General features: G+C 59.4%; 103 protein-coding genes and 2 other RNA genes. 37 read left to right on the top strand and 68 right to left on the bottom strand.

What is annotated here, in order from left to right:
• Window positions 1-296 precede the first annotated feature (296 nt).
• A complete protein-coding gene (locus DXT96_RS12775; protein WP_153515082.1) occupies window positions 297-1,475 on the top strand; it encodes a hypothetical protein in 1,179 nt (392 codons plus the stop codon).
• A gap of 72 nt (window positions 1,476-1,547) precedes the next feature.
• On the opposite strand, the gene ilvN is transcribed toward DXT96_RS12775, so the two are convergent.
• Complete coding sequence (gene ilvN / locus DXT96_RS12770) at window positions 1,548-2,120, bottom strand: acetolactate synthase small subunit (protein ID WP_003507555.1); 573 nt, start codon at window positions 2,118-2,120, stop codon at window positions 1,548-1,550.
• A 19-nt stretch (window positions 2,121-2,139) separates the two neighbouring features.
• A complete protein-coding gene (locus DXT96_RS12765; RefSeq protein ID WP_153515081.1) occupies window positions 2,140-3,933 on the bottom strand; it encodes an acetolactate synthase 3 large subunit in 1,794 nt (597 codons plus the stop codon).
• 381 nt (window positions 3,934-4,314) lie between these two features.
• On the opposite strand from DXT96_RS12765, the gene DXT96_RS12760 reads away from it, so the two are divergent.
• Window positions 4,315-6,324 (top strand): ATP-binding protein, encoded by a 2,010-nt coding sequence (locus DXT96_RS12760; protein ID WP_371418855.1) that lies wholly within the window; start codon window positions 4,315-4,317, stop codon window positions 6,322-6,324.
• A 9-nt stretch (window positions 6,325-6,333) separates the two neighbouring features.
• Here DXT96_RS12760 and miaA read toward each other — a convergent pair whose 3' ends face one another.
• Window positions 6,334-7,230: a tRNA (adenosine(37)-N6)-dimethylallyltransferase MiaA gene (gene miaA / locus DXT96_RS12755; RefSeq protein ID WP_153515079.1), complete on the bottom strand. Its 897-nt coding sequence runs from the start codon at window positions 7,228-7,230 to the stop codon at window positions 6,334-6,336.
• On the opposite strand from miaA, the gene serB reads away from it, so the two are divergent.
• The gene (serB, locus tag DXT96_RS12750) at window positions 7,229-8,119 is read left to right on the top strand and encodes a phosphoserine phosphatase SerB (RefSeq protein WP_153515078.1); all 891 of its coding nucleotides are present in this window, start codon (window positions 7,229-7,231) and stop codon (window positions 8,117-8,119) included. The two genes, miaA and serB, sit on opposite strands and share 2 nt — an antisense overlap.
• Window positions 8,116-8,688 carry a GNAT family N-acetyltransferase gene (locus tag DXT96_RS12745; protein WP_153515077.1) on the top strand — a complete coding sequence of 191 codons (573 nt, stop codon included), beginning with the start codon at window positions 8,116-8,118 and terminating at the stop codon, window positions 8,686-8,688. Before serB ends, DXT96_RS12745 begins: the two co-directional genes overlap by 4 nt.
• Window positions 8,689-8,712: 24 nt before the next feature.
• Here the strand turns inward: DXT96_RS12745 and DXT96_RS12740 are convergent, their stop codons facing one another.
• The 7 genes from DXT96_RS12740 to DXT96_RS12710 form a co-directional block, all read right to left on the bottom strand.
• A complete protein-coding gene (locus DXT96_RS12740) occupies window positions 8,713-9,462 on the bottom strand; it encodes an SDR family oxidoreductase (RefSeq protein ID WP_153515076.1) in 750 nt (249 codons plus the stop codon).
• Between the two features lie 89 nt (window positions 9,463-9,551).
• A complete protein-coding gene (locus DXT96_RS12735) occupies window positions 9,552-11,096 on the bottom strand; it encodes a Do family serine endopeptidase (RefSeq protein WP_153515075.1) in 1,545 nt (514 codons plus the stop codon).
• Window positions 11,097-11,379: 283 nt separating this feature from the next.
• On the bottom strand, window positions 11,380-12,306 hold the full coding sequence (gene hflC, locus DXT96_RS12730) for a protease modulator HflC (RefSeq protein ID WP_149900221.1): 927 nt from the start codon (window positions 12,304-12,306) through the stop codon (window positions 11,380-11,382).
• A 1-nt stretch (window position 12,307) separates the two neighbouring features.
• Window positions 12,308-13,429, bottom strand: coding sequence for an FtsH protease activity modulator HflK (hflK, locus tag DXT96_RS12725; protein WP_149900220.1), 1,122 nt, complete (start codon window positions 13,427-13,429; stop codon window positions 12,308-12,310).
• 143 nt (window positions 13,430-13,572) lie between these two features.
• Window positions 13,573-14,100 carry a dihydrofolate reductase gene (locus DXT96_RS12720; protein ID WP_149900219.1) on the bottom strand — a complete coding sequence of 176 codons (528 nt, stop codon included), beginning with the start codon at window positions 14,098-14,100 and terminating at the stop codon, window positions 13,573-13,575.
• Window positions 14,097-14,891: a thymidylate synthase gene (locus DXT96_RS12715; RefSeq protein ID WP_142840236.1), complete on the bottom strand. Its 795-nt coding sequence runs from the start codon at window positions 14,889-14,891 to the stop codon at window positions 14,097-14,099. The genes DXT96_RS12720 and DXT96_RS12715 overlap by 4 nt, the downstream gene beginning before the upstream one ends.
• A gap of 92 nt (window positions 14,892-14,983) precedes the next feature.
• Window positions 14,984-15,292 (bottom strand): DUF2853 family protein, encoded by a 309-nt coding sequence (locus tag DXT96_RS12710; protein ID WP_153515074.1) that lies wholly within the window; start codon window positions 15,290-15,292, stop codon window positions 14,984-14,986.
• 142 nt (window positions 15,293-15,434) lie between these two features.
• On the opposite strand from DXT96_RS12710, the gene ssrA reads away from it, so the two are divergent.
• From ssrA to DXT96_RS12685, 5 genes are all read left to right on the top strand, one after another.
• Window positions 15,435-15,807: a transfer-messenger RNA gene (gene ssrA, locus DXT96_RS12705) on the top strand.
• Window positions 15,808-16,036: 229 nt separating this feature from the next.
• A complete protein-coding gene (locus tag DXT96_RS12700) occupies window positions 16,037-16,549 on the top strand; it encodes an SspB family protein (protein WP_149900217.1) in 513 nt (170 codons plus the stop codon).
• A gap of 42 nt (window positions 16,550-16,591) precedes the next feature.
• Window positions 16,592-16,795 (top strand): DUF4169 family protein, encoded by a 204-nt coding sequence (locus DXT96_RS12695; protein ID WP_149900216.1) that lies wholly within the window; start codon window positions 16,592-16,594, stop codon window positions 16,793-16,795.
• 105 nt (window positions 16,796-16,900) lie between these two features.
• Window positions 16,901-17,110 carry a ribbon-helix-helix domain-containing protein gene (locus DXT96_RS12690; RefSeq protein WP_065113731.1) on the top strand — a complete coding sequence of 70 codons (210 nt, stop codon included), beginning with the start codon at window positions 16,901-16,903 and terminating at the stop codon, window positions 17,108-17,110.
• A gap of 213 nt (window positions 17,111-17,323) precedes the next feature.
• Window positions 17,324-17,653, top strand: coding sequence for a hypothetical protein (locus DXT96_RS12685; RefSeq protein ID WP_153515073.1), 330 nt, complete (start codon window positions 17,324-17,326; stop codon window positions 17,651-17,653).
• A gap of 241 nt (window positions 17,654-17,894) precedes the next feature.
• Here DXT96_RS12685 and DXT96_RS12680 read toward each other — a convergent pair whose 3' ends face one another.
• From DXT96_RS12680 to DXT96_RS12665, 4 genes are all read right to left on the bottom strand, one after another.
• Window positions 17,895-21,599, bottom strand: a complete 3,705-nt coding sequence (locus tag DXT96_RS12680) for an AsmA-like C-terminal region-containing protein (protein WP_371418854.1) — start codon at window positions 21,597-21,599, stop codon at window positions 17,895-17,897.
• Between the two features lie 91 nt (window positions 21,600-21,690).
• Window positions 21,691-23,103 (bottom strand): FAD-binding oxidoreductase, encoded by a 1,413-nt coding sequence (locus tag DXT96_RS12675; RefSeq protein WP_153515135.1) that lies wholly within the window; start codon window positions 23,101-23,103, stop codon window positions 21,691-21,693.
• A 134-nt stretch (window positions 23,104-23,237) separates the two neighbouring features.
• Window positions 23,238-26,387, bottom strand: coding sequence for an efflux RND transporter permease subunit (locus DXT96_RS12670; protein ID WP_153515072.1), 3,150 nt, complete (start codon window positions 26,385-26,387; stop codon window positions 23,238-23,240).
• The gene (locus DXT96_RS12665) at window positions 26,384-27,550 is read right to left on the bottom strand and encodes an efflux RND transporter periplasmic adaptor subunit (protein WP_153515071.1); all 1,167 of its coding nucleotides are present in this window, start codon (window positions 27,548-27,550) and stop codon (window positions 26,384-26,386) included. The genes DXT96_RS12670 and DXT96_RS12665 overlap by 4 nt, the downstream gene beginning before the upstream one ends.
• Before the next feature lie 225 nt (window positions 27,551-27,775).
• Between DXT96_RS12665 and DXT96_RS12660 the strand changes: the two genes are divergently transcribed.
• From DXT96_RS12660 to DXT96_RS12635, 6 genes are all read left to right on the top strand, one after another.
• Complete coding sequence (locus tag DXT96_RS12660; RefSeq protein WP_153515070.1) at window positions 27,776-28,186, top strand: carboxymuconolactone decarboxylase family protein; 411 nt, start codon at window positions 27,776-27,778, stop codon at window positions 28,184-28,186.
• Window positions 28,187-28,224: 38 nt separating this feature from the next.
• Window positions 28,225-28,746 carry a DUF4304 domain-containing protein gene (locus DXT96_RS12655; RefSeq protein WP_153515069.1) on the top strand — a complete coding sequence of 174 codons (522 nt, stop codon included), beginning with the start codon at window positions 28,225-28,227 and terminating at the stop codon, window positions 28,744-28,746.
• 183 nt (window positions 28,747-28,929) lie between these two features.
• On the top strand, window positions 28,930-31,404 hold the full coding sequence (locus DXT96_RS12650; protein ID WP_153515068.1) for an ATP-dependent helicase: 2,475 nt from the start codon (window positions 28,930-28,932) through the stop codon (window positions 31,402-31,404).
• 105 nt (window positions 31,405-31,509) lie between these two features.
• The gene (locus tag DXT96_RS12645) at window positions 31,510-32,322 is read left to right on the top strand and encodes a glycosyltransferase family 25 protein (protein WP_153515067.1); all 813 of its coding nucleotides are present in this window, start codon (window positions 31,510-31,512) and stop codon (window positions 32,320-32,322) included.
• Between the two features lie 286 nt (window positions 32,323-32,608).
• On the top strand, window positions 32,609-33,091 hold the full coding sequence (locus DXT96_RS12640) for a DMT family transporter (RefSeq protein WP_153515066.1): 483 nt from the start codon (window positions 32,609-32,611) through the stop codon (window positions 33,089-33,091).
• Window positions 33,088-33,513, top strand: coding sequence for a DMT family transporter (locus tag DXT96_RS12635; protein ID WP_046798088.1), 426 nt, complete (start codon window positions 33,088-33,090; stop codon window positions 33,511-33,513). Before DXT96_RS12640 ends, DXT96_RS12635 begins: the two co-directional genes overlap by 4 nt.
• Before the next feature lie 13 nt (window positions 33,514-33,526).
• On the opposite strand, the gene DXT96_RS12630 is transcribed toward DXT96_RS12635, so the two are convergent.
• Window positions 33,527-34,795 (bottom strand): DUF2778 domain-containing protein, encoded by a 1,269-nt coding sequence (locus DXT96_RS12630; RefSeq protein WP_153515065.1) that lies wholly within the window; start codon window positions 34,793-34,795, stop codon window positions 33,527-33,529.
• 452 nt (window positions 34,796-35,247) lie between these two features.
• Here DXT96_RS12630 and pncA point away from each other — a divergent pair, with 452 nt between their 5' ends.
• The gene (gene pncA / locus DXT96_RS12625; RefSeq protein ID WP_149900204.1) at window positions 35,248-35,874 is read left to right on the top strand and encodes a bifunctional nicotinamidase/pyrazinamidase; all 627 of its coding nucleotides are present in this window, start codon (window positions 35,248-35,250) and stop codon (window positions 35,872-35,874) included.
• 8 nt (window positions 35,875-35,882) lie between these two features.
• Here pncA and DXT96_RS12620 read toward each other — a convergent pair whose 3' ends face one another.
• On the bottom strand, window positions 35,883-36,119 hold the full coding sequence (locus DXT96_RS12620; RefSeq protein ID WP_046798086.1) for a DUF2164 domain-containing protein: 237 nt from the start codon (window positions 36,117-36,119) through the stop codon (window positions 35,883-35,885).
• Window positions 36,120-36,299: 180 nt separating this feature from the next.
• Between DXT96_RS12620 and DXT96_RS12615 the strand changes: the two genes are divergently transcribed.
• Together DXT96_RS12615 and DXT96_RS12610 are read left to right on the top strand one after the other, a co-directional pair.
• Window positions 36,300-37,019, top strand: a complete 720-nt coding sequence (locus tag DXT96_RS12615; protein ID WP_153515064.1) for an AzlC family ABC transporter permease — start codon at window positions 36,300-36,302, stop codon at window positions 37,017-37,019.
• Window positions 37,016-37,330 carry an AzlD family protein gene (locus DXT96_RS12610; protein ID WP_149900202.1) on the top strand — a complete coding sequence of 105 codons (315 nt, stop codon included), beginning with the start codon at window positions 37,016-37,018 and terminating at the stop codon, window positions 37,328-37,330. Before DXT96_RS12615 ends, DXT96_RS12610 begins: the two co-directional genes overlap by 4 nt.
• Here DXT96_RS12610 and DXT96_RS12605 read toward each other — a convergent pair.
• A complete protein-coding gene (locus DXT96_RS12605) occupies window positions 37,327-39,168 on the bottom strand; it encodes an aminopeptidase P family protein (protein WP_153515063.1) in 1,842 nt (613 codons plus the stop codon). The genes DXT96_RS12610 and DXT96_RS12605 overlap by 4 nt on opposite strands.
• A gap of 293 nt (window positions 39,169-39,461) precedes the next feature.
• Here DXT96_RS12605 and DXT96_RS26950 point away from each other — a divergent pair, with 293 nt between their 5' ends.
• Window positions 39,462-39,635: a hypothetical protein gene (locus DXT96_RS26950; RefSeq protein WP_174373479.1), complete on the top strand. Its 174-nt coding sequence runs from the start codon at window positions 39,462-39,464 to the stop codon at window positions 39,633-39,635.
• 148 nt (window positions 39,636-39,783) lie between these two features.
• Here the strand turns inward: DXT96_RS26950 and DXT96_RS12595 are convergent, their stop codons facing one another.
• The 3 genes from DXT96_RS12595 to DXT96_RS12585 all read right to left on the bottom strand — a co-directional run bounded on the left by DXT96_RS12595 (window position 39,784) and on the right by DXT96_RS12585 (window position 41,651).
• Window positions 39,784-40,662 (bottom strand): 50S ribosomal protein L11 methyltransferase, encoded by an 879-nt coding sequence (locus DXT96_RS12595; RefSeq protein WP_371418852.1) that lies wholly within the window; start codon window positions 40,660-40,662, stop codon window positions 39,784-39,786.
• Window positions 40,663-40,742: 80 nt separating this feature from the next.
• Window positions 40,743-41,351 (bottom strand): cytochrome oxidase assembly protein Sco, encoded by a 609-nt coding sequence (gene sco / locus DXT96_RS12590; RefSeq protein ID WP_149900199.1) that lies wholly within the window; start codon window positions 41,349-41,351, stop codon window positions 40,743-40,745.
• 141 nt (window positions 41,352-41,492) lie between these two features.
• On the bottom strand, window positions 41,493-41,651 hold the full coding sequence (locus DXT96_RS12585) for a hypothetical protein (RefSeq protein WP_246670564.1): 159 nt from the start codon (window positions 41,649-41,651) through the stop codon (window positions 41,493-41,495).
• A 223-nt stretch (window positions 41,652-41,874) separates the two neighbouring features.
• Here DXT96_RS12585 and DXT96_RS12580 point away from each other — a divergent pair, with 223 nt between their 5' ends.
• Window positions 41,875-42,342, top strand: coding sequence for a chemotaxis protein CheW (locus tag DXT96_RS12580; protein WP_003513183.1), 468 nt, complete (start codon window positions 41,875-41,877; stop codon window positions 42,340-42,342).
• Between the two features lie 45 nt (window positions 42,343-42,387).
• On the opposite strand, the gene DXT96_RS12575 is transcribed toward DXT96_RS12580, so the two are convergent.
• The 4 genes from DXT96_RS12575 to DXT96_RS27405 are packed head-to-tail and all read right to left on the bottom strand — an operon-like array spanning window position 42,388 to window position 44,587.
• Entirely contained in the window at window positions 42,388-42,879 is a 492-nt protein-coding gene (locus DXT96_RS12575; RefSeq protein ID WP_153515062.1) for a CreA family protein, read from the bottom strand.
• 46 nt (window positions 42,880-42,925) lie between these two features.
• Window positions 42,926-43,534, bottom strand: coding sequence for a 3'-5' exonuclease (locus DXT96_RS12570; RefSeq protein ID WP_153515061.1), 609 nt, complete (start codon window positions 43,532-43,534; stop codon window positions 42,926-42,928).
• A 43-nt stretch (window positions 43,535-43,577) separates the two neighbouring features.
• Window positions 43,578-44,480 (bottom strand): transcriptional regulator GcvA, encoded by a 903-nt coding sequence (gene gcvA / locus DXT96_RS12565; RefSeq protein WP_153515060.1) that lies wholly within the window; start codon window positions 44,478-44,480, stop codon window positions 43,578-43,580.
• Window positions 44,481-44,497: 17 nt separating this feature from the next.
• Window positions 44,498-44,587, bottom strand: a complete 90-nt coding sequence (locus DXT96_RS27405) for a 4Fe-4S binding protein (protein WP_153515059.1) — start codon at window positions 44,585-44,587, stop codon at window positions 44,498-44,500.
• A 90-nt stretch (window positions 44,588-44,677) separates the two neighbouring features.
• On the opposite strand from DXT96_RS27405, the gene DXT96_RS12555 reads away from it, so the two are divergent.
• Together DXT96_RS12555 and DXT96_RS12550 are read left to right on the top strand one after the other, a co-directional pair.
• Window positions 44,678-45,607, top strand: coding sequence for a DMT family transporter (locus DXT96_RS12555; RefSeq protein WP_194287628.1), 930 nt, complete (start codon window positions 44,678-44,680; stop codon window positions 45,605-45,607).
• Window positions 45,608-45,791: 184 nt separating this feature from the next.
• On the top strand, window positions 45,792-46,325 hold the full coding sequence (locus tag DXT96_RS12550; RefSeq protein WP_153515058.1) for a GNAT family N-acetyltransferase: 534 nt from the start codon (window positions 45,792-45,794) through the stop codon (window positions 46,323-46,325).
• Between the two features lie 4 nt (window positions 46,326-46,329).
• On the opposite strand, the gene DXT96_RS12545 is transcribed toward DXT96_RS12550, so the two are convergent.
• The 9 genes from DXT96_RS12545 to DXT96_RS12505 all read right to left on the bottom strand — a co-directional run bounded on the left by DXT96_RS12545 (window position 46,330) and on the right by DXT96_RS12505 (window position 58,614).
• Window positions 46,330-47,223: an aminoglycoside phosphotransferase family protein gene (locus DXT96_RS12545; RefSeq protein ID WP_153515057.1), complete on the bottom strand. Its 894-nt coding sequence runs from the start codon at window positions 47,221-47,223 to the stop codon at window positions 46,330-46,332.
• Window positions 47,224-47,287: 64 nt separating this feature from the next.
• A complete protein-coding gene (gene ligA / locus DXT96_RS12540) occupies window positions 47,288-49,462 on the bottom strand; it encodes an NAD-dependent DNA ligase LigA (RefSeq protein WP_153515056.1) in 2,175 nt (724 codons plus the stop codon).
• 124 nt (window positions 49,463-49,586) lie between these two features.
• Entirely contained in the window at window positions 49,587-51,260 is a 1,674-nt protein-coding gene (gene recN / locus DXT96_RS12535; protein ID WP_153515055.1) for a DNA repair protein RecN, read from the bottom strand.
• A gap of 15 nt (window positions 51,261-51,275) precedes the next feature.
• Complete coding sequence (locus DXT96_RS12530) at window positions 51,276-52,142, bottom strand: outer membrane protein assembly factor BamD (protein ID WP_149900189.1); 867 nt, start codon at window positions 52,140-52,142, stop codon at window positions 51,276-51,278.
• A gap of 235 nt (window positions 52,143-52,377) precedes the next feature.
• A complete protein-coding gene (lpxC, locus tag DXT96_RS12525; protein WP_153515054.1) occupies window positions 52,378-53,337 on the bottom strand; it encodes a UDP-3-O-acyl-N-acetylglucosamine deacetylase in 960 nt (319 codons plus the stop codon).
• Between the two features lie 270 nt (window positions 53,338-53,607).
• Window positions 53,608-55,347 carry a cell division protein FtsZ gene (gene ftsZ, locus DXT96_RS12520; protein ID WP_153515053.1) on the bottom strand — a complete coding sequence of 580 codons (1,740 nt, stop codon included), beginning with the start codon at window positions 55,345-55,347 and terminating at the stop codon, window positions 53,608-53,610.
• 92 nt (window positions 55,348-55,439) lie between these two features.
• Window positions 55,440-56,771 (bottom strand): cell division protein FtsA, encoded by a 1,332-nt coding sequence (ftsA, locus tag DXT96_RS12515; RefSeq protein ID WP_149900186.1) that lies wholly within the window; start codon window positions 56,769-56,771, stop codon window positions 55,440-55,442.
• Window positions 56,768-57,700, bottom strand: coding sequence for a cell division protein FtsQ/DivIB (locus tag DXT96_RS12510; protein ID WP_207133927.1), 933 nt, complete (start codon window positions 57,698-57,700; stop codon window positions 56,768-56,770). The genes ftsA and DXT96_RS12510 overlap by 4 nt, the downstream gene beginning before the upstream one ends.
• Complete coding sequence (locus DXT96_RS12505) at window positions 57,688-58,614, bottom strand: D-alanine--D-alanine ligase (RefSeq protein ID WP_149900184.1); 927 nt, start codon at window positions 58,612-58,614, stop codon at window positions 57,688-57,690. The genes DXT96_RS12510 and DXT96_RS12505 overlap by 13 nt, the downstream gene beginning before the upstream one ends.
• A 533-nt stretch (window positions 58,615-59,147) precedes the next feature.
• Between DXT96_RS12505 and DXT96_RS12500 the strand changes: the two genes are divergently transcribed.
• Entirely contained in the window at window positions 59,148-60,452 is a 1,305-nt protein-coding gene (locus tag DXT96_RS12500) for an MFS transporter (RefSeq protein ID WP_153515051.1), read from the top strand.
• A gap of 426 nt (window positions 60,453-60,878) precedes the next feature.
• On the opposite strand, the gene murB is transcribed toward DXT96_RS12500, so the two are convergent.
• The 14 genes from murB to DXT96_RS12430 form a co-directional block, all read right to left on the bottom strand.
• Window positions 60,879-61,844 carry a UDP-N-acetylmuramate dehydrogenase gene (murB, locus tag DXT96_RS12495; RefSeq protein ID WP_153515050.1) on the bottom strand — a complete coding sequence of 322 codons (966 nt, stop codon included), beginning with the start codon at window positions 61,842-61,844 and terminating at the stop codon, window positions 60,879-60,881.
• Window positions 61,841-63,256: a UDP-N-acetylmuramate--L-alanine ligase gene (murC, locus tag DXT96_RS12490; protein WP_153515049.1), complete on the bottom strand. Its 1,416-nt coding sequence runs from the start codon at window positions 63,254-63,256 to the stop codon at window positions 61,841-61,843. The genes murB and murC overlap by 4 nt, the downstream gene beginning before the upstream one ends.
• Window positions 63,253-64,389: an undecaprenyldiphospho-muramoylpentapeptide beta-N-acetylglucosaminyltransferase gene (murG, locus tag DXT96_RS12485; protein ID WP_153515048.1), complete on the bottom strand. Its 1,137-nt coding sequence runs from the start codon at window positions 64,387-64,389 to the stop codon at window positions 63,253-63,255. The genes murC and murG overlap by 4 nt, the downstream gene beginning before the upstream one ends.
• 6 nt (window positions 64,390-64,395) lie before the next feature.
• Entirely contained in the window at window positions 64,396-65,550 is a 1,155-nt protein-coding gene (gene ftsW, locus DXT96_RS12480; RefSeq protein WP_149900179.1) for a putative lipid II flippase FtsW, read from the bottom strand.
• A 5-nt stretch (window positions 65,551-65,555) separates the two neighbouring features.
• Window positions 65,556-66,965: a UDP-N-acetylmuramoyl-L-alanine--D-glutamate ligase gene (gene murD / locus DXT96_RS12475; RefSeq protein WP_153515047.1), complete on the bottom strand. Its 1,410-nt coding sequence runs from the start codon at window positions 66,963-66,965 to the stop codon at window positions 65,556-65,558.
• A gap of 3 nt (window positions 66,966-66,968) precedes the next feature.
• On the bottom strand, window positions 66,969-68,069 hold the full coding sequence (gene mraY / locus DXT96_RS12470; protein WP_149900177.1) for a phospho-N-acetylmuramoyl-pentapeptide-transferase: 1,101 nt from the start codon (window positions 68,067-68,069) through the stop codon (window positions 66,969-66,971).
• Window positions 68,070-68,092: 23 nt separating this feature from the next.
• Window positions 68,093-69,526 (bottom strand): UDP-N-acetylmuramoylalanyl-D-glutamyl-2,6-diaminopimelate--D-alanyl-D-alanine ligase, encoded by a 1,434-nt coding sequence (locus DXT96_RS12465; protein WP_153515046.1) that lies wholly within the window; start codon window positions 69,524-69,526, stop codon window positions 68,093-68,095.
• Window positions 69,523-70,983 (bottom strand): UDP-N-acetylmuramoyl-L-alanyl-D-glutamate--2,6-diaminopimelate ligase, encoded by a 1,461-nt coding sequence (locus tag DXT96_RS12460; RefSeq protein ID WP_153515045.1) that lies wholly within the window; start codon window positions 70,981-70,983, stop codon window positions 69,523-69,525. Before DXT96_RS12460 ends, DXT96_RS12465 begins: the two co-directional genes overlap by 4 nt.
• A 59-nt stretch (window positions 70,984-71,042) precedes the next feature.
• Complete coding sequence (locus tag DXT96_RS12455; protein WP_149900174.1) at window positions 71,043-72,785, bottom strand: penicillin-binding protein 2; 1,743 nt, start codon at window positions 72,783-72,785, stop codon at window positions 71,043-71,045.
• Window positions 72,785-73,339: a hypothetical protein gene (locus DXT96_RS12450; protein WP_149900173.1), complete on the bottom strand. Its 555-nt coding sequence runs from the start codon at window positions 73,337-73,339 to the stop codon at window positions 72,785-72,787. Before DXT96_RS12450 ends, DXT96_RS12455 begins: the two co-directional genes overlap by 1 nt.
• Window position 73,340: 1 nt before the next feature.
• Window positions 73,341-74,366 (bottom strand): 16S rRNA (cytosine(1402)-N(4))-methyltransferase RsmH, encoded by a 1,026-nt coding sequence (gene rsmH / locus DXT96_RS12445; RefSeq protein ID WP_149900172.1) that lies wholly within the window; start codon window positions 74,364-74,366, stop codon window positions 73,341-73,343.
• A 14-nt stretch (window positions 74,367-74,380) separates the two neighbouring features.
• The gene (mraZ, locus tag DXT96_RS12440) at window positions 74,381-74,821 is read right to left on the bottom strand and encodes a division/cell wall cluster transcriptional repressor MraZ (RefSeq protein WP_149900171.1); all 441 of its coding nucleotides are present in this window, start codon (window positions 74,819-74,821) and stop codon (window positions 74,381-74,383) included.
• A gap of 610 nt (window positions 74,822-75,431) precedes the next feature.
• A complete protein-coding gene (locus tag DXT96_RS12435; RefSeq protein WP_149900170.1) occupies window positions 75,432-76,433 on the bottom strand; it encodes an NADP-dependent oxidoreductase in 1,002 nt (333 codons plus the stop codon).
• A 48-nt stretch (window positions 76,434-76,481) separates the two neighbouring features.
• Window positions 76,482-77,297, bottom strand: coding sequence for an oxidoreductase (locus DXT96_RS12430; protein WP_153515133.1), 816 nt, complete (start codon window positions 77,295-77,297; stop codon window positions 76,482-76,484).
• An 88-nt stretch (window positions 77,298-77,385) separates the two neighbouring features.
• Between DXT96_RS12430 and DXT96_RS12425 the strand changes: the two genes are divergently transcribed.
• A complete protein-coding gene (locus DXT96_RS12425; protein ID WP_153515044.1) occupies window positions 77,386-77,817 on the top strand; it encodes a helix-turn-helix domain-containing protein in 432 nt (143 codons plus the stop codon).
• A gap of 160 nt (window positions 77,818-77,977) precedes the next feature.
• On the opposite strand, the gene rnpB is transcribed toward DXT96_RS12425, so the two are convergent.
• The 6 genes from rnpB to DXT96_RS12395 form a co-directional block, all read right to left on the bottom strand.
• Window positions 77,978-78,377, bottom strand: an RNA gene (gene rnpB / locus DXT96_RS12420) — RNase P RNA component class A.
• Between the two features lie 56 nt (window positions 78,378-78,433).
• On the bottom strand, window positions 78,434-79,624 hold the full coding sequence (locus DXT96_RS12415; RefSeq protein ID WP_153515043.1) for an FAD-binding oxidoreductase: 1,191 nt from the start codon (window positions 79,622-79,624) through the stop codon (window positions 78,434-78,436).
• A gap of 59 nt (window positions 79,625-79,683) precedes the next feature.
• Entirely contained in the window at window positions 79,684-80,871 is a 1,188-nt protein-coding gene (locus DXT96_RS12410) for an FAD-binding oxidoreductase (protein ID WP_153515042.1), read from the bottom strand.
• A 149-nt stretch (window positions 80,872-81,020) separates the two neighbouring features.
• A complete protein-coding gene (locus DXT96_RS12405; RefSeq protein ID WP_149900166.1) occupies window positions 81,021-81,560 on the bottom strand; it encodes a lytic transglycosylase domain-containing protein in 540 nt (179 codons plus the stop codon).
• A gap of 247 nt (window positions 81,561-81,807) precedes the next feature.
• A complete protein-coding gene (locus tag DXT96_RS12400; RefSeq protein WP_149900165.1) occupies window positions 81,808-82,575 on the bottom strand; it encodes an N-acetylmuramoyl-L-alanine amidase in 768 nt (255 codons plus the stop codon).
• Window positions 82,572-83,312 carry a DnaJ family molecular chaperone gene (locus DXT96_RS12395; RefSeq protein WP_035220735.1) on the bottom strand — a complete coding sequence of 247 codons (741 nt, stop codon included), beginning with the start codon at window positions 83,310-83,312 and terminating at the stop codon, window positions 82,572-82,574. Before DXT96_RS12395 ends, DXT96_RS12400 begins: the two co-directional genes overlap by 4 nt.
• Window positions 83,313-83,643: 331 nt before the next feature.
• Between DXT96_RS12395 and DXT96_RS12390 the strand changes: the two genes are divergently transcribed.
• The 7 genes from DXT96_RS12390 to DXT96_RS12360 all read left to right on the top strand — a co-directional run bounded on the left by DXT96_RS12390 (window position 83,644) and on the right by DXT96_RS12360 (window position 91,420).
• Window positions 83,644-84,855: a pyrophosphate--fructose-6-phosphate 1-phosphotransferase gene (locus DXT96_RS12390; RefSeq protein ID WP_149900164.1), complete on the top strand. Its 1,212-nt coding sequence runs from the start codon at window positions 83,644-83,646 to the stop codon at window positions 84,853-84,855.
• A gap of 51 nt (window positions 84,856-84,906) precedes the next feature.
• Window positions 84,907-85,542, top strand: a complete 636-nt coding sequence (locus DXT96_RS12385; protein WP_153515041.1) for a LysE family translocator — start codon at window positions 84,907-84,909, stop codon at window positions 85,540-85,542.
• A gap of 125 nt (window positions 85,543-85,667) precedes the next feature.
• Window positions 85,668-86,723, top strand: coding sequence for a transglycosylase SLT domain-containing protein (locus DXT96_RS12380; protein WP_153515040.1), 1,056 nt, complete (start codon window positions 85,668-85,670; stop codon window positions 86,721-86,723).
• A 340-nt stretch (window positions 86,724-87,063) separates the two neighbouring features.
• Window positions 87,064-88,314, top strand: a complete 1,251-nt coding sequence (locus tag DXT96_RS12375) for a DUF3419 family protein (RefSeq protein WP_153515039.1) — start codon at window positions 87,064-87,066, stop codon at window positions 88,312-88,314.
• Complete coding sequence (locus tag DXT96_RS12370; protein ID WP_194287627.1) at window positions 88,311-89,027, top strand: class I SAM-dependent methyltransferase; 717 nt, start codon at window positions 88,311-88,313, stop codon at window positions 89,025-89,027. The genes DXT96_RS12375 and DXT96_RS12370 overlap by 4 nt, the downstream gene beginning before the upstream one ends.
• A gap of 263 nt (window positions 89,028-89,290) precedes the next feature.
• Window positions 89,291-90,070, top strand: coding sequence for a GH25 family lysozyme (locus tag DXT96_RS12365; RefSeq protein WP_153515038.1), 780 nt, complete (start codon window positions 89,291-89,293; stop codon window positions 90,068-90,070).
• Between the two features lie 123 nt (window positions 90,071-90,193).
• Window positions 90,194-91,420, top strand: a complete 1,227-nt coding sequence (locus DXT96_RS12360) for a lytic murein transglycosylase (protein ID WP_153515037.1) — start codon at window positions 90,194-90,196, stop codon at window positions 91,418-91,420.
• Between the two features lie 464 nt (window positions 91,421-91,884).
• On the opposite strand, the gene metF is transcribed toward DXT96_RS12360, so the two are convergent.
• From metF to ettA, 3 genes are all read right to left on the bottom strand, one after another.
• Complete coding sequence (metF, locus tag DXT96_RS12355; RefSeq protein WP_188356072.1) at window positions 91,885-92,790, bottom strand: methylenetetrahydrofolate reductase [NAD(P)H]; 906 nt, start codon at window positions 92,788-92,790, stop codon at window positions 91,885-91,887.
• 1 nt (window position 92,791) lies between these two features.
• Window positions 92,792-93,805, bottom strand: coding sequence for a metalloregulator ArsR/SmtB family transcription factor (locus DXT96_RS12350; RefSeq protein WP_149900158.1), 1,014 nt, complete (start codon window positions 93,803-93,805; stop codon window positions 92,792-92,794).
• Window positions 93,806-93,963: 158 nt separating this feature from the next.
• Window positions 93,964-95,613, bottom strand: coding sequence for an energy-dependent translational throttle protein EttA (ettA, locus tag DXT96_RS12345; RefSeq protein ID WP_149900157.1), 1,650 nt, complete (start codon window positions 95,611-95,613; stop codon window positions 93,964-93,966).
• A 147-nt stretch (window positions 95,614-95,760) separates the two neighbouring features.
• Here ettA and DXT96_RS12340 point away from each other — a divergent pair, with 147 nt between their 5' ends.
• The 4 genes from DXT96_RS12340 to DXT96_RS12325 all read left to right on the top strand — a co-directional run bounded on the left by DXT96_RS12340 (window position 95,761) and on the right by DXT96_RS12325 (window position 100,612).
• The gene (locus DXT96_RS12340; RefSeq protein ID WP_153515130.1) at window positions 95,761-96,711 is read left to right on the top strand and encodes an alpha/beta fold hydrolase; all 951 of its coding nucleotides are present in this window, start codon (window positions 95,761-95,763) and stop codon (window positions 96,709-96,711) included.
• 100 nt (window positions 96,712-96,811) lie between these two features.
• Entirely contained in the window at window positions 96,812-98,014 is a 1,203-nt protein-coding gene (locus DXT96_RS12335; RefSeq protein ID WP_153515036.1) for a CaiB/BaiF CoA-transferase family protein, read from the top strand.
• Entirely contained in the window at window positions 98,011-99,660 is a 1,650-nt protein-coding gene (locus DXT96_RS12330) for a thiamine pyrophosphate-binding protein (protein ID WP_153515035.1), read from the top strand. The genes DXT96_RS12335 and DXT96_RS12330 overlap by 4 nt, the downstream gene beginning before the upstream one ends.
• Window positions 99,661-99,847: 187 nt before the next feature.
• Entirely contained in the window at window positions 99,848-100,612 is a 765-nt protein-coding gene (locus DXT96_RS12325; protein WP_153515034.1) for a HugZ family protein, read from the top strand.
• A gap of 164 nt (window positions 100,613-100,776) precedes the next feature.
• On the opposite strand, the gene DXT96_RS12320 is transcribed toward DXT96_RS12325, so the two are convergent.
• The 3 genes from DXT96_RS12320 to DXT96_RS12310 all read right to left on the bottom strand — a co-directional run bounded on the left by DXT96_RS12320 (window position 100,777) and on the right by DXT96_RS12310 (window position 102,466).
• Entirely contained in the window at window positions 100,777-101,118 is a 342-nt protein-coding gene (locus DXT96_RS12320) for a RidA family protein (RefSeq protein ID WP_052818029.1), read from the bottom strand.
• Between the two features lie 49 nt (window positions 101,119-101,167).
• Entirely contained in the window at window positions 101,168-101,506 is a 339-nt protein-coding gene (locus DXT96_RS12315) for a TIGR01244 family sulfur transferase (protein WP_153515033.1), read from the bottom strand.
• Between the two features lie 126 nt (window positions 101,507-101,632).
• Window positions 101,633-102,466: an aldose 1-epimerase family protein gene (locus DXT96_RS12310; RefSeq protein ID WP_153515032.1), complete on the bottom strand. Its 834-nt coding sequence runs from the start codon at window positions 102,464-102,466 to the stop codon at window positions 101,633-101,635.
• 156 nt (window positions 102,467-102,622) lie between these two features.
• Here DXT96_RS12310 and DXT96_RS12305 point away from each other — a divergent pair, with 156 nt between their 5' ends.
• Window positions 102,623-104,017, top strand: a complete 1,395-nt coding sequence (locus DXT96_RS12305; RefSeq protein WP_149900151.1) for a L,D-transpeptidase — start codon at window positions 102,623-102,625, stop codon at window positions 104,015-104,017.
• A 71-nt stretch (window positions 104,018-104,088) separates the two neighbouring features.
• On the opposite strand, the gene DXT96_RS12300 is transcribed toward DXT96_RS12305, so the two are convergent.
• From DXT96_RS12300 to DXT96_RS12260, 9 genes are all read right to left on the bottom strand, one after another.
• Window positions 104,089-105,294: an MFS transporter gene (locus DXT96_RS12300; protein WP_194287626.1), complete on the bottom strand. Its 1,206-nt coding sequence runs from the start codon at window positions 105,292-105,294 to the stop codon at window positions 104,089-104,091.
• Window positions 105,295-105,340: 46 nt separating this feature from the next.
• Window positions 105,341-105,988, bottom strand: a complete 648-nt coding sequence (locus DXT96_RS12295; RefSeq protein ID WP_153515029.1) for a TetR/AcrR family transcriptional regulator — start codon at window positions 105,986-105,988, stop codon at window positions 105,341-105,343.
• A gap of 143 nt (window positions 105,989-106,131) precedes the next feature.
• A complete protein-coding gene (locus DXT96_RS12290; protein ID WP_153515028.1) occupies window positions 106,132-106,848 on the bottom strand; it encodes a ParA family protein in 717 nt (238 codons plus the stop codon).
• A 166-nt stretch (window positions 106,849-107,014) separates the two neighbouring features.
• The gene (locus DXT96_RS12285; RefSeq protein ID WP_371418850.1) at window positions 107,015-107,395 is read right to left on the bottom strand and encodes a hypothetical protein; all 381 of its coding nucleotides are present in this window, start codon (window positions 107,393-107,395) and stop codon (window positions 107,015-107,017) included.
• 12 nt (window positions 107,396-107,407) lie between these two features.
• Entirely contained in the window at window positions 107,408-108,553 is a 1,146-nt protein-coding gene (locus DXT96_RS12280) for an iron-containing alcohol dehydrogenase (protein ID WP_153515027.1), read from the bottom strand.
• Window positions 108,550-109,938, bottom strand: coding sequence for an aldehyde dehydrogenase family protein (locus tag DXT96_RS12275; RefSeq protein ID WP_153515026.1), 1,389 nt, complete (start codon window positions 109,936-109,938; stop codon window positions 108,550-108,552). Before DXT96_RS12275 ends, DXT96_RS12280 begins: the two co-directional genes overlap by 4 nt.
• 18 nt (window positions 109,939-109,956) lie before the next feature.
• The gene (locus tag DXT96_RS12270) at window positions 109,957-111,324 is read right to left on the bottom strand and encodes a glutamine synthetase family protein (RefSeq protein WP_153515025.1); all 1,368 of its coding nucleotides are present in this window, start codon (window positions 111,322-111,324) and stop codon (window positions 109,957-109,959) included.
• A 63-nt stretch (window positions 111,325-111,387) separates the two neighbouring features.
• Entirely contained in the window at window positions 111,388-112,902 is a 1,515-nt protein-coding gene (locus DXT96_RS12265; protein WP_153515024.1) for an amino acid permease, read from the bottom strand.
• Between the two features lie 215 nt (window positions 112,903-113,117).
• Complete coding sequence (locus DXT96_RS12260; protein WP_153515023.1) at window positions 113,118-113,891, bottom strand: N-formylglutamate amidohydrolase; 774 nt, start codon at window positions 113,889-113,891, stop codon at window positions 113,118-113,120.
• A 176-nt stretch (window positions 113,892-114,067) separates the two neighbouring features.
• On the opposite strand from DXT96_RS12260, the gene DXT96_RS12255 reads away from it, so the two are divergent.
• Window positions 114,068-114,946 (top strand): MurR/RpiR family transcriptional regulator, encoded by an 879-nt coding sequence (locus DXT96_RS12255; protein ID WP_149900142.1) that lies wholly within the window; start codon window positions 114,068-114,070, stop codon window positions 114,944-114,946.
• Window positions 114,947-114,989 lie beyond the last annotated feature (43 nt).

Below are 114,989 nucleotides of genomic sequence, written 5' to 3'. Positions count from 1 at the left end.
GTCAACCATATGGTTGAATATAAATCCATCAACCGAAGGCGCGCTGGGATGGCTGCGACAAACCGCAGGCCGAACGGCTGACAGCGGCGGATCGAGCTTTCGGAGCGGAACCGGATTTGGAGAAACTCCAATGCCCGACGGGCTGTCTTTGAAATGTAGACACCAAGGCACGAAGAAAGAAATATACGCACGACATATATAAATATACAATAATGCTAATAATCTTAATCACAGACAAATAAAAAATGTTACATTGATTAAATTGCGTGAGTTCTATTTACGAGAGCGCAACCCGGATGCGTGATGATACTGGCATATTCATCGGGATCACCATTATTATGATCGGGAAATATACCAACCAGATGCAGGCAGCCATCCTTTTGGAAGGCAACATCCCCTCCTCGCCATTACCGGATCTGGTCAAGCAGTTCCAGACCGTGTTCAATCGGCTCGGCATTCCCCTGACATGCCCCGGAATGTCTTCGTCCTATGTACAGATGTTCGGGCCGAACGATCTTCAGGTCACCGTCGAGTTCATAACCGGGCCGGCAGATCATGGCGTTTTCGCTGGCACGCTCGGCTCACCAATCTCAACCATGCTGGTGCCCGATGCCGCAGAACGGATCCGGCGCCACAAATCCCATCTGCTTGTCTATGTACAGCACGATGTATTTGGCGGCGTGATCCGGGAAAAAGGTATTTCGAGCCTGTTCGACGAACTCGGCATGCACCAACCCGGCCATTCGCTTGCCGAGTTTCTCGAGCGGATCAAAGTCCTGTCAATTGCCTGCGAAACGATCTGCACAGGCATGCGGGCAAGCCTGATCCACTGGACCCAGAGCAACATGGTGTTTTCGCCCGACAATTTCACGACATTGGTGGGAGAGCCTATCGGCCCGCTGACGGTTCATCCCTGCATTTACGGTGAGGAGCCGCCCCGGGGAACGACGGGGCAATATGTCGGCATTCACACCTTGGGGGCGGCAGACTATATCGGGCGGGAAATCCATGTGGAAGCCGCTCCCGTTTCATGGCCCGAACTGTATGAAGGCGCGCTCACTTTCATCAAAATTGCCACCCAGAAAAACGGATATATCATCCCCGATGGCGACATCTTCGGGATAGAAGACGACTCCGTTTCCTACCGGGTTCGCCATGTCGAAGCGAACACCGAAGAAGGCATGCCGGATTGCTATCAGCTAACCCTTCGCTACTCTCGTCAACATGGCTATATGGCGCAGGATCTCGAACGCCGGCTCACGGTCCCGGGTGGCGTCAACGGCGTTGAACGACTGATCGGCACGGCGACGCCGGAAGCCCGAGCCAGGCTTCGCAAAATGCGCGAAAGCGAGGCGTTGGCCGAAGGTACCGGCGGCCGTCTCGTCGTGACGCGTCCTGCGGATGACCCGCCGCAAAACCCAGGCAGGACCGGAAACGCACGCATCATTCCCTTTGGAAAACGCACCGGACGGTAGCTAGGAAAACGACAAGCCCGCGACGTAGCGCGGGCTTGGATAATTCCGAGGCATTTGCCTGACGTGCGGAGATTACATCCCCTGCGAACCGCGGTTCATCGCGGCAATCCCCGTGCGGCAGATCTCGATCAGGCCGAGTGGCTTGATGATGGCGACGAACTGGTCGATCTTCGATGACTTTCCGGTGATTTCGAAGATGAAATGCTCGACAGTCGCATCCACCACCTTGGCCTGAAACGCATCGGCAAGGCGCAGCGCTTCAGCGCGAACTTCGCCCGTGCCTGCGACCTTGATCAGCGCCACTTCGCGCTCTATCGGCCGTTCCTGCCCCAGTTCGCGGGCGCGAACGGTGAGATCGAGAACCCGGTGCACCGGCACGATACGCTCCAGCTGCGCCTTGATCTGCTCCAGCACGATCGGCGTGCCGCGCGTGACGATGGTGATGCGCGACAGATGCGCCTCATGCTCGGTTTCCGAAACCGTCAGGCTTTCGATATTGTAGCCCCGGCCGGAAAACAGGCCGATGACCCGGGCGAGAACGCCCGGCTCGTTGCTGACGAGAACCGACAGCGTGTGATTTTCGACGGCAGCCGTTTCCTTCTGAATGAAATAGGCGGAGCCGGTGGGTTGTAGGTGTGCGTTCATGTCCTTTTCCTCTCCCGGCTCAGACTAGCTGACGGCCCTTGGCATCGATGGCGTTGGCAACAGCTTCATCCGTCGCCTCATCCGGCAACAGCATCTCGTTATGGGCTTTACCAGACGGGATCATCGGGAAGCAATTGGCAAGATTGGCGACGCGGCAATCGAAGATAACCGGTTTGTTGACGGCAATCATTTCTGCAATCTTGTCGTCCAGCTCCTTCGGATCGTCGCAATACATGCCGACCCCACCATAGGCCTCCGCCAGCTTGACGAAGTCAGGCATGGCTTCGGTATAGGAGTTCGACAGGCGGTTGCCGTGCAGCAACTGCTGCCACTGCCGCACCATGCCCATATACTGGTTGTTGAGGATGAAAACCTTCACCGGCAGGCCGTATTGAATGGCGCAGGACATTTCCTGAATGCACATCTGGATCGACGCATCGCCGGCAATGTCGATGACCAGCGCTTCGGGATGCGCGACCTGCACGCCAATCGCCGCCGGCAGGCCGTAACCCATGGTGCCGAGACCGCCAGAGGTCATCCAGTGGTTCGGCTCCTCAAAACCGAAGAACTGCGCCGCCCACATCTGGTGCTGGCCGACTTCTGTCGTGATGAAGGTCTCGCGTCCCTTCGATGCCTCATAAAGCCGCTGCAAGGCATATTGCGGCATGATGACATCTTTGGAATTCTTGTAGGCGAAGGAGTTGCGGGCGCGCCAGCGCTCGATCTGCGACCACCAGTCCGCCGTCTGGGCTTTTTCCGGCTTCTTCGGCAAAGCGCGCCACAGGCGAACCATATCTTCCAGAACATGGCCGACATCGCCGATAACAGGCACCTCGACACGCACCGTCTTGTTGATCGAGGACGGGTCGATATCGATATGGATCTTCTTGGAGTTCGGCGAAAACGCGTTCAGGCGTCCGGTAATCCGGTCGTCGAAACGCGCGCCGACGCAGACCATAACGTCGCAATCATGCATCGTCATATTGGCCTCGTAAGAACCGTGCATGCCCAGCATGCCAAGCCAGTTTTTGCCGGATGCCGGATAGGCACCGAGGCCCATCAGCGTCGAAGTGATCGGGAAACCGGTGAGCTCCACCAGCTCGCGCAGCAGCCGGGTCGCGTCCGGGCCGGAGTTGATGACGCCGCCGCCGGTGTAGAACACCGGCTTCTTCGCCTTGGACATCAGGTCGATGGCGGCGTGAATGGCATTGAGGTCACCCTGAACCTTCGGCTTGTAGCTTTTCTGCTGAACGGCAGCGGATGGCGGCGTGTAGGTGCCGGTGGCGAACTGGATATCCTTCGGAATATCGACAACGACGGGACCGGGACGACCCGTCTGGGCGATGCGGAAGGCCTCATGGATGATGCCAGCCAGCTCGTTGACGTCCTTTACCAGCCAGTTGTGCTTGGTGCAGGGGCGCGTGATACCGACCGTGTCGCATTCCTGAAACGCGTCAGAACCGATCAGCGATGTCGGAACCTGGCCGGAAAGGCAGACGAGCGGAATGGAATCCATCAGCGCATCCTGCAGCGGCGTTACCGCATTGGTGGCGCCGGGACCGGACGTGACGAGCATGACGCCGACCTTACCGGTGGAGCGGGCATAACCTTCGGCGGCGTGGCCGGCACCCTGCTCGTGGCGCACGAGAATGTGCTGGATGTCTTCCTGCTGGAAAATCTCGTCATAGATCGGAAGCACGGCACCGCCGGGATAACCGAAGATGTGCTCGACGCCATTGTCCTTCAGCGCTTTGAGCACGATCTCCGCACCTGTCATGCGATTGCTGTTTTCCGTATTGTCCTTATCCGTCATTGCCTGTTTCCATCCCGCATTGGCTTTGGATATCGAGGAGCCCGAAGGCCTGTTTGAAGACATAAAAAAAGGCCCCTAGAGGAGCCTCGTTCAGCGCATGGGTGCTTTCGCCGGATGGTTACACCATCCTGCCCATGCGCCGTCCCACCACGATAAGTACGTTAAGATTTTTCATGGGCCGGAGTGTTAGCCACAAAACCATAAGCCGTCAACGCATATTGCGGAAAAAATCGGCAACCACTTCTTTTATTACTCAAAAAGTGCCGTTGACGAAATTTTCGAACCCAATTGATACACCTGTTGTTAAATATAATCTTTTATGATCGAAAGCGCAGATACTGCCCGAACCACCGCGATCATCCGCATGTACCGGGATAAGACGTGAAAAACGACGAGTTTCATAAAGCGTCCCCCATGGACGACAACGAACGACGATCCGGCCAGCAACCGGCAAACCGCATGCTTGGCCGCGTCATCGCCTGCAATGGCGCCCATGCGACCATCGCCGCCGAAACAGAGATGGGCTCAACCGATGTCGCCCAGCTCTGGTCTGTCGGGCGCCTGATCTCCATCGAAATGGGCACGAGCCGTGTTACGGCGCTGGTCTTTTCCATGCGCACCAGCGAAGAATACTGGTCGTCGGAGAAGTCGAACAGGTTGCTGATCGACGTGGAACTGGTGGGCGAAATTTACCGCACCGAAGACGGCAGCGAACGGTTTTCCACCGGCATTTCCCGTTACCCCTATCTCGGCGCAGTCGCGCATCGCATCCGCACCGCCGACCTTGCCAAGATTTACGACAGCGGCAAGCGTGACAGCTGCGTCATTGGCAAGCTGACGCAGGACGACACGATCGGCGCGGCCATCAACATTCCGCAGATGCTTTCAAAACATTTCGCCGTCGTCGGTTCTACCGGGGTCGGCAAGACCACTGCGGTTTCCCTGCTTTTGAACAAGGCGATCGAAACGGACCCGAAACTGCGCGTCCTCATTCTCGATCCGCACAATGAATTCGCAGCCGCCTTTCCCGATCATTCAGTTGTCATCGATACCGATACGCTCGACCTTCCCTTCTGGCTGATGCGCCTTGAGGAATTCGCGGAAGTGGTTTTCCGTGGTCGCAAGCCCGTGCCGGAAGAGATGGACGTTCTGCGTGAAGTCATACCCGAGGCGAAAAAGGTATTTCGCGGAACGGATGGTTCCGCCGTCCGCCGCACCTCCGACAAGAGCGCGATCACACCGGATTCGCCGGTGCCTTACCGCATGGCTGATCTTCTGGCTTCCATCGACGAGCGTATCGGGCGGCTGGAAGGACGCGGCGAAAAGCCGGCGCTCCGCTCCCTGAGAGGCCGCATCCTCTCGGCCATCAACGACCCGCGCTATAATTTCATGTTCTCCAGCAATACGATCAGCGACACCATTCTGGAAACGGTGGCGCATATCTTCCGTATTCCGGGGGAAGGCAAGCCGATTTCAGTGTTCCAGCTGTCGGGTATTCCCTCCGAAGTGGTGAACTCGGTGGTCTCCGTTCTCTGCCGCATGTCGTTTGAGCTGGCGGTGCTGGCACGCGGCTCGCTGCACATGCTTGTCGTCTGCGAAGAAGCCCACCGTTATGTCCCGGCCGATCCCGAGCGCGGCTTTTTCCCGACCCGGCAATCCATCGCCCAGATCGCCAAGGAAGGCCGCAAATACGGCATTTCACTCGGTGTCATCAGCCAGCGGCCAAGCGAGCTAGATCAGACCATCCTGTCGCAATGCTCGACCGTTTTTGCCATGCGGCTGTCAAACGAGATCGACCAGAAGATCATTCTGTCGGCCGTGCCAAACGCCTCGGCCTCGACCACCAGCTTTCTTTCCTCCATCGGCAATGGCGAGGCCATCGCCTTCGGCGAGGCGGTGGGTGTGCCGATGCGCATGCGCTTCGACCGTGTGCCGACAATCAAATTGCCGAAGGCGAGCGGTACGGTGAGCCACGCGCCCCACGAAACACCCGACACCGTCGACCTCAACAGCATTGTCACCCGCATGCGGGCCACAGCGAGGCCAGTCATCACCGGCTTCCAGCAAAGCGTTGAAGCGGCCTTTTCCGATCTGCCGGAATCGCTGGTGGAGCCCGGAGAAGCAGACGATATCGATCGCTGGAAGCGAGAATTGGGAACGCCCGCAACGGAGGGCTATGAGCCTTACCGCCCGGACATGCTGCCCGGACGCACATCGCCACAGCCACAAAACCCGGAGAGGATGGACAGCGCCTCTGGCGCCGTCAACGACTTGCGTCGGGCCGGTTTCCAGATGCAGACGCAAAGTGGCCCCTCGCCGGCGGATACACGCCCGTCGCTGCGCGAAAGTCTCCTGAAAAAGCCGCTCGGCAGTCTCTATCGCAAGGACTGACGCCAGCCTTCAGGGCTGGATGCGCGTCCAGTCCTCCGCCATCTGGTTGCGGAACCAGGTCATCTGCCGTTTGGCATATTGGCGGGTCGCAGCGGCCGATTTTTCGATGACCTCCGCCTCGCTGATGCGCCCGGCCAGCATATCAGCGATCTGAGAAACGCCAATCGCCTTCATCACCGTCGCATCGGGCGCGAGTTTGAGAGCCAGAAGCGCCTCGACCTCCTCCACCGCACCGCTTTCCATCATGGCCTCGAAACGACGGTTGATGCGGTCATGCAGCACCGGCCTCTCAGGCAAAACGACGAATTTCTGCGCCCGGTCGGGATTAACGATCACCGGACCGCTGGCCTTCTGGTAATCCCGGATCGATTTTCCGGTCGCCTCAATCACTTCCAGCGCTCGAACAATACGCTGGCCGTCTCCCGGCTGCAGATCCTCCGCCATCGCAGGATCGCGTCGCGACAATTCCATGTGGAGAACCGCAGGCCCCTCTTCAATCAGCCTTCCACGCAGCCTGTCGCGGATTTCGTCCGGGATGACAGGCATGTCGGACAGTCCCCCAATCAGCGCCTTGAAATAAAGCCCCGTGCCGCCGACGATGACAGGAAAACGCCCCTGCTTGCGCAGATCCGAAAGCAGGGCGGAAATATCCCGCAGCCACTCCCCCGTGGAATAAAGGCTGTTCGCCGGCACATGGCCATAGAGCAGATGCGGCACGCCCTGCATTTCTTCTTCCGAAGGCCGGGCGGTCAGCACCCGCAGCGTGTCATAAACCTGCATGCTGTCGGCATTGATGACGACGCCATTCCGCTCCCGCGCCAAACGAAGCGCAAGCGCGGACTTGCCGCTTGCCGTCGGGCCGGTTATCAGGATCGCATCAAAATTCTCATCAAGGTTTTTCATCATGGCTTTCGTTGCCACGCTTATCGCCAATCCGTCAAATCCTGTTCTGACATCGGCCCTCGGCGAAGCCGCCGCAAAGGCCGTCAATGCGTCAGGTCTTTACTGGCTGGCGGATGGTGTCGCCTGCGATATCGCCTTGCCTTCCGGCACCAGTGCCGAAGAGGCCCGCAACGCGATTGCCGAGGCGCTCACTGGCCAGCCAATCGATATCGTCATCCAGGAGCAGGACCAGCGCCGCAAGAAACTTCTGATCGCCGATATGGATTCGACCATGATCGGCCAGGAATGCATCGACGAGCTGGCCGCCGAAGTCGGCCTGAAGGACAAGGTCTCCACCATCACCGCCCGCGCCATGAATGGCGAGATCGCTTTTGAGCCGGCGCTCAGGGAGCGCGTGGCGCTGCTGAAGGGTCTGCCGGTCTCGGTGGTCGACGAGGTCATTGAAAAGCGCATCACCTTGACCCCCGGCGGCAAGGAACTGATCGCCACCATGAAGGCCAAGGGCTATTATACTGCGCTGGTTTCCGGCGGCTTCACGGTCTTCACCGGCCCCGTCGCGGCCATGCTCGGTTTCGATGAGAACCGCGCCAATCTGCTCGGCGAAGCCAATGGCGAGCTTGACGGCACGGTTGCCGAACCGATCCTCGGCAAACAGGCCAAGGTGGACGCGCTGAACGACATTGCCGCAACGCTTGGCATCTCGCCGGAAGAGGCGATGGCGGTCGGTGACGGCGCCAACGATCTCGGCATGCTGCATCTGGCTGGCGCGGGTGTTGCCCTGCACGCCAAGCCCGCCGTTGCGGCTGAGGCGCAGATGCGCATCGACCATGGCGACCTGACCGCGCTTCTTTACATCCAGGGCTACCGCAAGACGGATTTTGTCACTCCATGATCATTCGCGAAACACAAAGGCTCATTCTGCGCGAATGGAAGGAGAGCGACCGCGACCTCTTTCGCGAAATCAACGCGGACGAAAAGGTCATGGAATTTTTCCCCTTCCGCCGCAACCATGCGGAAGCGGATGCGGTTCTGGAAACCATCAACGGCATGATCCGTGGCAGCGGTTATGGCTTCTACGCCATGGAACTGCGCGAAACCGGCGAAGTCATGGGTTTCTGCGGCATATCGCCCGTCATGAACCTCGATCCGCCTTTCCCGCTCGGCACCATGGAGATCGGCTGGCGGCTCGCCACCCGTTACTGGGGCCATGGTTATGTCACCGAAGCCGCACAATCGCTGCTCGTCATGGCCTTCGATGAAAAGGAGACGCCGGAAATCGTCTCCTTCGCTGTCCATAACAATGAGCGTTCGACGCGTGTGATGGAGCGCATCGGCCTGAAACGGGACCCGTCACGCGATTTCGACCATCCGCGCGTGCCTGATGACACCCATCCGCATCTGCGTCCGCATGTGACCTATGCGCTGACGCTGACGGAATGGCGGGAACGGCAAGCGCAATAACGCCCTCCCCGCCAGTCTGGAACCTTACTTCACCGCCGCATTGCCGCCATCCGCAAACAGGGCCGATCCGGCGACGAAACTCGACATCGGGCTGGCGAGGAAAAGTGCTGCCTGCGCCAGTTCTTCCGGCTCGGCGATGCGTTTCATCGCATGCAGGCCCGCAGCCCATTCCTTTTGAGCCGCATCTCCGGCCATGGGCGTGTCTACCCCGCCGGGAAGCAGCCCGTTGGCGCGAATGCCCTGCACGGCATAATCGGCGGTAATGCCTTTCACCAGCCCCATCAACGCCGCCTTCGACGTACCATAGGCCGCCATTCCCGGGATGCCGGCACTGGTGCCGACGAAGCTGGAGATAAAGATGATCGAGCCACCGCCCCGCTTAAGCATCAACGGAATCTGGTGACGCGCACCGAGATATGCGGAAGTGAGATTGGCTGTGAGGACATGATCCCATTCCTCGGCGGAAATCTCCGCCATCGGCTTCATGGCTCCGACCGCGCCCGCATTATTGACGGCGATATCAAGACCACTGAAAACGCTTGCGGCCGCATCCGCCAGTCGGGAATGGGTTTCCTCAAGATTAGCGTCGCCGACAACGGCATGGACCCGGCCGCCGATCTCGCGAATCTCAGCGGCAACCTCTTCCAGTGCTGCAGCACCCCGCGCATTGATGACGACGGCTGCCCCTTCAGCGGCAAACAGCCTCGCCGTCGCCCGGCCGATGCCGGATGACGCGCCAGTGATGATGGCAACCTTGTTTTCGAGTAATTTCATATCCTTGGCCTCCGTTGATGGAGACCAAGGATTAGAGAGAGGCCGGGATCACAACCACCCGATTCCTGCCGAACCGGGTGGAAAGCGCTCTATTCCAGCGCCAGCGCCACCACGCGCAGATTGCCCTGCGCATCGGCAACCATCATATGCGCATTCTTGCGGCCTTCGGATTTCAGGCCGTTGATCCGCACCAGCACGTCACCGGGAACTTCCATGAAGTCCTGGCCGACTTCGACGATGATATCGCCCGGTTTCATGCCCTTCTGTTCGGCGGGCGAACCCGGATCGACGCTGGCGACCAGCACACCTTCGACGCTTTCGGCAATGCCCTTTTCCGTGCGCAGTTCATTGCTGAGGACGACCAGATTCATGCCAAGCACGCTCTGCGGCGCTTCACGCACTTCCGGCGTCTGGTCCTGCGCCTGATCGTCGGTGCCGCCATCATCTTCAGGCGCAACCACGCCGCCATCGCCATCCTCGGCCTGCGGGTCTTCGGTCGCGGCCTTTTCGTCGGTCGTATCCTGCAACTGGCCGAGCTTGACCTTGACGGTCTCCTCCTTGCCGTCGCTCAGGATCACCACATCAACTTCCTTGCCAACCGGGCTTTCCGCCACGATCCGCAGAAGGTCGCGCATTTCATGAATGTCCTTGCCGTCGAATTTCAGCACGACATCGCCAGCCTGGATAGGGCCGTTCTCCACCGGGCCGCCCTTGGCGACGCCGGAGATCAGAGCACCCTTGGCGCTTTCCATGCCAAGGCTTGCGGCCACATCGTCGGTAACAGGCTGGACGCGAACGCCGAGCCAGCCGCGACGGGTTTCGCCGAATTCGATCAGCTGCTGCACGATATTCTGCGCAAGTTCCGTCGGAACGGCAAAGCCGATGCCGATCGAACCGCCGCTCGGCGAAATGATCGCCGTATTGATGCCGATCACCTCGCCCTTCATGTTGAAGAGCGGACCACCGGAATTGCCCTTGTTGATCGCCGCATCCGTCTGGATGAAATTGTCGTAAGGACCGGCATTGATATTGCGGCCGCGCGCGGAAATGACGCCGACCGTCAGCGACCCGCCAAGTCCGAAGGGATTGCCGACCGCCATCACCCAGTCGCCGATGCGCATGCTGCGCGAATCGCCGAACTTGACGGCCTTCAGTGGCGTTTTCGGCTCTACCTTCAAGACCGAAAGGTCGGTCTTGGTATCGGTGCCAACAAGCGTTGCCTTCAGCTTCGAACCATTAGGGAAAATCACCTCGATGGCATCCGCGCCCTCGATGACGTGATTATTGGTGACGACATAACCGGCGGGATCAATGACAAAGCCGGAACCCAGCGAGTTGACCTTTTCACCACCCTCCGGCTTCTGGCTATCGAAATAATCCTTGAAGAATTCCTGGAAGGGCGACCCCTCCGGCAGCTTTGGCGGAACAGGCCCCTTGCCCTCGGTCTTGACGTTCTGCGACGTGGAAATATTCACCACCGCATCCAGAAGCGGCTCGGCAAGATCGGCCACCGATTCCGGCCCATGGCTCTGCGCCCATGCCGCAACAGGTGCCGAAAGGCTACCCGCCACAAGCGCGATGCCCGCGACTGCGGCAATGCTGCTGCGAAAGGGCGAAAGAAGGGTCACGGCCATAAGCGTCCTCGCGTTTCAAATAGTCTCGCCTTGCTATATCGACAAAGCATAAGGCGGAATGATGAAGTGTAAAAATACCTTTTCGTGAACAGGCGGATGCCGCCTTGCCCGGAGCGTACAGCATTGGCACGAAAACGGAGTGAAAAGAAAGGGCCGGCCAAAACCAGTCCTCAAATTACCAACATTGGTGGTCGAGCCCCTGCTCCGTCGAGCATGAGGATCGCTTTGCAAAAAAAGAAAGGGCCGGTAAAAACCGGCCCCTCCAACCTCATTTTATCCGCTATCAATTCGCCGGCGCGGGCGCCGCAGGTGCAGCCGGGGCCGCAGACGGAGCGCCGTCGATATTGTTGAAATAACGGAAGAAGGTCGAATCCGGGGACAGGACCAGCGTCGTGCCGGTGCCGTTCAGCGACGTGGCATAGGCCGCCATGGAGCGATAGAACTCGAAGAAGTTCGGGTCCCGCTGGAACGCTTCACCGAAGATGCGGTTCCGGTTCGCATCGCCTTCACCGCGAAGGACTTCGGACTGGCGACGTGCGTCGGACTCGAACTCGACAACCTGACGGTCAGCTATAGCGCGGCGACGCTGGGCTTCTTCATTACCACGAGCGCGGATCAGTTCGGCTTCAGCCAGACGTTCCGACTTCATGCGCTCGAAGGTCTGCTGCGACACTTCCTGCGTCAAGTCAGTACGGCGGATGCGGACATCCACGATGCTGATGCCGAGCGATTCTGCATCGGGACGCAGATCGTCACGCACTTCCTGCATCATCGATGCACGTGCGTCCGAAAGCGCCGATTCAAAGCCGCGAAGACCGTAGACCCGGCGCAACGATGCGTCGAGACGGGTGCGAAGACGCGATTCGGCCGACATCTGGTCACCCGAGACCGTCTGGCGGAACCGGCGTGCATCCGTGATGCGATAGACCACGAAGGCGTCTACTTCATAGAACTTGCCGCCTGAAACCTGAACGCGGATATTGTCGTGATCGAAGCGTAGCGCCCGGTTCTCGACATATTGCACCCGATCGGCATCCATGAAGGCGAAGGGCATCTTGAAGTAGAGGCCCGGCGCGGTTTTCACGTCCTGAATCTGACCGAAGCGGACAACGATTGCCTGCTGGCGTTCGTTGACGACGAAGATCGACGAATAGCCGAGGAAAAGCAGGACGGCGAGACCGACGAGAACGGCCGTAAGACGGTTGCTCATATCAGTTGCCTCCCTGCTGTGCTGCGCCTGTATTGCCGCGCATGATCTCGTTCAGAGGCAGATAAGGCACCACGCCCTGTTTTTCGTCGATGATGACCTTATTGGAGCCCTTCAGGACCTGTTCCATGGTTTCAAGGAACATGCGCTGACGGGTCACATCAGGCGCCGTGCGATACTGGTCGTAGATGGAGATGAAGCGCTGTGCCTCACCCTCGGCCTCGTTGACAACACGCGACTTGTAGGCGTTCGCCTCTTCGACGATCTGTGCTGCCTGACCGCGTGCCGCACCCAGCTTCTGGTTGGCATACTGGTTGGCTTCCTGAACGAAGCGATCTTCGTCCTGTTCCGCACGCTGCACTTCATCAAAGGCATCGGCCACTTCGCGCGGCGGTGCCGCATCTTCGATGGCGACCGCATTGATGGAAATGCCGGCGCCGTAACCGTCCATGGTGGACTGGATGATGGCGCGCACATCGCCCGCAATCGCCTGACGGTTATCGCGGAAAATATCCTGTGCCGGACGACGACCGACGACTTCACGCATCGCGCTTTCGGAAACCTGTTGCAGGGTTTCCGCCGGGCTATCGACGTTAAAGAGATAGGATTTCGGATCCGAAACCGTATAGAGCACCGAGAACTGAACGTTGACGATGTTCTGGTCGCCGGTCAGCATCACGCCGCTCGATGAGGAAGACGAGGCGCGTGAACCGATATTCTGCTGCTGTTCGGTGACCTTGACGATTTCAACCGTCTCGATCGGCCACAGATGGAAATGCAGACCCGGCATCGAGATTTCGTCCTTGGGACGTCCGAAACGCAGCTCCACGCCGCGCTCGTCCGGCTGGACGGTATAGATGGACTGAATGCCGAGGAAAACGAGCACGACGAGAACGAGGATCGCAACCACGCCGCCATTGAAGCCACCCGGCAGGACATTCCTGAAACGGTCCTGACTGCGCCGGATGATCTCTTCCAGATCGGGCGGGCCGCCATTGTTGCCGCCGCCACCGCCGCGAGGCCGGTTAGGCCCCTGTCCCCACGGGCCGCCACCGCCGCCCTGGTTGTTTCCTCCACCGCCGCCGCCCCAAGGGCCGCCGCCGCCATTCTGATTGCTCCAGGGCATCAATACCTCTTTATAAAAGCCTCTCCCGGTTCCGTTCGAAAGCGATTGCTCGCGTGCGGCGGGAATATCGACCCGTTATAAGAAGGAGAAGCGTCCGTTTCAACGCAGAGGTGGTAACTAAATACCCAATCGCGGTAAATAGTTCACTTTGACGCGGCTCTTCGCAAATAAGTGGTGAACAGAACCGGATAATTGTCCCTTTCCCCTGCGGGAACGGCATTCTCGTCGATTTTTTCAAAGACGGCGGGATCGATATCCGGAAAAAAAGTGTCGCCATCGAGCTTTACCGCCACATGGGTGACGGAAAGTTGATCGGCAAACGGCATGGCCTGACGATAAATCTCGCCGCCGCCAGCCACAAAAACCTCATCCACGCCCAGTTCCGCAGCCTTGTCTTTGGCGAGCTTCAAAGCCTCTTCCAGCGACGAGACGACATCAACGCCCTCCGGCCTGTAATCGGCATTACGGCTGACGATGATATGCGGCCGGCCCGGCAGGGGACGCTCGCCGACCGACAGAAACGTCTTGCGGCCCATGATGAGCGGCTTGCCCATCGTCATCGCCTTGAAGCGCTTGAGGTCAGTGGAAAGTTTCCACGGCATGTCGAGGTCACGGCCGATAACGCCGTTCTCCGACACTGCGACAATGATGGTGACGCGCGGCTCACTCATACCGCAATCGGCGCCTTGATGCTTGAATCGGCCTCGTAATTCTCAAGCGTAAAGTCTTCGAACTTAAAGCCGAAAAGGTCTTTCACGTCAGGATTGAGGCGCATCGTCGGCAGGGCCTTCGGGGTCCGCGTCATCTGCAGCCGCGCCTGTTCGAAATGGTTGGCGTAGATATGCGCGTCGCCGAGCGTGTGGACAAAATCGCCCGGTTTCAGACCGGTCACCTGCGCCACCATCAGCGTCAGCAGCGCATAGGAAGCAATGTTGAACGGCACGCCGAGGAAGATATCGGCCGAGCGCTGGTAAAGCTGGCAGGACAATTTGCCATCCGAAACATAGAACTGGAACAGGCAATGGCAGGGCGGCAGCGCCATTTCGTCCACCAGCGCCGGGTTCCAGGCCGAAACGATGTGGCGGCGGGAATTGGGATTGGTTTTCAGCGCCTCGATCAGAAGCGCGATCTGGTCGATATGCCGGCCATCCGGGGCCGGCCACGAGCGCCATTGCGCGCCATAGACCGGGCCGAGATCGCCATTCTCATCGGCCCACTCATCCCAGATGGAAACGCCATTGTCCTTGAGATAGGCGATATTGGTGTCGCCCTTCAGGAACCATAGCAATTCATGGATGATGGAGCGCAGATGCAGCTTCTTGGTGGTGAGAACCGGAAAGCCCTGCGAAAGATCGAAACGCATCTGGTAACCGAAGACCGAACGCGTGCCGGTGCCGGTGCGGTCTCCGCGGTCGGAGCCGGTATCCATCACATGCCGGAGAAGATCGAGATATTGTTTCATGCGTTCTGCCGCCGATTCCCTGATATCCAGAGAATATAATAGCACAGGGCGGCAGAACCAATCACCTAATGCGGGCTTATCCCCGGCTCAAATCAAAGCGACTGGAGTTTGCCCAGTTCCTTGGCCACCAGATAATAAAAGGTGACGCGCGACTTGGAGCGATCCGCGGCCATGGTCTTGCAGACGGCGTCGATCGCCTTGTCGGCGCTATCATCGGTCACGCCGAGCTTTTTGCCGCACCAGCTTGTCTTGACGCGCGCCAGCTCTTCCGGATCGGTAGCGGACACCAGCGATGAATCCCGGTTGCGCAACGCAATGCCGAGATGCTTGACGATTTTGCCTACGATGGCTTCATCGGCTGCCGCATCGTATTTCTTCACATCTGCGAGATAGTCGGTCATATCAACTCCTTCGTGTGTCCCCGGCGCCACGTTGCTTCTGGTGACCGGTTGCATGGAGAATGTGTCAGCAATCTCTCGTCGTCAAGAATTGTCTAAATAGCCAAGGTCAAACACGAAACCTTTTCATCGAATTGTCATAGCCCCCCTTTTCTCCGCCGGGCGAAACGCCTATATGAGCTTTGCCGGGGCAACCCGGCTATGGCGATAAACGGACGATGTAATAAACCTATTGGACCCGGGGGCGGTACCCGGCGCCTCCACCAAAAACCGGCGGGCTTTGTGAGAACGAGACCGGCTTTTGATGGGGGCGAAATAGGATCGACAAGGGCGTAAAGATCGAACTTTTGCTCGGCATGATACCGCCGTTATCGGGTCACAAGTGTAGTTGCAAACGACAACAACGCTAAGGAATACGCTCTCGCTGCCTAATGGCGGTGCGGGAATTCCGCTCTAAGTCCTTACGGTTAGCCCCGTAAGGCGGGGTTCGGAGGTACCTGGCAACAGAAACCTCCACCTTCTCCATTTTGCCTGAATTGGTTATATGATAGCTGACTTGCGAACGGCATCGGCTTTTCCGTTGCTGCCGTTCAGGACATTGCGTATACTTGGGCAAAGCGCAGCCGTCTGGATCGAGTTCGATCTCCGGTTCAGGATTGCGCAAAGATTCAAAGTGTTACAGCGTCCTTGGCGCGCAAGGCGCGCAGCGCATTAAAAGACGTTCGAATAAGGGAAAGACAGGACCGCATGGGGCAGGATCATATCCGTTACGACATTCTCGCACAGGATGCCCTTCGCGGCGTTATTCGCAAGGTTTTGGGTGAAGTGGCCGCAACCGGCCGCCTGCCGGGCGACCATCATTTCTTCATCACATTCCTGACTGGCGCGCCGGGCGTGCGGATTTCCCAGCACCTCAAGTCAAAATACGCCGAACAGATGACAATCGTCATCCAGCACCAGTTCTGGGACATGAAGGTGACGGAAATCGGCTTCGAAATTGGCCTGTCCTTCTCGGATACGCCGGAAAAGCTGGTCATTCCCTACAACGCCATTCGCGGTTTCTACGATCCTTCCGTCAATTTCGAACTTGAATTCGACGTGCCCCTGGCCGACGAAGAAGAAATGGAAGAGGCCGAAATCACCGCTTATCCCGTTTCCAACGAGGCAAAGCCCGTCTCCACCTCCGAGACACCCAAAGCCGGTGAGGAAAAGAAGGAAGGTTCCGTCGTTTCGCTGGATGCCTTCCGCAAGAAACAATAACGGCCTTTTTTCCGCCCCCGAAACCGAAGGATACATATCCGCATGGCTGCCGATATCGTCAATCTGCGTCAGTTTCGGAAGCAGAAAGCCCGTAACGAAAAGGAAAAACAGGCGGAACAGAACCGCCTGTCCTTCGGCCGCAGCAAGACCGAAAAAAATCTTACATCGGCCCTCAATGAGAAAGCTGAAAAAGCGCTCGATCAGGGACGGCTCGAAAAGGATGATGGCGGAGCCGACAGGGACTGACGATCGGACCTGCCGCAGCGAACTCCCCGCAAAATCGGAAATCAATCGCGAAACAGAGGCTTGCCGGCGAAACATGATTCAGATTTCCAGCCGGAGGCCGATCTGATGATCCGCAAGCACTCAGCCACATTGCACGGCCACCGCACCAGCATTTCACTTGAAGATGCCTTCTGGGAAGAACTGAAGACGATTGCCGAAAAGCGCAAGATCAGCTTCGCCGCCCTGCTCGCGGAAATAGATGACAACCGGCCCGCCGACAGCAATCTGTCCTCGTCTTTGCGCGTTTATGTGCTGAACTGGCTGAAGACCCGGTGATTTTTCCCTCCAGCCGACGACATGTGCACCGGCCCTGATCTTTCCAGCCCACAGACTACAAACATTCCTGCCAAAAAACTCGTAACGTCGCGAAAGCATTCATTAAACATTAGCAGCCTAATCTGCGCTGCAAGGCATTCCCGTATTGCGTAGCCTTGTTTTCAGTCTTTGTTTCATAGTTTTCCAATCCACACATCCGCCACGAGGCGACCAATGGTTTCTGCCGTTTCGGGAACAAGCGCCGCTGTTTCCGTCCTTTCCTCTTCATCCACCTCCTCTTCAAGCGTTTCCGAGTTGAAATCGCAGATTGCCGAAAAGCAGTCGGAGCTGACCCAGACCACCGAAGCGAAAGCCCAGGAAGAACTGAAAAGCGCCATCGCATCGCTCAAGGCTCAGCTTGAAACTCTCGAAAACAGCGCCGACAAATCGGCAGCTTCAGGCGGCAGCGCGGATAAGCCCAGCCTGTCGGGAGAGAGCAGCAGGATTGGCACGAAAAATTTCGATGCCGAGACGCCCTTCGGCGAACGCGAGAGCTGGATTTGATCGGCTGCCGGGTAATTCGGGAAAGACCGCCAAAAACACAAGTATCCAGATCGCGCCAGCATTTGTCCTGAGCCAATGTCATGAGCCGTTGCCAGACACCCTTCCTCTGGCTTGACCGAGGTCGCGCAACCGGGCGCAACGATGGCCATAGATCCCCGGGAAAAGGAATGACCCCGTTTTTGGGTGCCAGATTCCACATCCTGCAAATCTAAATGCGATCTACCTTCACTTTTCAAACAGGCTATGGATTGACTGGCGCATTTTCCGGCGCCAGGTCCCGGATCGCATTTTCCGTCGGCGGCACGACCAGAACTGGCGCAGATTGCCGCTCGGGCACGGGCTGCTGCTGCTGTTGTTGCTGCAACCGTTCCTGCTGTTCTTTTTCCTGGCGAAGACGTTCCTCGGCCGCAGCCTTCAGCCGGGCCTCCTCTTCCGCCTTTGCTTTAGCCTCCGCCTCCACCCGCTCCTTTTCAGCCTGCCGCTCGGCCGCCTGGGAGCGGTAAAGCGCCACTTCGCGGCGCAGGCGCTGCTTTTCAAGAACGCTGGCCTGCATGGCTTCCACCCGGCGGCGCTCCTTTTCGAAAGCCCTGAGCGACAGGTAATTGCTGAGTGCCGAAACATCGGTCGTCAATGCAGGCGCAGCCAGCGGACCGTTATAGTTAAGGCGTAGCGAAGGTTCGGCTCCCGCAACCGCCTCGGCACCGGGATTGAAGAGAAGATCGAGATCACCATTCACGGTCGATGCGGCAATATCCACCGTCGCATCACCGGCAAGCGTCACCGGATCGATCCCGGCGCGCAGATTCTGGAAATGAAGCGCACCGCCATTCAGCGAGAACGGCAGAGCCACATCACCGAGCCCGATTTCACCCTGCCACAGGTTCTGGTCCACCAGCGGCCGCACTTTGGGCGCATCGATCGGCTGCTGCAAACCATCCGCCGCCTGCAGGATCGGCGGCAAGGCGCCGGGATTGAGCCCCTTCAGCACCAGCCCGCCAGCACGGATTTCACCTGAACCACCCGCCGATTTCAGAATTTCGCCGACACTCTTGCCCGTCGATTCGGCCGTCAGGTCGATGGCAACCCGGCCGGTCGCCACCGGGCCATTGGCGTTCGCCCACAGGATAGGCTCCGGATTGGCGTCGGTCACCGCGATCTTGGTGCGGAAAATCCCCGCCCCTTCACCCGTGGACATGGCAAGCCGGCCCGTCAGCTTGCCGCCCATGAAACCGCCAGTGACATCATCGAGCGAAAGACTGCCCGAATCATGCGTGACCTTGGCCGCCAGACCCGTGATCGTGCCAAACGGACCCGCTTCGAAATTCTCCGCTTTCAGCGACACCGAGGCCTTGAGCTGCGGGAAAGCGGCCATGGCCAGCGGCTTGGCGTTGAGCGCGCCGCTTTCCGGATCGATCACCGGCCCGTAGATTGCATCCCCCAGCCAGGCGAGATCGGCGGTCCTGACCGACAGATCACCGCTGACAGGATAAGGCGCGGCGCGCTGAACCGCGAGATTGCCGGAGAACGGATTGCCACCCACCTGCCCGCCAACGGAGGAAAAAGCGATTTTCTGCGCGTCGATCGCCACTTTCGCATTGGCCTTCACGGCCATGCCGCCGCCGAGTTGCGGCAACCCCACCGCATTCATGATGAGATAGGGCTCGATATCAGCACTTTCGAGCGCCACATCCGCGCTGCCTTCGCCAAAATTGGCGGCAGCAACGGCAAACGAACCATTCATCGAAAAATGCGTCCGCTCCGTCGAGAAGCGGATATCGGTCTGGGCGGGTGAGCCGAGCGTGCCATTGAGCTTGACCGAGAGAAGCCCCTCGCCATCCGCATCGAACGGCAACGGGTCAAGCCCCGCCTGTCCGAACAGGATCGCCGTCGACTGGTTTTTCAACACCGCTTCCAGCGACATCGCCGTATCATCGGTGATCGACAGGAAATCCGGCATCTTGGCAACGGCCGACAGGCGGCTGCCATTGACGGTACCTGACACGGCCACATTGGCCCCGCCATTGTCGCTGTTGACCGAGACATCCATGGCAAGGTCCGAATTGGCGTACCAGGGCGCACTCGCCGCCAGACGGCTGAGGAACGGGTGGTTCGGCAGCTTCTGCTGCAACATGGTGAAGAACGGCTGCATGTCCGTCGCATGCAGGTTCACCGTGCCCTTGCCCGCATATTTCAGCAATGAGCCCTGCAGCTGCCCTGTGGCCTTGACCTCGGCGCCGGCAATATCGCCGGCCGTCATGTTTTCGAGCGTCAGAACACCACCAGCCATGGTGAAAGCGGTTTCGACATGGTTTGCGGTCACCCCGGCCATGTTGAACCGGTCGGCCTTGAACTTGGCATCGATGCGATGATCGAGAACCGAGCTTCCAACCTGATCGCCCAGCACCAGACTGCCGAGCGCCTTCAGCGCATCGAGATCGATTTCATTGCCGGCAAGATCGATGGAAAGATTGGAGGTCTTGCCATCGGAGCGCCGCTCCAGCTCACCCTTCAGCGAAGCGTCGCCGATGGCAAGCTCGAGATTGTTGAACCGCTGGTTGAGCGTCGTCAGCGAAACATCGGCAGAAAAACCAGCAGCGTTGAGCTGCCGGATCGCCGGATCGACCGAACCGGAAAGCCAGTTGGCGAGCCCCGATGGCTGGTTGGAGGCCAGCAGCAGATTACCGTTGAAGGCCGGACCGCCAAGCAATGTCAGCGATCCCTTGGCTTCCAGCTGCGTCCTGCCCGGCAGCGTCGCAACCGCATTCACCACCTGCCAGCCGCTGCCTTCCGGGCGCACATCCAGCCGGATGTCGCGAATGGTCGTGTCGTCGGAAACCAGCGCCGGAAGGCTGATACTCGCCTTGCCCGGCACCTGCGGCACCGGAATGCGCGCCACCATGGCCGCAAAGGCCTCGATGCGCTGGCGCACCGAGACGGTGGGCTGGCGCGAGGTCTTGCCCGTTTGCACGACGGGTGGAGCAAAGCGGGCGACATCGATCTGCTGGCCATCCGCCGTCAGCAGGAATTCTGGCTTGGCACCGGTATCAAGCGTCGCCTCGCCGGTCACGACGTAAGGATTTTCGCTGCCGCCGAGTTCCATACGGTAGCTCGGGATGCGCACACTTTCGTTCGTCAGTTCGAAACTGCCGCGGGTGCGCGGCGAAGAAAAGAGCGATTGCCCGGCCTGCTGCTTCTGCTTTTCGTCTTCGCGGAAGATAAACGAGAAAGAGCCGCTAAAGGCAGGCTTTCCGGCCGTCGCGGCAATCGCGCCGTCCAGATCGACCTCGACCGGATGTTCATCCGGCACCACGCGCACCCTGAGGCCCATGCGGCCAGCGGCATAATCCGGCTCGCTGCTGGAGAGCGAGAAGGAACCCGGATGCCCGTCAACGGCAGCACGCCCCTCCGCCTTCCACGGCCCGGCCAGCGAATTGGCGGACATGTCGGCGTTAAGGCCGGTCACGACACGGTTGCGGCCGGATTGCTCGTCGATGAATTCGATCTGCCCGCCTTCGATCTGCACGCTTTCCAGAACCACGGTGCGGGCGGGAATTTCCGCCCGGCTGCCACGCATCCAGTCCAGCGTGCCGTCTTTCAACAGCCGGATCTTGGCCTTGGGTTCCTCAATGCGCATGTCGAAGATGCGCGCCTCGCCGGAAAGGAAAGGTGCCAACTCGGCATCCATGGAAAAACGCGCCACCTGGATCAGCGGCGATCCATCCGCATCCGTTCCGGCGCGCACATCATGCAGCGTCACCGAAGGGAAAGGCAGGATACGCGCCTCGACACGACCGTGCACCACCACCTTCTTGCCCAGAATGCGGCTTGCCTGGTCTTCAAAATCGCGGCGGAAATCCGTCCAGTCGACGAAATAGGGAATGAGCAGCGCCGAAAACAGCACCAAGGCCAGCAGTCCGCCCAGAAAAACCAGAATACGCCCGAGCACTGACCTGCATCTCCCTTCGCGAACGCTGCAAACCTATTCTTTTCTGCCTTAACGGCAAGCAGCCTTTTGTACCAATCAAATGTGAGGATGATCAGACAAGACGGAACAATTTGCCCGGATTAAAGATATTATCCGGATCGAGCGACGTTTTGATGGTGCGCATCACATCCAGCGCATTTCCTGCCTCTTCAGCCAGAAAACTCATCTTGCCCTGGCCGATGCCATGTTCGCCGGTGCAGGTGCCGTCCATGGCGATCGCCCGGCGGTTGAGGCGGGCGACGAACGCTTCGGTTTTCGCAACGCTTTCGGCATTCTTGCCATCGAACAGAATAAGGACATGAAAGTTCCCGTCGCCCGCATGGCCGACGATTGGCGCCAAGAAGCCGTTTTCAGCAATATCCTGCTGCGTTTCCACCACGCAATCGGCCAGTCTTGAAATCGGCACGCAGACATCGGTCGATAGCCCGTCGAGGTCAGGCGCGAGCGCCCGCGAGGCCCAATAGGCGTCATGCCGTGCCTTCCACAGCTTGTTGCGCTCGGCCGCATCGCCCGTCCAGCGGAAATCGACGCTGCCACATTCGGCTGCGATCTCGGCAAATTGCTGCGATTGCAGCGCCGCTGTCTCTTCCGTGCCGTGAAACTCCACGAAAAGTGTCGGCTTTTCTGCGTAGTTCAGACCGGAATAGGCATTGCAGGCGCGCACCTGAACCTCATCAAGCAATTCGATGCGGGCAACCGGAACGCCCATCTGGATCGTCATGATAACGGCGTCACACGCCGCCTTGATACTATCGAAGGTGCAAACCCCGCCGGCGATCTTTTCCGGTATGCCCTGCAGGCGCAGCGTGACCGAGGTGATGACGCCGAGCGTCCCCTCCGCACCCACGAAAAGCCGGGTCAGATCGTAACCGGCGGACGACTTGCGGGCGCGGCGCGCGGTGCGGATTTCCTCACCATTGGCAACGACGGCGGTGACGGCCAGCACATTGTCCTTCATCGTGCCGTAGCGCACGGCATTGGTGCCGGAGGCGCGCGTCGAGGCCATGCCGCCGATCGAGGCGTTGGCGCCCGGATCGATCGGGAAAAACAGGCCGGTATCGCGCAGGTAGACATTCAGGTCCTCGCGCGTCACGCCCGGCTCCACCGTCACGTCAAGATCTTCGGCATTCACCTCAATGATGCGATTCATCCGGCTGAAATCGATGCAAATTCCGCCATTCGGCGCATTGACTTGGCCTTCCAGAGAAGACCCGGTTCCGAAGGGAATGACCGGCACCTTATATTGCGCACAGGCCTTCACCACGGCCTTCACATCGTCAGCGCTTTCGGCAAAGACCACGCCATCCGGCGACTGCAGGGTCAGGTAAGTTGTGGTGTGGCCGTGCTGCTCGCGAAACGCCTGTCCGGTCTGGAGCCTTTCGCCCAGCTGCTGCTTTAGCACTGCGAGCACTGAGGCAATACCCTCTTCGTTCCGCTCACCCGCCACCACATCTTTCAGCGCCATCATCCATCTCCACAGCAACATCCGCCCGTAACGGAGCAGATCCGTTACGAAATTCCGTCAGGTGGTATGGGATAAGGTTAACCCTTTGTCCAGCATCGGAATTGCGCCGGACGCGGTTTAGCGAAAACCTCGTTCTACTCCGCCGCAAGCAGCGGCTTGTCTTCCTCCAGCGCCTTGCGACGAGCGGCAAGTTCCAGTTCGCGGTGGAGGCGGATTTCCTCATCCGCCTGCGGCTTGGCGAAGCGGGCAATCAGCAGATAGGAGACCGGGGTGATGTAAAGCGTCACCAGTGTCGCAAAACCGAGACCGCCGACGATGACCCAGCCGAGCGCGATGCGCGCTTCCGCACCCGCTCCTTGCGCCAGCACCAGCGGCACACCGCCGAGAATGGTGGCGATCATCGTCATCATCACGGGGCGCAGGCGGATGCTGGTGGCCTTTTCGATGGCTTCGCGCACCGTGGCGCCCTGATCGCGCAGATGGTTGGCGAATTCGACGATGAGGATGCCGTTCTTGGCCATCACACCGACGAGCAGCACGAGACCGATCTGGCTATAGACGTTGAGGCTCGATCCGGTAACCAGCAGCGCGATGACCGCGCAGGCAAGACCGAGCGGCACCGTGGACATGATGATAACCGAACTCAGCACGCTTTCGAACTGTGCGGCGAGCACGAGGAAGATGATGGCGATGGCGAAACCGAAGGTCAGCAACATGCCGCTCGAATTTTCCTCAAGCGTCGCCGCTTCACCGAGCGGCAGCAGGCGGGCGCCGGGCGGCATTACCGATTGCGACAGCTCATTCACCTTTTGAAGGGCCTCACCAAGCGAAACGCCGTCCTTGAGGTTGGCGGTGAAGCCGACGGAGGGAAGCTGCTGCTCGCGGTTCAGCTGCGGGGCAACTGCATTTTCCTTGAGCGTGGCAATGACCGACATCGGCACGATCTTGCCGTCGCCCGTTTTCAGGAAGACGTTTTCAAGATCGGTCGGATCGTTGATCGGCCGGGTGGAGGACAGGAGCCGCACCGGGATCGCATCGCCATCCACGAAGACATCGACGATCGAGCGTCCTTCCAGCAGCGACTGCATGGCGCGCGACAGGCCAGTGATATCAATACCGAGATCCGACGCGCGTTCACGGTCGATGGAGACGGAGATTTGCGCCTGATTGGGCTCGTTGTCGAAGCGCGGCGTGTCGAACAGGCCGCTTTCTTCCATGGAAAGCAGCAATTTCTGCGTCGCCGCCGTCAGCGCCGGATAATTGCTGCCGACCATAGCCATCTGCAACCCGTTGCCGGCACCGCGAATTCTGAGGCTGTTCGGCTGCATCGCATTGCCGCGCAGCGCCGGTACGCTGTTGGCAGCGGAGGTGACGTCGGTAGCGATCTGGTTCTGCGTGCGCTCACGATCGGCCCACGGGGCGAGCGTCAGCACCATGAAACCGGTATTGGAAGACCCGTTCATGCCGGTGATGGAGTAGATATTGCGGATTTCGCCACTGTCGCGCAGTGGCTGCAGGTTTTCCTCGATCCGCTGCAGCTGGTCGCGGGTATATTCGAGGCTGACGCCCTGCGGCGCTGTCACCCGCATCATGATCGATGCACGGTCCTCGCGCGGCGTCAGCTCGTTCTGGATCATGCCGAAGGCGATCCACGACAGGCCGGAAAAGATCAGCGCCACAACGATGACAATCAGCGGATTGTTGAGGCAGGCGGCAAGCGTCGTCTTATAGGTGGAGGCAAAGACATTGCCGAACCAGGCAAGCGGTCCCGTCGGTTCCTTCAACCCTTCCTTGAGCATGCGCGAGGCCAGCATCGGGCAAAGCGTCAGGGCCACAATTGAAGACAAGCCCACGGCGAAGGCCAGCACGAAGCCAAATTCGCGGAACAGGCCACCAAGCTGCCCCGGCAGGAAGGAAAGCGGAATGAACACGGCGGCAAGCGTCGCCGTCGTTGCGATGACCGCGAAGAAGACTTCCTGCGTGCCGAGAACGGCTGCGGCCCGCGGCCCCATCCCCTCCGTGCGGCGGCGCACGATGTTTTCCAGCACCACGATGGCGTCGTCGACAACCAGACCGGTCGCCAGAACGATGGCGAGCAGCGTCAGGATGTTGACCGAAAAGCCGACCATATAGATGGCGACAATGGTGCCGATCAGCGCCACTGGCATGGTGATCGCGGGAATGAGTGTGGCGCGCCAGTCGCGCAGGAACAGGTAAAGTACGACGACGACGATAAGCGCGGAAAGTCCGAGCGCCAGTTCGACCTCGCGCAGCGCGCCTTCGATGAAGACGGCGTCATCGCTGGTGACAACGATACGCGTGCCTTCCGGCAGGTTGGCCGACATGGCGTCGACAGCGGCCTTCACGCCCGTGGAAATACTGAGCGTGTTCGATTGCGCCTGCCGGATGACGCCGAGACCGACGCCCTGCACGCCGTTGGAACGCAGCGAGGTGGATTCATCATCCGCGCCCAGCATGACGGTCGCGACGTCCCTCAGGCGAATATTGTTCTTGATCAAAAGATTGGAGAAATCTTCGGGCTTCGTCAGGCTGGCCGTGGCGCGCACGACGATGTCCTGCGTCGTGCTTTTTAGCGACCCCGCCGGCACGTCAAGGGCAGCACTCGCGAGCGCGTTCGAAACATCCGTGACCGTCAGCCCACGGCTGGCAAGTGCCGCCTGATTGAGATCGACGCGGAAAACCTTTTCCTGATCGCCGTAAAGCTCCACATCCGCCACGCCGTCAACGGCGGCCAGACGATCGATGATTTCGTCATCCACCAGCTTGGTCAGGTCTTCCATGCTGAGCGTGGTCGAGGTGACGGCAAGGCGCATGATCGGCTGGCTGTCGGAATCCGCCTTGATGATCTGCGGCTCGTCGGCATCGTCAGGCAGCTGGTTGGTGACGCGGCCGATGGCATCGCGCACGTCGTTTGCGGCAACCGGCAGATCGACATTGTCGCCGAATTCCAGTGTCACACGGCTTGTGCCGAACTGCGAATTGGAAGAGATGGATTTGACGCCACTGACACGCGCAACCGCGCCTTCGATGGTCTGCGTCACTTCCTGATCGATGGTCTCGGGTGCCGCCCCCTCATAGGTGGTCCTGACACTGATCGTCGGTCGGTCGACATCAGGCAGTTCGCGCACTTCGACGCCGACCAGCGCGGCAAGGCCGGCAACAACCAGCAACGTGTTGAGAACCGCCGCCAGAATAGGCCGGCGGACGAACAAGGCGGTAAAGGCGATCTTGGAATCTTGACCGGCAGGCGGTTGCGTCGTCATTGGCTGGCAACCTCTTCAGGCTTTGGCTGATTGCCGACGCGGACCGCGCCGCCTTCTCTCACACGCTGCAGACCCTCGATCACAACAGGCTCGCCCTCCGCCAACTCGGCCTTGACCAGAACCGCATCGGGGTTGCGCTGCACGATCTGTACCCGCACCTTGTGCGACTTGTTGTCGGCAACGCGCCAGACATAGGAGCCTTCCGCGTCCCACTGCACGGCCAGCGGATCGACCGAGGCATAGGTTTCGCCGACAAAACGCATGGTGACGCCGAAGGACATGCCGGCCCTCAGCTCATCCTTCTCATTGCCAAACTTCGCCCGGATGCGGATCGTGCGGCTTGCCTCGTCAACGCGGTTATCGACGGCCTCGATCTCACCCTTGAAGGTCTCACCGGGCCGGGAAATCGACGTCGCTTCCACCGGCATGCCGACCTTGATCGCGGTTACGAAACGCTCGGGAGCCCAGAAATTGACGAGAATTTCGGAGCGGTCGTCAATGCTGACGATGGTCGATTGCGTGGTGACATTGTCACCGATATTGGCAGCGACGATACCCGCAACGCCTTCGATCGGCGCGACGATGTCGCGACGCTTAAGGTTCAACTCAGCAGTGCTCAGCGCAAGTTTGGCAGCCTCTTCGGCAATCTCCGCATCCAGCACGTCAAGACGGGAGACGGATTTCAGGTTCTTATAGGAACTGGATTTTTCAACCGCGCTGCGCAGCGTGACCTGCGCCTTGTCCCGTTCGATCACCTGCTCCTCATCATCGAGCCTTGCAAGGACCAGCCCCTTCACGACGCGGGCACCGGAGGAGGTGCGGATTTCCGAAACGGTGCCGGAGACCTGCGGCATGACGACGACCGACTGGATCGCCTCGCCGTTGCCAATGGCATTCAGGCGATCATTGACCGTGCCTTTTTTGACGGGAGCCATCACCACCAGGGTCGCGTTGCTGTTGCGACGCGCACCGCCGGCATTCTGGCCCGCTGGCGTGCTAGGGCTTCCGGCGCCGGATGCGGCAACCTCGATCGCACCGGCCGGCATTTTGCCAAGCCCGATAGCAGCGAGAACATTGCGGGCTTCGGGCGAATAAAAGCCCCAAAGACAGAGCCCCGCTCCCACCACGGCAACACTGACACCCACCTGTTTCCAGACCCGCATATATTTCTCCGGTTGATCCGCTCAGTAAAAGGAGTTCCAAACCGAACCCCGTTGGAACGCGCAAAGTATTCCTGCTTGCCTTGACGAAGGCAACGCACAAAACCGTTCCTTACATAATTGTAATTTGTGATGAATTTTCGTCGGAAAGCATCGCGCAACCGTTTCTGTCGCAAATCTCCGCCGATCGGTTACTCTAAAAGCCGAAAACCACCCCCGGAGGAAGCCATGAGCACCGTATCGAGAACCGAAAACCCTGAAGCCGACCCGCGCGTCAAGGCGGTGTTCGATGATATCCGCACCACCCGCAAATCGGATTTCATCAACAATATGTGGCTCTATCTCGCCTTTGATCCCGACCTGCTTGAAAAGACCTGGGCCGAGGTCAAGGCCGTGATGGCGACACCTTCGGCGCTCGATCCCGTGGTGAAGGAAATGCTCTACATCGCCGTCTCCGTCACCAATGGCTGCTCCTATTGCGCCCATTCCCACACGGCGGCCGCAAAAGCCAAGGGCATGACCACCGAACAGCATGCCGACCTGCTGCGTGTCATCGCCCTTGCCGCCAAGACCAACCAGCTCGCCGTGGCACTGCAATTGCCGGTGGATGCCGCTTTCGATGCCGACAGGCAGGCTTAAAGTGAATGATTAAACCTGCAATCCATTGTGAGAGATAGATGACGAAGCTTAACCCCATTCCAGATATTTTTAAGCACGTCATTGGTTCGTCCGCTGGAAAAGTCGTGAACAGCGGATTTGTCAAACGCCGTAACTCCCTCAGGAAGAGGATGGACGACAATGTTGCAATCATCGAATTTCAGAAAAGCAGGTCCAACACATCGGAAAGATTGCTTTTCACCGTCAATCTCGCAGTTGTTTATGGCGAACTTCAGGAAGGATCGTGCTCTCACCTGGAAAAGACGACAAGCACAGATGGCCATTTGAGGTTAAGAATAGGTCGGCTGTTGCCGGAGCCGCATGACAAATGGTGGGAGATTACCGGCGCAACAGATCCAATTGCATTGGCGAATGAAGTTTCTGGCCTGATAGCCGACAAGGCCGCGCCTTACCTCGAACCTTATCTCAACATCAATGAGCTTATTGCATTGTGGGAATCAGATAGGTCGCCGGGACTGACTTCGAAACAATGCGCGATCTACCTCAAGAAATTGAAAGAAGCGCGCGTTGTAAAGGATTGAGCATCCCAGCTGAAACCGCTGCTACTCACGTCGCGACCGGATCTGCGCCATTGCTGTTTTGCGTCGTGTTCTCCAGCACGTCGCAAAGAAAATGCCTTGGAATAGGCGTTTTGACGGTTGATACCGGAATAAAAGCAGAACAGAGTTCTGGCCTTTACATACCGAATCACTACATTGGGCCGCATGAGCAATAGTTTTGACGATATGCCGTTCTTCGATGAAGAACCCGTGACGCCGCGCAGGGCGACGAACAATGCCCCTTCGGAAGGCGGCGGCGGGCTTGGCATTGCCGCGCGCGCCATGGCGGCGCGCGATCAGGCCCGGCCGACACCCGACTATCTTTCGGGCCTCAACCCGGAACAGCGTGAGGCCGTGGAAACGCTGGATGGCGCTGTTCTGGTGCTGGCCGGCGCCGGCACCGGCAAGACCCGCGTTCTGACCACCCGCATTGCCCATATTCTGGCGACCGGCCGCGCCTATCCCAGCCAGATTCTCGCCGTGACCTTCACCAACAAGGCCGCCCGCGAGATGAAGGAACGTGTCGGCGTTCTGGTCGGTGGCGCCGTTGAGGGCATGCCGTGGCTCGGCACCTTCCACTCCATCGGTGTCAAGCTTCTGCGCCGCCATGCCGAACTGATCGGCCTGAAGTCGGATTTCACCATTCTCGATACCGATGATGTGGTGCGGCTTTTGAAACAGCTCATCCAGGCCGAAGGTCTTGATGACAAGCGCTGGCCGGCCAAACAATTCGCCGGCATGATCGACGGCTGGAAGAACAAGGGCCTGACGCCGCCGGATATTCCGGAGGGCGACAGCCGTGCCTTCGCCAATGGCAAGGGCCGCGAACTCTATGCCGCCTATCAGGCGCGGCTGAAAACGCTGAACGCCTGCGATTTCGGCGATCTGCTGCTGCACCCGATCAGCATCTTCCGTCGTCACACCGATATCCTGAACGAATATCACCAGAAGTTCCGTTACATTCTGGTCGACGAATATCAGGACACCAACACGTCCCAATATATGTGGCTGCGGCTGCTTGCGCAGCGCCCGAAAGGCGAACCGCAGAACGTCTGCTGCGTTGGCGACGACGACCAGTCGATCTATGGCTGGCGCGGGGCCGAAGTGGATAATATCCTGCGTTTCGACAAGGATTTCCCCGGCGCCAAGGTCATCAAGCTGGAACGCAACTACCGTTCCACCGAACATATTCTCGGAACGGCCGGCCATCTGATCGCCCATAATGAAGGGCGTCTCGGCAAGACGCTGTTCACCGAGCGCAGCAGCCCGGACGATGAGAAGGTCATGGTGCATGCTGCCTGGGATTCCGAAGAGGAAGCCCGCGCCGTCGGTGAAGAAATCGAGCAGCTCCAGCGCAAGAACCACAAGCTGAACGACATGGCCATCCTCGTTCGCGCCTCCTTCCAGATGCGCGAATTCGAAGACCGTTTCGTCACGCTTGGCCTCAATTACCGCGTCATCGGCGGTCCGCGTTTTTATGAGCGCCTCGAAATCCGCGATGCCATGGCCTACTTTCGTGTTGTCTGCCAACCGGCCGATGACCTTGCTTTCGAGCGGATAGTCAACACCCCCAAGCGCAGTATTGGCGACACAACTAAAAGCGCTTTACATGCCTACGCCCGCGCTCGCGATATTCCCATGCTGGCGGCGGCAGCTGACATCATCGAAACCGACGAGCTTAAACCACAGGCACGCAAGGCACTGTTCGACGTGGTGCAGAATTTCCGCCGCTGGCAGGGCCTCCTGGAAAATACCGAGCACACGACGCTTGCCGAGCAGATTCTCGACGAAAGCGGTTACACCGCCATGTGGCAGGCCGACAAAAGCGCCGAAGCACCGGGACGGCTGGAGAACCTGAAGGAACTTATCCGTTCGATGGAATCCTTCGAAAGCATGCGCGGATTTCTCGAACATGTCGCACTCGTCATGGACGCCGAGCAGAATGCGGAACTGGATGCCGTATCCATCATGACGTTGCATTCCGCCAAGGGTCTGGAATTCGACACCGTCTTCCTGCCCGGCTGGGAAGAAGGCCTGTTCCCGCATCAGCGGGCGCTGGACGAAGGCGGCCGCTCCGGTCTCGAGGAAGAACGCCGTCTTGCTTATGTCGGCATCACCCGCGCCAAGAAGCTTTGCCATATCTGGTTCGTGTCGAACCGGCGTATCCATGGATTATGGCAATCCACCCTGCCCTCGCGTTTTCTGGAAGAACTGCCGCCCGCCCATGTGGATGTCGCGGCCTCCGACAGCAATTACGGCGGTTATGGCGGACGCGGCGGCTATGGCCAGTCCCGCTTCGACAAGGCGGAACCCTTCGCCAATAATTATTCCACCCCCGGCTGGAAACGGGCGCAGGCCAACAAGTCGGACGCCACCCGCGATAACTGGGGCACACGCTCCGGCCATGCGGTCGAGCGGATCGGTTATGGCGAAAGCGGCCCGCGCACGCGCACCATCGACGGCGAGCTGGTGGCCAAGTCCGTTGCCGATACGCCGTCGAAATTCTTCGTCGGCGACCGCGTTTTCCACATGAAGTTTGGCAACGGCAATATCTCCGCCATCGAGGGCAACAAGCTGACCATCGATTTTGACCGCGCCGGACAAAAGCGCGTGCTGGATGGATTTGTGGAAAAGGTTTGATTCGAACGGTTAAGACAGGTTCAAGACAGCTTTTTCCATAGCCCACGTCATGCCGTTGCAATAAAGAAATTGCTACACGACAGTGAAAACCGGGCGAGGACCGCTTTGCATATTTTACCGAAAAGCCAGCGCAAGCTTGCCGTTTTCCTGATCAACATGGATAGCGCCACCAAGCGCCTTGAGGATATGACTGCCCGGCTCGACGCCATCGGGCTGCAGGCGATGCGTATCGCCGGCGTCAATGGCCGCGAACTGAATTATCCGATCCCGGAATTCAGCGAGATTTCCTACATGCTCATGCATGGCCGGCGCACGTCACCGCCGGAAATCGGCTGTTATCTCAGCCATGTCGCCTGCGCCAATAAATTCATGGATGGCGACGCCGATATCGCGCTCATCCTTGAAGACGACGTGGTCTTCGACAATGATTTTCTGAATGCAATCGATGAGGCAGTGCTGAACGGCAGCGACTGGGATTTGCTGCGGCTGACGACGGTCAGCAACGGCAGCAAATTTCCGTTTCGTCCACTTTCCAATGGCCGTTCGCTGGCCATTGCCCTGACGCGGGAAAAAGGCTCAGGCGCCTATCTCGTCAACCGTCGCGCCGGAAAATGGATATCGAAACTGATCCCCATGCGGTTGGCTTATGATATCGCATTCGATCTGGAATATCTGGCAGGCCTGAAGGGGGCTTTCATCTACCCGCTCTGCGCCACGCAGGATGCGGATGGCGAAAGCCAGATTCAGAACAATCTGCGCATTTACCGCCTGCCGCGCTGGCGTTATTTTACGGTACTGCCCTATCGCGCCTATCTGGAAACCAGCCGTTTTCTTCTGCGCGGCCTCCGATTCGCCATCGCCAAGCTGAGTGTCACGCTCGAAGGCGGCAAGGGCAAGACTGCTCCCGCCGGCAATTGAACAAGCTGGATCATGCCTCGCCGGGCGTGAAGCCGACGAGATAAACCGCCGCAATCACGGCTGCGAGAACGAAAATCGAAATGACGAAAATCATCATCCGGTTCAATGGCTTGCGCGTCGTTTTCTTCATGCTGGAATAATGCGTGGCAGGGTCACTGGTTCCGTAGCGCACAGGATAATGCCACCTGAAGCCGAGAAACGGCGCAATTCGATTCCGCTTCAGGCACATATCGGCTAAAGCTCGGATACCTCTTCAGCTCTCCCGGCACGCCACAATAGACCCGCCATGACAGATATGACGCATCCCCGCCTCAACCCGCTGCATCTTGCCGCCGCCTTCGCGAGCGGTTGTCTTTTGACCCTGATGGTGCATTTCAACGGCCAGCTAGCCCATTACGGCAGTGCGCTGTTTTCCTCGTGGACGGCGCATGGCACAGGTACGGTGGCAGCGCTCATCTATCTCGCCATAGTGCGCCCGAAGAACGACCCCACGGCACCGGCAAAACCAAAGGCGCCGCTCTGGGCCTATTGCGGCGGGGTCGTGGGTGCGGCCATCGTGATCCTCACCTCCACCGCCGTCAATTCGCCGCTGGCGCTTTCCGGCACCATAGCGCTGGGCCTCGGCGGACAGGTGATCTTCAGCCTGCTGGCCGATCTTTTCGGCCTCTTCGGCCTGCCGAAACGGCGTCCGGATGTGCGGGACATGGCAGCGGTAGCGCTGATCCTCTGCGGCAGCGCACTCATCATTCTGGTCGGGAGAACGGCATGATCGTCTGGATCGCCATGGCCTTTGCCGGCGGTGTCTTCGTGGCGCTGAGCCGCCAGATCAACGGCCGCTTGAGCCTGTCGAACTCACCGCTTATCGCTTCCTTCTGGAACCATATCGTTGGCTTTGCCGTGCTGACCGTCATCGGCCTCATCGTCGGCGGTCTCATTCCGCCGGGCGCGGCTGATGCACCGTGGCTCGCCTTTATCGGCGGGCCGATCGGCGTCGTCTTCATCGCCTCGGGCAGTTGGCTCATCCCGCGCATCGGCGCGGTCAATACCGCACTTCTGGTCATCAGCGGCCAGATGGTCTCAGGCGTTGTGCTCGATCTTTTCAGCGATCATCCGCCGAAAATCTGGGCAAGCGCGCTTGGCATTCTTCTCATCCTCGCCGGCATGGTGCTGACGCAGCGGCGCAGCCGCTAAGAAACAAGACGGATCAGGAATCACTGCCGCGCGAGAACATGCTGAGCAGCGTCTTGCCGCCACTTTTACCGCCGCTGCTGGCAAGCGTCGGTCGGTTACCGTTCAGTTTCGGCACGACGATCATGCGCTTGACTTCGCCGCGCTTGAAGGCGGCCAGGAAGCGGGAATAATCCCGGAACACGACACAGCCATTTGATTCGCCGCGTTTCGCCAGCATGTAGGTATGGGCAAGAAGCCCATCACGGCCATGCGGGTTGACGCCGTTTTCCGGTGTCAGGCGAATGGCTTCGACGCCGTGGAACCGCGCTTCGCGCATCGTCAGACGATAGCTGGAGGGCGGCGTAGAGCCGCGCATTCTGACGTGAACAAAGTCGGGATTGTCGCGCATCTTGCCGATGCCGGAATGCGCTTCCAGCTTCTCGCCATTCGGCATGTGAACAGTCCCCGAGGAAATATCGTAAATCGCCGTGCCATTGCCGCGATCCGGCCACGGAACCGCATCCATCTTGCTCGGCTCGCGCATCGGATTGTCAGGCTTTGCAAAGGCAAGCATGGCACCGGTGCCCTGCTTGGGCTGCTGCGGCGCGCGCAGCGGAACCGGCGCATCAAAATCGGGGGCTGAAGCAACAGCAGCCTTGGAAAGGGCCGGACGCGGCGACGGCTCAACCGTCTCGGCCGCCGCCACTTCGGGCCGGAAGCTCGGAAGCGGCACATCATCAGGAAGCAGGCTGCTCGCCTCTTCCTCGATCTGCGGGCGTGCCAGCGCCACTTCGAATGCCGGATGTTGCGAGGCAGCGCTTTGATAGGCCACATCAGTGGTGCGCCCAAGCGCCGAATCGACGATTGCCGAAGGCCTGAGCGCGGCAAGTTCCTTCACCGTCGCCTGCCCTTTGGCATTCGCCGCCGCGCCAAAACGCTCGCGGAATTCCTTCGCGCCGATCTCCGGCATGATGCCCGCAAGGCGAACGGCCTTCTGCGGGCCATGGCTGTGATCGCTCAAGCGGGAAAACTTGCGGACGTGAATATCCCGCCCCGTCACGTGGCCGATCGCCGCTTCGGCGGAATCAAGCCTGGCCACCAGCGTCTTTTCAAATTGCCCAACGCCATGCGAGGCGGCCGCCATGCTGTGCAGCGATGCGAAGGCTGCAAAGGCGAAAAGCCCGGCAAAGGCACCGCCGCCGAGCAGCGCGGACATTCGGCCAAGCGAAAAGGATTTGCCTTTCTTGAGGCAGGACGACCCGGCAAGACCGGCGCCATTATAGGCCGCAGCAGAAAACGCCATGATACTCGTTACTCGAACCGTTCACGCACACCCGGACCATGCCGGTGGGATTTTGGGGCATCCAAAGAGCGGGTGAACACCACGCCGCTTTCGGAACTGACTGGTTCGAAGCATGACGAATTATGGTAACCAAAGTGTTTACGAGTCCCTGCAAAAATACTTCGTTAAGGTCTGCGCATGTCAGGCGAAGGCGAAACGATGACCTGTACGGGAACGGCGTGCATTACATCGCTCGTCCTGAAAAATGCCCCGCGGGGCGTCATCGGCCTTTAAAGTTTCCGTCGCCGCATCGTCAGGTAAATTCCGACTTGGCCGGAAATTTGCTGAAAATGCGGCAGGACTGCGACGGGACAAGCTGTCGTCATCCACCAGTCACGTGGGCACAAAGGTTGAATGGGGACTTGATCCGCCAAAGCCGGCTTGGCATCCTGCTGGCAAAAGGGAGGCACATCATGAAGGCGCTGCTGCTCATCGACATCCAGAACGGCTTTTGCCCCGGCGGCAATCTGGCCGTTACCGAAGGCGACAGGATCGTGCCTGCCGCCAATGCCCTGATCGACAATGGCGGTTATGACCTCATCGTCGCCTCGCAGGACTGGCACCCGGAAAACCACGGCAGTTTCGCGTCCCAGCATCCCGGCAGGAAACCTTTCGACATGGGCGAACTTTCCGGCAAACCGCAGATGATGTGGCCGGACCATTGCGTGCAGGGCACGCAGGATGCGGAATTCCACCCCGATCTGAAGACGGAAGCATTCGACTATATTCAGCAGAAGGGTGAAAACCCCGCCGTCGACAGCTATTCCGCCTTTCGCGACAATGACCAGTCGGCGACGACGGGCCTTGCCGATTATCTGGCCCGTCAGGGCGTGACGCAGCTCGATATATGCGGCCTCGCCACCGATTATTGCGTCAGTTTTTCGGTGCTCGATGCCATCGCCATGTTACCCGGTATCAAGGTCCGTTTCATCGAGGATGCAAGCCGCGGCATCGATCCACAGGGCATAAAGGCCGCGATTGCGGCCATGCGGGAAAAGGGCGCCGCGATCGTCAACAGCCGCGACATATTGCGCGACTGACCGCCCCTTTAACGCAACCTCGGTTTTTCCAACACGTCGATGTCACCGGCCGCGTCCTCAAGACGCCGCAGGATTGCAGCATGTGCATCCTTCAGCCCCTGATTATAGAAAACATATCCGACCTCCTCGGCCAGAAACTCCACGAAGATTTCCGCCTCAAGAAGGCCCATCTCGGTTTCGGTCTCCCGGGCAAGGTAGTCCTTGATACGCGCGGCCAGGACGGCCTTTTCCTGCTTTTCGAGCATTGATCTTCCATGATTTCACGGTGTGGGTGCGCAGACGAAACCCGATGAGGTCTCTCGTCCAGCGTTGCCTGTCGGCGTTACCGTAACGGAAGCTTCAAGGGAATCAATCGATCCATTCATGCAATTCGTTTGCCAGCCAGCCGGGACGGCGATAGAGCGGCGGCAAGGAGTTTCCAGAGAATGTTCAATAAAGATTTTCGCGAGGGACTGAGGACCGGTTTTCCAATCGCCCTTTCCGCCGCCCCCTTTGGCGCGCTGTTCGGCGCGGTTGCAGTCGATAACGGCCTGAGCGTCACCGAAGCCACGATCATGAGCGGCACCGTCTATGCCGGCGCGAGCCAGCTTGTCGGCATCGAACTGTTTGGCCAGAAGGTCGCCCCATGGCTGATCGTTCTTTCCGTCTTCGCCGTCAATTTCCGCCATATCCTTTATTCGGCTGCCATTGCCCGAATGATCTCCGGCTGGTCGCTGATGCAAAAGGCGGCTGGCTTCTTCGTTCTGGTAGATCCGCAATTTGCCGAATCTGTCCGGAAATATGAAAACACCGGCACGGTCGGTTTTTCCTGGTATATGGGCTTTGCCGCGCCGGTCTATGTGCTGTGGCTGGCCATGACCATTCTCGGGGCCTCGCTCGGCAATCTCGTCGGCGATCCAAAGGCCATCGGCCTTGACGTGCTTTTGCCGATCTATTTCATGGGCATGGTCTTGAGCTTCCGCCAGCGGGAGAATTTCTACCCGGTGATGCTGGCAAGCGCGGTTGGCGCAACGGTCGCCTATCACTTCGTCGGCTCCCCCTGGCATGTCAGCCTCGGTGCGATCGCCGGCATTCTCGTCGCAGTCCTTTATCCGCCCAAACCCAACGGCGAGGCCACTCCTGAAAACAGGGTGGAAACGCCATGAGCGACATGCTCCACACCGATACGATGATCCTGATCGCGCTCGCCGCCGTCGCCACCTATCTCACCCGCATCGGCGGTTATGTGCTGATGACGCGGATGAAATCCATCCCGCCGCGCATGGAAGCGGGGCTGAACGCCGTACCCGTTGCGGTTCTGACCACGCTTGTCGCACCCGCCTTTTTCGAAGGCGGATACGAGGTGAAGATCGGCATGGCGGCAGCCCTTCTGGTCTGCCTGCGGTTTCCCGGCCTGACGATGCTGGCGATCGGCTGGGCCGTCGTCATCGCCATCAGACATTTTGGGCTGCTTTAAGCGATCCTCTCCAGTGGCCTGGTCGCGGCAACAAGCCAGGCTTTCACCTCTTCATCGGTGATCAGCGGAGAGAGCTTCTCCAGAACGTCGGCGTGGTAGGCATTCAGCCAGTCGAGTTCCTCGTCGGTCAGGAGTGACACGACGACAAGCCTGTTGTCGATGGGGCACCAGGTCAGCGTCTCAAAGGAGAGCATTGGCTGGTCGCCGCCGGCCACCTCCTGCGCCTCCCGCACATAGATCAGGTTCTCGATACGGATGCCGAAAGCACCGGGGCGGTAATAACCCGGCTCGTTCGACAGGATCATGCCCGGCAGCAGCTCCTGCGTCGAAAGCCTTGCGATACGCTGCGGTCCCTCATGCACCGAAAGGTAGGAACCGACACCGTGGCCGGTGCCATGGGCATAATCCGCGCCGGCCTTCCACAGCGCGATGCGCGCCAGGGGATCGAGGTCGCAACCGCGCGTTCCCTTCGGAAACCGTGCGGTGCTGATGCCGATCACTCCCTTCAGCACCAGCGTGAAGAAACGCTTCTGCTCTTCCGGCACCGTGCCGATTGCGACGGTACGGGTAATATCAGTAGTGCCGTTGACATATTGCGCGCCGGAATCGACGAGGAACATCTCGCCGTCGGCAAGTGTGCGATCCGTGTCGGTGGTGACACGGTAATGGATGATGGCGGCATGTTCGCCAGCACCGGAAATCGTGTCGAAAGACACGTCCTTCAGCGGGTTCTGCATCGCCTGCCCCACTTTGGCCCGCGCTGCCTCCAGCGCCTTGACCGCAGCGATTTCGGTGACGCTGCCCGGCTGCTGGCGGTCCAGCCAGCTCAGATATTCGACCATGGCCGCGCCATCCTGCACGTGTGCTGCGGCCGAACCGGCAAGCTCCGCCTTGTTCTTGCAGGCGCGCGGCAGGCGGACGGGATCGGACGTCTCCACCAATATACCGCCCGCCGCCGTGATTGCGCCCGTTAGCGCCACCGGCGTCAGATCGGCATCGACCATGACCCGGCCCTTGGCGCTGGCAATCGCATGCAGGCGATCGGCAATCTTGGATGGCGGCAGCTGTGTCGCCATTTGCGCCAGATAGGCTTCAGCCTCGATGCCGGTCTTGCGCTTGTCGAGAAAAATATCCGTCCGGCCATCGGCATAGATGATGGCGCGGGCAAGCGGATGCGGTGTGTGCGGCACGTCATTGCCGCGAATATTGAAAATCCAGGCAATGGAAGACGGATCGGTAACCAGCAGGGCATCAGCCTGCCTGGCCGAAACCGTCTCCGCCAGCAGCGCGATCTTTTCCTTCGCCAGCTTGCCGGTAAAGGCTTCCGGCTGGATAATAACGGGCTCCAGCGGCTCGGAAGGGCGATCCTGCCACAGGGCGTCAAGCGGATTGCGCTCCAGCAGCACGACGGAACCGCCCTTGGCCGCAAGCGCCTTTTCCAGCCGCTTCAATTCAGCGCCGGTATGCAGCCACGGATCAATCCCCAGTCGGAAGCCCTGCGTCGCATGTTCGGATAACCATACGGAAGGCGGCGCCCCGACCAGATCACCGCCCGTGAAGACGGATTGGTCGACCTGCGACTTGAGCTGCGTCGTATACCGGCCATCGACGAAAACCACGGCCTCGCTGCGTGTCACCAACGCGATGCCGGCCGAACCGGTGAACCCCGTCAGCCAGGACAGGCGCTCGGCGCATTCCGGCACATATTCTCCCTGATATTCATCGGCGCGCGGCACCAGAAAACCGTCGATAGCCAGCGCGTCGAAACCGGCGCGCAGCGCCTCGACACGGGCCTTGCCAAATTGCGGCGCGGATTTGTTTTCGAAGGTCTGGAACATGGGCGTCTTTCGGGAACTGTCATGAGGAAAGCGGTTCATTCACGCCGTCAAATCATTGGCGCACAACGACAATGCCACGTGGGCAAACCCCGTTTCAAGCCATATATGACAGAACCGATTGCGGCGATAAATTGTGCATATTTTGCGAAATAAGTAATACTAAAAAACAAGTGATATGCATTTTCCGCATATCAACATTGAGATATCCCATCTAACTAAACAAAATCACATCGCTTATATCAAGATCAACACAGCGAGAGAGATACTCTCCTGGCAAACAAGGATTTGAAGCAATGGCAAAATCTTTCCTCCGCACCGCCTTCGATCGCGTCGTTGAAGCACGCCAGCGTCAGGTCGGCCGCCATGTCAACGCAGCACTTTTGAACCTCGACGACAAGTCGCTCGAAGCACTCGGTGTGAACCGCGCCGATCTGCGTCGCAAGGCAAAGTCCAGCTACGTATTCTGATTAATTCCGGCGCGGCGATCCTCCCTCCACCGCGTCTGAACAGGAATACGTCGACCCGCTTGAGCAAGCTCCTCCCCTATGCTCGCGGGTTCCAGGCGGCGCGAAAGCGCCGCCTTTTCTTTTGCCCGAAAGGAATGTTGGGAGAGCGTCAGTCTTTGCGCAGATGCAGCGTCACCCAGCCATTGCGCCAAATGGTGCGGATATGGGAAAGCCGCGCGCCATTATAGGCGGCGAGAACCTTCCAGCGCTGCGATGCGAGAATACCTGACAGGATGACAGTGCCGCCGGGCGCCAGATGCGTGACAAGCTGCGGCGCCATCTTGATAAGCGGCCGCGCCAGAATATTGGCGATGATGAGATCAAACGGACCATACTTGCGGAAGGCATCGGAGTGAAAACCGGGGGCGGTTTCCAGCGCCAGCCCGGAAACAATGCCGTTCAGCCGCACATTTTCCTTCGCTACCTTGACGGCAATGGGGTCGATATCCGTCGCAAGCACCGGAATAGGGCGCATCTTGCGCACCGCAATCGCCAGAACGCCACTGCCAGTGCCGAGATCGAGCGCATTGCGCACCGTCCGTGCCCGCAGAACATCCTCGATCATTTCAAGGCAACCCGCCGTCGTGCCGTGATGGCCGGTGCCGAAAGCCTGCCCCGCCTCGATCTCGATTGCCAGATCATGCGGCTGCACCTTGTCGCGATCATGCGCGCCATGCACGATGAAGCGCCCTGCCCGCACCGGCTTCAGCCCCTCCAGCGACTTGGCAATCCAGTCGACATCCGGAACTGTATCTTTTTCGATGACGAGACCCGGAAAGGCGGGCGCAAGCAAAGCGCTGACGCGCTCGCGATACTCGTCTTCCTGCTCGGCCATCAGATAGACCGAGGCTTCCCAGATGTCGCGCTTCTCATCCACCTCGGTCGTGGCGATCGCAACATCCTCCTCGCCGAAATAATCCGACATGAGATCGAGGATTTCACCGGCCTTGATTTCGGTCGTGGTGACGTAAAGTCGGATTTCGCTCACGGCGGGCTGCTTTCTCTGGCTAAGGCTACTCGTTCTGCCTTTGCCACAAAACCTTCATCAGTCCAAGCAGCTCAGCGCAATTATGCCTTCGTACCCTTCAGAAGATTTTGCAGCTTCTGCTCGGCGACGTCAGGGTTTTCACCATAGGCGATCGTTCCCGCAAACCGGCCATTGGCATCGAGCAGAATGACGGACGCCGTGTGATCCATGGTGTAATCACCATTCGGATCTTTCTCGTCGACAGGCACCTTCTTGGCATAGATGCGGTAGCCTTTCAGCGTCTCGGCAATCTTGTCGGCCGGACCGGTGATGCCGGTGATCCGCTTCGAAACGTTGGAGACATATTGCTGCATGATGTCAGGCGTATCGCGCTCGGGATCGACGGAGACGAAATAGGCCTGCATCTTGTCCCCGGCCGGGTCCACCTTCTCCATCCAGCCGTTCAGTTCGAACAGTGTCGTCGGGCAAACTTCAGGGCAATGGGTGAAACCGAAGAACAAGGCCGTCGGCTTGCCCTGAAACGCCTTTTCGGTGATCGGCTGGCCATTTTGCGCCGTCAGCTCGAACGGCACGCCATAGGCCGTCTCCACCATCTCCTCACGGGTCTTCGTCATCTCGATCGTCAGCCAGCTGACAACACCGGCGAGAACGACCACCACGGCCCATAATACGATGCGAATGTTTCTCATTGTCCAATCCTACCCCGAAAGCCGGCGGCATATCGCAGGCCTTGGCAGACTGATAACGAACGGCGACGGCGACGGCAAATCAACTGGGCGTATTTGCGGGTACCGCGCTGATTTGTCACAAAGCCGCAACCGTCGCGAGGCTCACAAACACCAGGCGATGCCGCTCTGCACCGTGGAAAGGAAAATATCCGTGCTGTGCCGCACCCAGCCGTCAAAGGCAAGAAGCACGATGGCAAGCGAAGCCGCAGCGGCAAGACTTGCGAGAATAAACTTCAGCGGATGGAACGTGAGTGCCTTCATGCTTCCATCATAACCTTTTTGCACCGATGCGAAAACCGCCAAAATACTGGGTTTTGGCGGCCTGGCAGCCGCAATTGTTAGGGAAAGTTTAAAATCTTGCTGTGCATTATGACCATAGCGGTTTTAAAGCCTCGACATGATGTCTTCCGGTCCATTCCGGCCACCGCATAAAGCTCAATCCTGCGTGGGCCTGCTCAAGAGCCATCAGAGGAAACCTGCCGTCATGTCCAACGCCATCAAACAATCCGGCGCATATCTCGAAATCGTTTCCTTCCATCTCGGCGGTCAGGAATTCTGTATCGACATCATGGCGATCCGCGAAATCCGTGGCTGGGCGCCCGTCACCCCCATGCCGCACACACCGCCTTATGTTCTCGGTCTCATCAACCTGCGCGGCGCCGTCATTCCCGTCATCGACATGGCTGGCCGCCTCGGCATGAAAATGACCGAACCTTCCGAACGCTCCGCCATCATCGTCACCGATATCGGCGGCAAGCTGGTCGGACTTCTGGTGGAACAGGTCTCCGACATGATGACCATCCGCTCCGAAGACCTGCAGCCCGCGCCCGATATCATTCCGGAAGAACAGCGCAACTTCTGCCGCGGCATCGTGGCGCTGGAAAAAAGCATGGTCTGCTTCCTCAACCTCGACACCGTCATTGCGGACGAGTTGGCGCGCGAAGCGGCCTGATCAGACCTACCGGCAGTTAACGATACATCTGCAAAGGGCAAAACCTCACGGCTTGCCCTTTTCCCACGTCACCTGCTGACTATACAGCGGCACGGTCGAGATCGCCATCTTCGCCGAACCGTCGGTCAGTTCCCGCGCATGTACCAGATAGATCAGCGCATCGTTCGCCTTGTCATAAACCCGGCTGACGACGAGCTTTTTCCAGACCAGCGACATGCCCTGCCGAAACACCTCCTCGCCGCCCTTCGACAGATCGATGTCGCCGATCTCCACCGGCCCCGTCTGGCTGCAGGAAATGGCGTTGTTGGAAGGGTCTTCAAACCAGTTGCCGTTTTTCAGCCGGTCGATAACGCCGCGCTCGAAATAAGTGACATGGCATGTCACGCCCTTGATCTTCGGATCAGCGACCGCCTCGATGACGATGTCATTACCGATCCAGTCGACCCCAACCTTGCCTACGACCTGTGAATGCGCCGCTGTCACGGGAAGCAATGCCAGAAAGCCCGCAATCACACCCGACAGAGTTTTCATCGTCATCGCATCTTCTCCGTTTCGCTGCTTCAAACATAAGCGCGAGGAACGGTTACGCAACCCGGGAGACGGTGCGTTTTTTCATGCTGCAGGGCTGGTAACCGGTGGAAGTGAGACGGCCGGCCACCATGCCGATCTTTTCCGGCAGGTCGCGGACATGGGCAACGCGCAAAGCCTTGGCAGCAGCAATCGACGCTGCCGCGCAGACAACCGCGTCTTCGGCGGCATTATGGTGCACAAAACGCAGCTGGAGATGATGGGCAATCACATTCAGCTTGTGCGATTCCAGATGCGGCCAGACATGGCGGGCGATCTTCACGCTGCACAGATAAGAAAGATCGGGATAGGACTGCCGGTATTTGTCGAAGGATGCCCGCATGACGCTGAAATCGAAGGCGGCATTATGGGCGATCATTGTCGCGCCGTGGAAGTCGTCGATAAACTCTTCCATCACCTCAGGAAATTCCGGCGCGTCCTCGACATCGGCGGGGCGAATTCCGTGTACCGCGATGTTGAAGGACGAAAACCGCATGTCCTTCGGCCGGATGAGCCGTTCCTCGACACGAACGATCTCACCGTCTTCTATCCACGCAAGCCCGATTGAACAGGCACTGCCCCGCTCTTCATTGGCGGTCTCGAAATCGATGGCGATGGTTTTCAAGAGTGATTCCCGTTGTTTCATTCCGGCATAGACCGGATTGGCCTCAAAGAGAACCGGCCTCGGTCGAACCCGCTTCCGAGAGCATCCAGTCCATCAGCGACACGAGATCGGGATTATCAAGCATCCGTCGCGGATAAACGAGAAAATAGGCAAGTGTGCTGGCCATGTCTTTCCCGAATGGCGCGATCAATGCGCCTTCCGCAAGCTCGCGGGAAACGAGCGAACGGCGGGTCAGCGCAATGCCGTGCCCGGCTTTCGCCGCATCCAGCGCACCATTGCTGTCGATGAAGACCGTCCCCCCGGAGGCATCAACCTCCGATGCTCCCGCCGCCTCCAACCAGCGCCGCCACTCATTGCGGTTTTCATCATGCAGCAGCGGAACGGATTTCAGGTCCCCCGCCTCCTGAAGTGACCCATATTTTTCCAAGAGCTGCGGCGAGCAGACCGGCAGGGTGCTGTCATCGATAAAACGGATGCTCTCCAGCCCTTCATAGCGGCCGAACCCGTGCCGCACCGCCAGATCGACATCGTCCCGCGAAAAATCCACCAGCCGGTTCGTCACGCTGATGCGGACATCCACATGCGGGTGTTGCTGCTGGAAGGCAGGCAATCTCGGCATCAGCCATTGTATGGCGAAAGTCGGCGTGCAGCTGAGTGTCAGAACAGTGATCTCGGATCGCGCCGTCAGTTCCGCCGTCGCCTCGCGCATCATCCGGAAGGCAGTGCGAAGCGCGCCGTAATAACGTTCCCCCTCACGTGTCAGCTGGATGCTGCGCGGCTTGCGGAAAAACAGCTGTACGCCAAGGCGCGCTTCCAGCTCCCTGATCTGCAGGCTGACCGCGCCGGGGGTGACATTCAGCTCGTTGGAGGCAAGCGTGACGCTGCGATACCGCGCCGCGGCTTCGAAGGCCTGTAGTCCTTTGAGCGATGGAAGTTCCGCTGCCATGATTTAGCTAAACTCAATTATCTGACGAGAAACAATCGTTTGAAAACATCATAAAACAGGGAGTAAATAGCCGCAATGGGACATGAAAAGCTGCAGAAAACACGCAACGCCTACTTGAGGTAAACTCAACCGATATCGGGTGGATGACGGCGGGCCTGTCTGCGACCATGTCAATATTCAAGCCCTGGGAGACGAAGATGGCGATACAGAAACAGATGGATGCCCGCGAATGGGCGATGCTCATAGTACTTTCGCTGCTCTGGGGCGGATCGTTCTTTTTCATCGGTGTCGCCGTCAAAGAACTGCCACCCGTCACCATCGTCACCTTGCGCGTCAGCCTTGCCGCCACGGCACTGTTGATCGTCTGCCGCATCATGGGCCTTCGCCTGCCGCGCGAATGGGCGGTGTGGCGTGCCTTTTTCGGCATGGGGCTGCTCAACAACATCATTCCCTTCTGCCTGATCGTCTGGGGCCAGACCCATATTGCCAGCGGGCTTGCTTCGATCCTCAATGCCACAACGCCGCTCTTCACCGTCATCGTCGCGCATTTTCTGACCGCCGATGAAAAGATGACGGGCAACAAGCTCGTCGGCGTGCTGATCGGCTTCGTCGGCGTGGCGACAATGATCGGCCCGGCAGCCTTCGGCGGATCATCCGGCCTCTGGGGCCAGATCGCCATTCTCGGCGCGGCCATCTCCTATTCCTTCGCGGGCATATTCGGACGTCGTTTCAAGGCCATGGGCGTACCGCCGTTGATGACCGCCACCGGCCAGATATCGTCCTCGACGCTGATGCTGATCCCGGCCGCCCTTCTCATCGACAAGCCATGGATGCTGGCCATGCCGAGCCTCGGAACCTGGGGCGCACTCATCGGCATCGCCCTCTTGTCCACCGCGCTCGCCTATCTCATCTTCTTCCGCATCCTTGCCAGCGCCGGCGCCACCAACCTCGCCCTCGTCACCTTCCTCATTCCCGTCAGCGCCATCCTGCTCGGTTCGCTGCTTCTCGGTGAGAAGCTGGAAATCAAGCACTTCGCCGGCATGACGATGATCGCCGCCGGCCTTGCGGCAATCGATGGCCGGTTGCCGGCAAAACTGAGGAACTTGTTCCGCAACGTGCCCGCTTGACAGGACCACAGGGCAAAAGCATTCTGCGCCCATGATCGCTTCGCAACAGAAGACCACCCGTCGCCATACCATCACCGGCCGTCCGGCAGGGAAAGGTATGTCGTCGCCTTAAGCGATCCATTTCCACCCTGCCAGTAAGAGCAGGGTTCGGACACCTGCTCCTTATGCGCCCAAGGAGACAGGCATGCAAAATGTGAAATTTGCCGACAATGAAGATAAACAGTTCCAGTTGAGCGACGTTGTCCTGCGCGCTGCGCGTTTGGACGATACCGAAGCTTTGACCGAACTGTTTAACCTGCCAGGGGTTCGTTACGGCACCCTTCGCCAACCGTTTCAGTCACTTGAAAAGACACGACAGGCGCTGGAAAATCGCGGCCCGACCGATATCTCCATCGTCGGCGAGTGGCGCGGAAAGATCGTTGCAAATGCAGCCCTGCGCCGCAGGGCAGGAAGGCAATTTCACGTGGCCGATCTGGCGATCAGCGTCCATGACGGATTCGCGGGCAAGGGTGTAGGCTCGCATATTCTCGTAGCGCTGATCGACACGGCCGATAACTGGCACGATATCCGCCGCATCGAGTTGAACGTGTTTACCGACAATCTCGCGGCAATCAGGCTTTACGAGAAATTCGGTTTCGAACACGAAGGCACGCTGCGCAACGATGCCTATCGTGATGGAAAATACGTCGATGCCCACGTGATGGGACGGCTTCGATAGGCGGTCAGTTTTTCAGATGATCCTCAAACACTTCCCGAATGGTCCTTCGCGACCATTCGGCCATTTTTTCATTCCGCCCGCGCTCGGAATCCAGCACGATCAGCGCCTTCCATAACGCCCAGCCGCGCCCGCGCTGCCATGTAGCCTGATCCAGATCCAACGCCCGGCGAAAAACAGCCCGGCTTTCCGCATCAAGCACATTCCACGCCAGAATGAGATCGGACGACGGATCGCCGACGCCGGAACTGCCGAAATCGATGACGGCCGACAGGCGCCCGTCCTGCACCAGCAGATTGCCCTCGGCAATATCGCCATGCACCCACACGCCCTGCCCCTGCCAGCGGCTCGAAAGTGCAAGCTGCCATATCTCCATGGCCAGCGCCTGATCCACTTCATCGGAAAGGCGTGCCGCTGAGGCCCTCGCCTCCTCCTCATAGACCGCTAGCGATCCGCCGCGATGAAAATTATGCGCGCCCGCAGGTGGACCAGCCGAAGCATCTATACCGTGCAGGGCTTGCAAAAACGCCGCCACATCGATGGCGATAACCGAAAGATCAACACCGTCCAAATGTCGAGCGAGAGGTTCGCCCTCCAGCCAGCGATAAATGGACCAGCAGAACAGATAATCCTCGCCCGGCTGTCCAAGCGCCAACGGCGCTGGAATCTGAACCGGCAAAAGGGGCGCAAGCGCCGGCAGCCATCGGTGTTCCTTCTCCACCTGCGCCACATAACGTTCAGCGCTCGGCATGCGGATCAGCATCGCATCGCCGAGGCGAAAGCTGCGATTGTCCCAGCCGCTCAGTTCCACCGGCTGAACATCCAGCACCGCCCATTGCGGAAACTGGCTCTCGATCAGCGCCCGGACCTGCTGAGTGGTGACGACAATGCGGTCATCCATGATGCGTTCCCCGTTTCAGGCGCGAACCTCTAGCGGTGCAAGACAACACAGCGATGACGGCACCTCAACCGCCGATCAACGCCAGCCACTCATCCTCGTCCATGGTCTGCACGCCCAGCTCCGCCGCCTTGGCAAGCTTGGAGCCGGCCCCCGGCCCTGCCACCAGAATATCCGTCTTTTTCGAAACGGAACCGGCCACTTTCGCGCCGAGGCTTTCGGCCCGGGCCTTCGCCTCGTCCCGTGTGAATTTTTCCAGCGAGCCGGTAAACACCACCGTTTTGCCCGCCACAGGGCTGCCTTCGGTGGACGGCTTTTCAGCCTCTTTCGGCTGCAACTCCCGGATCAGCCGGTCGATGACATCGAGATTGCGTGGTTCCTTGTAAAACTCGATGATGGCGCGGGCCACGACCTCGCCAATGCCGTCGATACTGTTGAGTTCCGCCCAAGCGTCACTTGCCGGATCCGCCGCGGCCTTCATGGCCTCTTCGAAATGTTCATAGGTGCCATAGGAGCGCGCCAGAAGCTTTGCCGTGGTCTCGCCGACATGACGGATGCCGAGCGCGAAGATCAGCCGATGCAGATCGATCTCGCGGCGGGCATCGATGGCATCGAACAGCTTCTTGACGCTGACCTTGCCGAAACCGTCAATATTCTCGAGCTTGGTCAGGTGGGACGCTTCCTGCCGCGCCTTCAGCGTAAAGATATCGGGCGCAGTCTTGATAGAGAGCGCTGGATCATCACTTTCGAAGAAGAAATCGATCTGCTTGGTGCCCAGCCCTTCAATATCGAAGGCATTGCGCGAAACGAAATGTTTCAGATGCTCGACCGCCTGCGCCCGGCAGACGAAACCGCCGGTGCAGCGCGTGACCGAATCGAGCTTGCCGGTTTTCTCATTGCGTTCGCGCACCGCATGGCTGCCGCAGACCGGACATTTTTCCGGGAACGCATATTTCACCGCCTCGGCCGGGCGCTTCTCCAGCAGCACATCCAGCACCTGCGGAATGACATCGCCGGCGCGCTGGACGATAACAGTGTCGCCGATGCGTATGTCGTGGTCTTCAGGGCGAATACGCTCGCCGCTATTGCCGATGCCCTCGATGTAATCGGCATTATGCAGCGTCGCATTGGTGACAACGACACCGCCGACGGTAATTGGCGTCAATCGCGCCACCGGCGTCAATGCGCCGGTACGACCCACCTGAATTTCAATGTTTTCAACCGTGGTGAAGGCCTGCTCGGCCGGAAACTTGTGCGCGGTGGCCCAGCGCGGGCTGCGCGAGCGGAAACCCAGCCGCTCCTGCAGATCAAGCCGGTCGACCTTATAGACCACACCGTCGATATCGTAGTCGAGATCAGGCCGCGCAACGCCGATTTCATTATAATGTTCAAGCAATTGCTGGGCGGAGGTGAATCGCTTCATCAGCGGATTGACCGGAAATCCCCACTCCCGGAATTTCTCGACGATGCCATATTGCGTATCGGCAAGGCGTGCGGGCTGGCCGCCATTCGAGACCTCCCCCAGCGCATAGGCAAAGAACCGCAGCTTGCGTTTCGCCGTGACATTGGCATCAAGCTGACGCAGCGAACCGGATGCCGTGTTGCGCGGGTTCACATAAGTCTGCTTGCCTTCGGCCTCCATCTGGGCGTTGAGCGCCATGAAATCGCTCTTGGCCATATAGACTTCACCGCGCACCTCCACCACATCAGGCGCGTCCGAAGGTAATTCGTTCGGGATTTCCTTGATGGTCCTGATATTGGCGGTGACATTCTCGCCGGTCGTGCCATCGCCGCGCGTCGCCGCCGTCTTCAGCTTGCCCTTCTCATAGCGGATCGACATCGAAAGCCCGTCGATCTTCGGCTCTGCGGTAAATGCGATGGAATCGTCAGGCAGATGTCCGAGAAAACGATAAACGGAACTGACGAAATCGCGCAGATCCTCTTCCGAAAACGTGTTGTCGAGTGACAGCATCGGGCGGGCATGCACGATGGGCGCAAAGGTCGGCAGCGGTGCGAAGCCGACTTTTTTCGATGGGCTGTCGGCCCGCACGAGCGCCGGGAACGCCGCCTCGATAGCATCGTTGCGCCGCTTCAGCGCATCATAGTCCGCATCGGAAATCTCCGGCGCGTCCTTGCCGTGGTAAAGCGCATCATGACGGGCAAGCTCGGCTGCCAGAAATGCCAGCTCGGAAGAGGCCTCAAGCTCAGTCAGGTTTTCGACGGGAATCTGGTCTTTCGACATAGCGGCCTCTTTTCAGAATTACCGAACGCTTTTAGCCGAAATAAAACAGCAATAAAATCAGTTTTGCCGCCAGACTCACAAGACCCACAACACCGAGGCGCTCTCGTAACGCTTTCGCGAGCAATCAGTCCTTGGCAGCCAGCAGACGGGCCGCCGCAGCCCTCGCCTCGTCCGTCACCGACGCACCGGCAAGCATGCGGGCGATCTCTTCGGTGCGGTGTTTCGGCTCCATCGTCGCCACGCGGGTGGCAATGCGCTCGCTGCCATCACCAGACGGCCCTTTGGAAATGAGAAGATGGGTTGCAGCCCGCGCGGCCACCTGCGGTGCGTGGGTAACGGACAGAACCTGCACGGTTTTCGACAGGCGACGCAGCCGCTGGCCGATGGCATCCGCCACAGCCCCGCCGACGCCTGTGTCGATTTCGTCGAACACCAGAGTTGGTGCCGAACCGCGATCCGCCAGCGCCACTTTCAGCGCCAGCAGGAAACGGGACAATTCACCGCCCGACGCCACTTTCATGATCGGGCCGGGGCGTGTGCCCGGATTGGTCTGAACGTGGAACTCCACCGTGTCGATGCCATCCGCCGTCGCCTGCTCGGGATCGGAGGTTACCTCGACGGTAAACCGCGCCCGCTCCAGCTTCAGCGCCGGAAGCTCGGCCATCACAGCATCGGAAAGTGCGTCCGCCGCATGGCGACGTTTTTCGGAAAGCGATTTCGCCGCATGGTCGAAATCGGCTTTCACCACGCCGAGATTGGCCTCGAGCTTGCCGAGCTTTTCCTCACCGGCATCGAGATCGGCAAGATCCGCCACCATTTTTTCCGCAAGAGCCGGTAGGTCAGGCACAGCGACGTTATATTTGCGGCCGGCGGCGCGCAGCGCAAACAGCCGCTCCTCCACCCGCTCCAGCTCACGCGGATCGAATTCGGTGCGGCGCAACGCCGCCTCCACTTCCATCTGCGCATTGGAGAGATTGTCGAGCGCGGCGTCCAGCAATTGCACGGTGTCTTCCAAGAGGCCGGGAGCTTCGTGGCTCTTGCGTTCAAGACGGCGCATCATCGAAGCGATGACAGGCACGGGCGAAGCGTTGCCGTTCAAAAACTCGCTGGCTTCAGCGATATCGCCGGCAATGCGTTCGGATTTCTGCATTACCGCACGGCGCTCGGCAAGCTCGTTCTCCTCGCCGTCACGCGGCGAAAGCGTTTCGAGTTCCTCGACGGAAGAGCGCAGGTAATCCGCCTCGCGGGCTGCCGCTTCTACCTTGGCGCGATGGGTCTTCAACGCACGCTCGGCGTCTTTCCAGGTGCGGTAGAAACCCTGCACGGCGCGAGCCTCATCGCTCAGCCCGGCAAAGGCGTCCAGCAGCGTGCGGTGGGCATCGGTATCGACAAGGGCGCGGTCATCATGCTGGCCGTGAATTTCCACCAGCAATTGCCCAAGCTGGCGCATCATCTGCACGCTGATCGCCTGATCGTTGATATAGGCCTTGGTCCGTCCATCGGCGGATTGCACCCGGCGGAAAATCAGATCGCCATCGTCATCGAGACCGTTTTCGCGCAGCAGCAGCCGTGTCGGGTGATTGTTCGGTACTTCGAAAGCGGCGGTAACCTGCCCCTTCTCTTCGCCGTGACGCACCAGGCCGCCATCACCGCGGCCGCCAAGCGCAAGGGAAAGACTGTCGAGCAGAATGGATTTGCCCGCCCCCGTCTCACCCGTCAACACGGAAAGGCCCGCCTCAAAACCGAGGTCGAGCCTTTCAATCAGGACGATATCGCGAATCGAGAGCTGGACCAGCATGGCCTATGCCCCGTCTCAGGCGCCGATAAGCTTTTTGCCGGCGCGCGAAATCCAGGACCCCTTGTTTTCACGCGGCTCCAGCCCGTTGCCTTTCAGCAGCTTGTAGGAGTCCGCATACCATTGGCTGTCGGGATAGTTGTTGCCGAGAACGGCAGCCGCGGTCTGCGCCTCTTCGGCAAGACCCATCGCATAATAGGCTTCCGTCAGACGCGCCAGCGCTTCCTCGATCTGGTTGGTGTTCTGGTACTGCTCGACGACGATGCGGAAACGCGAAACGGCGGCGAGATATTCCTTGCGCTCAAGATAATAACGGCCGACCTGCATTTCGCGGCCGGCGAGCTGGTCGCGGGCGAAACGAATCTTGGCCTGCGCATCAGCGACATATTCCGAATCGGGATAGTCGTTGACGACCTTGCTCATCGCCTCGACCGTGCGCTGTGCTGCGCGCTGGTCTTGCGTCACGTCGGAAATCTGCTTCGAATAGGCAAGGCCGATCATGTACTGAACATAAGCCGCATCCTTGGAACGCGGATATTGCCGCAGGAAGCGGCTGCCGTTGGTGATGGCCACATCATTCTTGTTGGTGCGCGTCGCAATGAACGTCTGCATGACAAGCGCCTTCTGGCCCCATTCGGTGAATGGATATTGCTTGTCGATAGCCTCGAACTTGCGCGAGGCTTCCGTCATGTTGCCGGCGTTCATGTTGGCAAGCCCCTGCTTGTACAGAACGTCAGGCGGATCGGATTCGAAGCCGAGCTTGGTAATGTCGATATCCGGATCGGACTGGCAGGCCGTGACGGCGACACTTGCACCGACCAACAACAACGAAACGGCGATCCCCCGCATCGTACCCTTCATCGCACCAGACCCTACATGCTTCATTCGACAGTTCCCACTTCCCGCGCAAATACATAAGCATCGGCTTTGCACTGGCGTTTCTAGCCATAAAAGCATCCGCAGGGCAACGCAATGATGACGCATTAACGCATTTTTATGGCATCCGCGCGCGCAATCGCATGAATATCAGGCGATATGACGAAACATCCCGCCCCGCATCATAAAAAAGCCGCCCCCAAGGGGAGCGGCTTTCCTGTCAATCAATAGCCTGCGAACAAACTCAAGCCGACCAGGGCGCAAATTCCGGCATGTTGACCGGTACGAATTCGCGGGCGCGCACCATCTGGTTGCGGGCAGCCGGAGCTTCGACGATCTCATAGGCGGAACGGTCGTTCAGCAGGGCCTTCAGCGCATTGGCATTAACCTTGTGGCCGCCGCGATAGGAGCGATAGCAGCCGATGAACTGCGCGCCGGCCAGCGCCAGGTCGCCCACGGCGTCCAGCGTCTTGTGACGGACGAACTCGTCCTTGGCGTAACGCAGGCCTTCCATGTTGATGACGCTGTTGTCGTCGGAAATGACGACGGAATTTTCAAGCGAAGAACCAAGCGCATAACCGGCAGCCCACAGGCGCTCCACGTCACGCATGAAACCGAAGGTGCGGGCGCGCGACAGTTCGTTCTTGAACGTTTCTGCCGTCAGGTCGCCCTTCCAGGACTGCTTACCGATCAGCGGCGTGTCGAAATCGATATCGACCTCGAAGCGTGTGCCGTCATAGGGACGGAATTCCGCCCAGGACGCGCCCGAATCGATGCGCACCGGCTTGGTGACACGAATATAACGGCGCTTCGCACCAAGGTTCTTGATGCCGACCGATTCGATCGCCTCGATGAAAGGAGCAGAGCTGCCATCCATGATGGGCGCTTCCGGGCCGTCAACCTCAACAACGAGGTTGTCGAGGCCCATGGCGTAAATGGCGGCCATGACGTGCTCGATCGTCGCCACTGACTGGGATAGCGAACGGCCGAGCACGGTGCACAGGTCGGTATTGCCGACATTGGCCGAAACCGCCTTCAACTCGGTGACGTTGCCATTGTCATGAAGGCGATGGAATACGATGCCCGTGCCAGCTTCTGCGGGCTGGAACGTCATGGAGACCGGATTGCCGGAATGCACGCCAATGCCTTTAAGCTGAACAGCATGTGCGATAGTTGTCTGAAATCCGAGCAGTCCGATAGTCATGCGTATATGCCTTGTTTTGCAAACCGCGCCGTTTGGTGAAGCGCCGTTCAAGTTTTAAAGCCGGTTTTGGCGACCGGCCAAGTCCGTATTTCCCCTTACCCAGCCTCATACATACGCACATGTAGGTGCCACGACAAATCACTGTTCGTTTCGGATTGTTACACGCGTAAAATATTGAAAACGCTAATTAATTTAGTGTTAATCACGCAAAATAAACGAAACGCCCGGGTCGTGAAACCCGGGCGTTTGAAGAGGCGGATGGAATCGCCTTTAGTTGGACTGGCGGCGCAGGAAGGCCGGAATTTCCAGCTGGTCGTCGTCGTGGTGGCTGGACGCTGCAGGCGTTGCACGGCCGTGGTCGTCAAGCTGGCCACGACGCGGTGCGTAGAGGCTGGCTTCCGGCGAAAGCGGCGCGCGGCGCTGCGGCGCCATGCTCGGCGCATCCATCATGTCGGACGGAACTTCTTCCTCTTCACGGCGACCAAGCGAGTTGGTGATGCGCTTCAGAAGACCCATCGGGCCACGCTCTTCCTGGGCGGCAGGAGCGGCGCGATCGCGATGATCCATCTCGGCCTTCACGACCGGCGGGAAGTCCTCGACCTTCGGCATGCGGACAGGCTCTGGCTGGCGGGCAACCGGAGCAGGCTCCTGGTAGACCGGTGCCTGCGGTTGCTGCATACGCGGAGCGGCAACCTGTTCGGGAGCATGATAGACCGGTGCCGGAGCAACCGGAGCGGCCTGCTGAACCGGCTGAGCCGGACGAAGAGCCGCCGGCGCTTCAGCCGGAGCGGATGCGAACAGCTTGCTCTGCGGACGGAAGTCCTGAGACGGCTGCTGGTGGGCGGCAAAACCGAGTTCGCGTTCCATTTCAGCTTCCGCCGAACGGATGGTCTGGGCGATCTGGTCTACGGTCTTTGGTGCCTGCGATACTGCATGTGCAGGCTGAACTGCGGCCGGAGCGGGAGCAACGGCCGCTGAAGGACGGATAAGCGGCTTGGCGGCAGCAGCGCGCATTTCGGCAACGTTCTGTTCGCCGATGCCGGCAACGCGGTCGATGCCGGTCGCCACGACGGAGACGCGGATGAGACCTTCCAGAGCTTCATCGAAGGTCGCGCCGAGGATGATGTTGGCATCCGGATCGACTTCTTCGCGAATGCGGGTCGCCGCTTCGTCGACTTCGAACAGGGTGAGGTCGCGACCACCGGTGATGGAGATCAGCAGGCCCTGTGCGCCCTTCATCGAGGTTTCGTCGAGCAACGGGTTGGCGATTGCCGCTTCCGCAGCCTGCATTGCGCGGCCCGGACCCGAAGCCTCGCCGGTGCCCATCATCGCGCGGCCCATTTCACGCATGACCGAGCGAACGTCGGCGAAGTCGAGGTTGATGAGACCTTCCTTCACCATCAGATCGGTGATGCAGGCAACGCCGGAATAGAGAACCTGGTCGGCCATGGCGAAGGCGTCGGCAAAGGTCGTCTTGTCGTTGGCAATGCGGAAGAGGTTCTGGTTCGGAATGACGATCAGCGTATCGACGGACTTCTGCAGTTCCTCGATGCCCTGTTCGGCAAGACGCATGCGGCGGCCGCCTTCGAAGTGGAAAGGCTTGGTCACGACGCCAACCGTCAGGATGCCCTTGTTGCGGGCGGCCTGTGCGACAACAGGAGCAGCACCCGTACCGGTGCCGCCGCCCATGCCGGCGGTGACGAAGCACATGTGGGTGCCGTTCAGGTGGTCGATGATCTCATCGATGCATTCTTCAGCGGCGGCGCGGCCGACTTCCGGCTGGGAACCGGCGCCAAGACCCTCGGTGACGTTGACGCCGAGCTGGATGACCCGATCTGCCTTCGTCATGGTCAGAGCCTGCGCATCCGTGTTGGCGACGACGAAGTCGACGCCCTGGAGGCCAGCCGTGATCATGTTGTTGACAGCGTTACCGCCGCCACCGCCAACACCGAAGACGGTGATGCGTGGCTTCAGTTCGGTGATATCAGGCTTTTGCAGCTGTATCGTCATTTTACCATTCCTTTTTTCTCTGGCCGCATCGCCCCGCTGGCCGATTCTTGAAAACTCAACTCTGAAACCTCCGGCTTACGCCACGAGGCCACTCAAAAACTCTCTTTCAGCCATTGCCCCACCCGGGCTATCCGGCCGCTGCCCGTACCAAACGGCGAGAACATTCCGCCTTGCGCCGCATGAATTTCGATGTCCGCCACCTGCGGATAGATCATCAGTCCGCAGGCGGTTGAAAATGCCGGTCCCTTTGCCGCCACCGGAAGACCGGATACCCCCATGGGGCGACCGATACGAACGTTGCGGGCGAGAATGCGCCGTGCCGTTTCCGGCAGCCCCGTCAGCTGGCTTGCGCCGCCGGTCAGCACAACGCGCTTGCCGACGATGGGGCTGAAGCCGGACTTCTGGATACGATCACGGATCAATTCCAGCGTCTCTTCGATACGCGCCCGCACGATGCGGGTTACAAGGGCTCTTGAAACTTGCGATGGTTGATCGCGATCATCTTCGCCAATCGGCGGGATCGAAATCATGTCGCGCTCATCCGCGCCATTCAGCAAAGCCGAACCATGCACCACCTTCAGTCTCTCCGCATCTTCGATTCGTGTCGAGAGGCCACGTGCAAGATCTGTCGTAACGTGATGGCCGCCAAGGCCGATCGCGTCGGTATGGATCAGACGACCTTCGGCGAAAACCGAGATCGTGGTCGTGCCGCCGCCCATGTCGATGGCGGCACAGCCGAGTTCAACTTCATCGTCCACGAGCGCTGCAAGACCGCTGGCATAAGGCGTCGCCACCATGCCTTCGACGGACAGATGCGCGCGGTTGACGCAGAGTTCGAGGTTCTTCAGCGCCGTGCGCTCGACAGTCACAACGTGCATGTCAACGCCGAGAAGATCGCCATACATCGACAGCGGATCGCGAATGCCGCGCTCGCCGTCCAGCGAATAACCCGTCGGGAGCGAATGCAGGATCGCCCGGTCCTGACGCATGGACTGCTGGCTTGCCGCCACCAGAACCTTGCGCAGATCGCTTGCTTCCACTTCCTGGCCGCCGAGATCGATGCTCGCCGTATAGATATCGCTCGCCAGCCGGCCAGCGGAGACATTGACGATCAGGCTGTCCACGGTGAGGCCCGCCATGCGCTCGGCCGCATCGACCGACAGACGGATGACACCTTCGAGCGCATCGAGATCGGCGATCACGCCGGATTTGACACCGCGTGAGCGCTGATGACCAATACCGATGATTTCCACCTTGTGAGTGCGGCCCGGCAGAATCTCGCTCTCCTGACGCGGCGTCAGCCGGCCGATCATGCACACGACCTTGGTCGAGCCGATGTCCAGCACCGAAACGATGTGGCTGCGCTTGGAGGAAAGCGGCTTCAGGCGAGGCAGGCCGAAATGGGAAGAACCGAATAAGCTCATGTGTTCTTCTCCGCCTTCTTGAGAGCCTTGGTGCGCGCATCGACGGCGGTCTGACGACGGGCCGTCGCACCTTCGGTCAGCTGGATCGTGGTGCGGTCGGCGAGCCGGAGATCAACCGCGGCGACATCACGCGACAGAACCTTTTCCTCGAGATCGAGCCGCGCCAGCAATTGCAGCGCCTGCGGCAGATTTTCTTCGGGCAGCTTGACGACGATACCGTTGTCGAGATGCAGATCCCAGCGACGGCCGGCAATGCGGACATAAGCGCGGACACGGTTGCGGATTTCCGGCCAGTCGGCCAGTTGCCCGACGAAACCGGCGGCGCCCGTTTCTGCGTCGCGTCCGACGAACAGCGGCAGTTCGGCGAATTTATTGTCACGCAGCGGCGCAATCACGCTGCCGCTTTTTTCGATCAGCGACAGTTCCGTGCCATGCTGCCAGATGCCGAAGGCCTGACGCTCCTTCAGGCGAACTTCCACCGTCTTGGGGTAAACCTTGCGGATATCCACATCTTCCACCCAGGGAAGCTGCACGAGCTTGCGGCGCGCCGCATCGATATCAAGCGCGATCAGCGACGTGCTGCCATCAAGGCCGAGAAGCTGGAAGACTTCGATTTCGGAGGTCTGCAGATTGCCGGAGACTTTCACGTCTTCAACCGCAAAGCCCGCGGCCGATGTCGTGGTCTGGGTGACGATGTTGGTGTGTCCGCCAAGCGACATGCCGTAAAGCCCGGTCACCGCGTAAAAGGCGATGGCCGAAATCGTACCGGTATGGGCGGGAATGTGAATGCGTCCGGTCGCAAGGCTGACACCGAAACGCACGAAGCGGCGCAGCGGACGCGGCAGCACCCTGCGATCGTCGGCATTGGCCGCCGCCGCATATTGCTCGCGCTTTTTCGCCGTCGATTTTTTGCCGGTCACCGCGAACACGAAGCGTCCTCCACCATCCAGCTGACAAGGTTACCAAAGGAGCGGCCCGCGTGAGCCGCCATTTCCGGCACCAGGGAGGTCGGCGTCATGCCCGGCTGTGTATTCACTTCAAGCCAGATAACTTCGCCATCTTCTGAGAAACGGTCGTCGTAACGAAAGTCTGAACGGCTTACGCCACGGCACCCGATCGCCTGATGCGCCATAACCGCCAATGTTTGAATCTTTTGGTAAATTTTCGGTGAAATTTCTGCGGGAATGACATGTTTCGAGCCACCAGCCGCGTATTTAGCGTCATAATCATAGAAATTGTGACCAAGCGGCACCACTTCAGTGACGCCCAACGCCTCGCCATCGAGCACACCACACGTCAGTTCGCGCCCATGAATATAGCGCTCTACCATGACCTGATCACCATAACGCCACTCGGACGAGGTGAGGATTTGCGGCGGATGCGACTGGTCTTCCTTGACGATCACAACGCCGAAGCTCGAGCCTTCGCGCACCGGCTTCACCACATAGGGCGGCGCAAGCGGATGTTCGCTGGTGAAATCGAAGCGGTTCATGACGCGCTCGGCAGCAACCGGGATACCAGCGGCGGCAGCAACCTTCTTGGCCTGCGCCTTGTCCATGGCAAGGGCGGAAGCCAGCACGCCGGAATGCGTATAGGGAATGGCGAGATATTCGAGAATGCCCTGAATGGTGCCGTCCTCACCGAAGGGGCCATGCAGCGCATTGAAGGCGACATCCGGGCGCAGCTCGGCGAGTACGGCTGCGACATCGCGCCCTACATCGACACGGGTGACCTGATAGCCCTCGCCTTCCAGAGCAAGCGCGCAAGCGTTGCCCGACGAGAGGCTGACCGGCCGCTCCGACGAAAACCCACCCAAAAGAACAGCTACGTGTTTGCCGCCCATCGAACCCTCTGACACCAACTCTCCGTTACGAACCACGCCCGAACCGACCGAATTTGACGGACGGTGATTCTGGCACATGACCCTTGAGATCAGTTAAACGCCATTAAGGTTAATGAATCGTTTACTTTCGTTAACCGCCGCGCCCAACATGCCGAGTTCCATTAAAGAATCAGCATCGATCCGGATTCCCTCCTTGGAATCAGAGAGTTGCACCGATTGCAACATGCAGGTTTTGAATGGTCGGAAATAAAATCCGCATACGGCACCTGTCCGCGCCCGCTAAAGGCAAGAGACAAACGTTAACGACGCGCGTTTTTCCACGGCTAAATCATCTGGCGTTTCAGCGCTTTAAATCCGGGGCCTGAATCAGTCTCTCAAACACTGAATGACGACATGCACCAAGCCAATGCGCCTGCGATCACATTATCTGCTTTATTTCTTTTTTAGCATTTCAAAAGAACGAAAATTGCGTTAACGCAGTCATCGCCTCCCAAGGGCATGACATTCCAATCATCCGAAATGGAACCAATACCATGACTGACGCGATATCTCCGATATCGCCGACAGCTGGCAATTCGAACGTTGTAAAGACAAATTCGCCTGCACGAGTTCTCACTGCCAGCCTGGTCGGCACGACCATCGAGTTTTTCGATTTTTATGTTTACGCCACGGCCGCAGTGCTCGTGTTCCCGACATTGTTCTTCCCGAACAGCGACCCGACAACGGCGCTCCTGGCGTCCTTCGCCACCTTCTCCATCGCCTTTTTCGCCCGTCCACTCGGCGCGGTGGTCTTCGGCCACTATGGTGATCGCGTCGGCCGCAAGACCACGCTTGTCGCAGCCCTTTTGACCATGGGTGTCTCGACGGTCGTCATTGGCCTGCTGCCGTCCTATGAAACGGCAGGCGTTCTTGCGCCGCTGTTACTGGCGCTGTGCCGCTTCGGTCAGGGCTTCGGCCTTGGCGGTGAATGGGGTGGCGCCGTCCTGCTCGCCACGGAAAACGCTCCGCCCGGCAAACGCAGCTGGTACGGCATGTTCCCGCAGCTTGGCGCACCCGTGGGCCTGTTCCTCTCCTCCGGCGTCTTCTGGATCCTTCTGCACTTCATGTCGCAGGAATCGCTCTTAAGCTGGGGCTGGCGCATTCCCTTCGTCGCCTCGATCATCCTGATTGCGGTCGGCATGTGGGTTCGCCTGTCGATCACCGAGACGCCTGCCTTCCAGCAGGCGATCGAAAAGGAAGAGCGTGTTGCTGTGCCGGTCGTGGAACTATTCCGCAGCCACAAGCGCAGCCTCGTGCTCGGCACCTTCGTGGCGCTGGCCACCTTCGTATTGTTCTATATTGGCACTGCCTATCTGCTGTCCTACAACGTCAAGGTTCTGAAAATTCCGTTCCTCGACGCGCTGGAAGTGCAAATCCTCGGCTCCATCGTCTTCGGTATCTTCATCCCGATCGCCGGCAAGCTTGCCGAGAAATTCGGCCGTCGTGAAATCCTGATCCTGACGACGGTGCTGATCGCCCTGTTCTCCTTCCTGCTGCCCAGCCTGATGACAGGCGGCGAAGGCTCGATCTTCATCTTCGCAACGCTTGCGATGATGCTGATGGGCATGACCTACGGTCTGATCGGCACGGCGCTCGCCGCCCCCTTTCCGACCCGCGTGCGCTACACCGGCTCGTCCATCACCTTCAACATGGCCGGCATCTTCGGCGCATCGCTTGCGCCCTACATCGCCACATGGCTGCAGGTGAATTACGGCATGGGATATGTTGGTTATTACCTCTGCGTCTCCGCCATCATCACGCTCGCCTGCATTCTTCTGTCCCGCAAGGACGAAGTCTGAGCCGCATAAAATACTGACAGCAAAAAGCCCGCGAAACATCAGTTTCGCGGGATTTTACATTTATTAGGTAGGGATCTTATTCGCCGGGATGAACTTTGTTTCGGCGGGTTCCGGAAAAATCGCTCAACAAGATAAGCGACCACACCCCTGCACCGATGAGAAGCGGCAAAATATAGAGAAAAAAGAACGTCGCAGAACTCATGGCCTTAGCCTTCCAAGTACGTGTCTCGCCCCCAAATGTAATGTAAAAGCTGTGAAAAGCCAAATGCAAGTTGAAGCCACTATACCCCAGGCAATGCTCAAGCCGGAGCCATTCGCTAAGGAAACGGCAGGCGCAATGAAGCCTGCCGCCACGCACGCCGTTGACAGGCGGTCAATCGAATTCGCCAGCAACTTCGTGCGCTCGTTATGCACCAGGCTCATACATCAAGCCCCCAGGAAAGGCTCCACTTCCCGGCCCGGCATGAACAGGCCAAGGCGCTTGATTTCCCATTCAAGCCTTATGCCCGACTTCTCGAACACCCGCTTGCGAATGGTTTCACCCAGATATTCCAGATCGTAACCGGTCGCATGGCCGGTATTTATCATGAAATTGCAATGCAGCGATGACATCTGCGCGCCGCCGATGACCAGACCACGGCCGCCCGCTTCGTCGATCAGTTCCCACGCAGAGTGACCTTCGGGGTTCTTGAAGGTAGAGCCACCAGTCTGTTCGCGGATCGGTTGCACGGTTTCACGGTGGTGACGCACGGCATCCATATCGGCGCGAATTTTCGCCTTGTCTTCCGGATACCCCTCAAACAGAGCACCGGTGAAGATCAGGCCCTTATCTGCGCCGGAATGGCGGTAGCTATAGCCCATATCTGCGTTGGAAAGCACATGCTGGTTGCCCTGACGGTCCACCGCGTAAACTTCCACCACGCGATCGCGCGTCTCGCCGCCATTGGCGCCCGCGTTCATGCGCAGCGCACCGCCGATGGAGCCGGGAATGCCGTAAAAGAAATGGAAACCGCCAATGCCATTATCCATGGCCATCGCGGCAATATGTTTGTCCGGGCAGATGGCGCCGGCCTTGATGCGGTTCTCGTCGGCAAGTTCCACCTGGCCGAAACCCTTGGCGGACAGACGGACGACAACGCCCGGAATGCCGCCATCGCGCACCAGAAGGTTCGAGCCGACGCCGACCACGGTCAACGGCACATCTTCCGGCAGAATTTTCAGGAAGGCAATCAGATCATCAGTATCGTGCGGCTGGAACATGACTTCCGCCAGACCACCAGCCCTGAACCACGTCACGCGGTCCATGGGCGCATCCGGTGTCAGACGTCCCCGCAGTTCATTTACCCCTTCGCCGAGCCTCCCCAGCAATTTAACCCCATCGACCTGTCTCATTCAGACTTTCCTGATATGCTCTTCAATTCAGAGGGCAGCACCGCTGCCCATTGCGTGATGTTTCCTGCCCCCAAGAGAACCACGAAATCACCCGGTTTCGCAATGGCTGCAACCTGTGACGCAAGGTCCTCCCGCTTTTCGAGAAAACGGGCGTCGCGGTGGCCGGCGGCCTTGATGGCCGAAACCAGCGCTTCCGAACTTGCGCCTTCGATCGGATCTTCGCCCGCGGCATAGACCGGAGCAAGAATAATCGTGTCGGCATCGTTAAAGCAATGCGCGAAATCGTCAAACAGGCTGGAAAGGCGGCTGTAGCGGTGTGGCTGATGCACGGCGACGATGCGGCCCTTGCAGGCTTCCCGCGCAGCCGCCAGAACGGCCTTGATCTCGACCGGATGATGGCCGTAATCGTCGAAGACCTGCACGCCATTGGCTTCGCCCGTCAGCGTGAAGCGGCGCTTGACGCCCGCGAAGGAGGCAAGCCCCTTCTTGATATCGGCTTCCGAAATGCCGAGGCGATTGGCAACGGCAATCGCCGCCGTCGCATTCGACACATTGTGGCGGCCGGGCATCGGCAGAACGAGATCCGTGAAAGAGAATATCTTGCCGGTGCGGCGACGACGGATTTCCACATCGAAGATCGACCGCGTACCGTCGATACGCACATTCGAAAACCGCACATCCGCCTGCGGGTTCTCGCCATAGGTGATGACCTTGCGGTCCTCGATCCGGCCGACCAGCGCCTGGACTTCGGGATGATCGAGGCACATGACGCCGAAACCGTAGAACGGCACGTTCTCGACGAATTGCCGGAATGCGGCGCGCACGGCGTCGAAATTGCCATAATGATCCAGATGTTCCGGATCGATATTTGTAATGACGGCCACATCGGCCGGAAGCTTCAGGAAAGTACCGTCGGACTCGTCGGCTTCTACCACCATCCACTCGCCCTCGCCCATGCGGGCGTTGGTGCCATAGGCATTGATGATGCCGCCATTGATGACGGTCGGATCGAGATTGCCGGCTTCGAGCAGGGTCGCGACCATGGAGGTCGTCGTGGTCTTGCCATGGGTGCCGCCAATGGCGATGGCATTGCGGAAACGCATCAGCTCGGCAAGCATTTCGGCACGGCGAACGATCGGCAGGTGCTTTTCCCGCGCCGAGATCAGTTCCGGATTGTTCTTCTTGATGGCGGTGGAAACGACAACGACCTCCGCATCACCGAGATTATCTGCGGTATGGCCGACGAATACCTCGATGCCCTTGTCGCGCAGGCGCTGCACATTGGCGCTGTCGGACTGGTCCGAGCCCTGCACGCGGTGGCCAAGATTATGAAGCACTTCGGCAATGCCGCTCATGCCGATCCCGCCTATGCCGATGAAATGGACAAGGCCTATGGCTTTCGGCATCTTCATGCATCAACTCCTTCAATGTTCTTTTTAAATTCTTGGACGGATCGGCCTTCGGCAATCGCCTCGACCAGATCGGCCAGCACATCCGCCGCATGCGGTTTTCCGGTCGCCTTGGCCGCCGCCGCCGTTGCGGAAAGACGGTCCGGCTCGGAAAGCGCCGAGGACAGCAGGCTGGATAGTTTCTGCGGTGACAGTTCCGCCTGCTTGATGACGCTTGCGCCGCCGGCAGCCGAAAGTGCTGCGGCATTGGCCGCCTGATCATGATCCAGCGCATGCGGATAAGGCACGAGGATCGACGGGCGACCAATCACCGAAAGCTCCGACACCGTCGAAGCGCCCGAGCGGCTGATGACGAGATCGGCCTCAGCGATGCGCGAGGCCATGTCACCGAAGAAGGGCGAAACGTCAGCCTTCACACCGAGCTTCTGGTAGGAGGCTATCACGCTGTCCTTGTCTTCGGGGCGGGCCTGCTGGGTCACGACGACGCGCTTGCGCTGCTCGTCCTTCATCAGGCAGATCGCCGCCGGAACGGCGCTCGAAAAGAACTGCGCACCCTGGCTGCCGCCGAAAACCACCAGTTGGAAAGGCTCCCCCGTCTGCGACGGCGTATAGGGAATTTCAGATGCCGCCAGCACCGCCGGGCGCACCGGATTGCCTGTCGCCACCGTCTTGTCGGAATATTGACCGTTGGCGGGCGGCAGGAAACCGCCGGCGATTGCCTTCACGCGGGCAGCCAGCGCCTTGTTGGCGCGGCCCATCACCGCATTCTGCTCATGAATGATTGAGGGAACGCCAAGCCCGGTGGATGCCAGAAGCGGCGGCACGGTGGGATAACCGCCGAAGCCGACCACCGCGACTGGTTTCAATTTCGTCACCAGCCGACGCGCCGCACGCAAGCCCACCCACAGCTTCCAGAGCGACCGCGCCACGGAAATCGGGTTTTTCGAGCCGATGGTGGCCGAAGGCACCACATGGATTTCATCCGCCGGGAACTTACCGGCATAACGCTCGGCGCGACTGTCTGTGACGAGATGCACCTGATAACCGCGCGCTTTCAGCGTATGCGCCAGCGCCTCTGCCGGAAACACATGGCCGCCGGTTCCACCGGCGGCAAGAAGAACAATACCCTTGCTCATGATCGTTTACTCCGCAGGAACGCCGGAACCGACGCGGAAGAAGCTGCGCTCCTGCGCCCGCTTTTCAGGTCTGTGGCGTGTCAGCGCCAGAAGGAAACCGGCCGTGACGCAGATCGCCATCATCGACGAACCGCCATAGGAAATCAGCGGCAGCGTCATGCCCTTGGCGGGCATAAGCTCCAGATTGACGCCGATATTGATCATCGACTGCATGCCGATCTGCAGCACGAGGCCAGCCACGGCAAAACGGCAAAAATCGTCCTTTTCTTTGAAGGCGTGCGACAGGCCGCGCAGCACGATGAAGGCGAAGATCGCAACGAGGAACATGCAGAAAACGATGCCGAATTCTTCCGCCGCCACCGAGAAGATGAAGTCGGTATGGCTGTCGGGAATGATGCGCTTGACGATACCCTCGCCCGGTCCGCGTCCGAACCAGTCACCGCGAATGATCGCCTCACGTGCGGTATCCACCTGGAACGTATCACCTTCGCCTGTCCAGAAGCGGTCGATACGACCCGCAACGTGCGGCAACATCAGATAGGCGGAAATAATGCCGCCGACACCGACGCCACCGAGCATGATGATCCAGAACCACGGCACGCCCGCCATGAAGAACATGCCGCCCCAGACAACCGAGGTCAGGATCGTCTGGCCGAAGTCCGGCTGGGCGATCAGGAGTGCTGCCACGATGCCGAAGGTGATGATGGCGAAGAGATTGCCGGGAATTTCAGGATGGCGCGCCCGTTCGGCAAACAGCCAGGCGCAGACGATCACAAAGGCAGGCTTCATGAATTCCGAAGGCTGGATCGAGAAGGTGCCGATGGAAATCCACCGACGTGCACCCTTGACCTCGATGCCGAAGAACAGCGCGAAGATCATCATCAACAGCGCGGCGATCAGCATGATGACCGCAACACGCCTGACCTGACGGGGCGACAGGAAGGAAAGGCCGACCATGATCGCCAGCGACGGCACCATGAACATCGCCTGACGTTCAACGAAGAAGAAGCTGTTGAGACCGATACGCTCGGCAACCGCAGGCGACGCCGCAAAGGACAGCATCAGGCCGATGCCCATCAGTGCGACGAACGCCGCCAGAAAGAAACGGTCGATAGTCCAGAACCATTCCGCGACCGGACCGCGATCAACTCGGCTTACCATGGCCTTCAGCCCCCTTTTCCAGAGTGAACGAGCATCGTCACGCCGTCGAGCGCCGCGACCAGCGCGACGAACGAATCACCTCTGATTTCAAAGTTCTTATATTGATCGAAGCTTGCGCAAGCCGGGGATAACATCACGACATTACCGGCCGTCGCATCTTTTTCCGCATTGGCTGCCGCATGCTGCACAGCCTTGTCCAGCGTGCCGGATATTTCATAAGGCACCGCCTCGCCGAGCGTCGCGGCAAATTCCGCCGCCGCCTCACCGATCAGATAGGCCTTGGCGATGTGAGGAAACAGCGGCGACAGGCTGGTTATGCCACCCGCCTTGGGAAGACCGCCGGCGATCCAGTAAATCCGCTCATAGCTTGAAAGCGCCGGTGCCGCAGCATCGGCATTGGTCGCCTTGCTGTCATTGATGAAGGTGACGTTGCCACGCCGGCCGACTGGCTGCATGCGATGTTTGAGACCGGGGAAGGATTTGAGACCGGCACGAACCTCATCTTCCGAGACGCCAACAGCAAGGCAGGCGGCAATCGCGGCCGCCGCATTCTGCGCATTGTGGCTGCCACGAAGGGTCTGGATACCATCAAGATCAACCAGCAGCGAAAATGTGCCGCCATGCGCCCGCAGGATACGGCTGCATTCGGCATAAAGACCCTCGGACACGACATTGCGCTTGGAAATGCGCTCCACCTTCACGCCGGCGCGCTCGATGCGGTCGGCAATCAGCGTCGAATGGCTGTCATCCACGCCGACGATCGCAGTGTTACTGCCAGCGACCAGCCGTTCCTTGACGTCGGCATAATGCTGCATCGTGCCATGCCGGTCGAGATGGTCAGGCGTCAGATTGAGAAGGATACCGGCAGTGGGATTGATCGTCGGTGCCAGATCGATCTGGTAGGACGAGCATTCGACGACGTAAAAACGTTGCGCTTTCGGCGGATCGAGGCTCAGCACCGCCGTGCCTATATTGCCACCGAGCTGCGTATCGCGGCCTGAAGCCTTGAGAATATGGGCGATCAGCGCCGTCGTCGTGGACTTGCCGTTGGTGCCGGTGATGGCGATGAAGGGGCAATCCGGCGCATGGGCGCGACGTTCGCGAATGAAAAGCTCGATATCGCCGATGATCTCGACGCCTGCCGCACGCGCAAGGTCAACCGACCAGTGCGGCTTCGGATGCGTCAGCGGCACGCCCGGCGCCAGCACGAAAGAGGACATCGAGGACCAGTCAATCGTGCGAAGGTCCGCCGTGGTGATGCCTTCAGCCTGCGCCTTGGCGACGCTGTCTGGATTGTCGTCGAAAGCAACAACATCCGCACCACCGGCCACCAGCGCCCGGGCCGTGACGAGACCCGAACCACCAAGCCCGAAAAGCGCGACCTTCTTACCTCTAAACGACGTGACCGGGATCATCGCTCACCTCAGCTTCAGGGTGGCGAGGCCAAGCAGTGCGAGGCCAACGGAAATGATCCAGAAACGGATAACCACCTGGCTTTCCGTCCAGCCTTTTTTCTCGAAATGATGGTGGATCGGGGCCATCAGGAAGACGCGCCTGCCGGTGCGCTTGAACCAGAAGACCTGGATGATGACAGAGAGCGTTTCCATCACGAACAGACCGCCAACGATGACCATGACGATTTCATGCTTGGTAGCGACTGCGATAGAGCCGATAAGACCACCAAGCGCCAGCGAACCCGTGTCGCCCATGAAGATGGCGGCGGGCGGCGCGTTGAACCACAGGAAACCGAGGCCCGCGCCGATGACAGCGCCGACGATGACGGCGAGTTCACCCGTGCCGGGCACGAAATTGATCTGCAGATAGTTGGCGAAAACCGCGTTGCCGGCGAGATAGGCAATCACGCCGAAGGTGGCGGCGGCGATCATGACGGGCACGATGGCCAAACCATCGAGACCATCCGTCAGGTTCACGGCATTGCCGGCGCCGACGATGACAAAAGCACCGAACAGCACGAAGAAATAGCTTAGATTGATCACGAATTCCTTGAAGAAAGGAAAGGCGATGGAGCTGCCGAGCGTGCCGCCATGCGGCGCGGAGGCGAGCGCCATCTTCATCATGAAGAACACGGCAATCGCCGCGATCAGGAATTCAAAGCCGAGACGGGCCTTGCCGGAAAAACCCTTGTCGCTCTGCTTCGTCACCTTGAGGTAATCGTCATAAAAGCCGATAGCCCCGAAACCCAGCGTCACCATCAAGACGGCGACGACATAGACATTCGACAGGTCACCCCAGAGCAGCGAACCGCCGAGAATGCCGGCAAGGATCATCAGTCCGCCCATGGTCGGCGTGCCGGCCTTCTTGAAATGGGTCTGCGGTCCATCGGCACGGATCGGCTGGCCTTTGCCCTGGCGAACGCGCAGCGAGTTGATGATCGCCGGTCCGAACAGGAAGACGATCAACGCAGAGGTGAACATCGCCGCGCCCGCCCGGAAGGTGATGTACCGGAAGAGGTTGAAGACTTGAACTTTATCCGACAGTTCGACGAGCCAGATCAGCATATTTGCCCTTTCAAAAGGCTATTTCAGACTTGGCGTTCCGTCTCGGGGAATGCCGGATACTTGTCAAGCAGGGCGGCGACAATCTTCCCGAAACCAAGCCCCAGTGACGATTTTACCATGAGCGCGTCTCCCGGTTGCACCCATTGCAGGGCGAAATCGGTGAGTTCCGCCGTCGTCGGGAACCAGATGACGGTGACGCTGTCCGGCAACGCATCGCGAAGGGCGGCCATCGCCTCACCCGCCAGCCAGACATGTTCGATACCAGCCGCCAACAACGGCCCGGCCAGTTCTTCATGCAGCTGCGCGGAAAATTCACCCATCTCCAGCATGTCGCCAAGAACCGCAACACGCCGGCCGTGGCCCTGCGTCTCGGTTTCCGCCAGCACGGCAATCGCCGCCCGCATGGAGGCCGGGTTGGCATTATAGCTCTCGTCGATCAGCAGGAAGGAGCCGCCTTCAATCGTCAGGCGATGGCGCTGGCCACGCCCTTTCACCGCCTCGAGTGTTCCAAGCGCCTCAAAAGCCCGATCTAGGTTGGCGCCGGTCACAGCGACGGCACCGAGCACGGCCATGGCGTTATCGGCGATGTGACGGCCGGGAACGTTCAGGTGCAATTCGCTGGTCTCGCCGTTCAGGATCGCCCAGATGGTTGAACCCGAAGGCGTGCTTTCGAAATCGGCAAGCCGGAAATCGGCCTTGGCGTGCTGTCCGAAAGTCAGAACATGTTCGATGCCCTGATCCTGCGCCGCCTCTTCAAGCTGCTCGAACTGGGCGTTGTCGCGGTTGAGAATGACGGAGCCGCCACCCTCCAGACCCTCGAATATTTCCGCCTTGGCAGCCGCGATCTCTTCGATATTCTTGAAATTGCCGAGATGGGCGGCGGCGATGGTGGTGATGATCGCCACATGCGGGCGCACCATCTTCACCAGCGGGCGGATTTCGCCGGAATGGTTCATGCCGATTTCGAACACACCGAATTCGGTATCGGCGGGCATGCGCGCCAGCGTCAGCGGTACGCCCCAATGGTTGTTGAAGGAAGCGACTGCCGCGTGAACCCGTCCCGACGGCTCCAGAGCCTGCCGCAGCATTTCCTTCGTCGTCGTCTTGCCGACCGAACCGGTCACCGCGATGATGCGCGCCGACGTTCTTTCACGTGCTGCAATAGCGAGCTTGCCGAGTGCGGCGAGAACATCCTCGACCACGATCATCGGCACGGTCAGCCGGCCGAGCGCCGGCAGCTTGCCTTCGGCCACCACCAGAAGGCCAGCACCATTCGCAACGGCAAAACTGGTATAATCATGGCCGTCGACCCGATCACCCTTGATGGCGAAGAAGGCCTCTCCCGGCTTGACCGTCCGGCTGTCGATGGAAATGCCGGTGATTCCGGTCGGCAGGTTGCCCACCGGGCGTCCTGCCGTGATGGCGATCATGTCGGCGACTGTCCATAACCAGCTCAAATCTTCAATCCTTCCAGCGCGGAACGCACCTGTTCATGATCGGAAAACGGCAGCGTCACCGAACCGACGATCTGCCCCTCTTCATGCCCCTTGCCCGCGACGATCAGCGTATCGCCGTTTGAAAGCAGCGATACCGCATGGTGGATAGCCTGCGACCTGTCGCCAATTTCCACTGCACCCGGTGCCGCCGCCATGACTTCGGAACGGATCGTGGCTGCGTCTTCCGAGCGCGGATTATCGTCGGTGACGATGACAATGTCGGAAAGCCGCGTCGCCACTTCACCCATGATCGGGCGTTTGCCCTTGTCACGGTCACCGCCGCAACCAAACACGGTGATGATGCGGCCCGACGTGAAAGGTCTGACCGAAGTCAGCACATTTTCCAGCGCATCCGGCTTGTGGGCATAATCCACATAGGCAAGCGCGCCGTTCTTTGTCTGGCCCACCAGCTCCAGCCGGCCGGCAGCGCCGATCAGCTTTTCAAGCGCCTTCATCGCTACAGTGGCGGAAACGCCGGTGGACATGGCAAGACCGGCCGCAACCAGCGCATTGGCCACCTGAAAATCGCCGGCGAGCGGAATATCCACCTCGTGGATCACGCCGTCATGATGCACTTCGATCATCTGCCGGTGACGGAAATGCTCCACCCGTTTCAGCGTCAGGTAATCGCCCTTGCGGCCGACAGTGCGAACATCAAGGCCCGCATCACCAGCAGAGCGGATCGCCTGCTCCGACCAGGGATCGTCGGCAAAGATCACCGCTGGCGCACCTTTTTCCATCAGCGTATCGAACAGCCGCATCTTCGCGGCCATATAGTCCTCAACAGTCGGATGATAATCCATATGATCGCGACCGAGATTGGTGAAACCGGCCGCCGCAAGCTTCACGCCATCGAGGCGGCGTTGGTCGAGGCCGTGGCTCGAAGCCTCCATCGCCGCATGGGTGACGCCCTCGGTGGCAAGCTCGGCCAGAAGCGCATGCAGCGTTACCGGATCCGGCGTCGTCAGCGCACCATAATCCTCGCGGCCCGGAGCGATGACGCCCGTCGTGCCGATTTGCGCGGCCGCATGGCCGGCAAAGGCCCAGATCTGCCGCACGAAGGAGGCGACGGACGTCTTTCCAGCCGTGCCGGTGACAGCAACCATGGTTTCAGGCTGTTTTCCATAAAACCGGGCGGCGGCAAGGGAGAGATAGAGGCGCGGATCGGTGACAGCGAGGACCGGCACATCGGCCTCCACCGCATGTGCGGAAACGACGGCGACCGCACCCTTGGCAACCGCGTCTTTCACATAGGCCGCGCCATCCGCCTTGGTGCCAGCGACCGCCACGAACAGGCTGCCGGGCTGAGCCTTGCGGCTGTCTGCGGTTATTCCCCCGATTTCGATCGCCCCGATCTCAGACAGGAGCAATTCTTTCAATTCCGGAAACGCGTTTCCGGATATATCTCGCAAATTCATCGACTGTGTCCGTCTTGTCCCCCCGGCGCGAATCGCCGGAACATCATAAGCTCTAACAATCAATAAGACACGAGCAAGGCCGAGCCATCCTTGCCGAACTTCGGCTTCACGCCCAGAACCGCTGCGGTGCGCGCGATAATATCGCGCACCATCGGCGCTGCGGACGTGCCGGCAAGTGCTGCGCCATTGCCCTTGTCCGTTTTCGGTTCATCGATGAAGGTCAACACCACATATTGCGGGTCGTCGATCGGAAAGGCTGACAGGAAGGCGTTGAAGTTCTTGTCACGCACATAACGGCCATTGACGACCTTGTCCGCCGTGCCGGTCTTGCCGCCAACGTTGAAACCGTCGACGCGCGCATTGCGGCCCGATCCGTTCACACCGTTCCATTCAAACAGGAAGCGCATATCCTTGCTGGTGGTGGGTTTCAGAACCTGCTTGGCAACCAGATCCGCCTGTTCGCGGGTGCGCGGCAGGAAGGTCGGCTCGATCAGCTTGCCGCCATTGACAAGGGCTGCGCCGGCAACCGCCGTCTGCAGCGGCGTCGTCGAAACGCCGTGACCGAAGGAAATGGTGATGGAGTTGATCTTCTTCCATTCACGCGGCTGCGAGGGCAGCGCCACTTCAGGCAATTCAGTCTGCATACGGGTCAAAAGCCCGAGCTTCGTCAGAAACTCCTTGTGGCCTTCGGTGCCGACAGTGTCGGCGATCTTGGCCGTACCGATATTGGACGAAAACTGGAAGATTTCCGGCACCGACAGAACGCGGTTCTTGCCATGGAAGTCCTTGATGGTGAAACCACCGATCCGGATCGGATAACGGGCATCGAAACTGTCACCCAGACGCACGCGGCCAGAATCGAGGCCCATGGCGATGGTGAAGGACTTGAAGGTCGATCCCATTTCGAACGTGCCGTTCGACATGCGGTTGAGCCAGCCCTCTTTCGCGCCTTCGGCCGGGTTGTTCGGATCGTAATCCGGCACGGAGGCCATGGCGAGAACTTCACCCGTATGCACATCCAGAACGACGGCGCCGGCACCGATTGCCTGGAACTTGGCGATTGCGGAGGTTACGACCTCACGCACGATAGACTGCACGCGCAGATCGATCGAGAGCTTTACCGGTTCCAGCGGCTGGTCGCTGGTCATGCCGAGCGCTGTCAGATCGGCAAGGCCCTGATTGTCTACATAGCGCTCCATGCCCGCCACGCCGCGATTGTCGATGTTCACGTGACCGACGACGTGGGCAGCCGTTGGCCCGCCCGGATAGAACCGGCGTTTTTCCGGACGGAACCCCACGCCGGGAATGCCGAGTGCGAGAATCTGGCTCTGCTGCTTGGGCGTCAACTGACGGCGCAGCCACTGGAAACGGGAATTGGAGGTGAGCTTCTGATAGGTGCCGCGCTGGTCGAGATCAGGCAGAACGGTACGCAGCTTCTCGATCGCCTCATCGATATCGACGATGCGATGCGGCTCGGCAAACAGCGAAACGGTGCGGATGTCGGTGGCGAGAACCTCACCGTTACGGTCAAGAAGGTCGGGACGCGACGCCATCAGCCTGTCGGCGGGCGCGATGCTTGAAACGGTTTCCTGTTCCGCGATGCCATATTGCACCAGACGACCGCCAACGACGCCGTAAAAAGCGATGAATCCGAAAATGATCAGGCCGACCCGGCTTTTCGCTTGGGCAGCGCGCCTTTTGCGGGCGCCCTCGAAAGCCGCATGGTCGGCGTGAACGCCGGTGGTGCTGGCGGAAAAGTGAGCCTTGCTCTTCAAAACCATGGCGCGGGAGAGAAAAGACATCAGCGGTTCACCGATCCTGTTATCGTGTCATCCATGTCGTCGGTTTCATCACCGGCGACGGCGGAGACGGCCGGAGCCGCGGTGGGACGGGAAACACGCGCCCTCGGCGTCGGAACCGGAGCGCCATTGGCAGCGATCTGGCCCGCCGGCGGCGATTTCTTTTTGGTGGCAGCGCCAAGCGTCGCGCCCGGCCTGGAACCGTTAACGGCGGCGGCGATCACATCCTCGACGCTCATGCCTTCCGGCTCAGGCGGCTGCGGCAATTGCGAACGCAGCATGGGAAGTTCGCGCGGCTGCGCCAATTGTGTCGGCAGCGTCGGCGAAAGGCCAAGCTCGTCCTGATAGGCATTGACGAGGCGGTGCAGGCGGTTCGGCTGCGTCAGCAGCGCCCAGTCGGCCCGCAACAGATCGATCGTATCCTTCTCGAGCTTGATTTCAGCCTCGAGCTTGCGGACCTCTTCCAGCTTCAGATCGGCCTTGTGCTTGATCGAATAGGTCACGACGGCCGCAGCAACCATGACCCCCATCAAGATGACATCGAAAGTGCGCAGCATATCAGCCTCCCATCTTTTCAAGGCTGGCGAGATCGGGAAGTTCGAAAATCGAGAAATCCGCCGCCCGCACCGGCGCGGTCGTGCGCAGACCCGCCCGCAACTTCGCCGAGCGCGCACGCGGATTAAGCTCCGCTTCCTCTTCGCTGGCAGCGATCATCGGCTTGCCGATATTGTCGAAAATGGCCGGCTTGTCTTCGACCATCGGCAGATGCCGGGAACCGGCAGCTTTACCCGAACGGTCGGAGAAGAATTTTTTGACGATGCGGTCTTCCAGCGAATGGAACGTGACGACGACCAGCCGCCCACCGGGCTTCAAGGACCGCTCGGCAGCGAAAAGCGCCTGCGCCAGCTCGCCGAGTTCGTCATTGACGAAAACGCGAAGCGCCTGAAACACCCGTGTTGCGGGGTGGATCTTGTCTTTTGCTTTGCGCGGCGTGACGATCTCGATGAGACCGGCGAGATCACGCGTGGTGCGGAAGGGCTCTTCCGCCCTCCTCTTCTCGATGGCGCGGGCAATGCGGCCCGGCTGCTTTTCTTCACCGAGAAAACCGAAGATACGGATCAGATCACCAACCTTCGCACGATTGACGACATCCGCCGCCGACACGCCCGAAGCCGACATCCGCATATCGAGAGGGCCGTTTTTCTGGAAGGAAAATCCGCGTTCCGCCTCGTCGATCTGCATGGAGGAGACGCCGATATCGAGAACGACGCCGTCAAGGCCGCCTTCAGGCGCGTGGCTGGCCAGATCGGAAAATTGCGATTGAATAAGGGTAAGCCTGCCGCCATTGGCGGCAACCATCGCCTGACCGCCGGCAATTGCGGTCGGATCGCGGTCGAGCGCGATGACGTTGGCGCCCTGATCGAGAATGGCCTGGGTGTAGCCGCCGGCGCCGAACGTGCCGTCGAGGATGATCTTTCCGGATGCGGGCTCAAGCGCGGCAATGACTTCGCGAAGCAGGACCGGGACGTGACGCTGAGGTCCGCCATCGGCATCAGAAGATCGCCCGCCAGAATTCGCCGCCATTCCGTGTCCCCGTCCTATGCGGGGCGAGCAGCCGAAAAACCGCGCCCCGCTCTTGCTGCCGCCTGCGCGCCCAAAAACGCCTGCGGTTGCCAAAGCTGAAAATGATCCGCTCGTCCGACGAAGGTGACCTCGGTGGATATGCCGGTGAATTCCCGCACGAAATCCGTCACCATCAACCGACCTTCCTGGTCGAGCTTCATGAAGATACCGCCGCCGTGAACCAGCAGCGACATCGCGTTCGCCTCCGGCGAGAAGGCATCCATGGATGCAATCTGCCGCTCGTAGCGTTCCAGCAAATCCGGACCGCCGACACTGATTGCCGGAAAAGCGAAATCCTGAAGGCAATAAAGCTCCTGGATACCGCGCCTCACCAGCACCGAACGAAACGGAGACGGAACCGAAACGCGCCCCTTGGCGTCGATCCTGTTCGTCACGTTCGATAAAAAGCGGTCCATTACTCAACTCGCCCAAACCGCAATCCGCCAGGCGAACCATCCGCCCCACAGACAACACCGGTACGCACGACACATCGCCAAGCGCCAGGGCAACATGCCCTGCAGCAGCCCCTTGCAGGCTCCTCACTCGTTTCAGCGATTGCGGGTCAAAAACACGACCCAGTGTGGTGTGCATTTGGGATACCATGGGACACTATGGGCGTCAATGGGAGAAGCCGGCACGATACCGACTTCGCATCGGAAATTCATAAGCCGTTAAGTTTAACGAATGGTTTACTTCGCACAGGAAGATGCTGTTTCACGGCACACCAAGACGCAGTGAAATCACCGTTTTTCTGTTTTAAAACAATGGAATGATTTGCGAGACCCCGCTCTTGATCTCAGTCGCGAGGGTCATCATTGAAATTTCATGGCTCTTACGCATCGTTCAGCACACGACACTGGCCAACACGACCCCGACCAAATGCGTCCAAGACGAAACCGGCGCTGGTACCCGGTGCCTCAGGAGAAAAGGCTACGGCATCTACCCGATTGAGAGCAATCTCAGCAAAGAAGCGCAGCGTTTTGCAGGGTCGCCCGATAGGTCAAAAACCAGCCCGGACTACAGTCATCACTTCACTGCGATGACGACCTTCCCTTTCGCACGACCCGTCTGGACATAATCCAATGCCTCATTGGTCTTCTCGAACGGGAAGACCCGATCCACTACCGGACGTATGCTCCCCGCCTCGATCAGAGAGGTAATCTTTTCAAGCTGCCCGCCATTCGCTCTCATGAAGAGAAAAGAATAGCCGATCCCCCGGCGTTTCGATTTTCTCCGGATACCGGAGCTTAGCAGACGCATAACCTGCCGAAGCAGCCAGCCAAGGCCATTCTGCCGCGCGAAATCCAGATCGGGCGGACCGGAAATTGAAATCAGCTTCCCGCCCGGCTTGAGCACCGCAAGGGATTTTTCCAGCGTGTCCTTCCCGAGGCTGTTCAGCACGAGGTCGTAGCCCTGCAACACGTTCTCGAAGTCTTCCTTCTTGTAGTCGACCACGACGTCTGCCCCGAGACTTTTCACAAGCGCCACATTGGCTGTACTCGTGGTTGTGGCTACATATGCCCCGAGATGCCTGGCAAGCTGGATCGCGATAGTGCCTACGCCACCCGAGCCGGCATGGATCAGAACCTTCTGTCCCTTTTGCACATTGGCCCGCTCGACAAGCACCTGCCATGCCGTCAGGGCGACGAGTGGCATGGACGCCGCCTCCTCCATGGTCAGATTGTTCGGCTTGATCGCTACATCGGCCTCATCAATGGCAATGTACTCTGCAAATGTTCCGATGCGATTCTGGTTCGGGCGGGCATAGACCTCGTCATCGGGCTTGAATTTGCGGACATTCGCGCCGACGCGGACCACAACTCCCGCCACATCGTTGCCCAGCACCAGTGGAAGGCGGTATGGCAGGATAAGCTTGAACTCTCCGTCCCTGATCTTGTTGTCCAGAAGGTTCACGCTGGCGGCTCGGATTTCGACCAGAACGTCGTTTGCGCGCAACTCAGGTTCGGGGCTATCGCTGAGCCGGAGAGCGCCGCCTTTTGCATAGCGATCAATCAGGAATGATTTCATCAAACTAACTTTCGTTTCTGTGGTCAGCCGACAGCACGGGCGATAAGCTCAATCGGGAAGTCTGCTGAATTTCCGAAAGCTCTTGTCGACGAACGACTCAGGCAGGAAGCGGCGGATAAAGCGGGCCTGTCCCGCAGCTTTTCCGGCAGTATAGCGCCGTTTGGGTGACGCCGCATTGGCGGCCTGTACGATAACGTTCGCGACCACCTCGGGCGCATCGCCCTTTTCGATGATCTCGCGCATCAATTTCTCCGCATCCGCACGAACCGTATCGTAGACGGCAAGCGGCCGGTCCGGCCGCGTAATGTTCTCTTCAAAAGACGTGCGGGTTACCCCCGGCTCGACAAGTACGATGCGGATACCGTGCGTTCGCACCTCATGATCAAGAGATTCTGAATAACCTTCGATGGCGTGCTTGGTTGACGCGTAAAGTGCATTATAGGGGGCGGGGATCAGCCCGAGTATGGAGCTGAGGTTGACAATCCGGCCTCGACCCTGCCGCCTCATGAAGGGCAGGACCGCATTGGTCATTCTCATGGTGCCGAATACGTTGACGTCGAATACGACCTTCGCCTGTTCAACCGACGATTCCTCAGCGCCGCCAAGCAGTCCGATTCCGGCATTATTGACGAGAAGATCAATCCGCCCTGCCCGGCCGAGGACCTCATCCACGGCACGCTGCACGGATGCATCGTCGACAACATCGCAGATCAGCATCGTGATTCCGTCAGCAGTATCGGGCATCGGTTTTCGGCTCGTGCCGAAGACACGGTAACCATCGCGCCGCAGCGCCTGCGCCGTCACCAGCCCGATGCCGGAGGACGCGCCCGTGACCAGGGCAATGCCGCGTTCTGTCTTGCTCATCTCTTCCGCCTTCATTTTATCGTGGAACATTGATGAACATTCAGTTACTATCAAATCAGTATTAAGTCACTACTAAAAAGATATCGACATGAAAAAACTTTCTGAGCAACCCTGTCTGATCGCCCGCAGTCTGGCGCTTGTGGGAGACGCATGGAGCATGCTGATCATGCGCGACGCCCATGCGGGGCTCACCCGTTTCGACGATTTTCGCAAGAGCCTCGGTATCGCTCCGACGATGCTGACCGGGCGGCTTTCATCGTTGACGGAGGAGGGATTATTGATGAAACGCCGCTATTCCGACCGCCCGCCACGGGACGAATATGTACTGACGGAAGCTGGCCGCGATTTTTTGCCGGTGCTGTTTGCTATCGGCGCCTGGGGACGTAAACATCGCGGCGGGGGCGAGGTGACCCGGTTTTTCGATGCCGAAACCGGAACCGAGATCGACCCCGTCACCATCGATCGCGCGACCGGCGCTCCGGTCGGAACCCGCCCTATTCGGGTCGCGATGCCCGAATGATCCACCCATCGCAGACGAAAGAGCGCCGATGCTGGCGCAACATCGAAGCGGTTCTGAGCGAGCCATTTCGCAAAGGCAAATCACGAGAGCATTAAGCGCTCTCGCCCGCACCGGAAATGCTCCGGAAGAATAGAGGCACCGCACACAAGGTCGGGGGAAATTCGCCAGTTGGCCTGTAAGCCGGGTTCTGTATGGCCCCGGTTTGACCCGGAACGTGGCAGCCATTCATCTGGGACGGCATTTGCATGCCGCCTCTCGCAACCCACCCGGATGACGACCCGGAAACCGGCTGTAGACGGACTTTCGCCCATCCCGTGTCATCCCTATTCGGTCTTGCTCCCGGTGGGGTTTACCTTGCCACCGCTGTCACCAGCGGCGCGGTGGGCTCTTACCCCACCCTTTCACCCTTACCATGCAGGCATGGCGGTTTGCTCTCTGTGGCACTTTCCCTGGGGTCGCCCCCGCCGGACGTTATCCGGCACCGTATTTCCGTGGAGCCCGGACTTTCCTCACCTTACCGTCTTTCGACATTGGTAAAGCGCGGCTGCCCGGCCAACTGGCATGCGCTGCATAACCATGTTCTGGAACGAAAGCCACCGAAAAGCGCAACAAACGATCAAAGAAATGCCGGTTTAAAATCCGTTGTGAAAGCCTCGTCGGCAATTTCACCGTCCCGCAGCAATGCGGCACCCAGCCGCCCGATCTCGTCGGAACTCTTGGCCGCCGTCCCGTTGCCACCTGTCAGAACCGCGATATGCGGCGAAGCCGTAAAGCCGATGGCGGGATAACCGCTCCGTGTTTTGGAAACGACGCAGGCGGCCATCGAGACACGCGAGAGATCGACGGCAGGCACCAGCGCTCCGACGATGGCTGACAGATGATCACGCACGCTTTCACGCCCACCGGAACGGAACCATTCCCGGATTTCCGGGTCGCTGCCAACAGGCTTGTCGTCGGGATCACCGCCGATTTTCAGATAGAATTTGCCATCGGGATACCGCACCGGCGGCAGCAGATAGATATGTTTCGTCGTGTCGCGCGGCTCGTAGATCAGCGACGGCATGGCTGCATATTGCCCAAGATCGGTTTCATCAATCTCGAAGAAAGCGACAGTCCGCGCATAGACATCAAGCGCGACCGGCTGCGGCAGCAGATCCTTCGTGATCGAGAAACCGCCGGCCGCCACCAGCACCCGGTCTGCGGAATAAACCGCCCCCGAAGCCGTCTGAACCGATGCGCGGCCATCCTCTTCCCGCGTCGAGACGACGATATCATCGATCAGCGCAACACCCGCCTTTGCCGCCAGAATAGCCTGCGCCTTCACCAGCGCGCGTGGATTGACGTATCCGGCATTGTCCCTTTCGAAGACGCCTTCGCAGCCCGGTTCGAAGGAGAAATAGGGAAAGCGGCTTTTCAGGCTTTCACCATCCAGCAATTCCGTCGAAACGCCGAGCCGCGCCGCTGCCTTGCGAACATCGTCGACAAACGGATTGTCACCGCCCCGCTCCGGCCCCACCATCAGGCAACCTACCGGTGCGTAAAATTCCACGCCGCTTCTCGCGGCAATATCGGCATAACGCGCAATCGAGCGGTTGGCGAGCAGCGCCCAGTCGGCGTCACCATCGATGGTGCGGGTAATGCGCGCCTCATCATAGTGGCTGGCGAAAACGCCCTGGTGCGATTTGATATCGGCAGGTTCACAGGGGCCGATTAGCGCGACGCCCTCCACCGTTTCCGCCAGATGGCGGGCGGCGGCGGCACCCATCATGCCACGACCAACGACGATATAGTTGAAATGCCCCGACATGCCGCCCTCTTCATCCACCCTGTTCAATCGCAACCTTGTAGCCGCTTCGCAGAAGGATGTCAGACGAAAACCGGCGACATTTCGGCGGCGAATTCATCCTCGGTCAGTTGACCGTTGAGAAGCAGCACCGCGCCCAGCCGCCCGATTTCATCCGACGACTTGGCGGAGACGAAATTACCGCCGGTCAGAACCGCAATATTGGAAGATTGCGTATAACCGATATAGGGATAACCGCTACGGGTAATGGAGGCGACGCAGGAACCGGAGGTCACGGGGCAGCCAGCAAGTTCCGGCATCAACGACAATGCCTTCTTCGTCAGGAATTCGACCTCGCCGGGCGTGCCGTCCGAGTGGAACCACTCCACCGCCTCGGTCAGCGTCTCGAGCCTGCCTTTCTCGCTCTCACCACCAATTTTCAGATAGATCCTGCCATCGGGATACCGCACCGGCGGCAGGATGTAGACGATGTCGTCCTCCGTCTCCGCCAGCACGATGGTTGACGGCATGGAGCCGAACATGGCCTGCCTTGCCTCATCCAGCTCGAAAAATACGATGGTGCGGCCCGTCGCCGCCATATCGACCGGCGATGGCAGCAGCTCGGCCATGTTGGTGAAACCACCCGCTGCCACGATGACCTTTTCGGCGGTGTGAACAACACCTTGCCGCGTTACCACCTCGACGCCTTGCGAAGTATCGCGAATATGCGCTGCAGTCTCGCGCACCAGCCGCGCGCCCTGTGCCTCGGCAATTGCGCATTGCGCCTTCACCAAGGCGCGCGGATTGACGTGGCCGGCATTGCGGGCCTCGAAATAACCGCTGTGATCGGCCGGGAGGGAAAACATCGAAAATCGGTCGGCAAGCCGGTCGACACCGAGCGTTTCCACGCTGAGACCGAGACGTTCAGCCGACGAAAGCGCCCGCGACACATAGTCTCCGGCAAGCCCCTTGCCATTTCCGGTAAACAGGCAGCCCGCTTCGGTGAAAAACCGGATGCCGCTTTTGGCCTCGATCTCCGCATAACGCTGGATAGAACGCCGCGCGAGTTCCGCCCATACCGGATCGCCGTCAAACCCACGGGTAATACGCGCTTCGTCGTAGTGGCTTGAAAATACGCCTTTGTGGCTCTTGCGATCGGCAGGCTCACCCGGCCCGATCAGCGCCACGCCGTCCGTTTGCGCCGAAAGGTGCCGCGCCGCGGCCGCACCCATCATCCCGGCCCCGACCACGATATATTTGAAATCCGGCATGACATGCTCCGTATCAGATTTATTCCTGACTACAGCATGCCCGCGCGAACCGGAATCGCTTTTCGCAAAAGCTTGGGGCGTTGTCGGATTTCCGGGCGGAAAACCCGTTCCGCTTTTCCAGGCAATGCCTCCTGAAAGATACTCGGACCTCAGCTGGCCAGCAGCGCCTGCACCTTGCCGCAATAACGTTTGGACACCGGATTCATCCGTGTGGCGCCATGGCCGGCATTATAACGCAGGATGGTGCTGCAGACCTCACCGCCGCCAAGCTGATGGGCGGTCGCCAGATATTGCATGCCCCAGCGAATATTGGTCTCGGGATCATAGAGCGCCTTTGTCGTGCCGCGAAAGCCCATCATGCGCGCCGTTGCCGGCTTGATCTGCATCAGCCCGACCTCGCCGGCACTGCCGCGCGCCTTGGGGTTGAACTTGCTTTCCACTGACACCACGGCATGCGCCAGATTGGTGGGAACGCCATAACGCTTGGCATATTTGACGATCAAATCGGAATAACCATTCTTGAGCGACGAAGGCAGACTCTTTTCCGGAATGGGATAACCGGGCTTGCGGAAGAAGGTCTCCAGCGTCACGGTTTTGGTCTTCACGTCCTCGTCTTTGGCAAAAGCAATCCCCGCCTGTGAAGCGAGCATAACAACACCCGCTGCAACAGCAACAACAACCCTGTTCATATGTAGAAAAAGTCTCCAGATCGGATGACTGAACCAATGAAGTGACACAAATAGTGAGCGCCCGGAAAGTCGATCGTGACCTTCCGCAGTCCAGTCTCCTTGATTGATATTGACGGCTGGTTCCCCTGAAGAACGGCACCGCATACAGTGCTGTTCTTAAACTTCCTCAATGCGGATTAACTGTGGCACATCAAAAAAAGCGACTTGAAAGCCCGGAAAACAAGGAACTATTTTCCAGAATTCGCGTTCAGGCGGCCGAAAATTTCGGCAGGCTGGTGATCAGCCGATGCAACGTGTCGATGGTGGAAAAATCCGCAATGCCATCCACAAGCGCCGGGCGAAAATGCCGCTGGAAGGCAGCCACGGCGCCTTCGGTCTTTTCGCAATAAGAACCTGTTATTTCAACGCCATATCCATAAATGGACAGCATCGATTGCAACGCCTCGACGGGCTGACCATGATCGCCGCGCTGGAAAAAACGCCCGCCGCGGATCGGCGCAGGCTCTACCCAATGGCCAACGCCATGCTGCGACAGGATGTCCCACGGGAATTTCTCACCCGGATCGACCTTACGGATTGGCGCCACATCGGAATGCGCCAGCACCCGCTCAGGCGCGATATTCCAGCGCTGGCCGCAATCGCGACACAATTCGATGACGGCGTCGACCTGTTTTTTCGGGAATTCCGGCAAACCGCCGGGGTGGCCCTGATTGGCGATTTCGATGCCGATGGAGCGGGAATTAATGTCTTGATCCCCCGCCCAGGTGCTTTTGCCCGCATGCCAGGCGCGACGGGTTTCCGGCACCATCTGGATGACGCGGCCGTCCTCGAAGACGAAGTAGTGGCTGGAGACCTGGCTTTCGGGGTTACGGAGCCACGACAGCGCGCCGTCCGCCGTCGTCATACCGGTATAATGCAGGAGAATGATATCAGGGCCGACAACATCAAGTCTCTCGCCATGGTTAGGCGACGGCGCAACGGCTGCGCCCGGAAAATCCGGCAGACATTCATTCATGCGACGCGGCGTTCTTTCTCGATGGCCGCATAGGCGGCGTTGAGAGCCGCCATACGCTCATTGGCCGCAGCATGCAATTCCATCGGCACGCCCCGTGCAATGAGCTTGTCGGGATGGTGTTCGGCAACCAGCGAACGGTAACGCTTGCGAATATCCAGAAAGTCGTCCGAGGGCGAAACGCCGAGCACGCGATAAGGATCGCGCCCGTCCATATGGACATGCCGCGCCATGATCGTTTCGAAGTGGTCTTCGGTGATATGAAAGATTTCCGCGATCCGGCCGAGGAAGGCCAGCTCCCGCTCATGGATCAGCCCATCGGCCTTGGCGATATGGAACAGGCCGTCGATGACGCTTTCCAGCATCTCGCAATTGTCGTGGCCGGAACCGCAAAGACCGGCCAGCCGCTCGGCATAAGCCTCGTACCCGGCGACGTCCTGACGCGCGAGATTATAAAGACGTGCAACGTTTCGCGCTTCTTCTTCGGGAAAATCGAAGATCTGCCGGAAGGCGCGTACCTCGGCATCGTTGACGACGCCATCAGCCTTCGCCATCTTGGCGGAGAGTGCGATAATCGCTACGGAAAAGGAAACCTTGCGCCGCGTCTCCGGATCACCTTCGAACAGGGTACGGATGGCTTCAACCACGCGTCCAAGCGCACCACCTGCCGCGTCGCCGATTGCGCCGAGCAGCCGCTCCCACAGGGATGAAATTTGCAGACAGGCAAAATCGAACATCATGACGCCAAGCATGACGGGATATTGCCGTGAATGCAATATGTCCGGCAGTGCTGCGGCATTAACTTTTATTCATCTTTGCGACAGTTTTGCTTCAGGAACAAGAGCGGGCCAAACAGCATGACCGGGGTTTTCCACAGGTGCAACGAGTGGACACCGGCAGCTGGCAGCCTTGATGCGGATTGAAACGATTATATTCGGCCAGTTTCCTCAAGCCGCTGAAAACCCGCGAGAAATCGGCGTTTTTCTTGATAAATTCACTTTACACCTACACGCGGCTGTCGCATCCATTTGCCAGACATGTATTTGAGTATATGCAAAAAGGAGAGCCATGATGGCCAAACAGAAAGTCGCAATGCTGACCGCGGGTGGCCTTGCCCCCTGTCTCTCTTCGGCCGTTGGCGGCCTGATCGAGCGCTACAGCGACATTGCGCCTGAAATCGACATCGTGGCCTATCGCTCCGGTTATCAGGGCGTGCTTCTGGGCGATCGCATCGAGATCAACAAAGACATGCGCGAAAAGGCGCATCTGTTACATCGTTATGGCGGTTCGCCCATCGGCAACAGCCGCGTCAAGCTCACCAACGCCGCCGATTGCGCCAAGCGTGGGCTGGTCAAGGAGGGTGAAAACCCGCTGCGCGTCGCCGCAGAACGGCTGGCCGCTGACGGCATCACCATTCTCCACACCATCGGCGGCGACGATACCAATACCACGGCCGCCGACCTCGCCGCTTATCTCGGCGCCAATGGTTACGACCTCACCGTCGTCGGCCTGCCGAAGACGGTGGATAATGACGTGGTGCCGATCAAGCAGTCTCTCGGCGCATGGACCGCCGCCGAAGTTGGTGCCGCCTTCTTCGACAATGTCAGCAACGAACAGAGCGCTGCGCCGAAGACCTTCGTGATCCATGAAGTCATGGGCCGCCATTGCGGCTGGCTGACAGCGGCAACCGCGCGCGCCTATATCCAGAAGACCAGCGGCAATGAATATGTCGAAGGCCTGATGATGAACACGCAGATGAAGAACATCGACGGCATCTACCTGCCGGAAATGGCCTTCGACATCGAGGCGGAAGCCGAGCGTTTGAAGGCGATCATGGACAAACACGGCTACGTCACGCTGTTCGTTTCCGAAGGCGCGGGCCTTGATTCGATCGTTGCCGAACGGGAATCGTCCGGCGAAGCCGTCAAGCGCGACGCCTTCGGCCATGTGAAGATCGACACCATCAATGTCGGTGGCTGGTTCCAGAAGCAATTTGCCGGCCTTATCGGCGCGGAACGCTCCATGGTACAGAAGTCAGGCTATTTCGCCCGGTCCGCGCCGGCAAATGGCGCCGATCTGCGCCTCATCCAGGGCATGGTCGATCTCGCCGTCGAAAGCGCGCTCAACAAGGTCTCCGGCGTCACCGGCCATGATGAAGATCAGAACGGCAAATTGCGGACGATCGAGTTTCCGCGTATCAAGGGCGGAAAGCATTTCGACCTTTCTGCAAAATGGTTTACCGAAGTGATGGAACACGTCGGTCAACCGTTCACAGCGGCCTAATTTTACGATAGGCTAATTAATGCGGTGACAGGGAGGGCAAGGAGGAAAAGAATGTCTGGACAGGCCTGGCTGATTTTTTGTGCAGCATGTGCCGTTGTGTTCGCACTTCCCTCTCCCCTTGTGTTCTCTGTCGCTTCTTATGCCGCCATCCGCGGCAAGAAGACCATCTTCGCCTCCGTCAGCGGCGGCGCGCTCGGCATCGTCACAGCCATGACGATCTCAGCCATTCCGGTGGCCGGTCTGGCTTATCTGCCGCAATCCTTTCTGGGTATAGTGCAATGGGCCGGCATCGGCTGGCTGATGCTGTTTCTGCTGTGGACATTTGCGACGCCCGCCGCCCAGGCGGCCAATGCCGATAACGACAATCTGCCAGGCAAATCATGGAGCGGCATTTTCCGTGATTGTTACGCCATTGCCGCGTTGCGTCCGCGCTACTTCACGTTCTTTCTGGCGCTGTTGCCGCAATTCATGTCCACCTCCGGCAACGCCGTGGAAACGCTGGCCATGGCGCAGGCCGCGATCCTGCTCGTGGCGCTCGCCGTTCTGACCGCACAGGCGCTGTTTGCCGGCTCCACACTGGCGCTAGTGCGCCGCATGTCGGGCGAGAAAAAAATCCGGCCAAAGTACCGCACCCACTTCATTTCCGGCCGCGCCGTCAGCGCCGGATACAGGCGCATCGCAGCCTGAAAAACCGGGACACCACGTCCCGGCTTGCCGCTATCCTTACAATAGGTTAATGAAGGCTCGACGGGACACTGCCTGCTTCGCTTGACGCGGGGGTATCGAGAGACAGGCATAACGAAGGCGGCAACATGCGAAATTCGGGCAAATTCCGCGGAAGAAGTGCACTTCTTCTGTCTTCCACCGTGGGTCTGGCATTGGCATTGAGCGGCTGCACCAGCGTCGAATATACCGCGAAGGAAGGTCCGAACGGCCCGAAAATCGCGACAGTCAACCCCGCTACGGCATCCGCCCAGGCATCGACGCAGACGACAGCAGCCGCACCGGCGACCCAGACCGCTGATGCGGCAACCTCTTCCCAGCCTGCAGCACTTCCCACCGCAGTCGCCGTCAAGGGCGGACGCGTGGCCCTGCCGCCGGCCTCTGAAATCGCAGCGGCGGCCGCCATTAGCGCGCAGATGCAGCCGCAGCAGAATGAAGTGGCTCAAGCCGCGGTGATGACATCCGCGCCGACCACGGTCGCGGCTCTCGCACCGACAGGCGTCACTCCGGCGGCAGCCGCGATTGAAACCGCTGGCTCAGCGACACAGCCGGCCATCCACAACGCCGCAGCCGATCTGCCACAGGTCGTTGCCGTGAAGGGCAGCTTCCCACCCGCACCGCCGCCGCCCGGCTCGCCTTCCATCGGCACGGAACTGACGGCGGAGCGGAAAGTCATTCCGCTGCCGAAGCCGGACAGCACGGTTCTCGCTTACGCCTCCGGCCCCACCAACGCCGCCCTTGCCGCCATCCGGCAGAACGAAGCGATGACGGTGCCGCTCAAAGCAGCGCCCGCAGGGCGCGAAAAGCTGAGCGGGCTGATTTCCAAATATGCCGTCATGTATAATGTGCCGGAAGATCTGGTTCACCGCGTTGTGCAGCGTGAGAGCATGTACAATCCCGGCGCCTATAACAGCGGCAATTTCGGCCTGATGCAGATCAGGCACGCCACGGCCCGCTCCATGGGCTTCGATGGCCCTGCCTCTGGCCTGTTCGATGCCGAAACCAACCTCAAATACGCCGTCAAATATCTGAGCGGCGCGTGGCTGGTGGCCGATAACAACCGCGACAACGCGGTCCGTCTTTATGCTCGCGGATATTATTACGACGCCAAGCGCAAGGGCATGCTGCACGTTCTGCGGAAGTAATAGCTTTGACTATGGTGGAGAAGCCACGCAGCTTGCAGCTTCTCTGGTAAACATGCCAGGTACTTTGTTTCGTCATCCTTGGGCTTGTCCCAAGGATCTAAGCGCATCGAAAAAATCGATCCGTTGCAGGTCCTCGGGACAAGCCCGAAGATGACGTCTGCGTGAGTGCGTGGCTCGCATTCCCATCTAGCGACGCGCTCTTCTTTGGTGTCCGGTTCAGGGCGGGCACGGGCTGGTTTCCCCACCGTCTTTCTGATTCGTTGCTTTCACCCACAGCCCCTGTCATCAAACTGTAGCGTCACGGCTGTAGACGCCTCTCAATCGACTGAGAGGTGAACATATGACGAGTGCGGCACCCAAGACCGGCTTCAGCAAGAACACGAAACTGAAGTCCGCATTGCTCCAGCACAAGGCACTCTCGAAAAGCGGCCTGTCCGAACGGTTCTTCGGAGTTCTTTTCTCCGGTCTCGTTTATCCGCAAATCTGGGAAGACCCGGAAATCGACATGGAGGCGATGGAACTGGGCGAAGGCCATCGCATCGTCACCATCGGTTCGGGCGGCTGCAACATGCTGGCCTATCTCTCCCGCAACCCTGCCAGCATCGATGTCGTGGATCTGAACCCGCATCACATCGCCCTTAACAAGCTGAAGCTCGCCGCCTTCCGCCACCTGCCCGCCCATCAGGACGTGGTGCGTCACTTCGGCCGCGCCAATACGCGCAGCAACAGCAACGGTTACGACCGTTTCATCGCCGATCACCTCGACGACACGACCAAGGCCTACTGGTCGAAGCGCACCCTGTCCGGTCGCCGCCGCATCTCTGTGTTTGACAGGAACATCTACCGTACCGGCCTGCTCGGCCGTTTCATCGGCGCCGGTCACCTCATGGCCCGCCTGCACGGCGTCAAGCTGACGGAAATGGCCAATAGCCGCACGATGGATGAACAGCGCCAGTTTTTCGACAGCAAGGTCGCGCCGCTGTTCGACAAGCCCGTGGTGCGCTGGCTGACGAAGCGCAAAAGCTCGCTTTTCGGCCTCGGCATTCCGCCCCGCCAATATGACGAGCTGGCCAGCCTTTCCGACGACGGCACGGTTGCCTCCGTGCTTAGGGAGCGGCTGGAAAAGCTCGCCTGCAATTTCCCGCTCAGCGACAATTATTTCGCCTGGCAGGCCTTTGCACGCCGTTATCCCGAGCCGCATGAAGGCACCCTGCCCGCCTATTTGAAGCCGGAATATTACGAGACGATCCGCAACAATACGGCCCGCGTCGCGGTGCATCACGCCACCTATACCGAGCTTCTTTCCAAAAAGCCGGCAAGCGGCGTTGATCGCTACATTCTTCTCGACGCGCAGGACTGGATGACGGACGGGCAGCTCAACGAGTTGTGGTCCCAGATCAGCCGCACTGCTGCTCCCGGCGCGCGCGTCATCTTCCGCACCGCCGCCGAAAAAAGCGTTATCGAAGGTCGGCTCTCCACCGACATCCGCAACCAGTGGGTCTATCTCGAGGAGCGTTCGCAAGAGCTGAACGCCATGGATCGTTCGGCAATCTATGGCGGCTTCCATATCTATCAGAGGGCTATGGCATGAAAACCATCGGCGAGAATGTGGGCCTTGCAGACAGCGCGCATGCGGGCATGATGGACCGCATGTATCGCCACCAGCGGCATATCTACGATATTACCCGCAAATATTATCTTCTCGGCCGCGACCGGACCATTTCCGGCCTCGACGTACCGAATGGCGGCACGCTGCTGGAAGTTGGCTGTGGCACCGGCCGCAACCTGCTTTTGGCCAGCCGCAAGTTTCCGCAGGCAAAACTGTTCGGCCTCGATATTTCTTCCGAAATGCTGCTGACCGCATCGGAAAATTTTGCCGGCAAGGCGGAGCGCCCCATCCTGCGCGTGGCCGATGCCACTGCCTTCCGCGCTGCTGAATTCGGCCAGCCTGACGGTTTCGACCGCGTCATGATCCCCTATGCGCTATCGATGATACCGGACTGGGAAAAGGCGATCGAGCGGGCGCTCACGGCGCTGAAACCCGGCGGCTCGCTGCATATCGTCGATTTCGGCCAGCAGGAACAATTGCCGAAGTGGTTCCGCACCCTTCTGCAGGCGTGGCTCACCCGTTTCCACGTCACGCCCCGCGCCAATCTTCGTTATGTTCTGGCCAATATGGCTGGCCGCTTTGACGGCAATCTCCAATTCGAAGAGATTGCCCGCGGTTACGCCTGGCGAGCCATCATCACGCTTCCGGTCGCCGAAATGCAGCCGAAAATCAGCCGGATGTTGGCGGACGCCTGATTTTCGACGGATTGCGCCTTGTCGATTCGGAGGCAGGCGCGGCACCGCCCGATACTATTCCAACCGCCGCGCACCAGAGAGAACTCCGGCGTTTTCTTGCGGACCGGATGACAAATCGCTTCATATTCAGTGCCTTGCAAGGCCGAAAAAGGCCGTTGCCCCTTGCCATATCAGTTTATTTACCATGTTATGGCTAAATTGGGAGATGCGCCGCGCCATGTTGCGGCTGCGGGATGGGCAACAACACTTTCATCAGGGTTCAAATGCGGCTGCGTTTATCGGCACTATTGTCGGCTTTGCTATTGATCGGCGGCTGCACCTCCACGAGTTACGACTTGCTTGAAACCGCATCCGTTTCCAAGCCGAAATTTGCCGATACCGATCCGCAGGATTTCGGCATGAACAATCCGCATCGCCATGAGGTGCACGGCATCGACGTGTCCAAATGGAACGGCGACGTCGACTGGCAAACCGTGCGCAAATCCGGCGTCTCCTTCGTCTTCATCAAAGCGACCGAAGGATCAGACCGCATCGATCCGAAATTCGGCGACCATTGGCGCAGTGCGGCAGCGGCAGACATTCTGCACGCGCCCTACCATTTCTACTATTTCTGCTCGACAGCCGATGCTCAGGCCGACTGGTTCATTCGCAACGTGCCGAAGGAAGCCGTCACCCTGCCCCCGGTTCTCGATGTGGAGTGGAACCCCTCCTCGCCCACCTGCAAGACAAGGCCCGCGCCGGGCATCGTTCGCGCCGAAATGCAGCGTTTCATGGATCGTCTTGAAGACCATTACGGCAAGCGACCGATCATCTACACCTCGGTTGATTTCCACCGCGACAATCTCGTCGGCCAGTTCAAGAATTACCATTTCTGGGTGCGCTCCGTCGCCGCCCATCCGGCCAAGATTTACGAGGAACGCCAATGGGCCTTCTGGCAATATACGGCAACCGGGGTTGTGCCCGGCGTCAACGGCCCGACCGACATCAATGTTTTTGCCGGCAGCGAGAAAAACTGGCGTAAATGGGTCGCTTCCGCCAAATAAACACGGCCAAGAAGCAACACATTCGAAAAAACCGCGTTCTCACCTGTCGTCTGGCTGCGAGACCCGTTTTTTTGTCGCAAACATATGGGTAAAGCGGGCCTACAACCCATTGAGGAAATTCCCATGTCTACCTTCCGGTCGCGCAGCATCATTTTTGCCGCCGCTTTGTCGCTTCTTTCCACTGGCTCCGCCCTTGCCACGCCGCCCGTCGCCTCGCCTGACGATCCCAAGCAGGTCGCCTGCGGCGGTGATCTCGGCGCATTTCTCGAAGGCGTGAAGGCCGATGCGCTGGCCAAGGGCATTCCGGCCGACGCGATCCAGAAGGCGCTTGCCGGCGCGCAGATCGACCCGAAGGTGCTGTCGCGTGACCGTGCACAGGGCGTCTTCCGCCAGACCTTCCTCGAATTCTCCCAGCGCACCGTCAGCCAGGCCCGTCTCGATATCGGCCGCAGGAAGCTGCAGGAGCTCTCCTCCACCTTCGCCCGCGCCGAAAGTGAATATGGCGTACCGGCCGGCGTCATCGCCGCCTTCTGGGCCATGGAAACCGACTTCGGCGCCGTTCAGGGTGATTTCAACACCCGCAACGCGCTGGTGACCCTCTCGCATGATTGCCGCCGTCCGGAACTTTTCCGTCCGCAACTGCTGGCGCTCATTGAAATGGTCCAGCATGGCGATCTCGACCCCGCCGCCAACACCGGCGCATGGGCCGGTGAAATCGGCCAGGTGCAGATGCTGCCCAAGGACATCATCGCTTTCGGCGTCGATGGTGACGGCAACGGCCACATCAACGTCAAGGACAGCGCCCCGGATGCCATCCTGACGGCTGCAAAATTCATCCAGCATCTCGGCTTCAAGAAGGGCGAGCCGTGGATTCAGGAAGTCTCCCTGCCGGAAAACCTGCCATGGGAAAAATCCGGCCTCGGCGGTCCGCTCACCGCCGGCGAATGGTTCGCGCTGGGCGTGACCCCGCGTGACGGCAACAAAAACTTCGCTTCCCTGCCCGCAGCCCTCATCATGCCGCAGGGCCGCAAGGGACCGACCTTCATCACCTATCCGAATTTCAACATATATCTGGAATGGAACCAGTCGTTCATCTACACGACTTCGGCCGCCTATTTCGCCAACCGGCTGATGGGCGCGCCCGTCTACACCAAGGGCAACCCAGAGCCCGGCTTCGATGACGCGACGATGAAGGAGCTTCAGACCAAGCTTGAAGCACGCGGACACAATGTCGGCAAGGTCGATGGCATCCTCGGTTCCGGCACCCGCGTCGCCATTCAGAAGGAACAGCAGCGCCTCGGCATGCCCGCGGATGGCTGGCCCTCGGCGGCTCTTCTGCAGGCGCTTTAAGCAATCTTAACGACGCTGGCGGGCCTTTAATCTGTCCGCCGGAATCAAGGCAAAATCGTTAATCTCGACCGGATGACTGGGGATAACACCCCGGTCATTTACTTTTTTTAAATAAATGAAGCAGTGCGTGATTAGAAAATAATCCTTTATTTTCAATATATTACAGAAAACGCTTTTTTATGCGACTGCCAAACGTGCTGCACTGCATCACAGAAACCGCTTTTCAACTGCCACAAAACGGTCATATTATCGAACCTGTCAACAACAGGAGGCACCCATGGGACTTACAAAATCTCTCAATGCCTTGGCAGTCGGTTTGGCGTTTTTGTTCGTAGCGATGATGCTTTTCATCTAACGAGACGTGAAGACCAAACGCAGATAAGAACCGTAGATGACACGAATTTAAAAAGCGCAGGCCCCGAGGGACCTGCGCTTTTTTCATGTCGAAAATAAACTTTTTTACTTCAGGCGGCGCTGCGGCGCAAACGCTCCAGCCCGAGATTTTCTAGCACGGCATCAACCAGCGGCGCGCGGTTCATCGTATAGAGATGGAATTCGTTCACGCCGCGCCGCTGCAGATCGGCGATCTGCTCGGCGGCAACTTCGGCAGCGACGCGGGCGCGCCCTTCGAGATCGTCGTCATAACCTTCGAAACGCTCATCCAGAAAACCGGGGACGCTGGTGCCGCAACGGCCAGCGAAACGCTTGAGCTGATGAAGGTTCTGGATCGGCATGATGCCCGGCACCACCGGAATGGTGATGCCCGCCGCCGTCACCCGCTCCATGTAACGCTCGAACACGTCATTATCGAAGAAGAACTGCGTCAGCGCGCGGGTCGCGCCATTATCCGCCTTGCGCTTCAGCATGTCGATATCGACAGCCTCGCTGGCGCTTTCGGGATGTTTTTCCGGATAGGCCGACACGGAAATCTCGAAGTCACCGATCTCGCGCAGGCCCTTCACCAGAGCGGCGGCGTTCTCGTAACCTTCCGGGTGTGGCTTGTAGTCCGTGCCGATGCCCGTGGAGGGATCGCCCCGCAGCGCTACGAAATGGCGAACGCCGGCATTGCGGAACTCTTCGACGACCTGATGCACATCGTCACGGCTGGCATCCACACAGGTCAGATGCGCGGCAGTCGGCAGATGGCTGTCACCGATCATCCGGCGCACCGCATCCAGCGTCGGCGCCTTGGTGGACCCACCAGCGCCATAGGTGACCGACACGAAATCCGGGTTCCATTTTTTCAGCTCGGCAACCGTTTCCCAGAGATGGGTTTCCATCTCGGCATTCTTGGGCGGGAAAAACTCGAAAGATAACCGGATATCGCCCCGGTTATCGCCATTGTGGCGCATGGTTTCCGACCTCAACATATCATGCCCTCCGGGAGCCAAGTAAAACCGCCTCTTGCACCACATCGTCTGCCATCAGCAGCCGTTGGTCGCGGGCAACCCATATCGTCACGTCCAAAGCTTCGTCGGACGCTTTTTCAGAATGAAGGTCAACGGCGCGGTCGGGCGCGAGCCCGGCCTTTTTCAGCCATTCTTCCATCAGCGGATGCGAAAAGCCGAGCCGGATATGGGCATGGTCATCGCGCAGATATTCGAAGGAATGCGGCGCAAGATCGATGACGATCAGCCGCCCGCCGGGACGCAGCATACGCGCGGCCTCGGAAAGTGCGATTTCTGGCTGGTCGAGAAAATGCAAAACCTGATGGATGACGATCAGATCAAAATCCTGGCCTTCCAGCGGCAGGTTGAGAATATCGCCATGGCGAACGGATGCATTGATCACGCCCGCCTTGTCGAGATTGGCGCGCGCCACCGACAACATGTCGCGGCTGGCATCGACACCGATCGCCCGGCGATAGATGCCGCTCAGAAGCTGGAGAATGCGGCCGGTGCCAGTGCCGAGATCAAGCAGCGAATCGACCGGCGTGGTGCCCACCAGCTTCAACAGCGCGCCTTCAACGGCCTCGTCGCTCACATGCAGACGGCGCAGCTCATCCCAGGCGGACGCATTGCGGCTGAAATAATCCTGCGCCCGCTCCGCTCTGGCCCGCTTGACGGTTGTAAGACGTTCACTATCACGCTGGAGAACGGCGTCAGCGGGCGATGCCGCGCCAAGCAGCTGTCGGACGACAACGGCGGGCTCACCATCCTGCCGCAGGCGGAAATAGGCCCAGGCGCCTTCCTGATAACGCTCGATCAGCCCCTCTTCCGTCAAAAGCTTGAGGTGACGGGAAATACGCGGCTGCGACTGGCCGAGAATTTCGGTAAGATCGGTGACGGTCAGATCGCCAGCCCCAAGAAGCGCCAGCAATCGGAAGCGCGTCGGTTCACCCGCCGCCTTCAAGAGATCCACCAATTTGTCTAAACCGAACGCCACTCTGTCGCGCCTCGCAAGCTAATCAACATATAAAGATATCTTTATGTCGATGTGGCGCGGGATGCAAGCACAAACTGTCTTACACCTTGATCAAGTCCACTTATTACACGCGAAAAGGCCCGCTTTACGGCGGGCCTTTTGCAGAGAGCGGAAAAGGATCAGCGCGTCAGGCGCTTGTAGCTCACACGGCCGGGCTTGATGCTTTCCGGGCCGAGGCGGCGGACCTTGTCCTTTTCGTAGTCTTCGAAGTTGCCTTCGAACCATTCCACATGGCTGTCACCCTCGAAAGCGAGGATGTGGGTGGCCAGACGGTCGAGGAACATGCGATCGTGGCTGATGATAACGGCGCAACCGGCAAACGCTTCCAGCGCTTCTTCAAGTGCCGCCAGCGTTTCGGTATCAAGGTCGTTGGTCGGTTCGTCGAGCAGCAGCACGTTGCCGCCGGCCTTCAGCATTTTGGCAAGGTGCACGCGGTTACGCTGACCGCCGGAGAGATTGCCAACCTTCTGCTGCTGGTCGCCACCCTTGAAGTTGAAGGCACCGCAATAGGCGCGCGAGTTCACTTCGAACTTGCCGAGCTTGATGATGTCGTTGCCGCCGGAGATTTCCTCCCACACGGTCTTGTCACCCGCCAGCGTATCGCGGCTCTGGTCGACATAACCCAGCTGCACGGTTTCACCCACGGTCACCGAACCGCTATCCGGCTGTTCCTGACCGGTGATCATGCGAAACAGTGTGGTTTTACCAGCACCGTTCGGACCGATGACGCCGACAATGCCGCCCGGAGGCAGCTTGAAGGTGAGGTTTTCGATCAGCACACGGTCGCCATAGGACTTGGTGAGGTTTTCCGCCTCGATAACGACGCGTCCCAGACGTTCGGCGACCGGAATGACGATCTGCGCGTCGCCGGGACGGCGGTTCTCAGCGGCTTCCACCAGCTCGTCATAAGCACGGATACGCGCCTTGGACTTCGTCTGGCGCGCCTTCGGGCTGGAAGCGATCCACTCCTGTTCGCGGCTGATGGCCTTTTGGCGCGAGGCGTCTTCGCGGGATTCCTGCTGCATGCGCTTGGCTTTCGCCTGCAGATAGGCCGAATAGTTGCCTTCGTAGGGAATGCCGCGGCCACGGTCGAGTTCGAGAATCCAGCCGGTGACGTTGTCGAGGAAGTAGCGATCGTGGGTGATCATCATCACGGCGCCGGGATAGTCGCGCAAGTGTTTTTCGAGCCAGGCGATGGTTTCGGCGTCCAGATGGTTGGTCGGTTCGTCGAGCAGCAGCAGGTCGGGCTGCGACAGCAGCAGCTTGCAAAGCGCCACGCGGCGGCGCTCACCACCCGAAAGGCCGGTTACGGCAGAATCGCCGGGCGGGCAACGCAGGGCGTCCATGGCCATTTCGACCTGATTTTCCAGATCCCACAGGTTCTGGCTATCGATCATGTCCTGGAGCTTTGCGCCCTCATCCGCCGTTTCGTCGGAATAGTTCATCATCAATTCGTTGTAGCGGTCGACGATCGCCGTCTTGCTCGCCACACCTTCCATGACGTTTTCCATCACGGTCTTGTTTTCGTCGAGCTTCGGCTCCTGCTCGAGATAACCGAGCGTCGCACCTTCGGCGAGCCAGGCCTCACCGGTATATTCCTTGTCGAGGCCGGCCATGATTTTCAAAACGGTCGACTTACCGGCGCCGTTCGGGCCGAGAATACCGATCTTGGCATCGGGGTAGAAGGAGAGATGGACGTTCTCCAGAACCTTCTTCGCGCCATAGGACTTGTTCAGCCCAGCCATGTGATAGATGAATTGACGTGCCATTGTAGCGAATGCTCCACATCGGATTTTTAAGAGTACGTATCGGGAAATTTGCCGCTATGTAGGGTAAATAGGACCTTGGGGCAACCTCTGGCACGATTATGACCCCATGATTATGACAAGCTGCGTGATGACACGATGGGTGAGATGATGAATGAGACGACGGATAACTTCGCCTTCAGCCGGATAGAGAGGCTGGACGCCCCCTCCGGCGCATCCATCGCCTTCCGCCACCAGCCTTCCACCCTCGTCCCGGCCCGCGGCGTGCTGATGATCTGCCATGGCCTCGTGGAGCATGCCGGCCGTTACCGCCGTTTTGCCGATGTCATGTCGCAGCAGGGTTTCGAGGTCTATGCCCACGATCATCGCGGCCATGGCCGCACGAAAGCGACGGATGCGCCGATCGGCCGTTTTGCCTGGAAAGATGGTGCGGAGAAGGTCGTCGCCGACGTCATGGCGATGCGGGTCATGGTCGGCGAAAGACATCCCGGCCTGCCGGTCATCCTGTTCGGCCATTCCATGGGCGGCCTCGTGGCGCTCAACACCGCCGTCAGTCATCCGGATGCCTTCGATGGCCTGTCGATCTGGAATTCCAATCTCAATCCCGGCGTGATGGGTCGTCTCGCACAGGTGGTGCTGCGGCTTGAAAAGATGCTGAAAGGCTCCGATGTGCCGAGCGTCATCCTGCCGAAAGCCACCTTCCGCGCCTGGAATGCAAAAATGCCGGAAAGGCGCACCCATGCCGACTGGCTGAGCCATGACAGGTTGGCAGTGGACGCCTATGTGGAAGACCCGCTCTGCCAGTTCGAGGCGAGCGTTTCCCTCTGGCAGGACGTCTTCGAACTCTCCTATCGCGCCCCGAAACTCATCGAACGCCTGCCGAAGACATTGCCGCTTTTGCTGGTCAGCGGCGACCAGGACGCCGCTACCAATGACGGCAGAGAGATCGTCTGGCTCGCAGAGCGGTTTCGGCAAGCCGGCTTCAGCCATGTCGAACACACCATCTACAAGGGCATGCGGCACGAAACGCTGAACGAGATCGGCTGGCAGGCGGTAGCGGCGGATTTCGCCGCCTGGTGCGGCCGCGTCGTTAACGGCTGAGGATGTCTTTGCCGAAACGGAATAAGTCCATGAGATAAAATCACATGCGGCGGGGCAAGGCGCGGTCTATAACCGGCAGGCACAAAATACCGGAGGACAGATGACCGACATGCCGAACAGGAAACCGCCGCTATCAGGCATTCGCGTCATCGAGCTGGCGCGTGTTCTGGCCGGACCCTGGGCGGGGCAGATGCTGGCCGATATGGGCGCTGACGTCATCAAGGTGGAAAACCCCGAAGGCGGCGACGACACCCGCACATGGGGACCGCCCTTCGTTGAAGACGCGGAAGGCGAAAACCTTTCCGCCGCCTATTACCACGCCACCAATCGCGGCAAACGCTCCATCATTGCCGATCTGAAGACGCCTGAGGGCTGCGAGCTGGTGCGCCGGCTGGTGCGCACCGCCGATGTCGTCATCGAAAACTTCAAGCGCGGCGGGCTTGCCAAATATGGCCTCGATTATGAGAGCCTGAGGGCGCTCAATCCGAAGCTGATCTATTGCTCCATCACCGGCTTCGGCCAGACCGGGCCTTATGCCGATTTTGCCGGATACGACTATATCGTACAGGGCATGTCGGGCTTCATGTCGATAACAGGTGAACCGGATGGCCAGCCGATGAAAGCGGGCGTGGCGGTTGCCGATATCTTCACCGGGATCTATTCCGTGACGGCCATTCAGGCCGCGCTGATCCACGCCATACGGTCAGGCGAAGGCCAGCATATCGACATGGCGCTTCTCGATGTGCAATCGGCGGTGCTCGCCAACCAGAACATGAACTACCTGATTTCCGGCAAGCCGCCCGTCCGGCTCGGCAACGCCCATCCGAATATTTCCCCCTATGAGGTGGTGCCGACAGCCGATGGTTTCCTGATCCTCGCGGTCGGCAATGACGGCCAGTTCCGCCGCCTCTGCAACATCCTCGGCATCGGCGCGATTGCCGATGACGAGCGTTTCGCCACCAACAAGGCGCGCGTGGCGCATAAGGTGGAAGTCCGGCAGATCATTTCCACCGAGACGCTGAAATGGCACAAGCGCGATCTTCTGAACACCTGCGAGCAGAATGCCGTGCCGGCCGGGCCGATCAATTCCATCGAAGACATGTTCGCCGATCCGCAGATCAAGGCGCGGGGCTTGCGTGTCGATCTTGAAGCGGAAGACGGCACCGTCATTCCCGGCGTGCGCACCCCCATCGTGCTCTCGCAAACCCCCTTGCGCTATGAACGCCCCAGCCCGAAGCTCGGAGAGCATCAGGCACAGGTGCTGGCCGAACTGGAAAACATCGAAAGGACCACCACGCCATGAAAAGAACGGGCGGAGAACTGATTGTCGAAGCGCTGAAGGCCAATGGCGTCTCCCGCGTTTCCTGCGTTCCGGGCGAAAGCTATCTGGCGGTTTTGGATGCGCTCTATGAAAGCGGCATCGAAACCGTGGTCTGCCGCCAGGAAGGCGGCGCCGCCATGATGGCCGATACATGGGGCCGGCTGACGGGTGAACCCGGCATCTGCATGGTGACGCGCGGACCGGGCGCCACCAACGCCTCGGCCGGCCTGCATATTGCAAGGCAGGATTCCATCCCGATGATCCTGTTCATCGGCCAGGTGCAGCGCGAAGCCCGCGAGCGCGAGGCGTTTCAGGAAGTGGAATATCGCCGCGCCTTCTCCGAATTCGCCAAATGGGTGGGCGAAATCGACGATGCGCGCCGCATTCCCGAATTCGTCACCCGCGCCTTTGCCGTCGCCACCTCCGGACGCCCCGGCCCGGTGGTTCTGACGCTGCCCGAAGATATGCTGGTGGAAGAGGTCGAAGCGCCGGAAGCAAAACCCTATACGCCCGTCGAAGCGCATCCCGGCCCGTCGCAGATCACCGCCTTCTCAAAAATGCTGAGCGAGGCAAAACGCCCGATCTTCATCATCGGCGGCACACGCTGGTCGGAAGAGAGTGTCGCGACTTTCGGGGCTTTCGCCGAAAAACACAATCTGCCCGTCGGCTGCTCCTTCCGCCGCCAGATGCTGTTCGACCACTTGAGCCCTTCCTATGTTGGCGATGTCGGCATCGGTATCAACCCGGCGCTGGCGAAGGAGATCAAGCAAGCCGACCTCGTGGTGCTGCTCGGTGGCCGCCTCTCCGAAATGCCCTCCTCCGGTTATACGCTGCTCGACATTCCCTACCCGTCGCAGAAACTCGTTCACATCTATCCGGAAGCCGAAGAGCTTGGCCGCGTCTATCGCCCCGATCTCGCCATCTGCGCCGCACCGGATGATTTCGTCGCTGCCCTTGCCTCCGTCTCGCTTTCGGTCAACGATTGGGCAGACCGCACGGCCGCCATGCACGCGGCCTACCTCAGCTGGTCGACGCCGCCGCAGACAGGCCCCGGCGCGGTGCAGATGGGTCCGATCATGGACTGGATCGAGGCCAATGTGCCTGATGACGCCATCTTCACCAATGGCGCTGGCAATTATGCCACCTGGGTCCACCGCTTCCACCGTTTCCGCCGCTACAACACGCAATCGGCCCCGACCTCGGGCTCGATGGGTTACGGCCTGCCGGCAGCCGTCGCTGCCAAGCATCTCTTCCCGGAGCGTGAGGTGATCTGCTTTGCCGGCGACGGCTGTTTCATGATGCACGGGCAGGAATTCATCACCGCCGTGCGTTACGGCCTGCCCATTATCACGGTCCTCGTGAATAACGGGACCTACGGCACCATCCGCATGCATCAGGAGCGGGAATATCCCGGCCGCGTCAGCGGCACCGATCTCGTCAATCCGGATTTCGAAGCCTTTGCTAAGGCCTATGGCGGCCACGGCGAAACGGTAGAGAAAACGCAAGACTTCGCCGCCGCCTTCGAGCGGGCGCGTGCAAGCGGCAAGCCGGCGATCATAGAAGTGAAGCTGGACCCGGAAGCAATCACGCCGACGCGCACGCTGACACAGATCAGGACAAAAAGCTGACATGACGCATGGACATGCCTCCGGCATGGTGTAAATCCTGACGCTCGCTTGACGTCGTCCTCGGGCTTGCCCCGAGGATCCAACCACGTCGCGTTAAATCGATCGGTTGCAGATGCTCGGGACAAGCCCGAGCATGACGTGGAGAGGTTTTACGCTTCTTTCAGCATCCACTAACTCAGGATACGACATGCCGGACGTTGCTCCTCCCGTCATCACCCCACGCGGCGCGAAGATCGAGCCTTCGGCCGGCGCACCTTTCGAGGCCGTGCGCGTGGCCCGTGATGTCCTGCACACATCCCGCACGGCAGCGCTCGCAACCCTTGATCCAGTCAGCGGCTATCCCTATACCACCGCCACCAATATCGGCATTGAGCCTGACGGCACGCCGTTCTTCTTCGCAGCCGGCCTGACGCTGCACGCCCGCAACATGGAGGCCGACCCGCGCATCTCGCTGACGCTTGCGCCATTCGGCAAGGGCGACGCGCTCACGCTGCCGCGGCTGACGTTGGTGGGCAAGGTGGAGCAGCTCAGCCCCGATGAGACGCCACTCGCCATCAGGCGCTACATTGCCCGTTACCCCAAAGCGAAACTTTATCTCTCCCTTCCCGACACAAGGCTTTACCGGCTGCGGACGGAAGGCGTGCAGATCAATGGCGGCCCGGCCCGCAATGCCAGCAACATCACGCCCGCCGACCTGCGCACCGATCTGTCAGGCGCGCACGAGCTGATGGCGGCGGCGGAAAGCGAGGCGACCCGCCTCAACGCCATCAAGGGCGAAGCATCGCGGTTAGCAGTTCTCGCCGGTGCAAAGACCGGCCGCTGGACAATCACCTCTATCGACCCGGATGGCATGGACCTCGCCTCGGCCAACGATCTGGCCCGGCTGTGGTTTGCGGCGCGGGTGGAGACGGTTAAGCAGTTTGAGAAGGCGCTTGCTTTGCTTCTGAAATGAAGGGCGCAAACGATTCACAAACCTGGGACAATCGCCCCTCCTCCGTCATGCTCGGGGTCCTCGGACAAGCCCGAGCATGACGAAACGAGTGTTTCGAATTTCCCATCAAAAAAGGCCGGGTCGCATTCCGCGATCCGGCCTTTTTTGGAAAATCAGACTGATGCTCAGAGAGCAGCGGTCACGATGAATTCAACCTTGTAGTCCGGCGTTGCCAGCGCTGCTTCGCTGGTGGCGCGGGCCGGCGGGTTTGCCGGGTCGATCCAGCCTTCCCAGACAGCGTTCATTTCGCCGAAGGTGGACATGTCGGAGAGGTAGATGATGGTCTGCAGGACCTTCGACTTGTCGGAACCGGCGGCGGCCAGCAGGCGGTCGACTTCAGCCAGCGCCGACTTGCTCTGTTCCGTCACGCTGGTGCCTTCGCCAACCTGGCCGGCCAGATAAACGGTGTTGCCGTGAACGACGGCGCCGCTCATGCGCTTGCCTGGCTCGATACGCTTGATGGTCATGGAAAACTCCTGTTGATTGGCATTTAAAAATAGAATGATGCGCGAAAAATCAGCCGCGCAGGTGATGGGTCTTTTCGTAGATCGCCGTGGAGCGCGCGCCGGAACGGCAATAGCCGAGCATCGGGCGCTGCAATTCGTCGAGCGCATCCACCATGCCGGCAACGGCATCGGCATCGACGCCATAACGGCCGACCGGCACATGCATGATGGTGAGGCCAAGCTGCTCGGCACGCTCGGCAATATCGGCAAAAAGCGGCTGACCATCTTCTTCGCCATCAGGGCGGTGGCAAACGATCGACTTGAAGCCGAGCGCCTTGACCTCATCCAGATCGGCGACGCTGATCTGTCCCGTGACCGAATAGTCGTCGTCTATACGCCTGATATCCATGTTTGCCTCCGCTGAAACCGACGTCCGCGCCGCTGGCACGCTCTCGCCATCCTTAGAAATCCGCATCCGATGTAAGGGCTGAAAACCCATGCGTCAATGATGCGCCGTGTTCATTCGGTACGGCGATCAAAGGATGTAAAAGCGCAGGCCGAAGGAGCGGCTTTCACCCGGCTGGAGAATATTGAACTCGCCGGCAGCCTCAAGCTCCCGGCGCCCCACCCAGCGATGCGAAACCGGCTCGATGCCGAGCACATTGGCCGGGTCCTGCTGGTTACGCCACATCTGCAGATAGGGCAGCGTCTCCGAGCGAAAGCGCACGGTCAGCGTCCTGCCGCCGATGGCCGCAATCGGACCAAGCTGCAATTCCGCCCATTCATCATTGCCGGCGGGAACGCAGAAGACGGTGCCCGGCTCATCCCCGAAACGCCAGCCATGGCCGCCTCCATCCAGCATCGCGCCTTCCAGCCGCACGGCATCGTCAAACAGACGGGCACCGACATTCATGTGATACATGAGAAAGACCGGAATCGGCCGCTCTGAAGTGTTGACGATCCGGTCATCGAGGCTGACTTCGCCGCTTTCGCCATCGATGCGCCATGTCCGCTCCAGCAGCGCAGTCCCGCCATCGGCAAGCTTCACGGGAACCTCGACGCGCGCCAATGCATTGGTCTCATGAACGTCAAAGGCAATGATCGTCGCGGGATGGGAGGAAAAGGAGCCATGCAACGGATAGCGACGCCCCTCCCCGTCACCCTCGATCGGCTCGGGATGGCGGATATGATCGGGACCGCAGGTGAAAAGGAAGCCTTCCAATGAGTGGTCGATACGCGCATCGCCATCATCGGGAATGGCACGGCCGGGCGCGATGTCGATGCCATCGACAATACACGAACCAATATCGAAAACAGAGGTTTCATCGAGGAAAATATGGGGCGATCTGCCGGCCTGAAACGAACGCAAGACAACCTCTCCTGTGGCAGTAAAAACGCATGAATCACGGAAACGCTACTAGTCGTGACGGAAATTAAGATTGCATTAACCGCGAATTCACCTTTTTCACAATAGGGTCAAGATTGCGGTGTGTTTATGGGCGAACGAAGCAAGGATAGCAGAATCGTGAAACAGTTTCTTAACGCAGCTCTGGGTTTGACAGTCACGGTAGTGGCGGCTTTCGCCCCGCTACAGGCTGGCGCGCAGCAGCGTTATGGCGACCAGCAGACGATGTTGGTGACACCGGATGGCCGTGTGCTCGACTTCATGCCCGAGCGCGGCGATATCGTCATCAGCCGCGACGGGATGGGTCGCACGGTATTTTACGACCAGTACGGCAATCTGCTCGCCACCGAAATGCCCTCCGGCTATCAGCAGCAGCGGCAGCAGGCGCGCCAGCAGCGCGACACAACCTATTATCCGCCCGCCCCCGGCGGCCAGTATCGTGAGCCGCAACGCGACTACGGCTATCAGGACAATGGCAGCGTGCGTGACTATCGCGAATATCGCGGCGACGGTTCCGGCGACAATGTCTATACCGGTTCCGTTCCCGGCCCCGGTGCGGTGGAAAGCGGGCCGCTCGGCCAGCCCATGCCCGGCGAAAGCACCACGGCCGCCGTTCCGCAGCCGGATCACCTGATCGAACGCCACACGCCGGTGACGACACCGGTCAACCGTTCCCGTCAGGAAATCGTCGCACTTCAGACTTTCCTCGACCGTGAAGGCATCTCCCCCGGCGTAATCGACGGCAAGATGGGTGACAACGTCAACAAGGCGATTGCCGCCTGGCAGGACATGACCGGCGAAAAGCTGGACCCGAACAATTCCGACGACATTCTGGAACGTCTGCGCTCCTCGGGCGGCATGCCGATCGTCGACTACACCATTAGCGCTGCCGATGCCGCCGGCCCCTATGTCGCCTCCATTCCGGACGACTATGCCGAGAAATCGCAGCTGCCCGCCTTGTCCTTCACCAAGACCTCGGAGGCGCTGGCCGAGCGCTTCCATATGGATGAGAATTACCTGAAGGAACTGAACCCCGGCATCGACTTCACGGTGCCCGGCACCATCATCAAGGTGGTCAATCCGGGCGAGACGAAAAAGGGACAGGTGGCCCGCATCGTCGCGCATAAGGGCATCAAGCAGGTCTTCGCTTATGGTCAGGACGGCAATCTGATCGCCGCTTATCCCGCCACCATCGGTTCCACGGATACGCCTTCGCCGAGCGGAACGCACACGGTGGAGCGCATCGCGCTCAATCCCGGCTACACCTATAATCCGAAGATCAACTTCAAGCAGGGCCAGAACGACAAGATCCTGCAGATCCCGCCGGGTCCGAACGGCCCGGTCGGCACGGTCTGGATTGCCCTGTCGAAGCCGACATACGGCATTCACGGCACCCCGGAACCGTCGAAGATCGGCAAAACCAACAGCCATGGCTGTATTCGCCTCACCAACTGGGATGCGACCGAACTGGCGAAAATGGTCCGCCCCGGCGTTGTGGTCGAATTCGCGGAATAGAGCTGACGGTGAAAACAATAGAAAAGCCCGGCGGACTGTGGTCCTCCGGGCTTTTTTTCGTTGAGAAAGTTTTATCCGCGCTTTTCCGTCAGGAAGTAAAGCAGAGCCGCCACCGGCAACGCAAAGCCGATCCACGAGGCTGCACCCCATTCACCCACAGCATAGGCCCAACCGCCGACCGCAGAGCCGATCGCTCCACCCATAAAAAACGTCGCCATATAGATGCCATTGAGACGGCTGCGGAATTCCGCACCGAGCGTGAAGATCGCCCGCTGGCCGAGCACCAGATTGGTGGTAACACCGAAATCGAGAACGATGGCGGCAACGACCAGAATGGCGAGTGCCAGATGCGAGCCTTCGGGCGCAAGATGTGTGACGGCGAAGGAGAGCGCCACCGCCACCAGTGCAAGGAATGTGGCCGCATAGGTCCAGCCTCGGTCGGCCATGCGCCCGGCAATCGGCGCGGCAACGGTGCCCGCCGCTCCAGCGAGCGCAAACAGCGCGATCTCGCCCTGGCTGAGATTGAAATGCGGCCCGCTCAGATAAAGCGGCGTCGTGGTCCAGAACAGGCTGAACGCGGCAAACAGGAAGGCGTGATAGATTGCCCGCCGCCGCAGGAGGGGCGTATGCATGGCCAGTCTGCCCATCGAGGCCATCAACGCGCCATAACCCAGTCTTGCCTCAGGCATACGAGCAGGCAAAAGCCGGAAGAGCACGACAGCGAGGATCGTCATAACGCCCGCCGAGGTCAGGAAGACACCACGCCACGACACCACTTCCGACAACAGGCTGGAGACCGGACGCGCCAGCATGATGCCGGCCATAAGCCCACTCATGACGTTGCCGACCACCCGTCCGCGAATGGCGTGCGGCGCCATATGCGCGGCATAGGGAACGATGACCTGCACCGCCACGGAACTGACGCCAACCAGAAAGGCCGCGATCAGAAACGGGGCCGCATGCGGCGCGAATGCCGCCGCCACCAGCGACAGTACCGCCATGGAAACGGCACTGACGACCAGTTTGCGATTTTCGATGAGATCACCGAGCGGTACGACGAATAGCAGGCCGACGCCATAACCGATCTGCGTCAGGGTCACGATCAGCCCGGTCGCGCCGGCGGAAAGACCAAGTTCCGCCCCGATGATGCCGGCAAGCGGCTGGGCATAATAAAGATTGGCGGCAATCAGCCCACAGGCTGTCGCCAGCAGAAAAGTCAAAGCCGGAGAAAGAGATGTTGCATCAACATCCTCCCCTTCAATTACACGCGTCGTCATCATGTTCTCCAATATGGAAACAAACGTTTCCTAAATCGACATAAATTCACTCGGCAAGCTTCATGGCGATATCCACCACGGCCACCATGTCCTTGAGGCTGCGCCCCGTCTTTCCCACCACGCGCATGCCATACATCATGCACAGCATTGCGCGGGCGAGATCATCGGGATCGACCTTCGAATGCACCGAACCATCCTTCTGCCCCTCGGCAACGAGGCGGGCGACAATCCGCTCCCTCACCTTCACGGCCCGTTCGACCACGGCGGCGATGTCGTCATCCAGCGCCGCCAGATCGGCAGCAGCACCGACAACCAGACATCCATCAGAGCCGGCACCGCCATGCGACCGTTCCGCATAGAACATCAACCCTGCCCGCAGGCGTTCGCGACCGGTATCGTAACCGGCCACCGCTGCCTCGAAACGCTCGGTCTGCACGATCCTGTAGCGCTCCATCGTGGCGATGAAGACAGCCTTCTTGTCCTTGAAGGCCTTGTAAAGACTGCCCTGCGCCAGATCCATCGCATCGGTAAGGTCACCCACAGAGGTGGCGTGATAACCGCGCCTGGAAAAAACCCGGATCGCACCATCGAGCGCGCGGTCAATATCGAACTCACGCGGCCTGCCGCGATGGCGCTGTTCCTCGGACTGGTTGTGGCTGATATTGCTCATGACCGGAATATAGGAAACGATCATTTCCAAATCAAGCAAATAATGAAGCTGACAGGAAAAGCCGCGACTGCACTTGAGCGAGCCGAACGGCAGTCGATCGTCTGGAACATCATCCCGCCTCTGCGGCGATGAACGCCGCAGACGGATCGAATGTCGAAAGCAGTGTTTCAGGCAGCCTTGCGGGTGAAAAGGCGCGCGGGTGGTGTGCCGAGCCGCGACAGGCGTTTCGGCAGCAGGCCGAGCACTTCACCCGCGAATGCCTTGGCATTCTCCACCGCCTTGTCGATGTTGCTCACCTTGTTCTTATCGAGACAGAGAAGCGTGCCGCCAAGATCGAAAATATCGCGATAGGCCGCTCTCTCGACAATCGGCGTGCTGAGAACCGAGACATTTTTCTCGGCCAGCAGCATTTTGACGAGCAGTAGCGAACGCGTCGCCACCATGGCGTTCACCCGCGTCAGCACGATGGAATGGGCAATCTCCTTGCCCATCTTGCGGTTCAGGAATTCGATGTGATCAAGGACTTCGGCAGCGCCGCGCGCATCCATGGCGCAGCCCTGAACCGGGATCAGTACATGGTCGGAAATACCGAGCGCCATGGTCAGAAGCGGATTTTTCGCCCCCGGCAGATCGATGATGAAACAGTCGGTGCTGCTTTTATTCTCGCGGATATGGCCCTCGAGCGACGCCATGGTCACATGCGAAATCACCGAAAGATTTTCGATCTCGCCTGATAATTCGTGCCAGCGGGAAATCCACAATTGCGGATCGGCATCCAGAACCGTCACGCGGTGGCCGCTGCGGGCCAGTTCGGTTGCCAGAAGCAGCACGGCCGTGGTTTTTCCGGCACCGCCCTTGGTATTGGCGAAAGTGATGACTGACATGATACCCCCTGTTGGTCAGAGCCGTTTCATGCTCATTCACGCACCGAAGCAATTCATGGTGCTTTCCATAACCTTAACGAACATGGTTAAGAAAAAGCTAAGATCGTTTTGGACCGCAACGAAAAGCCCGCGACCGGGTCGTCGCGGGCTTCTCCAGTTCAGTGGATTACATCAGCTTACGGCAGGAACCCACATCGTCCGCCCGCAACCGGCCGGCTTTAAGATCTTCATATTTGGGCAGATTCAGCGAACCGCCCAACTTTTTCTCAACGGTATTGCGATCAAGCGAAATCATGCGCCCGGCACTGGTGAAGGACACCATGCCATTCTTTCCGGAATAGGCCATGGTCGCGCGCATCTCGCAAAAATAGCGGTCAGAACCTTTAGACAGGTTCCAGCCTCGAATTCCCGCCTTGTTGCTCGAGAGGGCTCCAACTTTGTAGCCCTGCCCTGAAAGTTCCTTAAAAGAAGCAGCCTGCGTAACGACGGGCGACCCCAACAACGCCACCGCGATCAGTGACGAAAAAAGTGAGAATCTCGCGGTCACTCTGCCCACCCCTTAAAAGCAAGCCTCAAAAAGCGCCTTGGTATTTTCCAGCGTCATCGGCACCGGATTGCCGCCGCAGCTAGGATCCTTGATCGCTTCCGCCGCCAGTTCATCGATACGGTCCGGCTTGATGCCCATGGCGGTGAGATTTTCAGGCACGTTGAGTTCCTTGCGAAGTTCCAGCACGTAGTCATAGAAGCCGTCGAAACCACCGGAGATGCCGAGATAGGCGGCTGCGCGGGCAATCTTGTCTTCAATGGCCGGACGGTTGAAACGCAGCACCGCTGGCATGACGACGGCATTGGTCATGCCGTGATGGGTGTTGTAGACCGCGCCGATCGGATGCGAGAGCGAGTGAATGGCCCCGAGACCCTTCTGGAAAGCCACCGCCCCCATCGCTGCCGCTGCCATCATATTGGTGCGCGCTTCAATATCCGTGCCGTCCTTATAGGCGCGCGGCAGGAATTCCTTGACGAGACGCAGGCCCTCCAGCGCTACACCAGCGCTCATCGGATGGAAGAAGGGCGACGAATAGGCTTCGAGGCAATGGGCGAAGGCATCCATTCCCGTGCCGGCCGTGATGACCTTCGGCATGCCGACCGTCAGCTCCGGATCGCAGATGACGACGCCCGGCAAGAGCTTCGGATGGAAGATGATCTTCTTCACATGGGTCTGCGAATTGGTGATGACGCTGGCGCGGCCGACTTCCGAGCCGGTACCCGCCGTCGTCGGCACGGCGACGATCGGCGCGATCTTGGAAGCGTCCGCCCGTGTCCACCAGTCGCCGATATCCTCGAAATCCCAGACCGGACGCGTCTGTCCGGCCATGAAGGCGATGGTCTTGCCGAGATCGAGACCAGAGCCGCCGCCGAAGGCGACGACGCCGTCATGGCCGCCATCGCGATAGGCTTTCACGCCCGCTTCCATGTTGATCTCATTGGGGTTCGGATCGACATCGGCGAAGATCGCCCGGCCGAGGCCTGCCTCTTCCAGCACGTCGAGCGCATGCGCGGTGATCGCCATATTGGCAAGGCCGCGATCCGTCACGAGAAGCGGCTTCTTGATACCAAGCGTCTTGCAGGCTTCCGCCAGTTCCTTGATCCGGCCACGGCCAAGCTTGACGGCGGTGGGGTAGCTCCAGTTGGCGACGATATTCATTTCGTGACTTTCTTCAAATGGTAGGATTTCGGACGGGTCAGGTTCTGGAAACCAAGCACGGAGAGCGAACCGCCACGGCCGGTTTCCTTCACACCGGTCCAGCAAAGCGCCGGATCGAGATAATCCGCGCGGTTCATGAACACGGTGCCGGTTTCGATCTCGCGACCGATCCGCGCAGCCCGCGCCGCATCCTGCGTCCACAGCGAAGCGGTGAGGCCGTATTTGCTGTCATTCATCAGCGCGATGGCTTCATCGTCGTTCTTGACCTTCATGATGCCGATGGCAGGACCGAAAGTCTCTTCGGTCATGAATTCCATGGAATGATCGACATTGACGAGGATCTGCGGCGCGACATAAGCGCTTTCACCGTCATCGGCAGAGAACAGCTTCGGATCAACCAGCGCCTTCGCACCCTTCGAAACAGCATCAGCCATCTGCGCCCGCACCACCTTGGCAAAGCGCTTGTTGGCCATCGGCCCAAGCGTCGTTTCCTGTTCTAGCGGATTGCCGAGCTTGTAGTTCGAAACCCACGCCACCGACTTCTCGACGAATTCGTCATAGAGGTTTTCGTTGACGTAGATACGCTCGATACCGCAGCAGCATTGCCCGGAATTATAGGTGCCGCCGTCCATCAGCGTATCGACGGCGGCGTCGAGATCGGCATCCTCCATCACGTAACCGGGGTCCTTGCCGCCAAGCTCAAGCCCGAGACCGGTGAAGGTGCCGGCAGCTGCGCGTTCGATGGCACGGCCGCCTTCCACCGAGCCGGTGAAATTGACGAAGTTGAACAGGCCCTCGGAAATCAGCGCCGAGGTCGTGCCATGGTCGAGGAATACATTGATGAAGACATCGTCAGGCACGCCAGCCTCGACGAAAGCCCTCACCATCCGCTCGCCCACCAGCAACGTCTGCGCCGCATGTTTGATGACCACCGTATTGCCAGCCATCAAAGCGGGCGCGACGGTGTTGATCGCCGTCATGTAAGGGTAGTTCCACGGCGCGATGACGAAGACCACACCATGCGCCTCGCGCTCGATGCGGCGTTCGAAATTTCCGCTTTCCTCGATGACGAGCGGCGCCAGCGCATCGGCCGCAATCGACGCGACATAATTGGAGCGCTCGTTGAATCCCTTGAACTCGCCGCCGTAACGAACCGGCCGGCCCATCATATGCGCCAGTTCCGGCACCACTTCGGCGACCATCTCATTGAGACGCGCCACACCCTTCAGAACCAGCTGAACCCGGTCCTCAAGCGGACGTCGAGCCCAGTCTTTCTGCGCCTTGCGCGCTTTCGAAACGGCGGCCCGCGCCGCCTCCAGCGACATCGCCTCCCGCTCGGCATAAACCGAGCCATCGATGGGCGAGATATTCTGGATCATGGTCATGATGTTTTCCCGTAATGATTAGGCTCGTTCGAAACCGCGCGCCACTTCCCAGTCGGTCACGCGGCGGTCGTATTCTTCCTGTTCCCACCGTCCGGCATGGACGTAGTGATCGATCACGTCGTCGCCGAAGGCGCTGCGAAGCATTTTCGATCCGTCCAGAAAGGCGGTGGCGTCGCGCAATGTCTTGGGTATCTCGCGCACGCCATTGCCGCCATAGGCGTCGCCGACAAAAGCGGGCTCAAGTTCGAGTTTATTTTCGATGCCGTCAATGCCCGCCGCGAGAAGAGCGGCCATGGCGAGATAAGGATTGAGATCGGATCCGCCGACACGGCATTCGATACGGATGCCCTTGGTGCCTTCGCCGCACAGGCGATATCCCGCCGTGCGGTTGTCAAGGCTCCAGATCGCCTTGGTGGGCGCAAACGTGCCGGCCATGAACCGCTTGTAGGAATTGATGTAGGGCGCCAGGAAATAGGTGATCTCACTGGCATGGGCGAGAAGCCCGGCAACATAATGCCGCATCAACTCCGACATGCCATGCTTGGCGTCCTTGTCCAGAAACGCCGGATTCTTGCCGTCGAGGCTCCATAGCGACTGGTGAATATGCGAGGAACTGCCGGCGGCGTTATAGTTCCACTTGGCAAGGAACGTCACCGCCTTGCCCTTGGACCAGGCGATCTCCTTGGTGGCGTTCTTGATGATGGCGTGCCGGTCAGCCATGGTCAGCGCCTCGGCATAACGCACGTTGATTTCCGCCTGACCGGGGGACGCCTCGCCCTTGGAATTTTCGACCGGAATTCCCGCACCCTGCAGGCCCTTACGCAGCGCGCGCATGACGTCCTCTTCCTTGGTCGTCTGGAAGATGTGGTAATCCTCGTTATAGCCGCTGGCGAGGTTGAGGTCCTTGTAGCCGCTGACGCGCGCTGCATCGAAAGTCTGGTCGAACAGGAAAAACTCCAGTTCGGTCGCCATAAAGGCTTTCAATCCCATGGCCTCCAGCCGCGCCACCTGCTTTTTCAGAAGCGCGCGCGGCGAATGTGGCACTTCTTCATGGGTGTGATGGTCAAGCACATCACACAGCACCAGCGCCGTGCCTTCCAGCCACGGCACGCGCCGCAGCGTCGAAAGGTCGGGTTTCAGTACATAGTCGCCATAACCCTTTTCCCAACTGGAGGATTTGTAGCCGGGAACGGTTTCCATCTCCATGTCGGTGGCAAGCACGTAGTTACAGCTATGGGTTTCCTCATAGGCGCTTTCGACGAAGAACTCCGCCTGGAATCGCTTGCCCATCAGACGCCCCTGCATGTCGACAAGGCAGGCCAGAACCGTGTCGATGCGCCCCTCGGCGACATCCATCTTAAGCGCGTCGAATGTATAGCTCGTCATTTTGTCCGTTCCCTCTATTGTCCTGGCCGGGCGGCCGGATGCGGCCGCCCGTTTGTTTGAGTATCAGGCCTTTGCAGCCGCCGCTGCCATGGCAGCCTGCTTGTGCTCCAGTGCGAATTCCTCTTCCGGCGACAGGATGAGGCGATGGCGCCCGATAAAGGCGAAATAGGCGATCGCCACGGCAAACCACACCGCTACCCAAAGCACGCCCTTGCTGAAGTTCGGATCCTGGATCTGATAAAGCAGCGTGACGATGGCGATGATGATGGTCAGCACCGCGCCCGGAATGCCGAAGGGCGAGCGGAAAGGCCGCTCGATATGCGGCAGGTTTTTCCGAAGCAGGATGAAGGAAATCGCCTGCAGGATATAGGAGAACATCGCACCAAATACGGCCATGTTCAAAAGCACGCTGCCGATGATGCTGCCGCCCTCTTCCGCACCCAGCGAGAACCAGATGACCAGCATGACCGCAAGACCGACAAGCGCGCCGGCAATGTTAGCGACGAAGGGTGTGCGGTATTTCCGATGGGTAATCGACAGCACGGTCGGGAAATAGCCCGCACGCGACAGCGAATAGATCTGCCGGCCCTGCGCATAGAGGATCGTATGGAAGCTGGCGATCAGACCCGTCAGCGCCACGAGACCGAGCAGCACCACGCCGCCATCGCCATAGATCGCCTTGAAGCCATCCAGCAGCGGTTCAAGCGACGAGCTGAGATGGAAGGCGCCAACGCCCGGCAGGGACGGGTTGAGCAACACGATCATGAAGGCCGAAACCATCAGCGTGATGACGCCCAGAATGATGCCCTTCGGCATATCGCGTTTCGGATCGACCGATTCTTCCGCCGCCAGCGGCAACTGTTCGATGGCGAGGAACAGCCAGACCGCGAAAGGCAGCGTGGCGAGAACGCCCGAAAAACCGAAGGGGAAGAACGAACCGCCGCCCTCCGGCAACTCCACCGCCTTGCCGTCAGGACCGACGCCGATATTCAGCGCATAACGTGAGAAATCCATGTTCGGAATGGCGCTGATCCAGAAGAACACCAGAACGCCGAGCGAAATCAGCGTGATGACCAGCGTCACCTTGAAGGAAAGCTCCAGCCCGAAAACGTTGAGAGCAAGGAAGATCACATAGAAACCTATCCACACAAAGGGTGAATAGGCCGGATCGAGCCCTAGAATGGAATTCATATAGGCCGTGATGAAGGTCACGATGACCGCCGGCGTCAGTACATATTCGACATTCTCGCAAAGTCCGGTGACGAAGCCGCCCCAGGGACCCATCGCGGTGCGGGCGAAGGAATAGGCCGCACCCGTATGCGGCAAGGCCGGGCTCATTTCCGCGATCGAAAATGTCAGCCCGAGATACATGATGGCGATGATGATGCCCGCCACCAGCATGCCGCCCCAGCCGCCGGTGGAGAAACCGAAATTCCATCCGGAAAAATGCCCTGAGATAACCGCACCGACGCCGAGCGCCCAGAGCGACCACACGCCCGCATAACGGGATAGTCCGCGTTTTTCGAAATAGGATGCATCAGCCTTCTTATAGCTGACGCCTGATGATGAACTGTCCATGCCCTTCTCTCCTGAATAAGAAAAAAACAAGCCAGTCAGCCATTATTGGCCGATTGTGCCCCAGTTTTCAGCACTTGCGGAATGTTTCCGCGCTGTGCCGCACGCACTTGCTGTTCCCTTGCCGCTTCATGCCTTTCCGGCTTTCCTTGAATGTCGGCAGTCTCGTTTTGACGGCCGGCCCCGGTGTTTTCACCATCGGCCAGCCCTTTGCTCCCTCACTCATCGATTGATGAGAGCGCCTTCCCCATAAGCTCGTGGAGGAAACCGGCGATGGCCGCGTGCTCCCCTTCATTGGTGACAAGATCGTTGCGGATCTCGATCATGACGTTCAAAAGCCCGTCCGGCAGCGCATGTAGCCTGAGCGTATGCGTTACGCCGTCTTCCGGGCCGTAAGGATCGTTGCGGTTGATCGTCAGCGCCGATCCTTGCGCACCCGCCAGCATCGCGTCGGCTAGGCGACTATCGGTATCGTGCAGAATGCCGATCTGCACCGGGCGGAATTTACCGTGATAGACCGGCGTGAAACTGTGAACCGTCACCACCACCACCTTGCGCCCGGCGGCCTGCCGCTCGGCGATAATCTGGCTCACCCGGTCGTGAAATGGCACGTAGAGCGCCGACGTGCGGGCATAACGCTCCGCCTCGCCAAGCTCGAAATTACCGGGAATATCGTAAATCTCGCTCTTCACCGGCATGGCGGAAGGTGATTCGGGCGGGCGGTTGCAATCATAGACCAGCCGCGAGAACCGCTGGTAAACGAGCGTGGCATCCATGGTTTGCGACAGCAACCGGGCAACGGCGAGCGCGCCGGGGTCCCAGGCCGCATGGCTTGCCAGCACCTCCGGCGAAAGACCGAGCGTCCCCAGTTTTTGCGGAATGGTCGCGGAGGCGTGTTCGCAGACAAGCAGGACGTCACCACTGGCCCCGGCGTTCTCGACACCGACAGCCTGCCCCTCTGCTTCCGTGAAAAACCGTGAACGCACCGTCATGCAAGCATCCGCTCCGAAACCCGCTATCCCGCCAATGCCGAAAAGAATTCTTCACATTAATGCCAGTGTCAAATGGAATTTTGAAATTTTCTCTTCATTTTTTCCATTGACTCGATAGCTGACTGAGATGTTTATTTGAGCCAGCACACCGGCAAAAAGACCGGAAGGGGAAAAATTTGCGCAGCTCGACCGCAACCGTGTCGGATGTCATTCATGGCCACTACGATGCGCTGACCCGTTCGGAAAAACGGCTGGCGGAGAGCCTGCTTGGCAACTACCCCGTCTCGGGTCTGGGCAGCATCACCACGATTGCCGAAAATGCCGGCGTCTCGACGCCGACCGTGGCGCGCATGGTCCAGAAGCTCGGCTATAAAGGCTACCCGGAATTTCAGGCGCATATCCATCAGGAACTGGAAGCGACGATCTCCGGCCCGGTCGCCAAACATGACCGCTGGGCCACCAATGCGCCAGGCCTGCATATTCTCAACCGCTTCGCCGATGCCATCACCGGCAATCTGCGCGATACGCTGAGCGACCTCGACACCGCCGTCTTCGACAATGCCGCGGCACTGCTTTCCGACCGCAAACGCAGCATCTATTTCGTCGGTGGCCGTATCACTGGCGCGATTGCCGAATATTTCTTCACCCATATGCAGGTGATCCGGCCGAAAACGACGCTGATGTCGTCGAACTCCAGCGCCTGGCCGCAATATATGCTGAATATGAGCGCCGGCGACGTGCTGGTGATCTTCGATATCCGCCGTTACGAACACGATATGACGACGCTCGCCGAGGTCGCGAAAGCAAACGGCGTGCAGATCATTCTCTTCACCGACCAATGGACATCACCTGTGGCGCGCCACGCGCTGCACATTTTCCGCGTCAGGATCGAGGCGCCCTCGGCGTGGGATTCCTCGGTCGTCACGCTGTTTGTGGTCGAAGCGCTGATCGAAGCGGTGCAGAGCGGCACCTGGGATGAAACGAAGCAGCGCATGAACGCGCTGGAGGGCCTGTTCGAGCAGACACGTCTGTTCCGCCGACCAGATCGGACTTGAGTTGCGTAGCCGGCATACGACTTGACGCGGATGCCACTCGCTG

This window comes from Agrobacterium sp. ICMP 6402 (assembly GCF_009498615.1).
GTDB lineage: Bacteria > Pseudomonadota > Alphaproteobacteria > Rhizobiales > Rhizobiaceae > Agrobacterium > Agrobacterium burrii.
Note: the sequence above shows the minus strand (reverse complement) of the source record. Positions and strands in the feature narration are given on the sequence as shown.

What these genes read in the sequence shown, in the direction of transcription:
- DXT96_RS12610 (WP_149900202.1), top strand. Translation starts at nt 37,016, where the DNA reads ATGAGCGACATGCTCCACACCGATACGATGATCCTGATCGCGCTCGCC.
- DXT96_RS12660 (WP_153515070.1), top strand. Translation starts at nt 27,776, where the DNA reads ATGAGCACCGTATCGAGAACCGAAAACCCTGAAGCCGACCCGCGCGTC.
- DXT96_RS12550 (WP_153515058.1), top strand. Translation starts at nt 45,792, where the DNA reads ATGCAAAATGTGAAATTTGCCGACAATGAAGATAAACAGTTCCAGTTG.
- DXT96_RS12650 (WP_153515068.1), top strand. Translation starts at nt 28,930, where the DNA reads ATGAGCAATAGTTTTGACGATATGCCGTTCTTCGATGAAGAACCCGTG.
- DXT96_RS12530 (WP_149900189.1), bottom strand. Translation starts at nt 52,142, where the DNA reads ATGAAGCATGTAGGGTCTGGTGCGATGAAGGGTACGATGCGGGGGATC.
- DXT96_RS12410 (WP_153515042.1), bottom strand. Translation starts at nt 80,871, where the DNA reads ATGCCGGATTTCAAATATATCGTGGTCGGGGCCGGGATGATGGGTGCG.
- DXT96_RS12735 (WP_153515075.1), bottom strand. Translation starts at nt 11,096, where the DNA reads ATGGCCGTGACCCTTCTTTCGCCCTTTCGCAGCAGCATTGCCGCAGTC.
- DXT96_RS12340 (WP_153515130.1), top strand. Translation starts at nt 95,761, where the DNA reads ATGAATGAGACGACGGATAACTTCGCCTTCAGCCGGATAGAGAGGCTG.
- DXT96_RS12325 (WP_153515034.1), top strand. Translation starts at nt 99,848, where the DNA reads ATGCCGGACGTTGCTCCTCCCGTCATCACCCCACGCGGCGCGAAGATC.
- DXT96_RS12500 (WP_153515051.1), top strand. Translation starts at nt 59,148, where the DNA reads ATGACTGACGCGATATCTCCGATATCGCCGACAGCTGGCAATTCGAAC.
- DXT96_RS12370 (WP_194287627.1), top strand. Translation starts at nt 88,311, where the DNA reads ATGAAAACCATCGGCGAGAATGTGGGCCTTGCAGACAGCGCGCATGCG.
- DXT96_RS12505 (WP_149900184.1), bottom strand. Translation starts at nt 58,614, where the DNA reads ATGGGCGGCAAACACGTAGCTGTTCTTTTGGGTGGGTTTTCGTCGGAG.
- metF (WP_188356072.1), bottom strand. Translation starts at nt 92,790, where the DNA reads ATGTTGAGGTCGGAAACCATGCGCCACAATGGCGATAACCGGGGCGAT.
- DXT96_RS12585 (WP_246670564.1), bottom strand. Translation starts at nt 41,651, where the DNA reads ATGAAGGCACTCACGTTCCATCCGCTGAAGTTTATTCTCGCAAGTCTT.
- mraZ (WP_149900171.1), bottom strand. Translation starts at nt 74,821, where the DNA reads ATGGACCGCTTTTTATCGAACGTGACGAACAGGATCGACGCCAAGGGG.
- DXT96_RS12605 (WP_153515063.1), bottom strand. Translation starts at nt 39,168, where the DNA reads ATGTTCCAGACCTTCGAAAACAAATCCGCGCCGCAATTTGGCAAGGCC.
- DXT96_RS12580 (WP_003513183.1), top strand. Translation starts at nt 41,875, where the DNA reads ATGTCCAACGCCATCAAACAATCCGGCGCATATCTCGAAATCGTTTCC.
- DXT96_RS12280 (WP_153515027.1), bottom strand. Translation starts at nt 108,553, where the DNA reads ATGAATATCGTCGCCAACTGGAGCTACCCCACCGCCGTCAAGCTTGGC.
- DXT96_RS12720 (WP_149900219.1), bottom strand. Translation starts at nt 14,100, where the DNA reads ATGAGTGAGCCGCGCGTCACCATCATTGTCGCAGTGTCGGAGAACGGC.
- DXT96_RS12690 (WP_065113731.1), top strand. Translation starts at nt 16,901, where the DNA reads ATGATCCGCAAGCACTCAGCCACATTGCACGGCCACCGCACCAGCATT.
- DXT96_RS12295 (WP_153515029.1), bottom strand. Translation starts at nt 105,988, where the DNA reads ATGATCGTTTCCTATATTCCGGTCATGAGCAATATCAGCCACAACCAG.
- lpxC (WP_153515054.1), bottom strand. Translation starts at nt 53,337, where the DNA reads ATGACTATCGGACTGCTCGGATTTCAGACAACTATCGCACATGCTGTT.
- DXT96_RS12365 (WP_153515038.1), top strand. Translation starts at nt 89,291, where the DNA reads ATGCGGCTGCGTTTATCGGCACTATTGTCGGCTTTGCTATTGATCGGC.
- DXT96_RS12615 (WP_153515064.1), top strand. Translation starts at nt 36,300, where the DNA reads ATGTTCAATAAAGATTTTCGCGAGGGACTGAGGACCGGTTTTCCAATC.
- DXT96_RS12405 (WP_149900166.1), bottom strand. Translation starts at nt 81,560, where the DNA reads ATGAACAGGGTTGTTGTTGCTGTTGCAGCGGGTGTTGTTATGCTCGCT.
- DXT96_RS12700 (WP_149900217.1), top strand. Translation starts at nt 16,037, where the DNA reads ATGGGGCAGGATCATATCCGTTACGACATTCTCGCACAGGATGCCCTT.
- DXT96_RS12275 (WP_153515026.1), bottom strand. Translation starts at nt 109,938, where the DNA reads ATGACCATGATCCAGAATATCTCGCCCATCGATGGCTCGGTTTATGCC.
- ftsW (WP_149900179.1), bottom strand. Translation starts at nt 65,550, where the DNA reads ATGGTAAGCCGAGTTGATCGCGGTCCGGTCGCGGAATGGTTCTGGACT.
- DXT96_RS12385 (WP_153515041.1), top strand. Translation starts at nt 84,907, where the DNA reads ATGTCTGGACAGGCCTGGCTGATTTTTTGTGCAGCATGTGCCGTTGTG.
- DXT96_RS12665 (WP_153515071.1), bottom strand. Translation starts at nt 27,550, where the DNA reads ATGCGGGTCTGGAAACAGGTGGGTGTCAGTGTTGCCGTGGTGGGAGCG.
- DXT96_RS12330 (WP_153515035.1), top strand. Translation starts at nt 98,011, where the DNA reads ATGAAAAGAACGGGCGGAGAACTGATTGTCGAAGCGCTGAAGGCCAAT.
- DXT96_RS12270 (WP_153515025.1), bottom strand. Translation starts at nt 111,324, where the DNA reads ATGACGAGCTATACATTCGACGCGCTTAAGATGGATGTCGCCGAGGGG.
- DXT96_RS12695 (WP_149900216.1), top strand. Translation starts at nt 16,592, where the DNA reads ATGGCTGCCGATATCGTCAATCTGCGTCAGTTTCGGAAGCAGAAAGCC.
- DXT96_RS12375 (WP_153515039.1), top strand. Translation starts at nt 87,064, where the DNA reads ATGACGAGTGCGGCACCCAAGACCGGCTTCAGCAAGAACACGAAACTG.
- DXT96_RS12315 (WP_153515033.1), bottom strand. Translation starts at nt 101,506, where the DNA reads ATGGATATCAGGCGTATAGACGACGACTATTCGGTCACGGGACAGATC.
- recN (WP_153515055.1), bottom strand. Translation starts at nt 51,260, where the DNA reads ATGCTGGTCCAGCTCTCGATTCGCGATATCGTCCTGATTGAAAGGCTC.
- DXT96_RS12740 (WP_153515076.1), bottom strand. Translation starts at nt 9,462, where the DNA reads ATGAAATTACTCGAAAACAAGGTTGCCATCATCACTGGCGCGTCATCC.
- rsmH (WP_149900172.1), bottom strand. Translation starts at nt 74,366, where the DNA reads ATGGCGGCGAATTCTGGCGGGCGATCTTCTGATGCCGATGGCGGACCT.
- DXT96_RS12675 (WP_153515135.1), bottom strand. Translation starts at nt 23,103, where the DNA reads ATGGCGCTGAAAGATGTGGTGGCGGGTGAGCGGAACGAAGAGGGTATT.
- DXT96_RS12555 (WP_194287628.1), top strand. Translation starts at nt 44,678, where the DNA reads ATGGCGATACAGAAACAGATGGATGCCCGCGAATGGGCGATGCTCATA.
- pncA (WP_149900204.1), top strand. Translation starts at nt 35,248, where the DNA reads ATGAAGGCGCTGCTGCTCATCGACATCCAGAACGGCTTTTGCCCCGGC.
- DXT96_RS12620 (WP_046798086.1), bottom strand. Translation starts at nt 36,119, where the DNA reads ATGCTCGAAAAGCAGGAAAAGGCCGTCCTGGCCGCGCGTATCAAGGAC.
- ftsA (WP_149900186.1), bottom strand. Translation starts at nt 56,771, where the DNA reads ATGAGCTTATTCGGTTCTTCCCATTTCGGCCTGCCTCGCCTGAAGCCG.
- ftsZ (WP_153515053.1), bottom strand. Translation starts at nt 55,347, where the DNA reads ATGACGATACAGCTGCAAAAGCCTGATATCACCGAACTGAAGCCACGC.
- DXT96_RS12545 (WP_153515057.1), bottom strand. Translation starts at nt 47,223, where the DNA reads ATGGATGACCGCATTGTCGTCACCACTCAGCAGGTCCGGGCGCTGATC.
- DXT96_RS12415 (WP_153515043.1), bottom strand. Translation starts at nt 79,624, where the DNA reads ATGTCGGGGCATTTCAACTATATCGTCGTTGGTCGTGGCATGATGGGT.
- miaA (WP_153515079.1), bottom strand. Translation starts at nt 7,230, where the DNA reads ATGATGAAAAACCTTGATGAGAATTTTGATGCGATCCTGATAACCGGC.
- DXT96_RS12390 (WP_149900164.1), top strand. Translation starts at nt 83,644, where the DNA reads ATGGCCAAACAGAAAGTCGCAATGCTGACCGCGGGTGGCCTTGCCCCC.
- ettA (WP_149900157.1), bottom strand. Translation starts at nt 95,613, where the DNA reads ATGGCACGTCAATTCATCTATCACATGGCTGGGCTGAACAAGTCCTAT.
- hflK (WP_149900220.1), bottom strand. Translation starts at nt 13,429, where the DNA reads ATGCCCTGGAGCAATCAGAATGGCGGCGGCGGCCCTTGGGGCGGCGGC.
- serB (WP_153515078.1), top strand. Translation starts at nt 7,229, where the DNA reads ATGGCTTTCGTTGCCACGCTTATCGCCAATCCGTCAAATCCTGTTCTG.
- DXT96_RS12765 (WP_153515081.1), bottom strand. Translation starts at nt 3,933, where the DNA reads ATGACGGATAAGGACAATACGGAAAACAGCAATCGCATGACAGGTGCG.
- DXT96_RS12775 (WP_153515082.1), top strand. Translation starts at nt 297, where the DNA reads ATGCGTGATGATACTGGCATATTCATCGGGATCACCATTATTATGATC.
- DXT96_RS12435 (WP_149900170.1), bottom strand. Translation starts at nt 76,433, where the DNA reads ATGAAATCATTCCTGATTGATCGCTATGCAAAAGGCGGCGCTCTCCGG.
- gcvA (WP_153515060.1), bottom strand. Translation starts at nt 44,480, where the DNA reads ATGGCAGCGGAACTTCCATCGCTCAAAGGACTACAGGCCTTCGAAGCC.
- murG (WP_153515048.1), bottom strand. Translation starts at nt 64,389, where the DNA reads ATGAGCAAGGGTATTGTTCTTCTTGCCGCCGGTGGAACCGGCGGCCAT.
- DXT96_RS12450 (WP_149900173.1), bottom strand. Translation starts at nt 73,339, where the DNA reads ATGCTGCGCACTTTCGATGTCATCTTGATGGGGGTCATGGTTGCTGCG.
- DXT96_RS12395 (WP_035220735.1), bottom strand. Translation starts at nt 83,312, where the DNA reads ATGATGTTCGATTTTGCCTGTCTGCAAATTTCATCCCTGTGGGAGCGG.
- DXT96_RS12715 (WP_142840236.1), bottom strand. Translation starts at nt 14,891, where the DNA reads ATGAAACAATATCTCGATCTTCTCCGGCATGTGATGGATACCGGCTCC.
- DXT96_RS12300 (WP_194287626.1), bottom strand. Translation starts at nt 105,294, where the DNA reads ATGACGACGCGTGTAATTGAAGGGGAGGATGTTGATGCAACATCTCTT.
- DXT96_RS12655 (WP_153515069.1), top strand. Translation starts at nt 28,225, where the DNA reads ATGACGAAGCTTAACCCCATTCCAGATATTTTTAAGCACGTCATTGGT.
- murB (WP_153515050.1), bottom strand. Translation starts at nt 61,844, where the DNA reads ATGAGACAGGTCGATGGGGTTAAATTGCTGGGGAGGCTCGGCGAAGGG.
- DXT96_RS12290 (WP_153515028.1), bottom strand. Translation starts at nt 106,848, where the DNA reads ATGTCAGTCATCACTTTCGCCAATACCAAGGGCGGTGCCGGAAAAACC.
- DXT96_RS26950 (WP_174373479.1), top strand. Translation starts at nt 39,462, where the DNA reads ATGGCAAAATCTTTCCTCCGCACCGCCTTCGATCGCGTCGTTGAAGCA.
- DXT96_RS12360 (WP_153515037.1), top strand. Translation starts at nt 90,194, where the DNA reads ATGTCTACCTTCCGGTCGCGCAGCATCATTTTTGCCGCCGCTTTGTCG.
- DXT96_RS12640 (WP_153515066.1), top strand. Translation starts at nt 32,609, where the DNA reads ATGACAGATATGACGCATCCCCGCCTCAACCCGCTGCATCTTGCCGCC.
- murD (WP_153515047.1), bottom strand. Translation starts at nt 66,965, where the DNA reads ATGATCCCGGTCACGTCGTTTAGAGGTAAGAAGGTCGCGCTTTTCGGG.
- DXT96_RS12685 (WP_153515073.1), top strand. Translation starts at nt 17,324, where the DNA reads ATGGTTTCTGCCGTTTCGGGAACAAGCGCCGCTGTTTCCGTCCTTTCC.
- DXT96_RS12710 (WP_153515074.1), bottom strand. Translation starts at nt 15,292, where the DNA reads ATGACCGACTATCTCGCAGATGTGAAGAAATACGATGCGGCAGCCGAT.
- DXT96_RS12635 (WP_046798088.1), top strand. Translation starts at nt 33,088, where the DNA reads ATGATCGTCTGGATCGCCATGGCCTTTGCCGGCGGTGTCTTCGTGGCG.
- sco (WP_149900199.1), bottom strand. Translation starts at nt 41,351, where the DNA reads ATGAGAAACATTCGCATCGTATTATGGGCCGTGGTGGTCGTTCTCGCC.
- DXT96_RS12320 (WP_052818029.1), bottom strand. Translation starts at nt 101,118, where the DNA reads ATGACCATCAAGCGTATCGAGCCAGGCAAGCGCATGAGCGGCGCCGTC.
- DXT96_RS12630 (WP_153515065.1), bottom strand. Translation starts at nt 34,795, where the DNA reads ATGGCGTTTTCTGCTGCGGCCTATAATGGCGCCGGTCTTGCCGGGTCG.
- DXT96_RS12335 (WP_153515036.1), top strand. Translation starts at nt 96,812, where the DNA reads ATGACCGACATGCCGAACAGGAAACCGCCGCTATCAGGCATTCGCGTC.
- ligA (WP_153515056.1), bottom strand. Translation starts at nt 49,462, where the DNA reads ATGTCGAAAGACCAGATTCCCGTCGAAAACCTGACTGAGCTTGAGGCC.
- DXT96_RS12455 (WP_149900174.1), bottom strand. Translation starts at nt 72,785, where the DNA reads ATGTCTTTTCTCTCCCGCGCCATGGTTTTGAAGAGCAAGGCTCACTTT.
- DXT96_RS12460 (WP_153515045.1), bottom strand. Translation starts at nt 70,983, where the DNA reads ATGAATTTGCGAGATATATCCGGAAACGCGTTTCCGGAATTGAAAGAA.
- ilvN (WP_003507555.1), bottom strand. Translation starts at nt 2,120, where the DNA reads ATGAACGCACACCTACAACCCACCGGCTCCGCCTATTTCATTCAGAAG.
- DXT96_RS12575 (WP_153515062.1), bottom strand. Translation starts at nt 42,879, where the DNA reads ATGACGATGAAAACTCTGTCGGGTGTGATTGCGGGCTTTCTGGCATTG.
- murC (WP_153515049.1), bottom strand. Translation starts at nt 63,256, where the DNA reads ATGAAGATGCCGAAAGCCATAGGCCTTGTCCATTTCATCGGCATAGGC.
- DXT96_RS12265 (WP_153515024.1), bottom strand. Translation starts at nt 112,902, where the DNA reads ATGGACAGTTCATCATCAGGCGTCAGCTATAAGAAGGCTGATGCATCC.
- mraY (WP_149900177.1), bottom strand. Translation starts at nt 68,069, where the DNA reads ATGCTGATCTGGCTCGTCGAACTGTCGGATAAAGTTCAAGTCTTCAAC.
- DXT96_RS12400 (WP_149900165.1), bottom strand. Translation starts at nt 82,575, where the DNA reads ATGAATGAATGTCTGCCGGATTTTCCGGGCGCAGCCGTTGCGCCGTCG.
- DXT96_RS12425 (WP_153515044.1), top strand. Translation starts at nt 77,386, where the DNA reads ATGAAAAAACTTTCTGAGCAACCCTGTCTGATCGCCCGCAGTCTGGCG.
- DXT96_RS12260 (WP_153515023.1), bottom strand. Translation starts at nt 113,891, where the DNA reads ATGACGGTGCGTTCACGGTTTTTCACGGAAGCAGAGGGGCAGGCTGTC.
- DXT96_RS12670 (WP_153515072.1), bottom strand. Translation starts at nt 26,387, where the DNA reads ATGACGACGCAACCGCCTGCCGGTCAAGATTCCAAGATCGCCTTTACC.
- DXT96_RS12430 (WP_153515133.1), bottom strand. Translation starts at nt 77,297, where the DNA reads ATGAGCAAGACAGAACGCGGCATTGCCCTGGTCACGGGCGCGTCCTCC.
- DXT96_RS12380 (WP_153515040.1), top strand. Translation starts at nt 85,668, where the DNA reads ATGCGAAATTCGGGCAAATTCCGCGGAAGAAGTGCACTTCTTCTGTCT.
- DXT96_RS12745 (WP_153515077.1), top strand. Translation starts at nt 8,116, where the DNA reads ATGATCATTCGCGAAACACAAAGGCTCATTCTGCGCGAATGGAAGGAG.
- hflC (WP_149900221.1), bottom strand. Translation starts at nt 12,306, where the DNA reads ATGAGCAACCGTCTTACGGCCGTTCTCGTCGGTCTCGCCGTCCTGCTT.